Source organism: Geitlerinema sp. PCC 7407 (genome assembly GCF_000317045.1).
Taxonomy (GTDB): domain Bacteria; phylum Cyanobacteriota; class Cyanobacteriia; order PCC-7407; family PCC-7407; genus PCC-7407.
In genome coordinates this window covers 422501-537843 of sequence record NC_019703.1, presented here as the reverse complement: position 1 = coordinate 537843, position 115343 = coordinate 422501, and the positions used below count along the sequence as shown (strand labels likewise).

Annotated in this window: 80 protein-coding genes, 2 rRNA genes and 1 pseudogene (2 of these 83 running past the window's edge); 45 read left to right on the top strand and 38 right to left on the bottom strand. The window is 58.5% G+C overall.

Features of this window, described 5'->3' with window-relative positions; translation table 11 throughout:
* The 4 genes from GEI7407_RS20890 to GEI7407_RS02240 all read left to right on the top strand — a co-directional run.
* Window positions 1–11294, top strand: the 3' portion of a protein-coding gene (locus tag GEI7407_RS20890) for a tandem-95 repeat protein (protein WP_015170503.1). The gene continues 169 nt to the left of window position 1, outside the view; only the last 11294 of its 11463 coding nucleotides appear in the window; its start codon lies beyond the left edge, outside the window; it ends in the stop codon at window positions 11292–11294.
* A gap of 266 nt (window positions 11295–11560) precedes the next feature.
* Window positions 11561–19774, top strand: a complete 8214-nt coding sequence (locus GEI7407_RS20885; RefSeq protein WP_015170502.1) for a tandem-95 repeat protein — start codon at window positions 11561–11563, stop codon at window positions 19772–19774.
* Between the two features lie 266 nt (window positions 19775–20040).
* Window positions 20041–20991, top strand: coding sequence for an ABC transporter ATP-binding protein (locus tag GEI7407_RS02245; RefSeq protein ID WP_015170501.1), 951 nt, complete (start codon window positions 20041–20043; stop codon window positions 20989–20991).
* A 23-nt stretch (window positions 20992–21014) separates the two neighbouring features.
* Window positions 21015–22694: a hypothetical protein gene (locus tag GEI7407_RS02240; RefSeq protein ID WP_015170500.1), complete on the top strand. Its 1680-nt coding sequence runs from the start codon at window positions 21015–21017 to the stop codon at window positions 22692–22694.
* Here the strand turns inward: GEI7407_RS02240 and GEI7407_RS02235 are convergent.
* Both GEI7407_RS02235 and GEI7407_RS02230 read right to left on the bottom strand, forming a co-directional pair.
* Window positions 22691–23623: a succinyl-CoA synthetase subunit alpha gene (locus GEI7407_RS02235; protein ID WP_015170499.1), complete on the bottom strand. Its 933-nt coding sequence runs from the start codon at window positions 23621–23623 to the stop codon at window positions 22691–22693. The two genes, GEI7407_RS02240 and GEI7407_RS02235, sit on opposite strands and share 4 nt — an antisense overlap.
* Window positions 23624–23802: 179 nt before the next feature.
* Window positions 23803–24963 (bottom strand): succinate--CoA ligase subunit beta, encoded by a 1161-nt coding sequence (locus tag GEI7407_RS02230; protein WP_015170498.1) that lies wholly within the window; start codon window positions 24961–24963, stop codon window positions 23803–23805.
* A gap of 230 nt (window positions 24964–25193) precedes the next feature.
* Between GEI7407_RS02230 and GEI7407_RS02225 the strand changes: the two genes are divergently transcribed.
* From GEI7407_RS02225 to GEI7407_RS02205, 5 genes are all read left to right on the top strand, one after another.
* On the top strand, window positions 25194–25784 hold the full coding sequence (locus GEI7407_RS02225) for a sigma-70 family RNA polymerase sigma factor (protein ID WP_015170497.1): 591 nt from the start codon (window positions 25194–25196) through the stop codon (window positions 25782–25784).
* Window positions 25781–26167, top strand: coding sequence for a hypothetical protein (locus GEI7407_RS02220; protein ID WP_015170496.1), 387 nt, complete (start codon window positions 25781–25783; stop codon window positions 26165–26167). Before GEI7407_RS02225 ends, GEI7407_RS02220 begins: the two co-directional genes overlap by 4 nt.
* Before the next feature lie 61 nt (window positions 26168–26228).
* On the top strand, window positions 26229–26759 hold the full coding sequence (locus tag GEI7407_RS02215; RefSeq protein ID WP_015170495.1) for a Spy/CpxP family protein refolding chaperone: 531 nt from the start codon (window positions 26229–26231) through the stop codon (window positions 26757–26759).
* Between the two features lie 137 nt (window positions 26760–26896).
* Window positions 26897–27556 (top strand): YqiA/YcfP family alpha/beta fold hydrolase, encoded by a 660-nt coding sequence (locus tag GEI7407_RS02210; protein ID WP_015170494.1) that lies wholly within the window; start codon window positions 26897–26899, stop codon window positions 27554–27556.
* A 117-nt stretch (window positions 27557–27673) separates the two neighbouring features.
* Window positions 27674–28843 (top strand): histidinol-phosphate transaminase, encoded by a 1170-nt coding sequence (locus GEI7407_RS02205; RefSeq protein ID WP_041268241.1) that lies wholly within the window; start codon window positions 27674–27676, stop codon window positions 28841–28843.
* A gap of 51 nt (window positions 28844–28894) precedes the next feature.
* Here the strand turns inward: GEI7407_RS02205 and GEI7407_RS02200 are convergent, their stop codons facing one another.
* Both GEI7407_RS02200 and GEI7407_RS02195 read right to left on the bottom strand, forming a co-directional pair.
* On the bottom strand, window positions 28895–29392 hold the full coding sequence (locus GEI7407_RS02200) for a hypothetical protein (protein ID WP_041268240.1): 498 nt from the start codon (window positions 29390–29392) through the stop codon (window positions 28895–28897).
* 905 nt (window positions 29393–30297) lie between these two features.
* Window positions 30298–30912 (bottom strand): GNAT family N-acetyltransferase, encoded by a 615-nt coding sequence (locus GEI7407_RS02195; protein ID WP_015170491.1) that lies wholly within the window; start codon window positions 30910–30912, stop codon window positions 30298–30300.
* A 1050-nt stretch (window positions 30913–31962) separates the two neighbouring features.
* Here GEI7407_RS02195 and GEI7407_RS02190 point away from each other — a divergent pair.
* Window positions 31963–35541 (top strand): response regulator, encoded by a 3579-nt coding sequence (locus GEI7407_RS02190; protein ID WP_015170490.1) that lies wholly within the window; start codon window positions 31963–31965, stop codon window positions 35539–35541.
* Window positions 35542–35631: 90 nt separating this feature from the next.
* Here the strand turns inward: GEI7407_RS02190 and GEI7407_RS02185 are convergent, their stop codons facing one another.
* The 3 genes from GEI7407_RS02185 to GEI7407_RS02175 all read right to left on the bottom strand — a co-directional run bounded on the left by GEI7407_RS02185 (window position 35632) and on the right by GEI7407_RS02175 (window position 39091).
* Window positions 35632–36453 carry a tetratricopeptide repeat protein gene (locus GEI7407_RS02185; protein WP_015170489.1) on the bottom strand — a complete coding sequence of 274 codons (822 nt, stop codon included), beginning with the start codon at window positions 36451–36453 and terminating at the stop codon, window positions 35632–35634.
* Window positions 36454–36816: 363 nt separating this feature from the next.
* Window positions 36817–38271 carry a D-alanyl-D-alanine carboxypeptidase/D-alanyl-D-alanine-endopeptidase gene (gene dacB, locus GEI7407_RS02180; RefSeq protein ID WP_223294472.1) on the bottom strand — a complete coding sequence of 485 codons (1455 nt, stop codon included), beginning with the start codon at window positions 38269–38271 and terminating at the stop codon, window positions 36817–36819.
* Between the two features lie 16 nt (window positions 38272–38287).
* The gene (locus tag GEI7407_RS02175) at window positions 38288–39091 is read right to left on the bottom strand and encodes a tetratricopeptide repeat protein (protein ID WP_015170487.1); all 804 of its coding nucleotides are present in this window, start codon (window positions 39089–39091) and stop codon (window positions 38288–38290) included.
* 297 nt (window positions 39092–39388) lie between these two features.
* On the opposite strand from GEI7407_RS02175, the gene GEI7407_RS02170 reads away from it, so the two are divergent.
* Complete coding sequence (locus GEI7407_RS02170) at window positions 39389–39598, top strand: hypothetical protein (protein WP_015170486.1); 210 nt, start codon at window positions 39389–39391, stop codon at window positions 39596–39598.
* Between the two features lie 648 nt (window positions 39599–40246).
* Window positions 40247–40519, top strand: a complete 273-nt coding sequence (locus tag GEI7407_RS02165) for a hypothetical protein (RefSeq protein WP_015170485.1) — start codon at window positions 40247–40249, stop codon at window positions 40517–40519.
* Between the two features lie 264 nt (window positions 40520–40783).
* On the opposite strand, the gene GEI7407_RS02160 is transcribed toward GEI7407_RS02165, so the two are convergent.
* The 6 genes from GEI7407_RS02160 to GEI7407_RS02135 all read right to left on the bottom strand — a co-directional run bounded on the left by GEI7407_RS02160 (window position 40784) and on the right by GEI7407_RS02135 (window position 45337).
* On the bottom strand, window positions 40784–41560 hold the full coding sequence (locus GEI7407_RS02160; protein ID WP_041268238.1) for a BMC domain-containing protein: 777 nt from the start codon (window positions 41558–41560) through the stop codon (window positions 40784–40786).
* Window positions 41561–41711: 151 nt separating this feature from the next.
* Window positions 41712–42326: a carbon dioxide concentrating mechanism protein gene (locus tag GEI7407_RS02155; RefSeq protein ID WP_015170483.1), complete on the bottom strand. Its 615-nt coding sequence runs from the start codon at window positions 42324–42326 to the stop codon at window positions 41712–41714.
* A 99-nt stretch (window positions 42327–42425) separates the two neighbouring features.
* Window positions 42426–44102: a ribulose bisphosphate carboxylase small subunit gene (locus tag GEI7407_RS02150; RefSeq protein ID WP_015170482.1), complete on the bottom strand. Its 1677-nt coding sequence runs from the start codon at window positions 44100–44102 to the stop codon at window positions 42426–42428.
* A gap of 163 nt (window positions 44103–44265) precedes the next feature.
* Window positions 44266–44568, bottom strand: coding sequence for a EutN/CcmL family microcompartment protein (locus GEI7407_RS02145; RefSeq protein ID WP_015170481.1), 303 nt, complete (start codon window positions 44566–44568; stop codon window positions 44266–44268).
* Between the two features lie 6 nt (window positions 44569–44574).
* Window positions 44575–44916, bottom strand: a complete 342-nt coding sequence (locus GEI7407_RS02140) for a carbon dioxide-concentrating mechanism protein CcmK (RefSeq protein WP_015170480.1) — start codon at window positions 44914–44916, stop codon at window positions 44575–44577.
* Between the two features lie 112 nt (window positions 44917–45028).
* Window positions 45029–45337 (bottom strand): carbon dioxide-concentrating mechanism protein CcmK, encoded by a 309-nt coding sequence (locus GEI7407_RS02135; RefSeq protein ID WP_015170479.1) that lies wholly within the window; start codon window positions 45335–45337, stop codon window positions 45029–45031.
* 869 nt (window positions 45338–46206) lie between these two features.
* Between GEI7407_RS02135 and GEI7407_RS02130 the strand changes: the two genes are divergently transcribed.
* The 4 genes from GEI7407_RS02130 to GEI7407_RS02115 all read left to right on the top strand — a co-directional run bounded on the left by GEI7407_RS02130 (window position 46207) and on the right by GEI7407_RS02115 (window position 52603).
* The gene (locus tag GEI7407_RS02130) at window positions 46207–48054 is read left to right on the top strand and encodes an NAD(P)H-quinone oxidoreductase subunit F (protein WP_015170478.1); all 1848 of its coding nucleotides are present in this window, start codon (window positions 46207–46209) and stop codon (window positions 48052–48054) included.
* A gap of 125 nt (window positions 48055–48179) precedes the next feature.
* Window positions 48180–49733 (top strand): NADH-quinone oxidoreductase subunit M, encoded by a 1554-nt coding sequence (locus tag GEI7407_RS02125; RefSeq protein ID WP_015170477.1) that lies wholly within the window; start codon window positions 48180–48182, stop codon window positions 49731–49733.
* A 47-nt stretch (window positions 49734–49780) separates the two neighbouring features.
* Complete coding sequence (locus tag GEI7407_RS02120; RefSeq protein ID WP_015170476.1) at window positions 49781–50911, top strand: CO2 hydration protein; 1131 nt, start codon at window positions 49781–49783, stop codon at window positions 50909–50911.
* A 753-nt stretch (window positions 50912–51664) separates the two neighbouring features.
* Window positions 51665–52603, top strand: coding sequence for a LysR family transcriptional regulator (locus GEI7407_RS02115; RefSeq protein WP_041268618.1), 939 nt, complete (start codon window positions 51665–51667; stop codon window positions 52601–52603).
* A gap of 70 nt (window positions 52604–52673) precedes the next feature.
* On the opposite strand, the gene GEI7407_RS02110 is transcribed toward GEI7407_RS02115, so the two are convergent.
* Window positions 52674–53228 (bottom strand): hypothetical protein, encoded by a 555-nt coding sequence (locus GEI7407_RS02110; RefSeq protein WP_223294471.1) that lies wholly within the window; start codon window positions 53226–53228, stop codon window positions 52674–52676.
* A gap of 149 nt (window positions 53229–53377) precedes the next feature.
* On the opposite strand from GEI7407_RS02110, the gene GEI7407_RS02105 reads away from it, so the two are divergent.
* From GEI7407_RS02105 to GEI7407_RS02080, 6 genes are all read left to right on the top strand, one after another.
* The gene (locus GEI7407_RS02105; protein WP_015170473.1) at window positions 53378–53710 is read left to right on the top strand and encodes a DUF565 domain-containing protein; all 333 of its coding nucleotides are present in this window, start codon (window positions 53378–53380) and stop codon (window positions 53708–53710) included.
* A 2-nt stretch (window positions 53711–53712) separates the two neighbouring features.
* Window positions 53713–54819, top strand: coding sequence for a glycerate kinase (locus GEI7407_RS02100; protein ID WP_015170472.1), 1107 nt, complete (start codon window positions 53713–53715; stop codon window positions 54817–54819).
* 58 nt (window positions 54820–54877) lie between these two features.
* Window positions 54878–55975 carry a 3-isopropylmalate dehydrogenase gene (gene leuB / locus GEI7407_RS02095; protein WP_015170471.1) on the top strand — a complete coding sequence of 366 codons (1098 nt, stop codon included), beginning with the start codon at window positions 54878–54880 and terminating at the stop codon, window positions 55973–55975.
* Between the two features lie 289 nt (window positions 55976–56264).
* A complete protein-coding gene (locus GEI7407_RS02090) occupies window positions 56265–56531 on the top strand; it encodes a hypothetical protein (RefSeq protein WP_015170470.1) in 267 nt (88 codons plus the stop codon).
* 83 nt (window positions 56532–56614) lie between these two features.
* Complete coding sequence (locus tag GEI7407_RS02085) at window positions 56615–57436, top strand: A24 family peptidase (RefSeq protein ID WP_015170469.1); 822 nt, start codon at window positions 56615–56617, stop codon at window positions 57434–57436.
* Window positions 57437–57564: 128 nt separating this feature from the next.
* Window positions 57565–57819 carry a hypothetical protein gene (locus tag GEI7407_RS02080; RefSeq protein WP_015170468.1) on the top strand — a complete coding sequence of 85 codons (255 nt, stop codon included), beginning with the start codon at window positions 57565–57567 and terminating at the stop codon, window positions 57817–57819.
* Window positions 57820–57919: 100 nt separating this feature from the next.
* Here the strand turns inward: GEI7407_RS02080 and recJ are convergent, their stop codons facing one another.
* On the bottom strand, window positions 57920–60352 hold the full coding sequence (gene recJ / locus GEI7407_RS02075; RefSeq protein ID WP_015170467.1) for a single-stranded-DNA-specific exonuclease RecJ: 2433 nt from the start codon (window positions 60350–60352) through the stop codon (window positions 57920–57922).
* A 187-nt stretch (window positions 60353–60539) separates the two neighbouring features.
* Here recJ and GEI7407_RS02070 point away from each other — a divergent pair, with 187 nt between their 5' ends.
* Both GEI7407_RS02070 and pyk read left to right on the top strand, forming a co-directional pair.
* The gene (locus GEI7407_RS02070; protein WP_015170466.1) at window positions 60540–61691 is read left to right on the top strand and encodes an AI-2E family transporter; all 1152 of its coding nucleotides are present in this window, start codon (window positions 60540–60542) and stop codon (window positions 61689–61691) included.
* Window positions 61692–61864: 173 nt separating this feature from the next.
* Complete coding sequence (pyk, locus tag GEI7407_RS02065; protein ID WP_015170465.1) at window positions 61865–63301, top strand: pyruvate kinase; 1437 nt, start codon at window positions 61865–61867, stop codon at window positions 63299–63301.
* A 105-nt stretch (window positions 63302–63406) separates the two neighbouring features.
* Here pyk and GEI7407_RS02060 read toward each other — a convergent pair whose 3' ends face one another.
* The 3 genes from GEI7407_RS02060 to GEI7407_RS02050 are packed head-to-tail and all read right to left on the bottom strand — an operon-like array spanning window position 63407 to window position 64492.
* Window positions 63407–63859, bottom strand: coding sequence for a ferredoxin (locus GEI7407_RS02060; protein ID WP_015170464.1), 453 nt, complete (start codon window positions 63857–63859; stop codon window positions 63407–63409).
* Window positions 63859–64245: a DUF1257 domain-containing protein gene (locus tag GEI7407_RS02055; protein ID WP_015170463.1), complete on the bottom strand. Its 387-nt coding sequence runs from the start codon at window positions 64243–64245 to the stop codon at window positions 63859–63861. The genes GEI7407_RS02060 and GEI7407_RS02055 overlap by 1 nt, the downstream gene beginning before the upstream one ends.
* 34 nt (window positions 64246–64279) lie before the next feature.
* Window positions 64280–64492: a DUF2997 domain-containing protein gene (locus GEI7407_RS02050; protein WP_015170462.1), complete on the bottom strand. Its 213-nt coding sequence runs from the start codon at window positions 64490–64492 to the stop codon at window positions 64280–64282.
* A gap of 460 nt (window positions 64493–64952) precedes the next feature.
* Here GEI7407_RS02050 and GEI7407_RS02045 point away from each other — a divergent pair, with 460 nt between their 5' ends.
* Together GEI7407_RS02045 and GEI7407_RS19260 are read left to right on the top strand one after the other, a co-directional pair.
* Window positions 64953–65984, top strand: a complete 1032-nt coding sequence (locus tag GEI7407_RS02045; RefSeq protein ID WP_015170461.1) for a hypothetical protein — start codon at window positions 64953–64955, stop codon at window positions 65982–65984.
* 207 nt (window positions 65985–66191) lie between these two features.
* The gene (locus tag GEI7407_RS19260; RefSeq protein ID WP_015170460.1) at window positions 66192–68141 is read left to right on the top strand and encodes a serine/threonine-protein kinase; all 1950 of its coding nucleotides are present in this window, start codon (window positions 66192–66194) and stop codon (window positions 68139–68141) included.
* 47 nt (window positions 68142–68188) lie between these two features.
* On the opposite strand, the gene GEI7407_RS02035 is transcribed toward GEI7407_RS19260, so the two are convergent.
* The 4 genes from GEI7407_RS02035 to GEI7407_RS02020 form a co-directional block, all read right to left on the bottom strand.
* The gene (locus GEI7407_RS02035) at window positions 68189–68824 is read right to left on the bottom strand and encodes a hypothetical protein (RefSeq protein WP_015170459.1); all 636 of its coding nucleotides are present in this window, start codon (window positions 68822–68824) and stop codon (window positions 68189–68191) included.
* A gap of 439 nt (window positions 68825–69263) precedes the next feature.
* Window positions 69264–70484 (bottom strand): type II secretion system F family protein, encoded by a 1221-nt coding sequence (locus GEI7407_RS02030; protein ID WP_015170458.1) that lies wholly within the window; start codon window positions 70482–70484, stop codon window positions 69264–69266.
* A gap of 280 nt (window positions 70485–70764) precedes the next feature.
* A complete protein-coding gene (locus GEI7407_RS02025) occupies window positions 70765–71874 on the bottom strand; it encodes a type IV pilus twitching motility protein PilT (protein WP_015170457.1) in 1110 nt (369 codons plus the stop codon).
* Window positions 71875–71931: 57 nt separating this feature from the next.
* The gene (locus tag GEI7407_RS02020; RefSeq protein WP_015170456.1) at window positions 71932–73929 is read right to left on the bottom strand and encodes a GspE/PulE family protein; all 1998 of its coding nucleotides are present in this window, start codon (window positions 73927–73929) and stop codon (window positions 71932–71934) included.
* Between the two features lie 595 nt (window positions 73930–74524).
* Here GEI7407_RS02020 and grpE point away from each other — a divergent pair.
* The 5 genes from grpE (at window position 74525) to rsgA (ending at window position 80350) form a co-directional block, all read left to right on the top strand.
* Window positions 74525–75229, top strand: coding sequence for a nucleotide exchange factor GrpE (grpE, locus tag GEI7407_RS02015; RefSeq protein WP_015170455.1), 705 nt, complete (start codon window positions 74525–74527; stop codon window positions 75227–75229).
* Window positions 75230–75422: 193 nt separating this feature from the next.
* Window positions 75423–77375, top strand: a complete 1953-nt coding sequence (gene dnaK, locus GEI7407_RS02010; protein ID WP_015170454.1) for a molecular chaperone DnaK — start codon at window positions 75423–75425, stop codon at window positions 77373–77375.
* Between the two features lie 469 nt (window positions 77376–77844).
* Window positions 77845–78975: a molecular chaperone DnaJ gene (gene dnaJ / locus GEI7407_RS02005; RefSeq protein ID WP_015170453.1), complete on the top strand. Its 1131-nt coding sequence runs from the start codon at window positions 77845–77847 to the stop codon at window positions 78973–78975.
* Window positions 78972–79235: a sulfurtransferase TusA family protein gene (locus tag GEI7407_RS02000; protein WP_015170452.1), complete on the top strand. Its 264-nt coding sequence runs from the start codon at window positions 78972–78974 to the stop codon at window positions 79233–79235. Before dnaJ ends, GEI7407_RS02000 begins: the two co-directional genes overlap by 4 nt.
* 8 nt (window positions 79236–79243) lie before the next feature.
* Window positions 79244–80350 carry a small ribosomal subunit biogenesis GTPase RsgA gene (gene rsgA, locus GEI7407_RS01995; protein WP_015170451.1) on the top strand — a complete coding sequence of 369 codons (1107 nt, stop codon included), beginning with the start codon at window positions 79244–79246 and terminating at the stop codon, window positions 80348–80350.
* Here the strand turns inward: rsgA and GEI7407_RS01990 are convergent.
* The 5 genes from GEI7407_RS01990 to hisF all read right to left on the bottom strand — a co-directional run bounded on the left by GEI7407_RS01990 (window position 80347) and on the right by hisF (window position 85433).
* Entirely contained in the window at window positions 80347–81576 is a 1230-nt protein-coding gene (locus GEI7407_RS01990; protein WP_015170450.1) for a DUF445 domain-containing protein, read from the bottom strand. The two genes, rsgA and GEI7407_RS01990, sit on opposite strands and share 4 nt — an antisense overlap.
* 26 nt (window positions 81577–81602) lie before the next feature.
* Complete coding sequence (gene ubiE / locus GEI7407_RS01985) at window positions 81603–82364, bottom strand: bifunctional demethylmenaquinone methyltransferase/2-methoxy-6-polyprenyl-1,4-benzoquinol methylase UbiE (protein WP_015170449.1); 762 nt, start codon at window positions 82362–82364, stop codon at window positions 81603–81605.
* 31 nt (window positions 82365–82395) lie between these two features.
* Window positions 82396–83331, bottom strand: coding sequence for a response regulator (locus GEI7407_RS01980; protein ID WP_015170448.1), 936 nt, complete (start codon window positions 83329–83331; stop codon window positions 82396–82398).
* A gap of 612 nt (window positions 83332–83943) precedes the next feature.
* Window positions 83944–84198: a hypothetical protein gene (locus GEI7407_RS21900; RefSeq protein ID WP_315863834.1), complete on the bottom strand. Its 255-nt coding sequence runs from the start codon at window positions 84196–84198 to the stop codon at window positions 83944–83946.
* 464 nt (window positions 84199–84662) lie between these two features.
* Window positions 84663–85433 carry an imidazole glycerol phosphate synthase subunit HisF gene (gene hisF, locus GEI7407_RS01970; RefSeq protein WP_015170446.1) on the bottom strand — a complete coding sequence of 257 codons (771 nt, stop codon included), beginning with the start codon at window positions 85431–85433 and terminating at the stop codon, window positions 84663–84665.
* Between the two features lie 171 nt (window positions 85434–85604).
* Here hisF and GEI7407_RS01965 point away from each other — a divergent pair, with 171 nt between their 5' ends.
* From GEI7407_RS01965 to psb35, 5 genes are all read left to right on the top strand, one after another.
* Entirely contained in the window at window positions 85605–85799 is a 195-nt protein-coding gene (locus GEI7407_RS01965; protein WP_015170445.1) for a DUF2862 domain-containing protein, read from the top strand.
* Between the two features lie 178 nt (window positions 85800–85977).
* Window positions 85978–87147, top strand: coding sequence for an ArsA family ATPase (locus GEI7407_RS01960; protein WP_015170444.1), 1170 nt, complete (start codon window positions 85978–85980; stop codon window positions 87145–87147).
* 164 nt (window positions 87148–87311) lie between these two features.
* Entirely contained in the window at window positions 87312–88355 is a 1044-nt protein-coding gene (gene chlG / locus GEI7407_RS01955) for a chlorophyll synthase ChlG (RefSeq protein WP_015170443.1), read from the top strand.
* 590 nt (window positions 88356–88945) lie between these two features.
* On the top strand, window positions 88946–91057 hold the full coding sequence (locus GEI7407_RS01950) for a transglycosylase domain-containing protein (protein WP_081587346.1): 2112 nt from the start codon (window positions 88946–88948) through the stop codon (window positions 91055–91057).
* A 107-nt stretch (window positions 91058–91164) separates the two neighbouring features.
* Complete coding sequence (psb35, locus tag GEI7407_RS01945) at window positions 91165–91356, top strand: photosystem II assembly protein Psb35 (protein ID WP_015170441.1); 192 nt, start codon at window positions 91165–91167, stop codon at window positions 91354–91356.
* Window positions 91357–91416: 60 nt separating this feature from the next.
* On the opposite strand, the gene GEI7407_RS01940 is transcribed toward psb35, so the two are convergent.
* The 3 genes from GEI7407_RS01940 to ispF form a co-directional block, all read right to left on the bottom strand.
* The gene (locus GEI7407_RS01940) at window positions 91417–91836 is read right to left on the bottom strand and encodes a TerB family tellurite resistance protein (RefSeq protein ID WP_015170440.1); all 420 of its coding nucleotides are present in this window, start codon (window positions 91834–91836) and stop codon (window positions 91417–91419) included.
* A gap of 119 nt (window positions 91837–91955) precedes the next feature.
* On the bottom strand, window positions 91956–93296 hold the full coding sequence (locus GEI7407_RS01935) for a 16S rRNA (cytosine(967)-C(5))-methyltransferase (protein WP_015170439.1): 1341 nt from the start codon (window positions 93294–93296) through the stop codon (window positions 91956–91958).
* Window positions 93297–93411: 115 nt separating this feature from the next.
* Window positions 93412–93891 (bottom strand): 2-C-methyl-D-erythritol 2,4-cyclodiphosphate synthase, encoded by a 480-nt coding sequence (gene ispF / locus GEI7407_RS01930; protein WP_015170438.1) that lies wholly within the window; start codon window positions 93889–93891, stop codon window positions 93412–93414.
* Between the two features lie 278 nt (window positions 93892–94169).
* Here ispF and GEI7407_RS01925 point away from each other — a divergent pair, with 278 nt between their 5' ends.
* A complete protein-coding gene (locus tag GEI7407_RS01925) occupies window positions 94170–95411 on the top strand; it encodes a VWA domain-containing protein (protein WP_015170437.1) in 1242 nt (413 codons plus the stop codon).
* 3 nt (window positions 95412–95414) lie between these two features.
* On the opposite strand, the gene GEI7407_RS21755 is transcribed toward GEI7407_RS01925, so the two are convergent.
* Both GEI7407_RS21755 and GEI7407_RS01915 read right to left on the bottom strand, forming a co-directional pair.
* Window positions 95415–95543, bottom strand: coding sequence for a hypothetical protein (locus GEI7407_RS21755; RefSeq protein ID WP_255347601.1), 129 nt, complete (start codon window positions 95541–95543; stop codon window positions 95415–95417).
* Window positions 95544–95599: 56 nt separating this feature from the next.
* Complete coding sequence (locus tag GEI7407_RS01915) at window positions 95600–96682, bottom strand: PIN/TRAM domain-containing protein (protein ID WP_015170435.1); 1083 nt, start codon at window positions 96680–96682, stop codon at window positions 95600–95602.
* 362 nt (window positions 96683–97044) lie between these two features.
* On the opposite strand from GEI7407_RS01915, the gene hemW reads away from it, so the two are divergent.
* The gene (hemW, locus tag GEI7407_RS01910) at window positions 97045–98259 is read left to right on the top strand and encodes a radical SAM family heme chaperone HemW (RefSeq protein WP_015170434.1); all 1215 of its coding nucleotides are present in this window, start codon (window positions 97045–97047) and stop codon (window positions 98257–98259) included.
* Window positions 98260–98285: 26 nt separating this feature from the next.
* Window positions 98286–99020, top strand: a complete 735-nt coding sequence (locus GEI7407_RS01905; RefSeq protein ID WP_015170433.1) for a rhomboid family intramembrane serine protease — start codon at window positions 98286–98288, stop codon at window positions 99018–99020.
* Here GEI7407_RS01905 and GEI7407_RS01900 read toward each other — a convergent pair.
* Complete coding sequence (locus GEI7407_RS01900) at window positions 99007–100077, bottom strand: hypothetical protein (RefSeq protein WP_015170432.1); 1071 nt, start codon at window positions 100075–100077, stop codon at window positions 99007–99009. The two genes, GEI7407_RS01905 and GEI7407_RS01900, sit on opposite strands and share 14 nt — an antisense overlap.
* Window positions 100078–100369: 292 nt before the next feature.
* Between GEI7407_RS01900 and GEI7407_RS01895 the strand changes: the two genes are divergently transcribed.
* From GEI7407_RS01895 to GEI7407_RS01885, 3 genes are all read left to right on the top strand, one after another.
* On the top strand, window positions 100370–102976 hold the full coding sequence (locus tag GEI7407_RS01895) for a trans-splicing intein-formed DNA polymerase III subunit alpha N-terminal partner DnaE-N (RefSeq protein ID WP_015170431.1): 2607 nt from the start codon (window positions 100370–100372) through the stop codon (window positions 102974–102976).
* Window positions 102977–103051: 75 nt separating this feature from the next.
* Window positions 103052–105103 (top strand): hypothetical protein, encoded by a 2052-nt coding sequence (locus tag GEI7407_RS01890; RefSeq protein WP_015170430.1) that lies wholly within the window; start codon window positions 103052–103054, stop codon window positions 105101–105103.
* 65 nt (window positions 105104–105168) lie between these two features.
* Complete coding sequence (locus tag GEI7407_RS01885; RefSeq protein WP_015170429.1) at window positions 105169–106512, top strand: OB-fold nucleic acid binding domain-containing protein; 1344 nt, start codon at window positions 105169–105171, stop codon at window positions 106510–106512.
* Here GEI7407_RS01885 and GEI7407_RS01880 read toward each other — a convergent pair.
* From GEI7407_RS01880 to GEI7407_RS01870, 3 genes are all read right to left on the bottom strand, one after another.
* Window positions 106509–108458 carry a serine/threonine-protein kinase gene (locus tag GEI7407_RS01880; RefSeq protein WP_015170428.1) on the bottom strand — a complete coding sequence of 650 codons (1950 nt, stop codon included), beginning with the start codon at window positions 108456–108458 and terminating at the stop codon, window positions 106509–106511. The two genes, GEI7407_RS01885 and GEI7407_RS01880, sit on opposite strands and share 4 nt — an antisense overlap.
* 195 nt (window positions 108459–108653) lie before the next feature.
* On the bottom strand, window positions 108654–108950 hold the full coding sequence (locus tag GEI7407_RS01875; RefSeq protein ID WP_015170427.1) for a DUF3593 domain-containing protein: 297 nt from the start codon (window positions 108948–108950) through the stop codon (window positions 108654–108656).
* A 22-nt stretch (window positions 108951–108972) separates the two neighbouring features.
* Window positions 108973–109278 carry a DUF2499 domain-containing protein gene (locus GEI7407_RS01870; protein ID WP_015170426.1) on the bottom strand — a complete coding sequence of 102 codons (306 nt, stop codon included), beginning with the start codon at window positions 109276–109278 and terminating at the stop codon, window positions 108973–108975.
* Window positions 109279–109482: 204 nt separating this feature from the next.
* Between GEI7407_RS01870 and csaB the strand changes: the two genes are divergently transcribed.
* The 3 genes and pseudogenes from csaB to GEI7407_RS19835 form a co-directional block, all read left to right on the top strand.
* Window positions 109483–110523 carry a polysaccharide pyruvyl transferase CsaB gene (csaB, locus tag GEI7407_RS01865; RefSeq protein WP_015170425.1) on the top strand — a complete coding sequence of 347 codons (1041 nt, stop codon included), beginning with the start codon at window positions 109483–109485 and terminating at the stop codon, window positions 110521–110523.
* A gap of 367 nt (window positions 110524–110890) precedes the next feature.
* Window positions 110891–112255 (top strand): hypothetical protein, encoded by a 1365-nt coding sequence (locus GEI7407_RS20880; RefSeq protein WP_015170424.1) that lies wholly within the window; start codon window positions 110891–110893, stop codon window positions 112253–112255.
* 69 nt (window positions 112256–112324) lie between these two features.
* Window positions 112325–112468 (top strand): annotated as a pseudogene (locus GEI7407_RS19835) (phosphoribosylformylglycinamidine synthase I); the annotation flags it as partial.
* Window positions 112469–112626: 158 nt separating this feature from the next.
* Here GEI7407_RS19835 and rrf read toward each other — a convergent pair.
* Together rrf and GEI7407_RS01850 are read right to left on the bottom strand one after the other, a co-directional pair.
* Window positions 112627–112743, bottom strand: a 5S ribosomal RNA gene (gene rrf, locus GEI7407_RS01855).
* Between the two features lie 95 nt (window positions 112744–112838).
* A 23S ribosomal RNA gene (locus GEI7407_RS01850) occupies window positions 112839–115343 on the bottom strand (it continues 380 nt past the right edge of the window).

Below are 115343 nucleotides of genomic sequence, written 5' to 3'. Positions count from 1 at the left end.
ATCTCTCGAGCAATCCAGACATTGCGGCTGCCTTCCCAAACGTCATTCGCAGCCCCTACGAGCACTACATCGTTGCGGGGCAGTTTGAGGGGCGATCGCCCATTGCCCAGTTCAGCGAGAGCTACTACCTCGCCAACAACACTGACATCGCGAATGCGGTACGCGCAGGCACCTTCTCCAGCGGCTTCGAGCACTTCTTCCTCGCGGGCCAGTTTGAGCGGCGCATGCCCAGCACCATCTTCAACGAGGGCTTTTACCTCGTTCATAACCCAGATGTTCTCAACGCCGTTAACGCTGGCGCCTTTCGGACGGGTTTTGAGCACTTCATCATTCGAGGACAAGCAGAGGGTCGCTCGGGCATCAACCGCGCGCCAGTCCTGGCAAATGATGCGATCGCCGGTAACGAAGACACCTCCATCGTCATCGCCAATGTTCTAGCGAACGATCGCGATCCCGACAGTGACATACTCAGCGTCATTAGCAACACCCAAGGCAGCTTTGGCTCTGTTGTCAACAATGGCAATGGCCGCTTCACCTACAACCCTGCCACCAACCGCAACGGCGTAGACAGCTTCACCTACACCGTGCGAGACGGGTTCGGCGGCACCCGCACTGCTCGAGTGTTCGTCACCGTGCGGGCCGTCAATGACGCACCCATTGCCCGCGCTGACGGTGCCACGACCCTCGAAGATCGGGCCGTCACCCTTGCTAACGTGCTGGCCAACGACACCGACGTTGACGGCAACCCCTTGACCATTGTGGGGACCACACCCCCCAGCAGCGGCACGATCACGCGGGTTGGCAACGGGTTCGTCTACCGGCCTAATTCCGGATTCTCCGGCATCGACAACTTCACCTATCGGGTCAGTGACGGCAACGGCGGCACCGCTAGCGCCACCGTGCGGGTCTCGGTCACCCTGGTGAACAACTCTCCGGTGGCAGTGAGCGATCGCGTCTCGACCAACGAAGACACCCGGATCACCATCAACGTCCTCGCCAACGACACGGACACCGATGGCTCCATCGTGCCCAACCGGGTTGCCCTTTTGAGCAACCCCACCCGCGGCAGCGCCACCGTCAACGCCACTAACGGGCAAATTGCCTATCAGCCCAACCCCAACGTCTCTGGCGTTGATAGTTTTACCTACTTCATCGAAGACAACGAGGGCGGCACCAGCTCCACCACCGTTTTTGTCACCGTCAACAACGTTAACGACCTGCCCATTGCCCGCAACGACGCTTTCACGATCGGTGAGGACTCAGCAGGTATCACCTTCAACGTCCTCACGAACGACACCGATGTTGAAGATGGCAATGCGCTCAACGTTATTGGCTTCACCCCCATTCCGCCCGCCAGCGGCACCCTCACCCAGAACGGTGGGCAGTTCGTTTATCGGCCGAGCAGCAACTTTAGCGGCCCCGTTAGCTTTACCTACACCATCTCTGATAGCGATGGCGGCACTGCTACCGCTACCGTCAATCTGACGGTCACCCCGGTCAATGACTTACCCGTTGCTGGCAATGACCAGATTTCCTTGGTAGAGGACTCGGCAGGCATCACCTTCAATGTCCTCACCAATGACTCTGACCTTGAGAGCGGCGCCTCCCTGAGCATCATTGGCTTCACGCCCCTCAACAGCGGCACCATCACGAACCTCGGCAACGGCCAGTTCTCCTACGTCCCGCGCTCTAACTTCTTTGGTCGGGACAGCTTCACCTACACCGTCGCCGATGGCGACGGCGGAACGGCTAGCGCCACCGTTGTGGTTACCGTCAGCCCGGTGGCCGACGCGCCGATCGCCGTCAATGACAGATTCAGCACGGTCGAAGACACCGCCATTACCCTCAGCCGCAACAGCCTGCTGGGCAACGACACCGACCCCGACGGCGATGCGCTGCAAATCACGAGCTTCCAGTCCACGACTGGTAGAGGCGGCAGCTTCGTTTTCAACGGCAGTCAGTACATCTATACGCCTAGCCAGAACTTCACGGGCGTTGACAGCTTTACCTACACTATTGCCGACAACGACACGGCGACGGCCGACGCAACGGGAACGGTCTTCATCACGGTCGATGGCGTCAACGATGCACCCATTGCTGGGGATGACCGGCTGACGGTGCAAGAAGACGGCGTCCTGACTTTTAGCCGCAACAGCCTGCTGGCAAACGATAGCGACGCGGAAACGCTGATTTTCCTGGAGGACTTTACGCAGCCCACGCGGGGACGCCTAGTCTTCAACGGCACAAGCTATACTTACACGCCCACTGCAAACTTTAATGGGCTCGATAGCTTTACCTACACCATCAACGACGGTACGGGCCTGACGGATACGGCCGTTGTAACCATCTCAGTTGTTTCAGTCAACGATCGTCCGATCGCTGGAAACGATACTGCGACGACCAACGAAGATGCAGCGGTCACAATCAGTGTCTTTGCAAACGACAGCGACATTGACGGCACGATCGATCGCGACACTCTCGTCATTGGCAGTCAGCCAACTAACGGCAGCGTCATCTTCAATCCGGTAACCGATGAGGTGGTCTATACGCCGACGGTTGCAGGCTTCTCGGGCATTGACAGCTTTACCTACACGGTGCGCGACAGCGGCGGCAGCCTGTCGAATGTCGCGACGGTCTTTGTGACGGTCAACAACGTCAATGACCCGCCGGTTGCCAACAATGACCTGTCAACCACGGACAAGAACATTCCCATTACGCTGAATGTTTTGGCGAATGACTCGGATGTGGATGGGAATCTGCGCCCGGCCACGCTGTCGATCGTGACTGGACCTTCGGGTGGCACGGTCACGATTGATCCGCTGACCAGTAATGTCAGCTATCGCCCCAGATCCAATTTTGTTGGGGTGGATAGCTTTACCTATACCGTGCAGGACAACGAAGGGGCCAGCTCCAATGTGGGGACGGTCTTCGTCACGGTCAACAATGTCAATTCGATTCCGATCGCGACCAACGACGGGGTTTCGACGAACGAAGACACCAGCATCCTGATTTCGGTGCTGGCCAATGACAGCGATACGGACGGCACCCTCGAAACGGGCAGCGTCGCCATCGGCACGGGTCCGGGCAATGGTACTGCCACGGTGGGTGCTGATGGCCGCGTCCTCTATCGGCCCAACAGCAATTTCTTTGGGGTCGATAGCTTTACTTACACGGTGGCGGATGACGCGGGCAGCGTGTCGAATCCGGCGACGGTGTTTGTGACGATCAGCAGCGTGAACGATGCGCCGATCGCCACCAATGACACGGCAAGCACCCAAGAGGATCGGGCGATCAGCATCAATGTGCTGGCCAACGACAGCGATGTGGATGGCACCCTGGATGCGGGCAGCGTGACCATCGTGACGGGGGCAGCTCGCGGAACGGCGGCCTATGACGCTTTCCTGGGTCAGGTGGTGTACCGTCCGACCTCGGACTTCTCGGGGGTCGATAGCTTCACCTATACGGTGCGCGATCGCCAGAATGGCCTCTCGAACACGGCGACCGTGTTTGTGACGGTGAGCAATGTCAACGATCCGCCGATCGCTACCAATGACACCGCTAGCCTGAACGAAGACACCAGCATTGCGATTCCGGTCTTGATCAATGACTCAGACATTGACGGGACGCTCAATCCAACCAGCTTGGTAGTCGTTACGGGTCCGGGTCAAGGGGCCACCAGCATCAGCGCGGGCACGGTTCTCTACACGCCCAACAGCAACTTCTCGGGCGTGGATTCTTTCACCTACACGGTGGCTGATGGCAGTGGCTCGGTCTCGAATCCGGCGACGGTCTTTGTGACGGTCAATCCGGTCAACGATGCTCCGATCGCAGTCAATGACACGGCGGGTGTCTTTGAAGATGGCGTCACCAGCATCAACCTAATCGCCAACGACTCCGACATCGACGGGTCGATCGCCCCGGGCAGCATTCAGGTTGTCCAGGCGGCGGGCAACGGCAGCGTCTCCCTCAACGGCAGCACGGGCCAGGTCACCTACCGCCCCAACACGAACTTCTCGGGCGTAGATTCCTTCACCTACACGGTGCGCGACAACTCGGGCTCGGTTTCCAACGTGGCGACGGTCTTCGTCACGGTTACCGACATCAATGACGCCCCGATCGCGGTCAATGACAGCGTCACCACCTTTGAGGATGTGCCGGGCGGCCTGTCGATCAATGTCTTGCAAAATGACACCGATCTCGATGGCACCCTCAACCCGGCCACGGTCTCCGTCGTGGGTAACCCGACGCGGGGCACGGTCTCTGTGGTGAGCGGTAGCATTCTCTACACGCCCAACTCCAACACCTTTGGGGTGGATTCTTTCACCTACACGGTGCAGGACGATGACGGCAGCGTTTCGAATCCGGCGACGGTGTTTGTCACGGTGGCTTCGCGCAACGATGACGCGCCGATCGCGGGCAACGACAACTTCTCTACAGCAGAGGATGTCGGCCTAACCCTGACCGGCACGCAGCTGCTGGCCAATGATACAGACGTCGATATTCCCAATGGGGATTCGATCAGCATCAGCGGCTTCCAGAGCGCGTCGGCCAACGGCGGCACCATCACGCGCAGTGGCGACACCTTTGTCTATCGCCCGCCGGCAAACTTCCCTGCGAATAATCCGTCCGGCATTGACAGCTTCACCTATACGCTGCGCGACTCGACCAACCGCACGAGTGTGGGCACCGTCTTTGTGACGGTGGGTCAGGTCAACGACGCGCCGACCGCCGGGGCAGACCAGCTCAGCACGGCTGAAGATACGCCGCTGACGATCAATGCGGCGAACCTGCTGCTCAATGACTCCGATGCCGATGGCGGCACGCTGCTGGTGACGGGCATCGCAACGGCGCCGGTCAACGGCACCCTGTCCGATAACGGCGACGGAACCTACACCTACACGCCCACCACCAACTTCCCGGGTACGGCGTCGGTGGGCCTCGATAGCTTCACCTACATCGTGAATGACGGTCAGGGCGGCACAGCGACGGCCACGGTCACGATCACGATTGGGGAAGTGAATGACTTGCCCTTCGCGACGAACGACACGGCGAATACCCAGGAAAATCAACGGGTCACGGTCAATGTCTTGGCCAATGACTCGGATGTCGACGGCACCCTCAACCGCGGCTCGGTCGTGGTGTCGGTGAATCCTGGCAAGGGTACGGTGCAGGTGAGTCCGCTGACGGGTCAGGTGATTTATACGCCCACGGGCGGCCTGAACGGCATTGATAGCTTCACCTACACGGTGGCTGACAATGACGGCGGTACGTCTTCGGCGACGGTGTTTGTGACGATCGCGGATGTCAACGACGCGCCGACGGCAACGGCCGATCGCGTGACGATTCTGGAAGATAGCGCTGCCACGATCAATGTGCTGGCGAATGACAGCGACATTGACGGCACTATCGACCCAGGCTCGATTGCGATCGCCAGCCAGCCCGGTAGAGGCACGGCCTTCTTTGACCCCTTCACCGGCCAGGTCATCTATCGACCCGCTTCCAATTTCTTTGGGATTGATAGCTTCACCTACACGGTGACGGACGACGACGGTACGGTCTCGGCCCCCGCCGTAGTCACGGTGTCGGTCACTAGCGTGAACGACATCCCTGTCGCGGTGAATGACCAGTTCAGCGTGGTCGAGGACCAAGTGGCCACTCTGGACATCCTGGGCAACGACACCGATGTGGATGGGGATCTCAATGAGACCAGCGTGGTGTTCACCGCGCCGCCCAGCAGCGGGACGGTTACCCTCGATGCCTTTGGCCAGGCGGTTTACACGCCGACGTCCAACTTTGCGGGGGTTGATAGCTTCACCTACACGGTGACGGACAACGCGGGCAGCGTGTCGAATACGGCGACGGTGTTTATCACAGTCAACGACGTCAACGACGCGCCGATCGCGGGCAACGATACGGCTTCGACCCAGGAAGATCGGGCGATCGCCATCAATGTCCTGGCCAACGACTCCGATGTCGACGGCACCCTCAACCGAGGCAGCGTCGCCATCGTCACCGGTCCTGCCAACGGCAGCATCAGCATCAACAGCACCACGGGCGGTATCCTCTACACCCCGAACTCCAACTTCTCGGGCACCGATACCTTTACCTACGTGGTCTCTGACCAAGCGGGCGCTAGCTCCAACGTCGCCACGGTCGTGGTTACGGTCAGCGATATCAACGATTCGCCGATCGCCACCAACGACACGGCATCGACCAACGAAGACGTGGCCCTCAGCATCAACGTGCTGGCCAACGATTCGGACATCGACAACTCGATCAACCCTGCCACTGTCAGCATCGGCAGCGGTCCGAGCAACGGTTCCACCTCCGTCAACGCCGCTGGCCAGGTGATTTACACCCCCGGCACCAACTTCTCCGGCGTTGACAGCTTCACCTACACAGTGCGCGACGCCAGCGGCTCGGCCTCCAATCCGGCCACCGTCTTCGTCACCGTGGCCGAAGTGAACGACCGGCCCGTCCTAGGCAACGACGGCGGCTCCACCCAAGAAGAGACCGCTCTCTCCCTGAACGTGTTGGCCAATGACTCCGATGTCGACGGCACCCTCAACCGTGGCTCTGTGAGCATCGTGAGCGGCCCCACCGACGGCAGCATCTCCATCGGCGCCGATGGCGTGCTGGTGTACACGCCCAATGCTGAGTTCCCGCGCACCGCGGCCTCGGCAACGGACACCTTCACCTACACGGTGAGCGACAACAACGGGGCAACCGGCCTGCCGGCAACGGTCATTGTCACCGTTGGTCGGGTCAACGATGCGCCGATCGCCGTCAGCGATCGGGCCTCCACCAACGAGGACACCAGCCTTGTCATTAGCGTCCTAGGCAATGACACCGACGTCGATGGCACCCTGCCCATTGCGTCGCTGGTCTCCCAGGCGAGCAACGGAACGGTGAGCTTCAACGGGGTCCAGCAAGCGGTTTACACCCCCAACTCCAACTTCTCCGGGGTGGATAGCTTCACCTATTTCGCGGTGGACAACAATGGCGCCTCTTCGAATGCGGCAACGGTCTTTGTCACGGTGAATGCGGTCAGTAACGACCCGCCGATCGCCGCCAACGACCAGTTCACCATGGTCGAGGATACGCTGCTGACCATTACGGGCAGCCAGCTCCTGGCCAACGACACCGATCCCGACGGTGAAGCCCTGAGCATCAGCGGCTTCCAGAGCACCACGAGCCTGGGTGGCACAATCACCCGCTCGGGCGACAGCTTCGTCTACCGACCCACCACTAACTTCCCGGGTACGGCAGCCTCTGGGGTGGACAGCTTCACCTATACGGTCCAAGACCCGACGGGACGCTCGAGCACCGCAACGGCGTTTGTGACCGTGACCCAGGTGAACGACGCGCCGGTGGCCGTGGCCGATCGCTTCAGCTTGGCGGAGGACACGACCTTCAACGTGCTGACCACCTCCTTGCTGAGCAACGATACCGATGTGGACGGCACGACCCGCTTCTTCACCGGCATCGTCAACGGACCCACCCAGGGCACCTTGGTGGACAACGGCAACGGCACCTACACCTATCGCCCCACCACCAACTTCCCGGGTACGGCGGCCTTCGGCCTTGACAGCTTCACCTACAGCATCAGCGATGGTGCAGGCGGCAGTTCCACGGGGACGGTGACGCTGACCATTGGTCAGGTGAACGATGCGCCGATCGCGGGCAATGATGCAGCCTCAACCAGCGAGAACACCTCGATCCTGGTCAATGTGCTGGCCAATGACTCCGATGTCGACGGCAGCATCAACCCGGCGACGGTGGTGGTCTCTGGTGCTCCGACCAAGGGCACGACGCAGATCAGCCCGGTGACCGGTCAGGTCATCTACACGCCGACAGGCGGGGCCAACGGCATTGACAGCTTCACCTACGTGGTGCGCGACAATGCAGGGCTGACGTCGAATACGGCGACGGTCTTCATCACCATCTCCGATGTCAACAGTCCTCCGCTGGCGGTCAATGACCTGCGCAGCGTGAATGAGGATACGGCCCTCAGCATCAATGTGGTGGCCAATGACACGGATACCGATGGCACGGTGAATCCGACCTCGGTGGCGATCGCCTCTCAACCGGGCAACGGCACCGCCTTCTATGATGGCTTCAGCGGTCAGGTGGTCTATCGACCGAGATCCAACTTCTTCGGCATTGACTCCTTCACCTACACGGTGACGGACGACGACGGAGCCGTCTCGGCCCCGGGCGTGGTCTTCGTGACGGTCAACAGCGTCAACGACCTGCCCATTGCCGTCAACGACAGCGTCAGCACCCTCGAAGATCGCATCGCGACCATCAGCGTCCTGGCCAACGACACCGACATTGATGGCAACCTCAACGAGGCATCGGTGACGGTGACGACGGGTCCCAGCCAAGGCTCTGCGACCATCAATGGCTTTGGAGAAGTGGTCTACACCCCCAACTCCAACTTTGCTGGCATCGACAGCTTCACCTACACGGTGCGCGACAACGCGGGCTCGACGTCCAACGCGGCGACGGTCTTTATCACCGTCGGCGAGGTCAACGATCCGCCGATCGCCACCAACGACCGGTTCACGATCACAGAGGAGTCCAGCACGATCTTCAATGTCCTGGCCAACGACAGCGACATTGACGGCACCCTGGTCCGTGGCAGCGTTTCTCTGGTCAGCGGCCCCACCAACGGCAGCGCCACGATCAACGCGGTCACAGGCGGCATTCAGTACACGCCCAACTCCAACTTCTCTGGCTTCGACACCTTCACCTACGTGGTGAGCGACAACGCCGGCGCGACTTCCAACGTCGCCACGGTGGTGGTCTCGATCACGGATGTCAATGACGCCCCGATCACGGTCAACGACAGCGCGTCCATGGTCGAAGACGGCGTCCTCAGCATCAATGTCTTGGCCAATGACTCCGATGTCGACGGCACCCTCAACCCAACGAGCGTGACGGTGGCCAGCGCGCCCAGCAATGGCTCGACAACGGTCAACGCAGCGGGCCAGGTGATTTACAGACCGAACTCCAACTTCTTTGGAGTGGACAGCTTCACCTATACGGTGCGCGATGACGACGGCGCGACCTCCAATCCCGCGACGGTGTTTGTCACGGTGACCAACGTCAATGACGGACCGGTCACAGGGGCAGACAACGCATCGACCCAGGAAGATACGGCGGTGAGCATCAATGTGCTGGCGAATGACAGCGACACGGATGGCTCCATTAACACCGCTTCTCTGGCGATCGCCTCCAATCCTGGCAACGGCACCGTCAGCATCAGCAACGGCGTCGTCTTCTACACCCCCAACGCCAACTTCCCTGGCACCCAGGGCGGCTTTGGCCTCGACAGCTTCACCTACACCGTCGCCGATAACAGCGGTGCAACCTCTGCGCCGACCCTGGTGATCGTCACCGTCGGTCAGGTGAACGATGCGCCGATCGCCACCAACGACACCGCTTCCCTCCAGGAAGACGGCAGCGTCGTCATCAACGTGCTGGCCAACGACTCCGATGTCGACAGCCAGCCGGCCCCGGGTCTCAACCCCAACTCTGTGGTGGTGGTTAGCGGCCCTGCCAACGGCCAAGTCACCGGTACGGGCAGCCTAACCTACACGCCAAACTCCAACTTCTCTGGCGTGGACTCCTTCACCTACACGGTCCGAGACACCGACGGCGCGACGTCGAATGTCGCCACCGTCTTCGTAACCGTGGGCGGCGTCAATGACGCCCCCGTGGCCACCGATGACAACTTCACGATTGCGGAAGACGCCACCAGCGTCGCCCTCAACGTGCTGGCCAACGACTCTGACGTCGACGGCAACCCGCTGACGGTCTTTAGCTTTGCCCAGCCCACCAACGGCCAGGTCAGCCGAGACCCAGTCAGCCAGCGCCTGATCTACACGCCGGTGTCGAACTTCACCGGGGTCGATAGCTTCAGCTACGTCATCAGTGACGGCCAAGGCGGCACCGACACGGCGATCGCCACCATCACCGTCACCCCCGTCAACGACGCGCCTCTGGCGGTCGACGACCAGTTCAGCGTTGACGAAGACACCGCCCTCACCGGCGGCAACGTCCTGGCCAACGACACCGACGTCGACGGTAATCCCATCGTGGTGATTGGCTTCGACAACGTGAGCAGCCAGGGCGGCACCGTGTCCATGAACCCGGATGGCACCTTTACTTACACAGGCGCCAGCAACTTCTTCGGGCTCGACACCTTCACCTACACCATCACCGATGGTCAGGGAAGCAGCGACACGGCCTCGGTCGTGGTGAGCGTCCGCTCAATCAACGACCTGCCGATCGCCGTCAACGATGCAGCCTCTACAGACGAAGGTATCGCCATCACCCTGGACATCCTGGGCAACGACACCGACGTGGATGGCGGCCCGCTAGCGGTTACCAGCTTCGTGGCTGGACCGACCAACGGCGCGGTTGGCGTCAACGGCGATGGCACCGTGACCTACACCCCGAACCCAATCTTTAACGGGGTCGATAGCTTCACGTACCTGGTCAGTGACGGCAACCCGGGCGGCACTGCAACGGCGACGGTCTTCGTCACGGTGAACTCCGTCAACAGTGATCCGACGGCTCTCGACGATCTCTTCTTGGTCAACAGCGGCTCAGTCACCATCACGGATGCTGATCTGCTGCTCAATGACTTCGATGATGACCCGACCGATGTCCTGACGATCACTAATAGCTTCGGTGGAGCCTCGAATGGCAGCGTGACGCGAAGCGGCAACAGCTTCGTTTACCGGCCAACGCCTGGGTTCCCGCCCTTCACTGGCAACGACAGCTTCACCTACACGGTGACTGACGGCAATGGCGGCACGTCGACGGCAACGGTTTTCTTGGCCGTCGCCCAGGATGTCAACTCGCTGTTTAACACTGGCGATAATCCTGACATCCTGAATGCGACGACGGTGCCCCACGCCACGATCAATGCCAGCGGCAACGGAACCTTTGACTACTACAGCTTCACCACCACAGGAGGTACGATCACCCTCGACATTGACACAGGGGCCGCTAGCAACATTGACACCCGGCTGTTCCTGTTCGATAGCAACATGCAGCTCATCACCCAAAACGACACAGCGTCTATTGGGCTGGGCGCAGGGGGCAGCAACACCACAAACGATGCGTTCATCTCCAGAAATCTGGCAGCAGGAACTTACATCGTTGGGGTGGGCGAGTCCGCTTCGGGCGTCACGACCATCGACGGACTGCGCGGCATCCTCTCGGAGGACGCTCCCGATCCGGGCGATCTCTACACGCTCCACATCTCGGCTCCGAAGTAGTCTCTGAGCCCCTTTGACTAACGGGGGCGATCGCCCACACAGCGCGATCGCCCCTTCTTTTGTCCTCGCGCTTGGAGGTTCTGAACTGATGGTTCAAGCCACAAGACTTTGAAAACACAAAGCCGTTGCCGCTGACAGCAGAGAGGGTCAGCAGTAACGGCTTTGTGTTTTGAACTTTGGCAGAGGATAGGGATGCCGATCTGACATAATGGCGTCAACCTGTCCGGCATGCGCCGTTCTGTGTTTTCATTCAGCAGGTCACTTTTATGAGTCTGTCTCTCCAGTCCCTCTTTGACGAGCGGTATTATTTAGCGACAAACCCCGACGTCGCAACCGCTGTCCGCAACGGTGTCTTCACCAGTGGGTTTGCTCACTTCCAGGCCCTCGGCAAGCTTGAAGGGCGCAATCCCAGCGCCTATTTCAATACGAGCTACTACTTGTCAAGCAACCCTGACGTTGCGGCGGCCATTCGTAACAAGCTTGTTTCCAGCGCCTACGACCACTACATCGCAGCGGGGCAGTTTGAGGGTCGATCGCCCATTGCTCAGTTCAGCGAGAGCTACTATCTCACCAACAACCCCGACATTGCCGCAGCGGTGCGCGCGGGCACGTTCTCAAGCGGCTTCGAGCACTTCTTTCTGGCAGGCCAGTTTGAGCGGCGCATGCCCAGCGCCATTTTCAACGAGGGCTTTTACCTCGTTCACAACCCGGATGTCTTGCAGGCGGTGAACGCTGGGGCCTTCCGGACAGGTTTTGAGCACTTCGTGATTCAGGGGCAGGCGGAGGGTCGCTCGGGCATCAACCGCGCGCCGGTCCTGGCCAATGATGCGATCGCCACCAACGAAGATGTCGCCGTCGCCCTGGCCAATGTCTTGGCCAATGACCGCGACCCGGACAGAGACACGCTCTCGGTGATCCGGTTTACCTCCGGCCGCTTTGGGTCAGTCACCAGCAGCACCAACGGCCAGTTTATCTACCGGCCCAGCGCCAACCGCAACGGCGTTGACAGCTTCACCTACACGGTGCGCGATGGCTTTGGCGGCACCAGCGCGGCCAACGTGTTTGTGACCGTGCGCGCCGTCAATGACGTGCCGATCGCCCGCAATGACGCGGCTTCGACCCTTGAAGATCGGGCCGTCACCCTTAGCAACGTGCTGGCCAACGACACTGATGCCGATGGCGATCGCCTCACGATCTTGCGCTTTGGCCAGGGCAGTCGCGGCACCGTCACCCAGGTTGGCAACGGCTTCGTTTATACCCCAGCCAGCGACTTTTTTGGCACCGATCGCTTCACCTACACCGTCGTCGATGGCCGCGGCGGCACCTCCACCGCCACGGTGAATGTCACTGTGACCGCTGTCAACGACGCCCCTCCCCTGGCCCGGCCCGACAGCGCCACGACCCTCGAAGATCGGGCCGTCACCCTGGGGAATGTGCTGGCCAACGACACCGACATCGACGGCGAGCCGATCACCCTCCTCGAAAACAGCACCCCCCGCAACGGCACCCTCACAGCCCTGAGCGGCAACCGCTTTGTCTACACCCCCAACAGCAACTTCAACGGGGTCGATAGCTTTACCTACACGGTCTCGGACGGCAACGGCGGCACCTCGGCCGGCACGGTGCTAATCACGGTGCAGTCGGTCAACGACGTGCCGGTGGCCGTGAGCGATCGCTTCAGCATCAGCGAAGACGGTCTCCTCAACTTCACCGCTGACGACCTGCTCGGCAACGACACCGACATCGACGGCGGCACCCTCAGCCTGCTCAACAGCAACTTTGGCCAGCCCGCGAACGGTGACCTCCAGGGCAACGGCGACGGCTCCTACACCTACACCCCCGACAGCAACTTTGCCGGGGTCGACTCCTTTACCTATACGGTGCGCGACGGCCAAGGCGGCACCACCGTCGGTCGAGTCTTCGTCACGGTCACCGGGGTCAACGACGTTCCCATCGCGGGCAGCGACGGCCTCAGCACCCGCGAAGACACCGGCCTGACCATCAACTTGGCCTCGGGGCTGTTTGCCAATGACAGTGACGGCGACGGGGATGTCCTCAATCTCAACGGCTTTACCCAGCCCGCCCGCGGCACCCTGCGCAACAACCTCAACGGCACCCTGACCTACCAGCCCAGCCGCAATTTTAACGGGGTGGACAGCTTCACCTATACCGTGAGCGACGGCCGGGGCGGCAGCGATACCGCGACGGTCTTTATCACGGTGTCCAGCGTGGAAGATCTGCCGGTGGCTGGCAACGATCGCGTCTCCACCAACGAAGACACCGCCCTCAGCATCGCCGTCAACGGTCTCCTGAGCAACGACAGCGACGAGGACGGCAATGTCTTCCTCGACAGCTTTACCCAGCCGGGCCGGGGCAGCCTCGAGGGCCTGGGAGACTTCTTGCAGTACACCCCGGCAGAAGACTTCAACGGGATCGACAGCTTTACCTACACGATCTCAGATCAGCAGGGCAATCTGACCACGGCCACGGTCTTTGTGACGGTGAACGCGGTGGAGGACCCGGCGATCGCCAATGACGATGCCTTTAGCACCGTCGAAGACACCGCCCTGACCATCGTCGGCAGCGAGCTGTTTAGCAATGACGATGCGGGCGACGGCAGCAGCCTGACCATCAGCACCTTTAGCCAAGGGGGCCGAGGCAGCGTCCGCAGCATCAACAACGGCCAAACCCTGGTCTATCGACCCAACAGCAACTTTGCCGGGGTCGATTCTTTTACCTACACGATCAATAACGGACGCGGCGGCACAGACGTCGCCACCGTGCTGGTGACCGTCGGCAATGTTAACGATGCGCCGGTGGTGATCAATGACGGCATCACGACCCAGGAAGAAGCCGCCGTCACGGTGAACGTCCTGGCCAACGACACCGACATCGATGGGCAGATCGATCCGGCGACGCTGACGGTGGTCACCGGGCCGAGCAATGGCTCTGTGCTGACGAGCCCGATTACCGGTCAGGTGGTCTACACCCCCAACAGCAACTTCTTCGGGGTGGACTCCTTCACTTACACCGTCGAGGACGACGCGGGCGCAACCTCGACCCCCGCGACGGTGTTTGTCACCGTGGCGCCGGTGAACGATGCGCCGGTGGCGGGAGCCGACAGCGTCAGCACCAACGAAGACGCCGCCGTATCCCTGAATGTCTTGGCCAACGACTCGGACGTCGACGGCACGGTCAATCGCACGTCGATTACCATTGCCTCTCAGCCGGGCAACGGCACCGCCTTCTACGACCCCTTCAGCGGCCAGGTCGTTTATCGCCCCGCCAGTAACTTCAACGGCGTGGACTCCTTTACCTACACGATCACGGACAACCTCGGCGTCCCTTCCGCGCCGGCCGTGGTGACGGTGACGGTCAATGATGTCAACGATGTGCCAACGGGCGTGGCGGATACGGGCAGCACCAGCGAAGATACCGCGGTCACCCTCAATGTGTTGGTGAATGACACCGACATTGATGGCAACTTGGTGCCGGGCAGCGTGGCGGTGGAGCAGTCCACCAACGGCAGCGTCAGCGTGAATCCCGACGGGACGCTCGTCTATACCCCGAATAGCGACTTTAACGGGGTGGATTCCTTTACCTATACGGTGGAGGACAATGACGGCGGCGTCAGCGCGCCCACGACGGTGACGGTGACGGTGAGTCCGGTGAATGACGCGCCTCGGGCGATCGCCGACAGCGTCAGCACCAACGAAGACACCGCTCTGACCTTCAATGTCGTCGCCAACGACACCGATGTCGACGGCACCCTCAATCCTGGCAGCGTGGTGGTGACGGCGCCCACCAACGGCAGCGCCACGGTGGACGCCAACGGCGTCGTGACCTACACGCCCAACAGTGACTTCAATGGCGTGGACTCCTTTACCTACACCCTGGTGGATGGCGAAGGAGCAACCTCGACGCCAGCAGTGGTCACGGTCACCGTCAACGCCGTCAACGATGCGCCTCTCGGCGTGGCCGACAGCGCTTCGGTCGACGAGGATGGCATCCTCACTCTGGATGTGATCGCCAACGACACCGACATCGACGGCTCCCTGGATGCCAGCACCGTTGCGGTGGTCACTGGCCCCACCAGCGGCAGCGTCAGCATCGATGAGTCCGGCGCGGTGATTTACACCCCCGACAGTGACTTCTTTGGGGTGGACTCCTTCACCTACACCGTGGCCGACGACAGCGGCGCAACCACCGCTCCAACGACGGTCACCGTCACGGTCAACCCCGTCAACGATGCCCCCGTGGCAACAGACGACACCGCCACGGTGAATGAAGACGGCCAGATTGCGATCAATGTCTTGGCGAACGACTCGGACGTCGATAACGCGATCGGCGATCTGACGGTCGAACTGGTGGCTGATCCCACCCAGGGATCGGTCGAGATTGACGCCACGGATCCCAATCGGGTGGTGTACACCCCCGACGCCGACTTCAACGGTATTGACAGCTTCACCTACGTGGTGGTCGATGCGGACGGCGCTAGCTCCAGCGTGGCCACGGTCTTTGTGACGGTGAATGGGGTCAACGATGCCCCCGTCGCCACCAATGACGCCATCAGCACCGACGAGGATTCGGCGATCGCCATCAACGTGCTCGCCAACGACACCGACATCGACGCCGGCGACGCCATCTTGCCCAGCTCTGTGGCGATCGCCTCCCAGGGCAGCAGCGGCTCAGCCACCGTCAACACCGAAACCGGCGAGATCACCTACACCCCCGACGATGACTTCTTTGGGGTAGACTCCTTCACCTACACCGTGGCCGACGGCAACGGCGCGACCTCAACCCCCGCGACGGTCTTCGTCACGGTCAACCCGGTCAGCGATCCGCCCACCGCCGTCAACGACGCCATCAGCACCGACGAGGAAACTGCCGTCTCCCTGAACGTGCTGGCCAATGACACCGACGTCGACGGCGACCTGATTCTTCAGGAAACCCTCAGCGTTGTCAGCGCTCCGAGCAACGGCAGCGTCACCGTCGACCTCGAAACCGGCGTTGTCACCTACAACCCCAACTCCGACTTCTTCGGCGTTGACTCCTTTACCTACACCGTCTTTGACGAAACCGGCTCCGAGGCCCAGCCCGCCACCGTGTTCGTCACGGTCAACAACGTCAATGACGCGCCCTTCGCCGTCAACGACTCCCTGGTGATCGATGAAGACACCGTCGGCAGCGTCAACATCATCACCAATGACACCGACGTCGACGGTTCGCTCATTCGCTCGTCCCTCACCCTGGTCAGCCGCCCCAGCAACGGCAGCGTGCTGATCAACCGGTTGACGGGCGTCGCCACCTACAGACCCAACTCCGACTTCTTCGGGGTGGACTCCTTCACCTACACCGTGCGAGACAACTCCGGCGCAACCTCGGCTCCGGCCACGGTCTTGATCACGGTCAACGGCGTCAACGATGCCCCGCGCATCCTGGGCGACAGAGCCACTACCAACGAAGACACCCTGGTGTCGATCAATGTGCTGGCCAATGACACCGATGTCGATGGCTCCCTGGTGCGCTCCTCGGTCAGCGTGATCTCAGGCCCCAGCAGCGGCAGCGCCACCGTTGGTCCCAACGGCGTCGTTTCCTACACCCCAGGCACCGACTTCTTTGGCGTCGACAGCTTTACCTACACGGTGACGGACAACAGCGGGGCGACCGCAACGCCGGCCACGGTCTTTGTGACGGTGGCGCCGGTGAACGATGCGCCGCGCCCGGTGGCCGACACAGCCTCGACAGAAGAAGACTCGGCGATCGCCATCAACGTGCTGGCCAATGACACCGACGTGGACGATTCCCTAGTGCCCGGCTCGGTTTCCATCGCCAGCGAGGCGGGTAACGGCTCGGTGAGCGTGAACCCAGAAACGGGGGTGGTGACCTACACGCCAGACACCGACTTCTTTGGCGTCGATAGCTTTACCTACACCGTGACCGACGATGGCGGAGCGACCTCGGCTCCCACCACCGTCACGGTCACCGTTTCGCCGGTCAACGATGCGCCGCGCCTAGTGGGAGATGCGGTCTCCACCGATGAGGACACGGCGATCACCTTTAGCGCGATCGCCAACGACACTGACGTCGACGGCACCCTCGACGCCACCACCGTGGCGCTCGTCAGCGAGGCGGGCAACGGCTCGGTGACCATCGATGACACCACCGGCGACATCACCTACACCCCCGACGCCAACTTCTTCGGGGTGGACTCCTTCACCTACACCGTCGCGGACAACGACGGTGTCACGGGCGCACCGGCCACGGTCTTTGTGACGGTCAACGACATCAACGACGCTCCGGTATCCACGGACGACTTTGGGACCACAGACGAAGACACCGTCGTCAAGATCGACCTGCTGGCCAATGACTCCGACCTCGACGGCACGCTGAATCCAGCCTCCATCAGCATCCTGAGCGGTCCTAGCAGTGGCAGCTTCAGCCTCGATCCGAGCTCGGGCGTCGTCACCTACACCCCAGACACCAACTTCTTTGGCGTCGACAGCTTCACCTACACCGTGGCCGACGACGATGGCGACACCAGCGCCCCAGCAACGGTCCTGGTCACGGTCCTGTCCGTCAACGACCCGGCCTTCGCCGTCAACGACAGCGCCACCACCAATGAAGACACCGCCGTCAGCATCGACCTGTTGGCCAATGACTTCGATGATGATGGCAACCTGCTGCCAGCCAGCGTCGTAGTGGTCAGCGAAGCCGCCAATGGCAGCGTCAGCATTGACGCCGCTACCGGAGCCGCTACCTACACGCCAGACAGCGACTTCTTTGGCGTCGACAGCTTCACCTACCAGGTGAGCAGCGACGACGGCAGCACGTCCAACCTGGCCACGGTCACCATCACCGTGCTGTCGGTGAATGATGCCCCGATCGCGGCCAACGACACCGCCAGCACCCTCGAAGATAGCGCCGTCACGATCAACGTGGCCGCCAACGATACGGATGTGGACGGCCGCGTCTTGCCGACCACCGTCGCGATTGTCAGCAATGGCACCAGCGGCACGGCCACCGTCAATCCCAACACGGGCGAGGTGACCTACACCCCAGGCTCCAACTTCTTTGGGGTGGACTCCTTCACCTACACCGTGGGCGATACCGACGGCGCAACGGCCGCTCCGGCAACGGTGTTTGTCACGGTGGCGCCGGTCAATGATGCTCCGGTGGGCGTGGCAGATACGACGATCACCGATGAAGATACGGCGGTGACGATCGATATCCTCGGCAACGATACCGACATCGACAGCGCGATCGCGCCGGATAGTGTCGTGATCACCACCAGCCCGACCAATGGCAGCGTGACCCTGGATGCTTCAGGGGCGGCGGTCTACACCCCCAACAGCAACTTCAACGGCGTCGATAGCTTTGTCTATACGGTGGCCGATGAAGAGGGGGCCGTCTCGGGACCGATCAAGGTCACGGTCACGGTCCGGGATGTCAACGACCCGCCGATCGCCGGCAACGACCGCGCCACGGTGGCTGAGGACAGCTTTGTCCAAATCAACGTCCTGGCCAATGACACCGACGTTGATGGCGACCTGCGCAATCCCAGCGTGGTGACGGGGCCGAGCAATGGCGCGGTCAATCTCACCGGCACCGGCACCTTCATCTACACGCCTAGCGCCAACTTCAACGGCGTTGACAGCTTTACCTACACGGTGAGCGACAACGACGGCGGAACGGCCGTGGCAACGGTGACGGTGACGGTGACGCCGGTCAACGATGCGCCGACGGCCGTGGGCGATCGCTTTACGGTTGCGCAGGGGACACCGCTGACGATCAGCAGCGCCCAGCTGCTGAGCAACGACACCGACATCGACGGTGACACCACCCTGAACGTTGTCAATGTCAGCACCCCCAGCCGGGGCACCCTCACCCAGCAAGGCGGATCCTACGTCTACACGCCGGGCGCCAACTTCAGCGGCAACGACAGCTTCACCTACACGGTGGCGGACGGCAATGGCGGCTCTGCTACCGCAACGGTGAATCTGGTCGTGGCCCAGAGCGTGCCAGAGGCGCAGTTCACCTCTACGGCGAATGCGAACATCTTCCGATCCACGGAGATCCCCCACGCGACGGTTCAGGCAACGGGCGACGGCAGCTTCGACTACTACGTCTTCGAAGTGACCAGTCCCGGCGTAGCGTATTTCGACATCGACTTCGGAGTCACCAGTGGCGGCGTCGGCGATGTGGATACGGAGCTGTTCCTGTTCAACAGTGCAGGGGCACTGCTGGCCGAAAACGACGACTCGCTGACCAGCAATGGAGCGGGCGGCAGCACGAAGTCCGATGATGCCTTCATTGAGTACACCTTCACCGAGGCAGGAACCTACGTCATTGGCGTGGGTGCCTTTGACTCATCGGTGCAGCCTGGCTCGGGCATCATCACGGGCTCAGCCCCCGCACCGGGCAGCACCTACACCCTCCACATTTCCCTGGAAAACGGGGTGGTGCCTCCCCTTCCCTAGGGGTCGATAGTCCCAGTAACCGGGCCATGGGGGCGATCGCCCCCATGGCCGCCCTCACCCTCCTGATGCGTCAGGGGGGTTTTTCTTTGCTGATTGAGCATTGCAATTTCTGAAACCGCCCTGACGAGCGGTGTAGCCAAAGGCTAGGCTAGCGGAGATCGCTGGGCCAGGCTGCTTTGCCTGTCTGCCAAGCCTCCAAACGCGCACTGCGTGGCCTCTCGGTTTTACTTTGCTTCTGCTTTGATCTCTCTGAAGCTCCTGGCGCTATGACGACGGAATTAGCAGTCTGTACCCGTGGCCTGACCAAACAGTTTGAGCGATATTTGGCGGTCAACGATATTGATTTAGAAATTCCAGCGGGGGATGTTTATGGCTTGATCGGTCCCAATGGTGCTGGCAAGACGACGTTGATTCGCCTGCTGGCGGCGGCAGAGGAACCAACGATTGGCGAAATTTTTATCAACGGCGATCGCCTCCTGCTAGACCACACCAGCGCCCACCTCAAGCGCCGCATTGGCTATCTCCCCGATGATTTCCCGCTCTATGAAGACCTGTCGGTCTGGGACTATCTAGACTATTTCGCGCGGCTCTATCAGCTCAAGAACCCCCTGCGGCGGCGGCGCCTGCACGATGTTTTGGAGCTGGTGAGCCTGACCCACAAGAAAAACAGTCCGATCGCCAGCCTCTCGCGGGGCATGAAGCAGCGCCTGAGTCTGGCCCGCACGATTATCCATGAGCCGCTGCTGCTGCTGCTGGATGAGCCGGTTTCGGGTCTCGACCCGATCGCCCGTCAGCAGTTTCGCGAAGTGATCCGGGCGCTGCAAGACGTGGGGATGACCGTGTTGATTTCGTCCCACGTCCTGAGCGACTTGGCCGAGCTGTGCAACGCCATCGGCATCATGGAGCTGGGCTGCCTGGTGGAAAGCGCGTCCCTGAGCGCGCTGTACCAAAAGTTTAGTCGCCAGGTGATTGAGATTTCGAGCTCTGGGGATCTGGAGGCGCTGGAGCGAGAACTCCAGCGCTGGCCAAATCTCGAGGACTGTCGCCGCATTCCAGAGACTCAAACCCTGGAGATTCATTTTTCCGGGACGACGGACGACAGCGCAGCGCTGCTGCGATCGCTCATTGAGCTAGGGCTGCCCATCTACAACTTTCACTGCACGCAGGAAAACTTGGAAGACATCTTCCTCAAGCTGGGCCACCAGCAAACGTCTTAAATCCCCTCTGCGGAGATCGCGCTATGTTTATGTCCTGGATTGACCGCCTCGGGGACTGGAATCCCCAGCTTTTGCGAGAGCTCAAGGGCCGCATGAAGGTCCGCAATGTTTTGATTGCCATTGGCCTCTCTTTGTTTGGCCAATTTCTGGCGATCGCCACGGTCCAGCGCCAAATTGAGCAAGCAGGGAGCGAATACAGCCGCTACTGCACCGGCTCAGAGCGCTATGGTGAATTTCGCTGTCTGACCGATGCAGCGGGCCAGATCATCATCAATCAACCGCTGTGGTGGTTCCAGGTCTTCAGCATCATCAGCGTCGCCAGCTTAGTCATCTTGCTCACCGCAGGCAGCTACCTACTGATTAATGACCTCTACCAAGAGGAGCGCCGGGGCACGCTCAACTTCATTCGCCTCAGCCCCCGCTCAGCCACAACGGTGCTTGCCGGGAAGCTCCTAGGAACTCCTGTTCTGCTGTACATCATGGCCTTTGTGGCCTTACCGCTTCACCTGTGGGCAGCCGCTTCAGCGGGCATCTCGCCCTGGGTCCTCATCGCCTTTTATAGCCTCTTTGCGGGCATCTGCGCCCTGGTTTACAGTCTCTCGCTGCTCTACGGCTTGACCACCGGGTGGCTGGGCGGCTTTCAGCCCTGGCTGGGTAGCGGCCTGATTTTGATCTTCGCTTCGGCTTTCAACGCGACTAACGAGGCAAACTACTCGGCCTTCGACTGGTTTCACTTCTTTGGCGTTGGACAACTTTTTCCCTATCTCGCAGAGGCAGCCCAAGTGCCGAATTTTCAAGTCATGTTTTCGTTTCGCGGGCAGGAAGATGAGCGGTGGTTCACGCTTTTGATTGGCAATGATCTGTGGCAGTGGATGGGCTTGGCGATCGCCAATGCAGCGCTGTGGCTGGGCTGGACCTGGCAGGCCCTGCGGCGCAGCTTCCGCAGCCCTGGCGACACCCTCCTGAGCAAGGGCCAAAGCTATGGCTTGATTGTGTGCTTTGAGCTGATGCTGCTGGGCTTTTCGCTGCAAGATCCGCTGGGAGAATCGTCTCTGCGCCCAGCCGATCTGGTGCTCATGCGGCCCGTTTATTTGCTGAACTTGCTGATGTTTTTGGTGCTCATTGCGGCGCTAGCTCCCCACCGGCAGGCCCTGCAAGACTGGGCGCGCTACCGGCGCGATCGCCGCTCCCAGGGACGCAAAGCCTGGCGGCGATCGCTGCTGCGCGACCTGCTGTGGCATGACAAAAGCCCGTTTCTGCTCGCCATCGGTGTCAATGTGGGCATCATGCTGGGGGTCTTTGGCATGGGGATGACCCTGGGAGGCAATGGCCAATCCATTGCCTGGATCGGCTTGGCGCTGACAGGCAGCCTAATCGTGTTTTTGGCGGCGATCGTCCAGAGCATCCTGATGATGAAAAGCAGCAAGCGCACCGTCTGGGCCGGTGGAACCCTGGCAGGCGTCGTCGTTGTGCCCTGGATCGGTCTAGCTGTCCTCTCTTTGTCTCCTGAGAACGCCGCCGACCTGTGGCTCCTGACGGCCTTTCCCTGGGAAGCCCTAGAGCATGTCAGCTTCAGCAGCCTCCTTACCCTCTTGGGCGGCTACTGGAGCATCATTGGCGTTTTGAACTTCCAGTTCACCTATCGGCTCCGCCAGATGGGCGCCTCCGGCAGTCAGGCCCTCTTACGAAGCGCCGCTCGCTAGCCCGCCTTTGCTGCTGACGGCTTGAGAGCTTTTTCCAGCAGACTAGGAATCTTCGAGGGGCGATCCGCCACCGGCACCTTAGCCGCCTTAAAGGCGGCTATTTTGCTGGCAGCCGTACCGATGTCCAGCCCTTTATCGGAAATTGGCGTGTCAACAATCACCTCTTGGTGCCAGCGCTGCACCGCCGCGCCGTGCCCCAGAGGCTTCGATATCTGAGCCGTTCGACCCGCCACATAGGCGATGACCGGCTTATCGATATTCTCTTTGATGTACTGGGCCGAAATTTCTTCGCTTTCGCCGCCCACTTCTCCCACCAGCACGATGGCCTCGGTGTGCTCGTCCTCGTCGAGGATTTGCAGCCACTGGGCAAAGGAAGATCCGACAATCGAGTCGCTGCCAATCCCCACCACAATAGACTGACCCAGCCCAGCTTTCGTTAGCACGAGGCCGACTTCATAGGTGAGGGTGCTGCTGCGGCTAATGATGCCCACTGGTCCCGGCGTGAAGAGGTCCGCAGGATAGGTTCCCAGCAAAACCTGTCCTGGCACGATGATGCCGGGCGAGTTGGGACCGACGACTAGGGTATCGGTCGCTTCGGCGCGCTCCACCAGGCGAATCATGTCCAGCGGCGGCATCCCTTCGGTGATGATGATGATCTGGTGGATGCCAGCGGCGATCGCCTCTAGGGCAGCGTCCAGAGCCTGGTAGGGCGGCGAAAAAATCAGCGTCGCGTCAATTTCGCCCACCGCCTCCACGGCCTGCTCCACCAGATCAAAAACGGGGATATCGTGGAGCACCTCTCGGCCGCGCCCCGAACTTACCCCCGCCACAACTTGGGTGCCATAGGCCTTCATGAGCGGCGTATGGGACGCACCCAGGGGTTCAGCAATGCCCTGAATCAGTACCTTGCTATCGGGTTGGAAGTTCATAGAAAAGGTGTTGTCACGCTAGGAATAGGTCTAGGCAGCAGGGGCTGTGTGGCTCTCAAGCCCGCTTGCTTCCGAGGTTGGCAGACTCCGATCAAACCCAAAACTCAGGGTACAGCAGAGGCTCTGCTCCCTGGAGTCGGCTGCGGGAAATTTTTTTCGCTGGGGACTTGTTCCCCCGGCTAGGCCTTGGCCAGCTTGACCGCTTGGCTGACCGCGTCTTCGAGGTCTTCGACCATCGGAATCTCGATGACGCTTAGGGTTTCGCGGGCCGCCTCCAGGCGATCGCCCACCAGACGCACGATCACCTGGGGGACCGAGCGCGATCGCGGCGATTGGTGCGATCGCTGCCACCACTCCGCAATCAGCGAAGACACCGCCTCACAGTCCGTCACATTCCCCAAGATATTGACCAGCACCACCTTCACCCCCTTGTGGCGCGCCACCTGCTCGAGTCCCTGGGCAATGCGGCCGCAGAGGGACTGGGCCGGCGGCTCAAAGTTCGTCTCGCGCCCCACATTCAGCAAATTCGCTGGCTTGCCCCCGGCCTGGGACACCAAGTCCATCGTCGCCAAGGTCAGCCCTGTCCCGTTACACAAAATGCCGATGTTGCCCTCTAGCCCGACCAAATCCAGGTGCTGCAAGGGCTCCAGTAAGCCGCGATCTTTTTGATTTTGGCCTGGAATATTGGCCACCAGCGCTGAGATATCGGGGTGGCGATCGAGGGCATAGTCATTCACCGTCACCTTGCCGTCGAGGGCCATCACGTCATCACTGGCGCTGACGCCCAGGGGGTTGATCTCTACGAGATCCAGGTCTTTCTCGATAAAGAGGCGGTACATCTTCTCGATGATGGTGCTCACCGCCCCAATCAGCGCGCCCTGGAGGCCCATCTGGATGGCGAGCCGCCGCGCATAGAAAGACGAGAAGCCGTCATCTACCACCACATGCTGCACATGATCCATCGTGGACTCGATCCCGACGCCGCCTTGCTGGGAGCCGAGAAGCACCGGGCGACGTACGGTGCTGTCTAGCACGACCGCCAGATAAAACTCCCGCGCTGCGTCGTACTTCGACTCGGCTAGGAGGACTTTGGGGTACTCGCCTTTGATCGGCAAATGAAAAATGGTCTGGGCAGCGGCGATCGCGTCGATGGTGTTTTCGACAAACTTTACCCCGCCCGCTTTGCCCCGGCCTCCGGTCCGCACTTGGGACTTGAGCACTACGGGATAGGGAATTTTCAGGCCTTTGAGGTCTTTGGGTTGCTCAATGCGCTGGGAGGGTAGAACGGGAATGCCCTTTTGGTGGAACAGTTCCTTGGCCTGATACTCTAGCAAGTCCATACAGAAGTCGGCAGGAGTGGAGCGACGAGGGTTGTAATCCAAACCTAGCAGTCTCCCGGCGATCGCGCTGTGATTTTGCCCTTGTTTTTAGCTTTTTCGGCAGGAAACTTGCGATCGCAGGTCTCCAGACGCAAGGGAAAAATAGGAGCCCAAAAATCAACCGTGAACCCAGAGCGACGGTGCGTCGTCTAAACCCCTGAACTGAATGAACGGGATTTCACCAGGTGCTTGTGGTGCCAGACGGCCCAACTCAACCCGCATCCACGGAGAACGCCGCCGCGCTTACCGATGCAGTCCTTGTCCAGCGCTGTCGAGTGGGCGATCGCCAGGCGTTCCGGTTCCTCTATCAGCGCTACCAAAAACGGGTGCGCTCTACGCTCTATCAACTGTGTGGGGCCACGACGCTGGATGACTTGGTTCAAGAGGTGTTTTTGCGGGTCTGGCGGGGGCTGCCTGCCCTCAAACGGGCAGACCAGCTCTCGACCTGGATCTATCGAATCACCTGGAATGTTGCAGCAGACCAGAGACGCAGCTTTGCTCAGCAGCGATCGCGGCAGCAGACACTCTGGCAGCAAGCAGTTCCAGAATCAACCACCGACCTGGGCCTGACGCATTTGCACTACCAGGATCTGGTGCAACAAGGCCTTGCCACCCTGAGCTTCGAGCACCGGACCGTTTTGGTGCTGCATGACCTCGAAGAAATCCCCCAGCGACAAATTGCTGAAGCGTTGGGCATTCCCACAGGTACCGTCAAGTCGCGCCTGTTTCACGCCCGCGCGGCAATGCGACGCTTTTTGGAGCAAGCGGGAGTACAGATATGAGTCCGTTTCGACCCAAAGACCAACCCACTTCTGCGGATGAGGATCCGCGACTGCGCACGTTTTTGCGGCGGCATCGTCCGGTCGCGCCACCGGCGGCAGCGGATTTGGAGGAGCGACTCATGGAGGCGATCGCCACCGAGCCGAGCCCCCCGGTCCTGAGGTGCCTTCCGCAGCGCTGGCTGTGGGTCGTGCCGACGGCGATCGCGGCGGGGGTGACGCTCCTGTGGGGCAGCGATCGCCTGTGGAGCCCGCCCCCGCTTCCCGAAACCGAAATTGCCAACTTAGAAACCTTCCTCGAAGGCAGCTGGACTGGCAGCCTCAACCCCGACACCGAAAGCGCGATCGTGGTTTCGGCGGACGCCTTTCTTGAGGAAATCCCCTAGGATTTTTGCCCTGCCTTCACTTCTCCATTGCCCTGTTTGATCTTTCACCAGGTAAGTGCTTATGTCTGTTCGCCGTACTTCTGTTGTGGCGTTTTCTGTGCTAGCCATGGCCGGTGCTGTGGCGATCGCCGCCCCCGCATTTTTCTCGATGCCCCGTGTCGCCCTCGCCCAAAATGCTCCCAACGGCGATCGCGAAGGGAAGGAAACCCGCTGGCTCCAAGATCTGGGCCTGTCCCCTGATCAGCTCCAGCAGCTGCAAAGCATTCGCGGCCAGTATCGAGAGCCCCTCCAGGCCAAGCGCACCGCCCTGCGACAAGCCCAGGACGAGCTGCGAACGCGGATGACGGGGGACGCCTCCGATGACGAAATTCGTCGCCAGTTTCAAGAAGTCCAGCGCCTGCGCCAGGAAATGGCCGAGCTGCGCTTCGAGAGCATGCTGGCTGCCCGCAAAATCATGACCGACGAGCAGCGCGATCGCTTTGCTGCCAAGATGCAGGAGCACTCCCGCAACAAGAAAGGCCCCCGCCAAGGACAGCAGGGCATGGGCCGAGGCAGAGGTCGAGGCATGGGGAACCCGGGAAACACCCCTTAGGCCCCCCAAAGCGTTAGCCGCTAGGGCGGCGGGCACCGCCTCGGTCTAGGTCGGGGAGCTGGGCCTTGGGGCCGAGACGCTCCAAGGTCCAGATGGGCGATAATTGCGACTATTCTCTCTTATCGCCCTTGTCCGCCATGGCGCATTCACAGTCATCGCCGGAATGCTACCTCTACCTGCACGGCTTTGCTTCGAGCCCCAACTCTGCGAAAGCGCGGGAATTGGGCGATCGCTTTCAAGATCTCGGAATCGCGCTGGAGATCCCCGATCTCAATCAAGACGACTTTAGCCATCTGAGCCTAAGTCGCCAGCTAGCCCAAGTGGAAGCGCTGCTGCCGGATCGCCCTGTGACGGTGATCGGCTCTAGCTTTGGCGGGCTGACCGCCGCTTGGCTGGCGGAGCGCAATCCTCAGATCCAGCGGCTCGTGCTGCTAGCGCCGGCGTTTCAGTTTTTGGCCCACTGGCTGCCGCGCCTCGGGTCAGAGCAGCTGCTGCGCTGGCAGCAGGAGCAGTACATGGCGGTCTATCACTACGCGGCCCAGACGGAGCTGCCCTTGCAGTATGGCTTTGTGACAGATCTGGCGGAGTACCACGATGGGGATCTGGGGCGATCGCTGCCGACCTTGATTCTGCACGGCGTGCACGATGACGTGATTCCGGTGCAGGCCAGCCGGGACTACGCCGAGCAGCGACCCTGGGTAAAGCTGATCGAGCTCGAGAGCGACCACTCCCTGGCCACTGTCAGCGATCGCATCTGGCAAGAAATTCAGGCCTTTTGCGAGCTGCCATTGCTTTAGCAGGCTGATTTCTAGACAGTTCGCCGGTACGCCAAAACACCGCTAGGGAGGAAGGCTATGATAGAGGACGGTCTCAGCCATCGCCGCTCGCGTACGTTTTTGGAGGGAAGCGCAGCTATGTTGCCCTTTATTCGGTCCGATCTGGCCCAACTAACTGCCTACACGCCCCATCCCGGCGGCAGCGAAGGGCAACCGGTGGATCCCAAAAGCCTCGATCGCTTGGACACCAATGAGAGTCCCTACGATCTGCCCGAGGCCCTCAAGCAAGAGCTCGGTCAAACCTACCAGCGCCTGATCGAGGCGAACCGCTACCCCGACGGCGGTCACCAAGCCCTCAAGGAGGCGATCGCCGAGTACGCCACCGAGGCCGCTCACCTGCCCAAAGGCGCGATCGCCTCCCACCAGATTTCAGTGGGCAATGGCTCTGATGAACTGATTCGATCGCTGCTCATTGCTACCTGCCTGGGCGGCGAAGGTTCCATTTTGGTGGCCCAGCCAACCTTCTCGATGTACGGCATTCTGGCCAAAACTCTGGGAATTCCGGTGCTGACCATTGGGCGATCGCTCGAAACCTTTGAAATGGATCTGGAGGCCGCCCAAAAGGCGATCGCCCCAGTCGATCCCCCTCAGCATCCGCCAGTGCGGACCGTTTTCGTCCTCCACCCCAACTCTCCCACCGCCAACCCCCTCACCGAAGCCGAGATTGACTGGCTGCGCAGCCTGCCCCAAAACATCCTCGCCGTCATCGACGAAGCGTATTTCGAGTTCAGCGGTCAGAGCCTCGTGGGCGAGCTGCCCGAGCATCCCAACTGGGTTATTCTGCGCACCTTTTCCAAGGCATTCCGGCTAGCGGCCCACCGCGTCGGCTACGCCATCGCGCACCCCGACTTGGTCGCCGTTCTTGAGAAAGTGCGGCTTCCCTACAACCTGCCCAGCTTCACCCAGGCAGCAGCCCAGACAGCGCTGCTCCACCGCCACGCACTGCTGACCGCGATTCCCCAGATTGTCGACGAGCGCGATCGCCTGCTGGCCGCCCTCGGGGAAATCCCGTCTTTGCAGGTCTGGCCCAGCACCGCCAACTTCATCTTTGTGCGGCCCACCGAATCCGCTGGCTTTAGCGCGGCGGATCTCGGCCAAGGGCTCCGCACCCAAGGCACCTTGGTGCGCACCATTGCTGACGGCCTCCGGATCACCGTCGGCAGCCCCCAAGAAAACGCCCGCACCCTGAGCCGATTGCAGAGCGCGATCGCCCAGCTAAACAGCCCAGAGCTGGCTTCTCTGTCTTAAAAAAATCTGCGCTTGCCCGAACCCTAACGGTCAGCTTTGACGCGGGCGGCGTCAGGCGCGCACCTTGAGATTGAGCTTCTCGGGTCTGCGGCGCGCCTGACGCACCGTCCTAGGCAGCACTCCCACGAGCCTTGCAAAGGCTTCATCGGGAATTGCCTGCACCTCTTCGGTGTCAAAGTACTGTTCAAACTGCTCCAAAATCTTGCGCGCCCGCTCTAGGGGCATCTGGTTGCCCGTGAATTGCTTAGTCAGCTTGATCCACTGCAAACGAATTTTGTAGGCAGCCTGACGCTCTTCGTAGGACTTGGGCACCAGCAGAGACAGCTTACCCACTGTCACCACCTGCTCACAGTCGCTGTCAAATCGCCCACCAATCACAGCGCCGGGGCCTGCAAATTCTGCATGAAAGCGCTTCAGCAAAATCAGGCCGTTTCGCCGACGGCTGTTGACCATCAAAACTTCGCCTGCCCGGAGACTTTCCAGAATCTCACTAGACGGCTCGGAGTGCTTTGCGATCGCCTGGGCCGTATTCAAATCTTCGGTGTCCATCCTAGCAGCGCTTCGAGATTCGTATTTGGGACCGACAGTGCAGGCGTACCCAACGCACTCGTTAGCACTGTAGGGAGCATCTCTGTAGCGCTGTTGGCAGCCGCTGTCCATCACTGGCGCGAAACTCCTCAGTTCTCACCTATCGCCGTTTAGTACACACCCAGCATACCCAGCGTCTGCCCCTTTCTCTCAAGGTCATCTCACAAATGTTTTGACTTGGCTACACAATCGAAAGCCATCAAAGCATTGGAGCCTTTGAGAGGTCTTCATGAGTTAGGGACCGATTGTACCTCCCCATTCTATGGCATGAGATTGAGGTGAAATCAAGGAACCGCTCAGCCCTAGTAAAAGGCTCTACAAAACCAGGGTTTATTTTAAAGTTTCTGTAAAGCATCCGGCACATTTCTTGGTTTCTCTGCAAATAGAATGGCTGCGCATCAGCTTCATGGGAGATTGCAACAATCTAAAAAATTAATTAATCAGTGATTTTTAGCATTTCTTTAAGTAGGGGCGATCGCCTCAATGCCTTGCCACGCAAGAATTAAAGCAAAATCAATCAATGGCATTCTGACGCTTCGCCTGAGGCTAGCGATCGCCGATTGACACGTTTTTAGAAACAAAAAACAAATATTTATTTAAATTACGGGTATTTACGCAGAGCCCCTTCGAGCTATCTCGACTTTCTACCCTTGCTCAGTAGTTTTGCCGCGAATAATCAGCTGATCTGACAAAAAGTCGCGCTCCCTCTCACAGCTTTCTTCTTTTTCTTTTTGTCGTCGCTTCTCGCTCAGATCTTCGATTTCAGATCTTCGATCGTTGCGCTCTAGCCGCGATCGCCCTTTGCTCCCCCTGATTGGCTCTGCCTACCTGAGCCCACACTATCTTCTTTGGCCAAAGAACATCGGCTAGTTTGGCAAGCGCTTGTGAAGCAAGTAGCGCTGGGGACGGCCCAACAAAAGGGCTGTGATGCTAAATTCTATGCGCCGCAGGCGGTAGCCCGCTCGAAAATACAATCGTCTTGCTCGCTGGTTGTTTTCGAGGACGTGGAGGTAGAGATCCCGAAAGCCCCATTCCAGCGCTTTTTGTTCGCAGGCGGCGAGCATTTGCTGAGCAATGCCCCGGCGGCGCTGGTCTTCGCGAACAGCGACATTAGAGAGGTAGACGTGCTGGCCTTGCCGAAACTGCCACGGCGAATCGGGGCGGACCGTCATTTCGATGGTTCCCACGATTTCGGGGGCTGTCTGGGGACTCAAAGTTGCTGGCTGGACCGCTACAAAGCAGGCATAGTGAGGGCTGGGCGATCGCAAGCGGCTTCGCACATCCTCCGCAATGCCCATACCAATCAGCGGCAGCAGCCATTGCATCATGCCTTCTGAGGAGTAAAAGCTAAGGGTCAGCAGCTGGGACAGTTCTTTGACATCGCGAGCCTCGGCCAAGCGAACCACAACCGAAGTAGCAGGCTTGAGCGAGCCCGGCTGCTGAGAAAAGTCATCAGAGGCTGAAAAGGAAAGGGAGTCCACGATTAGCAAGCCTCAGCACACAACCTACAAATCTTTGTCTGATCTAGATCCCGGCATGGGCAGACGGCCACCCCCAGGCTGCTTGCACATTTGCCCTGTGCGCGGGAACGGCTCAATTCTGACACACTCCCCCTCAAAAGATGGGCACTCTTTGGCAGCGAAGGGCGATCGCTCCTAGTAGAGGCGCTTGCAAAATTTCCGCAAAGGACTGGTTCTAATACGCCTCAGGCTGCTTTTGGCGGCGATCGCGAGAGTTCCGGGAAGGAACCATCGCCTATCCGGATTCCTAATCCCGATAACGGTATGTCTAAGCAGATTCAATACCGTTGTCTTCGGAGTTTAAAAAGCACCTTCAAACCTTTGGAGTCTGGGTCTTTTTTGGGAACTACGAACCACGACATCCCAAGAGATCGTTCAAAGCCCGTCTTTCCAATCCTATAAAGCGCAATGGGCGATTGCCAATGACTTTCACTGTTCTATCAGTACCGTCCTAGCCCGCTCCACCATTGCACCAGTACGGCTGCTATTTGCAACCTCAATTTCCGTAAGGGTGATGCCTACGTTAGTAACCCAGGGAACACTCTAAGGACATCTCTCGTACAATAACTGTCACAGCACCGTACGAGCATCCCTTGAACCTTAAGAGAGCCACCTCAATTACGCCCAAAGGAGGGCTGCAAAAACTAAGATTAATCTGGGTGCGTCACCGGTCATCTTTCAATGTAGGGTTATCGTCTCGATCCGACTCCACAGCACGCAGCGTCTCTCACTCCCCACCGGTTTCGATCTGGCTTGCCTAGAGGCGATCGCCCCCAGGAGCAGACAGCCCCAAGTAACCGCCCAGCCTGTGCATCTCTCAACCAGAGACACGTCTGACCCCGCAACTGCCAAAATTGGTATGGCAAGTTGACCTTTCTCGGCCTTAGGCCCTCCCAAACAGAGTGTGTTTTGACCCTTCACGTAACTTGCTAGCCAGTCCATGGTTCGGATCAGCCTACACGTAGCGAGGTCAATGTTTATTCAACTGCCCTTGCAGCAGGAGAGCGGTGCATGAAAGCCTCAGAGGACAGTAAGCCCAAGATTCTCGTCGTTGACGATGAGCCAGACAACCTCGATCTGCTCTATCGCACCTTTCGACGAGAATTCAAAGTGCTGCGCGCCGAGAATGGGCCCGCTGCCCTCGAAATCCTGGAAGCCGAAGGCGATGTAGCGGTGATCATCTCCGATCAGCGCATGCCGCTCATGAGCGGGACAGAGTTCTTGAGCCTGACGGCGACGCGCTATCCCGACATCATCCGGATCATTTTGACCGGCTACACCGACGTCGAAGACCTTGTCGAAGCGATTAACGCCGGTAAAGTTTTTAAGTACGTCACCAAGCCCTGGGATGACGAAGAGCTGCGCGGTGTTGTTCAGCAGGCCGTAGACACCCATAATGTCTTGCGCGCTCGGACCCGAGAGCTCTGCCGCACCCTCCGTCAAGAATCTCTTCTCAATGCGGTCACCAACACAATCCGCAGCGCCCTAAACTATCGCCAAATTCTGCAAACCATCGCGACGACGGTGGGCCAGATGTTTGAGGTGAGCTGCTGCGTTTTGCGCCCCTTCAGAGATGGCCGACTGCTCGAAGGCGGGTTTCTTTATCGCTACAATCCCGCTGAGCATCTGTCCCTTGATCTCGATGCGCTGTCTGGGTCCAACATCAGCCTACCGTCGGTCGTGGCCGCCAATGGAATTGCTGTCAAAGCAGACGGTGCAGACGTATCGATGCCCCGCTTTGAAGATTTGGGGCAGCTGCGCTGGACGGTCTGGGCGACCGATCAGGTCCAGGTGATCCAGGATGTCGCAGGGCTGGAGGGAGGAGAGACGCCCGAGGAGCAGCAGCGACTGGCGGCCTATCGGACCAGCAATATTCAGTCGAGCTTGGTGGTGCCACTGATCTGTCGGCAGGAGCTGCTGGCGGTGATGGCGCTGCACCAGTGCGATCGCCCCTATGCCTGGCAGGACGACGAGGTCCAGCTGATCACGATGGTGGCCGATCAGGCGGCTTTGGCGCTGGCTCAGGCGTGGGCCTACGAGCAGATGCAGGCCCTGGCGAAGCGGGAGTCTCTGGTCAACACGATCACGTCGGCGATTCGCTCGAGCCTGGAGCCTGAGGAGATTTTCGCGGCGATCACGGAGCAGCTCGGCCAGGGCCTCCAGGTGGATGGCTGCGCGCTGTCGCTGTGGACCGAGGAGGACGAGTACGTCCGCTGTGTTGGTCTGCACGATCCCCACACCCATGAGGGGCAGATTTCTCTGGACAGGGAAGAGATTTCTGGAGAGAGTGGCGGGTTTGGCATGCGCCATCTCCCGCAGTCGAGCGTGCCCATCGCGGCCAATCCGGTGTTGCAGCAGTTGATTCGCACCCAGCAGCCGGTCCAGATTGACGATCTGAGCATTCATCCTGAGATGAATATGCTGGATGTGCCGCTGCGATCGCCCGCGCGGGCGCTGCTGGTGGTGCCGCTCCTGCACAATGGCAAAATCATCGGCAGCATTTCTCTGCGCCAAACCCAGCGGCCGCGTCGCTGGCAGCCGTCCGAGGTGGAGCTGGCTCAGGCGGTGGCGTCCCAGGCGGCGATCGCCGTGCAGCAGGCAGAGCTCTACCAGAAAACGCGGCAGCAAGCGGAGCAGCTCTTGGAGCTCGATCGCCAAAAAACAGAGTTCTTCCAAAACATTTCCCACGAGTTCCGCACGCCCCTCACCCTCACCATTGGGCCCCTCGAATCTGCCGTCAACCAGCAAACCGGCCTTTCAGCCGAGCAGGCCACCATCGCGCTGCGCAACTCCCGGCGCCTGTTGCGGCTGGTGAATCAGCTGCTGGATCTTCAGCGTCTCGACGCCGGCCGGATGCAGCCAACCTTCAGCCCCTGCGACCTCACCGAGTTCGTCGGCCAAATCGCCGATATTTTCCGCGCCTACTGTGAGCGCAAGGGGATTCACTTCGTCACGGAGCTCGCCCCTTGTCCGCCGGTGTATCTGGATGCCGAGAAGTTTGACAAGGTGCTGTACAACCTGCTCTCCAACGCGATGAAGTTTACGGCGGCGGGCGGCAGCATCACGGTTCGCCTGCAGCCCGAGGAGGAGAGCTGTATTTTGCAGATTCAAGATACAGGCATCGGCATTCGGGCAGACCAAATTCCGCACCTGTTCGAGCGCTTCCGGCAGGCCGAGGGCTCAGCCAACCGCAGCTACGAAGGCAGCGGTCTGGGATTGGCGCTGGTCAAGGAGCTGGTGGACAGCCACGGCGGCCAAATCATCGTCAGCTCAAACTATGGCGAGGGCACGACGTTTACCGTGGTGCTCCGGACAGGCTCAGAGCATTTGCCGACGGAGCTGATCGCGGCGGTGCCGACGGAGCTCCAGGCCGATCGGGCGACGGTGGAATTTGCCGATCTGGAGATGGAGCTACAGTCCTTTGCCCAGACGGAGGATGAGGTCGACGCGAGTATCCCAGCAGGGGCGATCGCCCCTGTGCCAGCGCCCGAGAGTATTGCGGCCTCCAATGGCGCTGCTTCTAGCCAGATTTTGGTGGTAGACGACAACCCCGATCTGCGGACCTATGTCTCGGCGATTTTGCGTCAGGAAGGCTACCGCGTTCGCACCGCCGTGAATGGAGCAGACGGTTTTGAGAAAGCCAAGAACCACCACCCCGAGCTGATCGTGACGGACTTGATGATGCCGCTGGTCTCGGGGCTGGACATGATCGGCATGATTCGAGAGGATGTCTCGCTCCAGGGCACGCCGATTATCTTGCTGACGGCCAAGGCTGACGCGGATACGCGGATCGAAGGAGCCGAGCGGGGCGCTGATGCCTACCTTTCCAAGCCCTTCAACGATCGCGAGCTTTTGGCGGAGGTGCGAAACTTGCTTGCCCTCAAGGCCAATGAGCGCCGCGTTGCCGAGCTGAACACGTACCTTACCGAGTCGGTGCTGCGACGGTTCTTGCCACCGTCGATGGTGCTCAAGGCAGCGACTGGAGATCTGATGCTGGATCTGCGGCCCGAGCCGAGGCTCGTGACGATTTTGTTTAGCGATATTGTGGGCTTTACGCAGTTGGCCAACACCCTGCGATCGCGCCGAGTCGCGGAGCTGCTCAACGAGTACCTCGCTGAAATGACCCAGGCCATTTTTGATAATGGCGGCACCGTCGATAAGTTTATGGGAGACGCGATTTTGGCGCTCTTTGGGGCGCCCGAAGAGCTCTCGCCCAACGAGCAGGTGCGGCGCGCCATCGGGGCAGCCCGCCAGATGCACGTTGCCCTCGCTAAGCTCAATCGCCGCTGGGAAGAGCAGGGCATTGGCCATGTGGAGTTTCGCTGCGGTATCCACCAAGGGACCGCCGTGGTGGGCATGTTCGGCAGCGAGGAGCGCGCCGACTACACGGCGATCGGCCCCAGCGTGAACATTGCCTCTCGCCTCCAGGAGGCGGCCACTCCCAACTCGATCTTGGTGTCGGCGGCCGTCGCCGACTACCTGGAGGAAGAAGAAATCGTCAAGTGCAGTCCCCTGAAGCTCAAGGGCGTTGACGAGACGGTCCTCACCTTTGCCCTCAAGCCGACCAAAGAAGAAACCTTTGCGCTGTAGCCGGTCCCTAGCCTCCCTAAGGCCATCGGGACCGACCGCCTCCGCCTCGTAGTGAGGGGGATTGGCTGCGCTTGCCGCTGGCTCACGACGCTAGAAGGGCTGCTCTTGCAGCAGCGCCACAAATCGCGCATCATGGCGCAGCCCATTGAAGCTGGGGTCTGTTTGGGCCATCACGCGGTGCAGGTTGGGGCTGAGCACCAAGGAGCGATAGAGATAGTCGATGGCTTCGTCGGTGCGGCCCAGGGAGGCACAACAGCAGGCCCGCCCATACCAGGCGTTGGGATTGCGGTCTTTGATCTTGAGCGAGCGGGTAAAGCCGTCAAAGGCTTCCTGGTAGCGATCGAGTTTGGCGAGGACCAAGCTGCGATAGTTCCAGGCGTAGTAGCAGTTGGGGTTAATGACCAGAGCGGTGTCAAAGCTGGCGATCGCCTCGTCGTAGCGGTTGAGGTTGGTTAAGGCAATGCCCCGGTGATACCAAGCCTTGTAGTTTTCAGGCCTCAGCTCCAGGGTCTTGTCAAAGCTCTCGATCGCGTCCGGATAGTTGCACAGGTGGGACAGCGCTTTGCCGTGGTTGTACCAAATCTTGGCGTCCTGAGGCTGGAACCTCAAGGCCCACTCAAAGCTTTTGATGGCGTCCTCGTATTCATTCATTTTGGCCAAGACAATGCCCTTGCCGTGCCAGGCCAGAACAAACTTGGGCTGAGCGCGAATGGCTTCATTGAAGCTGGCGATCGCTTCTGAGTAGCGACCCAGCTTTTCGAGGGCGTATCCCCGGTGGGTCCAGGCTTCATAATCACCAGGCTGGACCGCCAGGACTTTGTCGTACTTAGCGATCGCCCCCTCATAGCGGCCCAATCCGCTCAGTACCTGACCATGGCTGTACCACGTTTGGGAATGTTCACTTTGATCCATAGGGGCAGTGACGTCGATAGAAACGCAACGAGGAATTTTGGCGCACCCTGACCGGCTCAGCAAAGATTGCTGAGCAGTTTCGCGCTTGAAAGCTAGCAACTTCACCGACCCAATTCTTGCAGCCTGGGTGTCGAGCGTTGCCAACATTAGAAATGTAGGGGGCCGCAGGAGTCGCTGGATTGAGGGGAACAATCTCGGCTGACGAGCTGGCAATGGCTGAAGCCTTTGTAGCGCCCAGTGCGGGGCTTGACCACTGGTTTTGCGTTGCGTCAGTTTGTAGCCTACGTTGATTTTATGCTGGGTTGCGGTCCATTGACGACTGGTTGGCGCGTTTGAGCCCCAGAATCGCGGGGGCGATCGGCGTTAGCAGGCTTGCCGCTGACTCAAGAGACGCACGATTTGATCGATTTGAGCCGTGAGGTCGGCGTGACGCTGATCAGACTGATTGACCAAGATGCTGAAAACCAGGGTCTCATCGGCCCGCAGCAAGTAGCCCGACAGCGCTGAAACACCGGTTAGGGTGCCGGTTTTGGCTTGGACCTGGCCCTGGAGATCGGGGCTGAAGCGCTGGCGGAGGGTGCCTTCTTGACCGGCGATCGCCAAGGTTTCTCGATAGAGGTCGGCTTCGGGCGATCGCGCCAGGGCGGTCAACACGTCCACGAGGGCCGCTGGACTGACCAAGTTTTGGCGAGACAGGCCTGAGCCGTCGACGAGGGCGTAGCTTTCGGGATCGACCCCCAGCTCGCTGAGCGTGGACTCTAGAACCTCTAGGCCCGCTTCTAGGGTACTGGTTTCGGCCTCAGCATCTGTCACGGCGCCTAGGGTGCGCAGCAGGGCTTCGGCGTAGAGATTATCGCTAAAGCGGTTGGCTTCCTGGAGCAGGGCGACTAGAGGCGGTGACTGGAGGCGGGCGATCGCGCGTTCGCTGTCGGTCCGTGGCTGAGGGGCGATCGCCGCCTGTCGGACTTCAATGCCTTGATTCGTCAAACTCTGGCGAAAGCGCCGCAAAAAGTTTTCGGTCGGGCGCGTGACCGCCACCGCCACCGGCTCCGAGGGGGCGCCCACTTGCAGCTGGCCCGCCACCCGCACCACCGGGCGGTCAAAGTCTCGCCCCACCGACACCCACTCCGGTTCGGTAGCGGCTACGGTCTGAGAGCGATTTTCGACTTGCCAAGCCAGAGCATCCTGGGGAGAGTCCCACAGGACCTTGAGGGGCTGGCCAACGGCCTGGGGCACCAGGGTCAGGCCCAGGGCGTTCTGATTCACCATCAGGGGCGTTGCGGGTGCTCCATAGCCCGCCTGGACGTCTTCCCACTCCCAGGTGGCCGGCACGCTTTCGCCCCGCCAAAACTGGTCATCGAGCCAGAGCTGGTCAATGATTTGGATGCCCTGGGCCTTGAGCTGGGCTGCCAATGTTGCCAGCTCGGCGTCGGTCACGCTGGGGTCTCCCCGCCCCACCACGCGCAGGCGGACTGCGTCGGGCGTCGCCATCTCTTGATAGACGGTGGTCTCGATCTGAAACTGCGGTCCCAAGCGGCGCAGGGCGGCGGCTGTGACCAGCAGTTTGGCATTGGAGGCGGGGATGAAGAAGCGATCGGCTTCGCGGGCATAGAGGGTGACGGGGCGATCGCCTTCTGGAGGCAGCGATCGCACCAGCACGCCCCAGCGATCGCGGTTGGGCGGCACATCAATGACTGCGTCAATGGCAGCCTCTAGCTGAGCAGAACACAGGCCCGCCGCCGCTGGCTCCGCCACGCCCACCAGCAAACCGATGGCGATCGCTATCCGCCACCCCAGTCCCCATCGCTTCATAGACATTCGCTCAAGATTTTCGCTAAGACGCCTGCAACTCCTGCAGCTTGTCGAGGGCACGCTGATAATTCTCGGGCTGCTGCTGACGCTGAAACAGATCAGCGGCTTTTTCCAAATCTGCGATCGCGCTGGGGCGATTCTCCATCAGCCCATGGACCACGCCTCGGCTGTAGTACGCGATCGCGTTTTCTGGATCAATCTCGATCGCCTGGGAAAAATCCTCGATCGCCCCTGCGAAATTTTCCAGGGCCAGCCGCACCCGACCGCGACTGTTGTAGGCCGACGTGTAGGCCGGACTCAGGCGAATGGCCTCGTCATAGTCCGCGATCGCCCGCTGATAGCGCTCCATCTCGTCGTAGACATTGCCCCGGTTGTAGTAGCTTGAGGCATCCTGTGGATCGAGGCGCAGCGCCGTTGTGAAGTCAGCGATCGCCCCCGGAGCGTCGCCGCGCGCCGCCCGCACCACGCCACGATTGTCGTAGGCATCTCCCAACCTGGGATTCAACAGCAGTGCCCGCGAAAAATCCTGCTCCGCACGGTCATAGCGGCCCAACTGCGCATAGGCCAAGCCCCGGTTGTAATAGGCCTCTGTGAACTCCGGCGCCAGACGAATCGCCTCCGACCAATCCGCGATCGCCGCCTCCGTCTTTCCCTCCTGGGCCAGATACATCCCCCGAACAAAAAACTCCCCCGGGCTCGGCTGCGACGTCGCGCCCCCAGTCTCTGCACCAATCACCGATACCGCCGCCGCATGAACACTCGCCGGTATTGCCATAGCCGTTACCAGCGCTCCAACCACGGCACCCAAAATGCTCAAGCGAGACATGAATTAACCTCAGACCTACAAATTACCCAACAGGGTAACACCTTCCCCCCAACAGGCATGGAACCGCAATTTTACTCTTGACAAATTAACAAAAGCTTTAATTAAGAGTCACCCAAATGGATAAACCCACAGGGTGAGGGCAACTACAGGACCAACTTCATAGAATCTTTACAGAAGGCTAGAAATTCTCAGTTCACATCCGGCGACACCGCTGCATTCCCAGCGCGATCGCCCTTTGCCCCCTTCACGCACCCTGCTCTCCACTCACCTGAAACTACTCACACGAGGCGTTTTATCATGGCGCATCAGTCCTCTGCGGTCATTGCAGACGCCGCAGTTTCTCAAATCACTCACCGCATTCTTGCTTCCGGTAAAATCACCCGCGCTGACCAGAAGTCTCTTCAAAAAATCACGCTCATGAATACCGCCTTGAGCAATGAAAGTGAACAGCGAATTCAAACCCTCTTCGATCGCCTACAGATGGGCCTGATCAAAGTAGTTGAGTAAGCACTTGTACTGCCACAGGTCGGCTTTAATCTCTGACACCAACCACTCAAATTTCCACCGAAAGCTGTTTTTAGGTTTCAAATGCCTAAAAACAGCTTTTTTAGACTAGAATTACGCTCTGTTTTAGGTTTTGCCAACTGATAATCAGATTCTTAGCAAAAAGCATTGATTTTTCAACGCTTTTTGTTGATTTTCTACAGCTGTCAGCCTCTAGAGCAAACGCTTCTAGCAAACCAGCACCAGCCCTTAGGTCACCGATTTCACGGTTACAAAAAGCCAGAATCACCAAGAAGTGAATAGGCTTTCGGCTCTTTTTTCAAAGCTTTGAACAGCTGCGATTAGCGACACTCGCTTTTATCAAGCAGCGTGAACTTGTACGAATATTGTTCTCACAAAATTATCTTATAGCGCTCAAAATTACGAGAATTGAAAACCGCTTTTGACTTCCTTCAAAATCGATTAAATTAAAGGCCAATTAATCCAATCAGTTTTTGCATTTCTGCTAGTTCATCTCTGCATCCTGGATGGACTTTGCCCTCTCGCCACCAGCGAATCCGCGCTTCGACACAGCTGATTGGCCTGTCTGGATGCTCCGGGGCGATCGCCCCTTGCCCTCACTAATCTTTCAGCCACAGTGCCCCACATCCTATGGACGGGCTTCCTAATCGCGACGAACTAACTAGCGAATTTTGCCGGGAGCGATCGGTTCGCCGCACGGCACGCGTCCTTCAGATCAAGCGCGATCGCCTCCGCGACGAGCTTTGTCACATGCTCAGCAGCATGGCTTTTTTCACCTACTCTCGGGACTTTCCCCCCGGCAACGGGGAGCTCTCGCGAGACATCGTTGAAGAAGCTCTCGCGCGTCTGGGAGATGACGCCTTCGCGCAGTGGATTGAAGAACTCATTCACAATCGCAGGTAACAAACCCCCAGCCTGACCCTGCTGCTGCCGCTCAGCCTCACTGCACCTGAGGGGCAGCAGCTAAACTTTAGCCAAAGCAGCAGAAGCCTCACGCCATCATCTTTGATTTGGCGTTGAGATGAATGCGAGCGAGCGAACGACACTCCTCTGACCTATGCGATTCTGGCTCGGGCTTCCCTGCGCTGACCGTGCGTGATCAAGCCGCGCGATCGCCTGATCCTCGAAATCAGCTGCCAATAAGTGTCCCAAATCCTCCAGAGACGCTCAGCTCTCAGGTGGCTCAATCGTCTCTTTTTCTAGTTCTTGCAAATTCGGCAGCGCCTTCACTTCAGGCAGCTCTGCCATCACCACTTCTCGCTTCTCTAGGGCCAAAGGAATCTCAAGGGGCTTCGGTAGGGCCTCCAGCAAGACCGCCGCAATGGGGAGTGACTGCTCCATATCGTCCAGCGGCCGCGGAATCACCATCACCGCATTGAGCTCGCCAATTCGCTCTGCCTCGTGCATTCCAGCCTGGACCGCCACGGCCACATTCGCCACCGAGCCCCGAATAATCGCCGTGCAGAGCCCATTTCCGATGGTCTCATAGGCAGTCAGCTGCACATCCGCCGACTTCAGCATCGCATCGGCAGCCCCCACCAAAGCCGGAAAACCACGAGTTTCTAGCAGGCCTAGGGCCTGATCGCGCCAGGGGCTTTTGACCCCATCAGCCAGATAAGCCATGCGCTGACTAATCGGAAAAATCGCCTCTAAGTTAGGTAGGGGCCTTGGAATAATAACCTTGTCAACAAACTGACCAAACTGCTCTGCCGTCTCCACGCCAGAGGCGACAGCAATCTGCACATCCGAAATATTGCCGCGAATAATGGCTGTGCAATAGCCACCGCCCACTTTTTCAAATCCGATGAGGGAAACGCCAGCAGATTTCAGCATCATGTCAGCCGTTCCGATGATGGCCGGAAAGCTGCGGGTTGAAACCATGCCAATGGCGCTGCCTTTGAGGCCGCGATCGCGATTTTGAGTAGCCGAGCGAAGAAACTTCATGGATTGATTGGGGAGGGCTGGTGCGCTGGTTCGTAGCTCCATCTTCATACATTCCCCACTGTTTACGACGAATTTGGAGAAACAGCCCTCTCTCTAATCTACAAAAGCGCTTTCAGCTACGCTAGGCGACTTTCACATCAGCTCTCAGGAGTTATGTCCAGGGGTCAGCCGGCGGATTCATGGATTGATTGTAGGGAAACAGCTTGCCCAACAGGCGATCGAGCTGTTCTTGGCCCGGAATTTTGGGTAAAGCGTCATTTTCACCAGGCTTCACCAAGGCTGAGCTCTCTGAAGTTGGCTGCGGCTCGGGGGATTCTGGCTCAGACGACGAAGGTTCAGCAGCCTCAACGGTTGGTGAAGCAGGCTCTTCTACAACCCGCTCTTGGGAAGAGGCTGGCGGCTGATTTTTGAGCGAACGGCCGGCATTTCCCAAAAAAGTGCCTGGAGAAACGAGCTGGGATGCCGGAATCGACGTATTGAACAGCGTCGTAACCGCCCCCACGCAAGCATTGTCTCCAATGACGCAATCCCCCACTACCAGGGCTCCAGCACCCAAATTGACTCCTGTCCGGATCTCGATATTGCCCTGGTGAGCGTGAACCACAGCCCCCATGCCAATACAAGCACCGGCAGAAACGACAATTCGACATCCCGGATCTGCTTGCAAAATCGCTCCTGAGCCGATGATTGCGCTTTCGTGAATCCGAACATCTCCACTGATATAGATGTCAGCGCTAATAACAGGCTGGAGTGATGGCAAATTCATTGAAATTGTTAACCTCCTCAGCTAGGTCGAGGACCTAGCGGGTCAGGGTCTTCTAGGAGAGCAACGTTTGCTCTCCTAGAAAAACCGCTGGTCTCCAGCCTACTGGCCGGGCCGTTGGATGAGCGTTTCGGCCACGCGGCGCTTGGCCTTCGGATCGATGCCGATTAGGCGCACATACTCACCCGGGTGATCCGCTACGCAGCGCTCGAGGATTCCCACCACCGTTTGAAGCTGGGTGGAGTCGATCGCCGGGCAGCTGTGCCAAGACGAGGTCCGGTAGCGGCGGGCATCAGCGTGCTCAACACCAATGCGGCAGCCCTGAGCGAGGAGCTGACGCAGTTGGTCGACAATCTCCGGCGCAAGGCGGCCGCTTGTAGCCGAACTGTTGCTCGACGAAGAATAGCTCGGCGCAGAAGGAGCAGAGTAAGAGGAGGAACCGGCACCCGAGGCAACGTTGGCAGATTCGCCAGGACGCTGGATCGTCACTTCGACAACGCGGCGCTTGGCGGCGGAGTCGATGCCCACCAGGCGGACATACTCGTTGCGGTGCTCAGCCAGGAAGCTTTGCACAACGGCGATCACTTCAGAGGCTTGGCTAGTCTGCATCAGCGGACCGCTCCGCCAAGAGGATGTCTTGAAGCGGCGCTCATCAGCGTGCTCGAGGCTCACGCGGCAGCCCTGAGCCACTAGTTGGCGCACCAGATCCGCCACATCGGCATTGGCCGACGGAGCTACGGCAGCGCCACGGCTAGCAGCCGCACCATTACCATTCCCACCGCTGTAAGAAGAAGTCGTCGTCGGGCGAGAAGCTTGGCCCGAGCGATCGCCAGGGCGCTGAATAATGCTCTCTAGGACTCGGCGCTTGCTTCGGGTATCAATCCCAATTAAGCGAACATACTCACCCTCATGCTCTCGCAAACAAGCCTCAAGCGCACCAACCACTTCCGACTCGCGGCTAGACTGAATCGGCGCGCAGCTGTGCCAAGAGCTCGTTTGGAAGCGACGCGTATCAGCATGCTCCGTGCCAACGCGGTATCCGCTGTTTAGCAGATGACGCACCTGATCCAAGGTTTCCGAACTCAACTGTGTGCTTTGCATCTGACCACTTAACCTGCTAAAACCGTTTACTCCATCCGTTTCTTTGGTTTTCGGCGCTTCATTCCGAATTCCAGCGATACAAACGCTATCCTCAGCACACTGATATCCGGAACGCAGCGCCTCATTGATGCCCACCACATGACGGGCAAACTCTCGGTCCTCATCTTGCACATCGGGCAGCCGATCTGCCTGCTGCTGACTGGTAATCACCGCCCCCGAAGGCACGTACTTACCCGGTGGAATTTCCACATCCTGAATCAGCGCATGCATCATCACAATGCAGCCCTTGCCAACCCGTGCATTGAATACGGTCGAGCGAAACCCAATGAAACAGTCATCGCCGATGTACGCAGGACCGTGAATCAGTGCTTTATGGGTAATCGAAGCATTACTGCCAATCCAAACCGAGTACGGTTCTTGGTCATCTCCTAGAACCCGACCCTGCTCGAGGCCGTGGACCACCACACCATCTTGAATGTTGGTATTCGCACCAATGAAGAAAGGGCTTCCCTCATCCGCACGAATAGAGGTCCCGGGTGCAACTAGCACGTTGGGACCTACGCGGACATCCCCAATGATGTTGGAGAAGGCATGCACATAAGCCGTGTCATGAACCTGAGGCTCGGCTAAGTCTTGAGACCATGGAGTGGGAGGGGCAGCAAAGCTGTGGACTGCCATGACAAAAACTACCTCTTAACTGCAACGGTAATGGCTTGCTGCCAGCGATCGCACGCCGCTAACACTCCGGAACTAGCGACAAAACAAAAGTCCGAGGGCAAAATACTCCCAGACTTAAGCTATGCGGAACTCGCACTGGCTAGCCGCATCACAACAGGAGCCCTTACCGATATTGGGCCTTCTTGCTATAGAGGAGGGAATTTTCGATGCTCACCGTGTCGATAATTCCAACCACCAGAGCATCAAGAGGACGTTTGTCCATACCGTCTGGTTGACGAGCAGCGCTGCCACGCGTGACTAGCACCCACTCATCAACACCAGCGCCGACACAATCAGCAGCGACTTCATAACCCGGCAGCGGCTGTCCCTCCTCGTCCAGCAGTTGCAGCAACAAGAACTTTGTCCCTTGCAAGCTTGGGTCTTTTTGAGTGCTGACGATCGTGCCTCGAACCCGTGCAATTTGCATGAGGTCTTATGGTCTGCCGATAGGACGAATACCGCTCACGCTCTCACGGAACTGGGAAACATCTTCGGTGTAGCGAATGGGGAGTACGTACTCCAGGTTCTCGTGGGGACGAGCGATAATGTGGGTCGAGAGCACCTGACCGCCGTTGACGCGCTTCACGTTCTCGATGCCAGCAGACACAGAAGCTTGCACTTCAGACACGTCACCGCGAACAATCACCGTCACGCGGCCGCTGCCGATTTTCTCGTAGCCCACCAGGGTCACGCGAGCGGCCTTCACCATCGCGTCAGCTGCTTCCACAACCGCAGGAAAGCCCAGCGTTTCAATCATTCCAACTGCGATAGACATAGTTGAGTCTCCAGGGAGTTTAGTGTAACCAGTTCGCTCGTAAATCCAGGCAAAGCGTCAGCGAACAAACAAAGTCCGCTGAAACGCTAACAGGAACTTATCTAAGCAATTCTCAGGTCCGGAACTGCTCTACTTCTTCGGTGTAGCGAATAGGCAGAACGTATTCCAGGTTCTCGTGGGGACGAGCAATGATGTGAGTAGAGAGCACTTCACCGCCGTTGACACGCTTAGCAGATTCAATACCAGCAGCCACAGAGGCTTGTACTTCAGACACATCGCCCCGGACAATCACTGTCACGCGGCCGCTGCCGATTTTCTCGTAGCCCACCAGGGTCACGCGAGCGGCCTTCACCATCGCGTCAGCTGCTTCCACAACCGCAGGGAATCCCTTCGTTTCAATCATTCCAACCGCAATCGGCATTGTTGCTAGTCTCCTGAAATTCTGAAACTGATTAAGTAATCAGTAAAATTATCAACGAAATTTTTTGGCAAAAATTCGACGGGATCTCCCACCATCCTCAGGCTATGGTAACGATCCCGAAGCCTGAGTCTAAGCATAGGGCGAAGGCGTTTACTCTGACAATATAAGCCATAATGATAATTTTCAATAAGAGGTATTAACAAAACTTGATCGCCTAGCTAATGAGCGCTCACTGAACGACAGCACAAGCTTTTGAGGGCATTCAGATACTTTTGAGGCTCTGATTTTAGCTTATTTTCTTGACGTTAATTCCTTCAATCACACTGGCAAAGAGACAATTTTTTGGAGGTCGTATTTTTGAATTTCCTATCATAAGATGTCACCTGTGGCGATCTGTCCTTCAGTGAAGAGCGATCGCTTTTGAGATGTCTTTGCTGATGGGTTCAAAGAGGCCTCTAAGTCAATCAGCCTGTTTAGGCTCTTTATCACAATTTCGAGACGTTTTAGAACTAATTTCGAGATTAAATAGATTACGTTCTCAGACGCACATTGAGGAGTTTCGTGCGTAATTTTACTCTCCAGTGAGAATAGTCAAGGATTGCAAAAGTGCTCTGGGCACGTCTGCCTGGCAGTTCGGCAATATCTTATGGGTGACATAAGAAAGGTCTATCAACCCTGCCACAGGCTAGATGCCTTTCCGAGAAGAGGACTGTTAAAATAGCATCTAAATAAAAAATTAATTCTATTAGTGGCTTGAAAATATCTTTTTTGGGCGTCTGCTGTTCAATTTGGGGGCTTGGGCTGCGCTGTAGTCTGAGCTGGTTTTCAAGGCAGCCATTTCCTGATTTGCAGTCTTACCGGCAACTTTCATGACCGAGTTTCTCCTCCAATCTAGTTGGTGGATACCCCTTTATGGCCTCTTTGGCGCGCTTCTAACACTGCCCTGGTCTACGGGCATTATTCGTCGAACAGGACCTCGACCTGCAGCTTACCTCAACCTATTGATGACAGTTTTGTCACTAGGTCATGGGCTAGTAGTTTTTCGGGCGGTTTGGCAGCAACCTGCTCGGCAGGTGATGTTCCACTGGGTTCAGGTGGCCGACTTGGATCTCTCGTTTGCGCTGGAGCTCTCTTCGATCAGCGCTGGAGCGATCGTACTGGCGACGGGCTTGAGCTTTCTGGCTCAGGTTTTTGCTTTGGGATACCTAGAAAAAGACTGGGCGATCGCCCGGTTTTATGGACTGATGGGGTTCTTTGAGGCGGCCATGACAGGCCTTGTCCTTAGCGACTCTCTCCTTCTCAGCTACGGTCTTCTAGAAATCCTGACCCTTTCGACCTATCTGCTGGTGGGCTTCTGGTATGCCCAGCCTCTGGTAGTTACAGCGGCTCGAGACGCCTTCTTAACCAAGCGTGTGGGCGATATCCTGCTGCTGATGGCAGTGGTGTCTCTCGCAACTATCACGGGGAGCATCAACTTTTCGGACTACGAGCAGTGGGCTCAGACGGCCAGCTTGGCGCCTTTGCCAGCGACCCTGCTAGGGCTGGCTTTGATTGCGGGCCCGGCGGGCAAGTGTGCCCAGTTTCCGCTGCACCTGTGGCTGGACGAGGCGATGGAAGGCCCTAACCCAGCCTCGATTTTGCGAAATTCCCTGGTTGTCAGCTGCGGTGCTTACGTGCTGATCAAGCTGCAGCCGGTGATTGCTATTTTGCCAGCGGCCCAAAATACTTTGATTGTGATGGGCGGAATGACGGCGATCGGGGCTTCTTTGGTGGCGATCGCCCAGCTAGATATCAAGCGGTCATTTTCTCACTCCACCAGCGCCTACCTTGGCCTGGTGTTTATTGCTGTCGGGCTACAGCAGACTGACGTTGCCCTTCTACTTTTGCTGACCCACGGCATTGCCAAAGCGCTGCTGTTCATGGGGGTTGGCTCGGTCATCATGACCACCAACACCCAAAACATTACCGAGATGGGCGGCTTAGGCTCACGAATGCCCGTCACGGCCATGGCGTTTGGCGTTGGCACCCTAGGCATGATCGGCCTGCTGCCGCTGGGGAATTTTTGGTCCTTTCTGAGCTGGATGGATGGCTTGCAGGGGACTCCTTTTTGGCTGACGGGCATTTTGGTTGCCGTGAATGGCTTGACGGCGATGAACTTGGTCCGGGTTTGCAGTCGAGTCCTGCTGGGTCCTCCCCAGCCAAAGACCCGCCGCGCTCCGGAAGTGCCTTGGCCCATGGCAGTGCCTATGGTTTCGCTGATTATCATTGCGCTGCTGATTCCGGTCATGCTGAGCAGCTGGGGACTGCTGCCGAGCTGGCTGGATCTCAATCCGGTGGCGGTGGCTCTGCTGCTGAGCTCTAGTTTGGCAGGCTGTGGCGTGGGCGCCCTGATTTATCGACGCGCTCTGGTTTTGCCTACGGACTGGAAGCCTGCTCGCGATTTGCTAGCTTACGACTTCTACATCGATCGGCTTTACCGATTGACGGTGGTTTTGGGGGTCAGCATCTTTTCTCGGTTGACGGCCTGGATCGATCAGTATGTGGTTGATGGCGCAGTCAATCTGGTAGGCCTCGCGTCGCTTTTAAGCGGTGAGGGACTCAAATACAGCATTTCAGGGCGATCGCAGGCCTATGTTCTAACAATTCTCGTTGGAGTCGGTGCACTGGGGCTGTGGATGACTTGGCCGATGCTGGCCGTCTTGAACTTTGGCTGGTGAGGCAAGCCGTTCTGGGGGACCAGAGGGGCATGAAGGCTCACCGCAGTCTCAGACCTTGTTGAGGCGATCAGGCGCAGTGCTTTTGAAGCTAAAGCTGATGTATTTGGAAGGAGCCGTCACCGTTGATGCTTAGTGCCTTGATCTGGGTGCCTCTGATTGGCGCCGCTGTTATTGGCTTTTTGCCACCTTTCTCCAGCGCAAAGCTGGCTCGGCTCGGAACGCTGGCGATCGTCGTTAGCACCTTTCTCTGGTCGCTTTTTTTGGCGAGCCAGTTCAATGCAGGTGTGAGCGATTTGCAGTTTGTGGAGTATGTTCCATGGCTGGAGCGACTGGGCCTCACCTACTACCTAGGAGTTGACGGGCTTTCGCTGCCTTTGTTGCTGCTGAATGGCTTTCTGACGGCGATCGCCATCTACAGCAGCGATTCTGAAATTCGGCGACCCAAGCTCTACTACTCCCTGATTTTGCTCATCAATGCAGGGGTTGCAGGCGCCTTTTTGGCCCAAGACCTGCTGCTGTTTTTCCTGTTTTATGAGCTAGAGCTGATTCCGCTGTACCTCTTGATTGCCATCTGGGGCGGCGCACGGCGGGGCTATGCCGCCACCAAGTTCTTGATCTATACGGCTGTCTCCGGCATTTTGCTGCTGGCGACTTTCCTGGGCCTGGTAGGATTGAGCGGCGCGAGTACTTTCTCCTATGACCCCGTACAGGCTCAGGCGCTGCCTCTGGCGACCCAGATGATTCTGCTGGTAGCGCTGCTGATCGGCTTTGGTATCAAGATTCCTCTGGTGCCGTTTCACACTTGGCTACCGGATGCCCACGTGGAAGCCTCGACGCCGGTTTCGGTGCTGCTGGCTGGCGTGCTTCTAAAGCTGGGGACCTATGGCCTGCTGCGGTTTGGGCTAGGCCTTTTCCCAGATGCTTGGGCGGCGATCGCCCCGTGGCTGGCGACGTGGGCGGTGGTGAGCGTGCTGTATGGCGCCTTCGCTGCCATCACTCAGCAAGACATGAAAAAAATGGTGGCCTACAGCTCTGTCGCTCATATGGGCTACATTCTGCTGGCCGCCGCCGCCGCAACGCCCTTGAGCCTGGCAGGCGCGGTGAGCCAGATGGTCAGCCACGGCTTGATTTCCGGTTTGCTCTTCTTGCTGGTGGGGGTGGTCTACGCCAAAACAGGCACCCGCGACCTGCGAGAGCTCACCGGTTTGCTCAACCCAGAGCGCGGCTTGCCCCTGATTGGCAGTCTGATGATTTTGGGGGTGATGGCCAGCGCTGGCATTCCCGGCATGACAGGGTTTATTGCTGAATTTTTGATCTTCCGGGGCTGCTTCGCCAGTTTTCCTATCCAGACGCTGCTGTGCATGGTGGGTACGGGTCTGACGGCGGTGTATTTCCTCAATTTGGTCAACCGCGCCTTCTTTAGTCGACTGTCTCCCAAGGTGATCGACCTGCCCCGCGTGCGCTGGGGTGAGCGGATGCCAGCGATCGCTCTGGCCGTCATCATCGTGATCTTTGGTGTTCAGCCTCGCTGGATGGTGCTCTGGAGCGAAGCGGTTACTACCGCCATGAGCCTTCCGAGCGCCACTGTTCAGACGGTTGAGGAGAAGACGGGCAGTCCACCAGCGCTGACCGCTGGTATTGAGAGCACGCTCCTAGCAGTGCGATCGCCCCATCTCTAACCTCCAGGCTTGTGCTGTTGTTCTGCTAGTACCGAGGGACTCCCATCATGGTCACCCTTCAAACGCCCATTTCTTCCCCTTACGCCCCTTATATCGAGCGCCTCGAAGCTGGAGAAGCGCTGCTTCCCCACAGCCCCACTAACCTCTTGGAAGTTGTGGGCATTCTGAAGAGCTACGGCGTCGTGCTGGATGCCTATTCCAACAACCTCATCTTTGTTGGCGAAAACACCTTCCTCAATCCTTTTCCCTTCTTCAAGTATTTCAACGGCAAAGTCTCGCTCAAGCAGCTTCTGCGCCACTGGTGGCACGATCGCATCAACTATGAGTACGCCGAGTACTGCGTTCGCACCATGCTCTGGCACGGTGGCGGCGGTCTGGATACCTTTGTGGACTCGCCGGAGTTTGCCGAGCGCACCCGCGTCGCTATGCAGCGCCACCTCCGCAGCAATCCCCTCAGCAAGGCCCTCGACGCGCTCTTTCCAAAGTTTTTCCTAGAGCAGGCCAAGATGCTGGCCTACTACAGCGCTCTGGGCCAGTTTTGGCGGATCATGAGCGACATGTTTATTGATCTGTCGGATCAGTTCGATCGCGGCAAGATCAAAGACATTCCGGATGTTGTCACGCTGATCCAAGACGCCCTTGTTGCTAACGCCAGCGTTCCCATCACCTATCGAGTCCACGTAGATGGCCAAACCCACGAGCTGATTCCCGAATCAGCCGGCCTCACGTTCTTGATGGACACGGCGGTTCCCTATGTCGAGAGCGTTTTCTTCCGGGGCACGCCCTTTATGGGAGTCATCTCCTACAACGCTCAAGCGCACCAGATTCCCAATCAGCAAGAAGATTTCGGCTATGGCGCGCTCTATGCTGACCCGCTGCCTTCTGGGGGCGCTGGCATTCCACCGACGCTGCTGATGCAGGATATGCGGCACTTTTTGCCGGATTATCTACACGAGATTTATCTCAAGTCTCACCGCGGCGAGGATGACCTGCTGGTGAAGATCTGCCAGAGCTTCCAGAAATCGATGTTCTGCGTAACGACAGCCGCGATTCGCGGCCTAGCCCCTTTTCCTCTAGAGACTGGCAATCCAGATGAGCAGTCCCAGAATCGGGCATACCTGACCGGCTGGCTGACGCGCTTGGTCGACTCTCGACTGACGACCGTCAATCCCGTCTAGACAAGAGCATAGATTAAGGGTTTTCAAGGGCCGTGGCGATCGCCACGGCCTTTTGGTTGTGCTGAGGAAATGACAAAAAAATCGTGCTGCTTCCGAAAATCGGATTGCAGCACGCTGGAGACTCATGAGGTTAACGGCTGTGTTTGGAGGACCCGTGACGGGTTCGACCTACTGCAGTAGGCCGAACTCGCTGGATCATTAGGTGTGCCAAGTTTGCGTAGGAAGGAAACGATTTTCGAGCGAGAGAAGAGTCATTGCACAGTGAGAGGAGGAAACCAGCGGTAATTGCGTTTGAGGGCTTGGGAGGGTGCGATCGCCTTTTGCTTTTGGGGCAGTGGCCTTCAACAGATTCCTGACCGTGCCTGAGGTTCGGAAGATCTAGAAGGCAAAGATCGAACCATCCAAAGTCTGCAAACAGCTCTACTGTGCAATGCTTTTTCGGGTAGTCTTACGCTCTGATAGAATCTTATCTCAAAGTTGCATCACCTAGAATCAATGTCTTGGATAATGATGATAGACTTAGTTCTATAAAGATTGGGGCGATCGCCCTTCCAGATTCAGACCTGTTGAAGAATTAGGGCCAGCTGCCACCGCTGTTTTCCATTGTCACCCTGACTTCTGTGGAACCCATAAAGATGCTGCGATCGCCTCCCGTCTCCCCCCTGTTCGAGACTATTCGCCATCCATTCCGCATGAGATGGCACATGCTTTCTTATTCACCAGCTTTGGGATACTGCCGTGGGTACTGACGCACTGAAACAAGCAACCCTTCACCAACTACGCGTGTTTGAAGCCGCAGCTCGCCATGGCAGCTTTACTCGGGCCGCTGAGGAGCTTTTTTTGACCCAGCCGACGGTTTCTATGCAGATGAAGCAGCTCGCCAAAACGGTTGGGATGCCGCTGTTTGAGCAAGTGGGCAAGCGTCTCTATCTGACCGATGCGGGCCACGAACTAGCAGCTGTTTGTCGAGAAATTTTTGAGCGGCTGACCCAGTTCGAGATGACGATCGCCGACATGCAGGGGGTCAAAAAAGGCCAGCTGCGTCTCGCGGTGATTACCACAGCCAAATACTTTGTGCCGAGGATGCTGGGGCCGTTTTGTCGCCGCTATCCGGGGGTGGACATCGCCCTTGAGGTGACCAACCACAAGTACCTGCTGGAGCGGATGAGCGAGAACCTCGACGATCTCTACATCATGAGTCAGCCGCCAGAGGATATGGACATCACCTGCCAGCCGTTTCTCGAAAATCCGCTGGTGGTCTTGGCTTCAGCGGATCATCCCCTGGCCCACGAGCGATCGATTCCTTTGGAGCGTCTACAAGACGAGCCTTTCATCATGCGGGAGGCGGGCTCCGGAACCCGCGAGGTCATCGAGGAGCTGTTCAGCCAGAACGGTATGTCGATGAAGGTGCGCCTAGAGCTCGGCAGCAATGAAGCGATCAAGCAGGCGATCGCCGGTGGCCTGGGAATTTCTATTCTCTCCCGCCACACCCTCGCCCTCGTGGGCGCGACCAACCAGCTGGTCACCCTCGATGTGGAAGGCTTTCCGATTCGCCGCAACTGGCACGTGCTCTATCCTTCGGGCAAGCAGCTCTCCGTTGTGGCTCGCACCTTTTTGGAGTATCTGCAAACCGAAGGCAAGCAAATTGCCCAGGAAACCCTGAGCAATCGAGTCTTTGAGCCGATCGCCTAAAGCGTATTCCCAGGGCTGATGGGGCGAGGGTCTTTCGGTGATCCCGTGAGGGCCAGCCTCACGCCTCCCGTCAGGGAGCAATCACCAGGCGCCATTCCGAGCGATCGGCGTCCCACTGGGGCTGCGATGTTTCGCCCACCACATAAGGCCCCCAATAGCGCCGAGAGCCGTCCTGGGCAAAGGCCACCACCACATCCCCTTTTTGCAGCTGTAGGGAGGTCGTCGGCAAGGACAAAATCAGCCCCTTGCTGCTGCCTTCTTGGGGTACAAAATCCCAGTGCACCGGTTCAGGCGAGGCTGTCGCTCCTTGACGAGACAGCAGGGCTAGGCGGATCGGGTGCTCGGTGCGGTTGCTGACGCGGAAGTTGCCGGCGATCGCCCCGGAGGGTGCTGCCGCTGGGCTCGCTGCCGGAGAAGCCGCCACTGAAGGCTTGGGAGACGCGGGCACGGGAGAAGAGCGATCGCGCTCCCCCGAAGCTCCGGGCTCTGGCATCACCGGCGCCTCCAGCGATTCATCCGCCGGGCCCACCCACACATCAACCTCAAACCGCCGCAGGGCCAGTCCTGCCACCCCCACCACTAGGGCTAGGCCCAAGCCAATCATTGCCGCAGGGTATACTTTCAATGTCATTTCCCGACCCCGTTCACCCCGCATTTTGTGTATCCCAACCTGCTATCACCACCATACTAATATCAAGACTTGCGCGTTGTAGCGGGCGCGGGGGGTCGCTTTGAGCAAAGGTTATCATCGGGGCCAACATCCCCTGAGAAGCAATGCAGAATACTCGCCTCAGTAGCCTCATCGATGTCCTACTGGCGCAGCTTCGGCGCTGGTTGCTAAACCCTTGGCGACGGGTTTCTTTGGTTGTGATTAGCCTGTTGTTTGGCTTTTTCACCGGAAACGCTTTATCAACCACAACAGGCCAGTCAGGAGACATCGATGTGCTGGTGGCGGCGATCACCGTTAGCTTGACCGAGGCCGTGAGCTGGTTTGTGTATGGGCGGCGGTGGGGAGAACGACAGCCGCTGCTCATCGACAGCCTCAATGCTTTCAAACTGGGTCTGATCTACAGTTTGTTTTTGGAAGCGTTCAAGCTGGGCTCCTGAGGATGGCGGGGCCGGACTTCAAGACGGTTCAAGGGATTTTGGCGCGCTGGGCAGCGGGGGAAAAACCAGCAGCGGCAGAGCAGAGGCTGCTAGAGACCGCGTGGCTTGCAGACGCCCCTCGGGCCAGGGCGTTTGGCCTTGAGCCAGGAAATATTCAGACGCGGGTGGAGCGCTACGGCGAGGTATGGGTGCGATCGCGCCTTGCGATCGCCGATCTCGCAGCCCAGCTCAATCTGGCAGCGCTGCCCCTAGAAACGCTGTGGTACCTGTGGATCCCCCTGGCCTGCCAATTGCAGTCACTGCGCCAAGGCTGCGATCGACCGGTGGTTCAGGGAATCCTAGGCGGGCAGGGCACCGGCAAAACAACCCTCGGGGCCGTGCTGACGCGGCTGCTAGCGGTGATGGGCGATCGCGCGGTCAGCTTGTCCCTAGACGATCTGTACAAGACCTACGCAGAGCGCCAAGCCCTCCAGCAGCAAGATCCCCGGCTGCGCTGGCGAGGCCCCCCAGGAACCCACGACGTCGCCCTGGGTTTGCGCACCTTAGACGCGCTCCGGGCGGGCCAGTTTCCGGTGGCGCTGCCCCGCTTTGACAAGTCCGCCTGCCAAGGGGCAGGCGATCGCGCTCAGCCTGAAAGCGTCGCTCAGGCCGACATTGTGCTGTTTGAAGGGTGGTTTGTCGGGGTGCGGCCCCTGGATTCTGGCAGCTTTGATCCAGCGCCCTTTCCCATCGAAACCGAGGCGGATCGCGCCTTTGCCCGCGCCATGAACGAGCGCCTGGGGGAGTACCTTCCGCTGTGGGAGCGGCTGGATCAGCTGATGGTGCTGCTGCCCCAGGACTATCGCTTCAGCGTGCAGTGGCGCCAAGAGGCCGAGCAGAAGATGAAGGCAGCAGGCAAAAGCGGCATGGACGACGCGGAAATTCAGGCGTTTGTCCACTATTTCTGGCGATCGCTGCATCCCGCCCTATTCTTGGAACCCCTAGCCGATCGGGCCGACCACGTGAACTGGATTGTCGAAATTGACGCCCACCACCGGCCCACCGCAGTCTATCGGCCGGGCGATCGCCCCCACATTTCCAGCGATTCCAATGCCCGGTATCATTATTAGTCTGCGCAAACAGGCCGCATACAACCCTTTTCAACCACCTTCTGTAAGCTGACACATCATGACCCAGACCTACCGCATCACCCTCCTTCCTGGCGACGGCATCGGCCCCGAAATCATGGCAGTCGCGGTAGATGTCCTGAAAGCCGTTGGTCGTCAGTTTGACCTCAGCTTCGAGTTTCAAGAAGCGCTGATCGGCGGCGCGGCCATCGACGCGACCAACAGCCCGCTGCCCGAGGAAACCCTCACCACCTGCCGCAACAGCGACGCGGTTCTGCTGGCGGCCATCGGCGGCTACAAGTGGGATACCCTGCCGCGATCGCAGCGTCCCGAGACCGGCCTGCTGGGGCTGCGCGCCGGACTGGGCCTGTTTGCCAACCTGCGGCCCGCCACCATCTTGCCTCAGCTCATTGACGCCTCCAGCCTCAAGCGCGAGGTCGTCGAGGGGGTCGACATTATGGTGGTGCGCGAGCTGACCGGCGGTATTTATTTTGGGCAGCCCCGGGGCGTCTTCACCATGGAATCGGGGGAAAAGCGGGGGGTCAACACCATGGCCTACACCGATTCTGAGATCGATCGCATTGGTCGGGTCGCCTTCGAGACCGCCCGCAAGCGCCAGGGCAAGCTCTGCTCGGTGGACAAGGCCAACGTGCTGGAAGTGTCCCAGCTTTGGCGCGATCGCATGACCGCCCTGGCCGAGCAGTATCCCGACGTTGAGCTGTCCCACCTGTACGTGGACAACGCCGCCATGCAGCTGCTGCGCTGGCCCAAGCAGTTTGACACCATCGTCACCGGCAACCTGTTTGGCGACATTCTTTCTGACGCCGCCGCCATGCTCACCGGCAGCATCGGCATGCTGCCCTCGGCCAGCCTCGGCGAATCGGGTCCGGGAGTCTTTGAGCCGGTACACGGCTCAGCGCCTGACATCGCGGGCCAAGACAAGGCCAATCCCCTGGCCCAGGTGCTCAGCGCCGCCATGATGCTGCGCTACGCCCTCGACCAGCCCGCCGCCGCTACCCGCATCGAGAAAGCGGTGGAGCGGGTCCTGGATCAGGGCGATCGCACCGGCGACATCATGTCCGAAGGCAAAAATCTCCTGGGCTGCCGCGCCATGGGCGACTCCCTCCTGACCGCCCTCGAAGCCCTGGCCCAGGGATAATCTCGGGCGGTTTTTCCGGCAAGTGACCCGAAGCTGGGAGTCCAGGGTGGCGCTCATTTTTCCCGGAGCCCAGCCTCGGGCGATTTGTCGCTGGTGGCGATCGCCACCAGCGTTGTCCCCTACTTTTGGGTCACATTCCCTGGGACAGGCACTTCGCAAGTCCCCCAGAATCGCGCAAATGGGTTTTGGTAGTGCCTGGGCTCGCGCCAGAGTCTGTAAAGATTCCTACGGCCCTTGCCGGAAGGTCCCAGATGGATTAAAGTCTTGCGTAAAAACGAGGGGCAGGCGAGTGGTATACGTTTCAGCACAGCGCATTGATAATCAACCTAGCAGCACATCCGAACTCCCAGTGCTCATTGATCCCGCACTGCTGAGGGCAGCTCGGCAAATTTACCGAACCTACTACGAAGTTCATCCGGACGAAATTCGGCGACCCTTGGGGGTCGCGATCGATCGTCTCAACCACCGCGGCAAGCTGATTTTCAAAGAGCGCCCCGTTTTGCTGCCCCGGGAATGCTTTGTTCCCTTCAATCAGCTCGAATCAGAACTTTATTAATTTTTTGGCGTAAATGGGCGTGTGGCCTAGCAATATTTTGCTGGGATGCTCTGCTGTTATCCGATCGCCTAGCCTGACCCAAAATGGACGTTTTAGCCCAGTTCCTGCCGACAGTTTTTGTGCTTGCCCTTGGGTCGGCGATCGGTAGCTTCCTGAATGTGGTGGTTTATCGGATACCTGCGGGCCTGTCCATTCTTCACCCGCCCTCGCGCTGTCCTCACTGCCTGCACCGGCTCCGTCGCCACGAAAATGTGCCGGTTCTAGGCTGGCTGTGGCTGCGGGGGCGCTGTGCTCACTGCGGCAGTCCCATTGCGGTGCGCTATCCCCTCGTCGAAGCGTTGACGGGGCTTTTGTTCGTGGTGACGTTTTGGGTGTTTGGGTTTTCGTGGCTGACGGTGGGGTACTGGCTGTTTTTTAGCTGGCTGCTCGCCCTGGCGCTGATCGACGTTGACACCATGACCCTGCCCAATCCCCTGACCCAGTCCGGGCTGATCGCGGGACTGGTGTTTCAGGGCTGGCTGGCGATCGCCCAACCGAGTGGCGCAAGCGCGATCGCGTCTCAGCTGATGACCGGCATCTTGGGGGCTGTGGTGGGCCTGTGGCTGCTGGAGCTGATCGGCAATGTCGGCTCTCTGGCGTTTGGCAGGACCGCCATGGGCGGCGGCGATGCCAAGCTGGCGGCCATGATGGGGGCCTGGCTGGGCTGGAAGCTGCTGCTGCTGGCTGGTTTCATCGCCTGCGTTCTGGGGGCTCTGTGGGGCGGCGGCGCCCAAGTCCTCAAAGTTTCCCAGCGGGGCCAGGTGATGCCTTTTGGTCCATTTTTGGCCTTGGGCGCGCTTTTGACGGCTTTTTTTGGCGAAATGGCCATCGCAGCTTATTTGCGGCTCTTCTTTCCGACGCTCTAGGTCGGCGATCGCCCAAGTCCTGACAAAATCTCACCTCTAGGCCCTCAAGCTGTCCGGATAGCTTCCGAAAATTAATGGGGTTGGGCTGAAGACTTTGGTGTGACTACCGCAAAAACTCGGAGGTCGCCATGACAGAAGTCACAGAATGCCCACAATGTGGCAAAAAAGGACTGGTGAAGCGCAACGCCGACTTGTTTCAGTGTCTCTGCTGCGAATTCAAGCGGGACTTCAACGAGCACAAGGCTTCTAGCACTAGCAACGACGGCCTGATCTTGATCATGCTGGCGATCGCTGGACTGCTGATCTTGCTGCTCCAAAGCTGCGCCGTCAGTTCGCCCCCGGGCATCGTCCCCCTCCCGCCGGAGGTGAGCGATGTCCCCTGAACGAAGTCCGTGGCCCAAACGCAGCGCCACGCGTGCTAGTTGGCTAGGTCATCCCGGACCGGCCCCTAAGCGGAACCCAAGATTGGGTTCCGCTTTTGCATTAGGCGAGGTTTTCGGGCGGCAGGCGATCGCCCTCCTCCAGCGCTCTTGATTCGGTCAATTCGGCGTGCAGGAGCTGCTGCTGGGCCACGGTCTGGATCACCCCTAGGGGCACCTCATAGAAATACTGGTGGCGAAACTGCTCTTCTTGCACCGCCTGCCAGAAGTGGGCGATCGGCCCAGGCACTCCCTCCTGATCGGGCTCGGGTGCGGGCTCACGCCAGGAGATGCAGCACTGCTGATCGGCCGCGTCAGCCGCCCAGGTCACCTGAAAGCCCAGACACTCCAAGGCCGCAAAGCCCGCCCGCAAAGCGCGATCGCCCACGTTGAGCTTGGCCTGAATTTGCGCTTGGGTGGCGCTTTGGCCGGTGCGGCTGAGGTATTTGGCGATGCCGAGCAGGCGCTGCCAGACCGCCTGGGGAGATACGGCATCCGGCGGCGGATAGGCCAGCACCAGGGGGCGATCGGCCTGGTAGGCTTGCCAAAACCAGGGCCGGAAGTCATCCCAGGCCAGGGGGCGATCGCCCATCACCAGGGCCGGTTCTGGCCCGTCGAGGCGGCCTGAAGCCCGACCATCGACGATCCAGTCCATCGCGGGGGCGATCGCCGACATCGGTAGCTCCGCCGCCTCCGTCGGCCGCACCGCAATCAAGCGCACCTCATAGCGGCGATCGCGCGCATTAAAGTCCAGCTCCACAATGGCATCACACAGCCCGCTGGGCAGATCCTCCCGGTAGTGGCCCCACCACGTGCCCGGAAACCCGACCTGGACCGTCGCGTCCCACAGCTCAAACTTGGTGAGAATGTAGCGGGTCTTGTGGTTTTGGGAGTCCTTGAGCAAAAAATGCCGCGCCTTATCAAACCAAACCCGCTGAATCAGCAGCCGAGGCACCGGATTGCCCATGCCGCAGGGCTCCAGCAGCTTGAGTTCATGAAAAAGCTGGGCGCTCAGGTCCGCCACCGTCATCACCAGATCCGCCTGCAAAATCGCGGCCATCGTCCCGGTATAGTCCCCAAGGCGCTGGCGAAACTGCTGGTTGATCGCGTCCCGGAACAGCGGAATATTATCGGCTGGCAAGCTCAGGCCCGCCGCGAAGGGGTGCCCCCCAAAGCGATGGAGCAAAAACTGCTGATCGGCCACCAAGTCATACAGATCAATGCCATTGAGGGAGCGAGCCGATCCGCGGGCCAGCCGAGGCCCTTCGGCCTCCGCCCCTGGCAAATCGATGCTCAGCAAGATCGTCGGTCGGCCGTACTCCTGAGCCACCTGGTTCGCCACCAGCCCCAAAACCCCCACCGGCCAACCCTCTTCGGCCAAGACGATCACGCTGGTGGTCGACAGATCGGTCCGAGCCAGCAGGGTGCTGGCTTGGCGAAACACGTCTTGCTGGAGGCTCTTGCGGCGGGCGTTGGCGAGCTCGGTCTCCAGAGCGAGCTGGGCGCAGCGCTGGCGATCGCGACTGGTCAGCAGCTCCACACAAAAGCGCGCGTCCCCGTGAATTCGGCTCACGGCATTGATGCGCGGCCCAATGCCAAAGGAAATATCCGTGGGGCGATCGCCCGATTTTTGGCACAGTTCCAGCAGCCGCGTGATGCCGGGGCGCGTCGCGGTCTGGGGATCTTGCTGGCGCTGGAGCTGCCGAATGCCCCGCTGGGCCAGGTAGCGGCAGTCGTCCCGCAGCTCCACCAAGTCCGCAATCAGGCCAATGGCGACCAAATCCAGCAGCGCTTCGAGGGGCTGCTGGGGCACCTGGGGCAGCGCCGCGTACAGCGCTTCCACGAGCTTGTAGGCCACGGCGACCCCAGACAGCGTTGCTAAGGGGTGCTCCGGCGGCAGCGATCGCGGATTGATCAGGGCCAGCACCGGCGGCCGCTCCGGCAGCAGCGTGTGGTGATCCGTGATGATCAAGTCGAGCCCCAGGTCCTGGGCATAGTTAATTTCGGCGCGGCAGGTGCTGCCCGTATCGCAGGTCACCACCAGGCGCGTCCCCGCCGCCGCGATCGCCGCTAGCCCTTCGCAGGACAGGCCGTGGGACTCGGTCAGGCGATTGGGAATGTAGTAGCTCAGGCGATCGGCTCCGAAAAACTGCCCCAGGCCTTCCCACAGGACCGCCGTCGCTGTGACCCCATCCGCATCAAAGTCTCCCCAGATCGCCACGCGATCGCCCGTTTCCCAGGCCTTGACCAGCCGGGCGATCGCCGTCGCCATTTCTGCCCCAAAGGCCTCTGGCCCTGTGGGCTGATAGGCTTCTGGCGCTAGAAATCCCGCCAGCTTTTCCGGCTGCTGAATGCCGCGCTGCCACAGCAGCCTTGCCGCCCAGCGCCCGTCCAGGCTCGGCTTCAAGAGCCGAATTTTGTCAATCAGCCATTGGGGCGGTGAGGTGGCGGGCGAAATTTGCCACTGTGAAGAGAAAAGCGGTGAAACCTCAGGCATTCCCCCAAAGACTCCCAGTACAACAGCACAGGCAGCGGAGGTGCAGCTTTTCGTCCTTTGGCCTTGAGGTCTGCCGGACTGAGCGCCCCAGAGCCCCCTCAGTCAAGAAACCACCCGAAAACAGTATGACAATCCCGGTTTGTGACCGAAAATTTAATCAACTTATTGGTGGACTGGAGCTGAAAGCGTGAGTCTTGGTCAGTGGCTTGGTTTGTTCTGCATCATCGCCGCCCTCTACATTCTGTGGCAAATCCGTCAGATCCTGCTTCTCGCCTTCACTGCCGTAGTTTTGGCGATCGCTCTCAACATCCTCGTTCGCAAGCTGACCCAGCTGGGGCTGCCGCGAGGCGTTGCCGTCCTGTTGACCGTTCTGACCAGCTTGCTCGCCGCCATTTTATTTTTCTGGCTGATCGTGCCGCCCTTTGCCGACCAGTTCCAGAAAGTGATCGAGCTGCTGCCCAGCGGCTTTTTGCGAATTCGAGACTGGGCAGATGACTTTCGCACTCGGCTACCGCCGTGGGTGCCCGATCTACCCACGCTCTCCAATTTGCAGCAGCAGCTTCAGCCCAGCTTTGTTTCTCTATTCGGCAACTTTTTTGCCGTTTTCCAAAACACCTTGGTCATTTTTGTCCAGGCGCTGCTGGTCTTCATCCTGGCAATTATGCTGCTGGCTAACCCAGACAGCTATCGCCAAGCATTCTTAATCTTGTTTCCGTCGTTCTATCGGCGGCGAGCTGACGAGGTCCTAGAGGCTTGCGAGGTTGCCCTACGAAACTGGCTAACGGGGATCTTAGTTAGCTCGCTGTTTGTGGCGCTGATCAGCGGGGTCGGCTTGCTGGTGCTGCAGGTGCGATTGGTGTTTGCCCATGCCCTCCTAGCAGGCCTGCTGAACCTGATTCCCAATATTGGCCCCACCCTCAGCGTGGTCTTTCCGGCGTCTGTCGCTCTCCTCGACGCGCCCTGGAAAGCGGGCGCGGTCATCGCCCTGTATCTCGTCATCCAGCAGATCGAGGCCTACTGGCTCACCCCCACGGTGATGGCCCACCAAGTCTCTCTGCTGCCGGCTTTGACGCTGATTTGCCAGATTGTCTTTGCCAGCTTTTTTGACTTTTTGGGGCTCTTGATGGCGCTGCCGCTGACGGTGGTAGCCAAGACCTGGATTCAGGAGGTGCTGATCAAGGACATTCTCGACTGCTGGAAGTCCGAGCGCGATCACCCACGCCTTGAGACGGTGACCGTTTTACCCGCGCCGCAGACGGTAGAGGCGCTGCCGCCCGAGAATCCGGACGCCGCAGCGTCCCGAGCAGACTCTCCTGATACCCCAGGCGGCAAACCTTAACCGACTGAGCGTTTCTAGGCCTCGGGTGAGGGTCTCTAGAGCTGTCTTTTGCGCCAGGAGTTTCAGCTTTTGATCCTGGACAGCCTTCGGCGGAGTTGGTATCACGATAGACAAGTCACGGCGCGCTCGTGTTCTGCGGGCCCGCTTGATCTGGAGACTTTCGCCCCGCCCCCATGCGCAAAACCAAAATCATTTGCACCCTCGGTCCTGCCAGTAATACCTACGAGACGATCCGGGAAATGGCGATCGCCGGGATGGACATCGTCCGGCTCAATTTTTCCCACGGAGAGCACGCCACCCACGAGCGATCCATTGAGCTCGTGCGCCAAGTTGCTGCCGACATCCAGCGCCCGATCGCCATCCTCCAAGACCTGCAAGGCCCAAAAATTCGGGTCGGCGATATGGAAGACGGGGTCGAGCTGCTGCCCGGCGAGAAGACCGTTATCACCATGGAGGACGTTCTCGGCACAGCGGCCCGCTTTAGCTCGACCTACAAGGGGCTGGCCACCGATGTCCGCAGCGGCGACCCCATCTTGATCAACGACGGCATGCTGAAGCTGCGGATCAATCAGGTGATCGGCCAAGACATTCACGCTACGGTGATCGACGGCGGCCCGCTCCTGAGCCACAAGGGGATCAACCTGAGTCAATCCTCGATCAGCACGCCGGCCCTGACGGAAAAGGACGTAGAAGACCTCTACTTTGGCCTCAAGCAAAACCTCGACTACGTGGCGCTGTCCTTTGTGCGGGAGGCTGCCGACCTCAAGGAGGTCCAGGGAACGGTGCGCCGGAAAAACAAGCACGCCCACGCGATCGCCAAGATCGAGCGCCACGAAGCCGTGGAGGACCTCGAGGCGATCGTGGCCGCAGCAGACGCGGTGATGGTTGCCCGGGGCGACCTGGGCGTCGAGATGCTGCTGGAGCAGGTGCCCCTGATTCAGAAGTCCATCATCAACACCTGTCGCCGCCACCTCAAGCCTGTGATCACCGCCACCCAGATGCTGGAGTCGATGATCCAAAACCCTCGGCCCACCCGCGCCGAGGTTTCTGATATTGCCAATGCCATCCTCGACGGCACCGACGCCTTGATGCTGTCTGGGGAGACGGCCGTGGGGGCTCATCCCGTGGAGGCTGTACGGACCATGGCCCAAATTGCCGAAACCGTTGAGCCGCAGCTCCACAGCGTCGATACCTACATTGATGGCCTGCGGGAGCACAGCGCCGCCAATTCTGTGGTCCACGCGGCCTGTCGCCTCGCCGACAACCTGAGGGCAAAGGCGATTATTTGCTTTACAGAGCACGGATTTACGGCGCGGCTCCTGTCGAAGTACCGCCAGCCAATCCCTGTGATTGCGGTGACCCGCAGCCCCGAGGTCCAGCGCCGGATGTCGCTGTACTGGGGCGTGCGATCGCTCCTGCTTGAGGAGGTCTCGAGCACCGACGAAATGATCGCTCAGGTGGAAAAACTCGCCCTGGAGAGCCGCATGGTCGACGAAGGCGACATGACCGTCATCACCGCTGGTCTGCCGCTGCCGATTACGGGAGTAACGAACCTGATCAAGGTTCATCGCATCGGCGAAGCCGCCTCTTTCAACTCGACGTTTCCATAGGGCGATCGCCTAAAATGCCTGAAGCCCGCTGGGTTGAGAACCCAGCGGGCTTCAAAGTCAAAAGAGTTTCTAGAAGCCTGAACTGAACAGAATCCCTTGGATGGTTCAGGGCTTTTCGGGAGACTTGAACTTGCGGCGGCGGGCCATTGCTTGCAGGAGCGATCGATCAATGGGAAATCCCGCCACCGGCATCACCTGATATTGGCGCTCAGACTCAAGCTTTTTCAGCTCGGCGTAGTTCACCCAATGGATGCAGTCGACGGGGCAGGTGTCGATGGCTTCCTGGATGATGTCCTCGGGATCACCGTCTTGGCGAATGACGCGCGATCGCCCGTAGTCTGGCTCGATGTAGAAGGTGTTGCGAGCGACGTGGGCGCAGTGCTTGCAGCCGATGCAGGTGATCTCGTCGACGTAGACGCCTCGCTGGCGCAGAACGCCCCCAAGCTCTGGCTCTAGGCCCGAGCGCTGAGCTGCATCCCGCAGAAATCCGCCGAGCTCCGGCTCAAACCCCGATCGCTCAGGGGCCTGTCCTGACTCTCCCGCCCCGAAGCCAGTCATTAGCCGTTCCAGCGCTGCAGCACCAGGCGAATCGAGCCGTCGGCGTTGCGCTGCTGCTCAGCCACCTGGAAGCCTTGATCAGCCGTGGTGCTTACCACGGTGTGGTAGGCGTAGCGCTGGGTGATTTTGCCCAAGAAGCCTTCCACCGACAGCGGCTGCTGCCAGTACTGCAGATCAGCTACGAGCTCGTACTCGTTGCCGTTCCAGCGGAAGCCAATATCGTACTGGTTATCTTGCTCAATGGCGATCGCCGCGGAGCAGGTCTGGCCTTGGTAACCACGAACTTCGCGAGGACCTTCTTTCCAGTCCATCCCAAGATCGGTCAAAGCCGACTTCAGAGATTCAAGGTTGCGAATTTGTGTCTTAATTTGGCTGAAGTGTGACATGGTGATTTAAAAACAATCAAGCTGGACTGAAAACTTACCAATCACTGTAGGTCGCTTGAATTTCGGCCTTGGAAGACTGGTGAACACTTTGCTGAGCAAAGAACTCTGAGGTTGGTTGCTGATGCACCACTCGCCCCAGCTGCGCCTCAATGGCGGCGGTGACCTCAGCACAGGATGACCCCACAATGCCGGTCACCTTTTCCTCCACCCGACCATCAGGGTAGATGATAAACTCCAGAGTTTCCATGGGCTGCTTGCTCTGCTATCAACTGAGGAAAAGCTTGTTTTTACCAAATCATCTGCCTTGGTGATCTTGAAACTGCTGTATGCAGGCGATCGCCATCAGCAAAATCTTTAAAAACAGACGCTCGATACTATTTATGTTTTGACAAGTCTCTTAATCAAACTTAACTGAATGAAATTTCAAGCCCGTAAATGTAACAGAAATTAGGATACGAGCAGGTTTTCACATCAGCTACATGCCAGTTTCGCGTAACTTGCAAGTGCAGTCAAGGGACGGTAGGTAGAGTCCTCTCCGCTCCAACCACAAAGCGCAAACCCACAGCCGAAAAGCATCAAATCTCCTTCTCTACCCCAAAATAACGTTTCTATAGAGAGCAACATTCCGCGAAAAGGCAGAGCATCTTCTCCTTTGGGCCAAAGGGCAATGGCAAAATGAAAGCTTGTTACAGTTTGGCGAGAGTTCCATGAGTGAAGAACACGTTGCGCACGAGTCCTTGGCAGCCCGCGCTAGCCAGCCCATCCGAGTCGGCGTTCTCGGCTTCGGCGGTCTAGGTCAAGCAGCCGCCCGAGTGCTCGCCCCCAAGCAGGAAATGATCTGGGTTGCCGCTGCTGACCAAAAGGGCTTTGCCTACGATCCATCGGGACTCAATCCTGACGCTTGCATCCAGACCTACCACGCCCACGGCTCCCTGGGATACCTCGAAGGACTGGGAGTCCTGAGCGATAACGGCATCCAAGATCTCATCGAGAAAGGAGATGCGGTTGAGGGCTATTTCCTCGCCCTGCCAAACCTGCCCAACGACTTCATTGCGTCGGTGGTGCGCCAGTTTATGGCGGCGGGCTGGAAGGGAGTTTTGGTCGATGCTATCAAGCGGACCAGTGCTGTCGAGCAGCTGCTGGCCATGAAAGAAGAGCTGCAAGCAGCAGGTATCACCTACATGGCAGGCTGTGGCGCGACGCCCGGTCTTCTGACGGCGGCCGCTGCCCTGGCAGCTCAGAGCTACGCTGAGGTGCACTCGGTGAAGATCACCTTTGGGGTGGGCATCGCCAACTGGGAAGCGTACCGGGCAACGGTGCGCGAGGATATTGGTCACTTGCCGGGCTATACCGTGGAGCAGGCTCGCGCCATGACGGATGCTGAGGTGGAAGCCCTCTTGGACAAAACCAACGGCATTCTGACGCTGGAGAATATGGAGCACGCCGACGACGTGATGCTGGAGCTGGCCGGGATCTGCTCGCGCGATCGCGTGACGGTGGGGGGCGTCGTCGACACGCGCAATCCCAAGAAGCCGCTCAGCACCAATGTCCAAATCACGGGGCGCACCTTCGAGGGCAAGATTTCCACCCACACCTTCACCCTGGGCGACGAAACGAGCATGGCGGCCAATGTCTGCGGCCCCGCCTTTGGCTATCTCAAGACTGGGGTTGGCTTGCAGCGTCGCGGCTTGACGGGCCTGTTTACGGCAGCAGAGGTAATGCCGCACTTTGTCCGGTAAGGTTGGCTACCCAAGGTATCCGATCAGGCAAGCTGCTCGCTGAAGCAGAGGAATGGGTCTCAGGGGGGATCGCCTCCCCCTGGGGGCTTTCCTCCCTGAGGGGTAGCCTTCCGTAGCGCCTCTGGATCGTTTTGCGTAAAAATTACTACCGAGCTATTTAACGGTTTCGTTTGGCTCCCAGGTCTCGGTGAGAGGACGCGACGGTTTATGATGCCTGCGATCGCCCTTGGTACGTTGCTGCGCCAGCGCTACTTGATTCAGCAGATTTTGGGTCAGGGAGGGTTTGGCCGAACTTATTTGGCTGTTGATCAAGAACGCTTCAATGAGGCCTGTGTGCTCAAGGAACTGGTGATCGAGCGGCCAGATCCGGCGATCGCCGAAAAGGCCAAGGCGCTTTTTCAGCGGGAGGCGAGCACCCTTTACCACCTTCAACATCCTCAAATTCCGCGCTTTTGGGCTGCTTTCGAGTGGGATCAGCGGCTTTTTTTGGTGCAGGATTTCGTGGATGGCCAGACATACCAGCACCTGCTTCAGCAGCGAAAACAGCACCGCCGGTGTTTTTCGGAACTAGAAGTGCTGCACTTGCTAGGACATCTGTTGCCGGTGCTGAGCTATCTGCACGAGCGCGACATCGTGCACCGAGACATCTCTCCAGAAAATATTATGTTGCCCAAGCGGCCAGCGTCGATGGCCCTGGAGGCGTCCAGCAGCAGTTTGGCGCTGCCGATGCTGATTGACTTTGGAGCCGTCAAAGAGGCCGCGGGCTATGGTTCAGGGCTCTATGGGCGATCGCCCGACAGCGTCACTTGGGCTCCCACTTCGACCATGACCTGTGTGGGGAAGCTGGGCTACGCGCCCCCGGAGCAAATTCAAACGGGCAAGGTCTTTCCCCACAGCGACCTGTACGCGCTGGGCGTGACCTGCCTGGTCTTGCTGACCGGGCGATCGCCCCAAGACCTCCTCGACGGTGAAACCCTCGACTGGCAGTGGGAGCCCCAAACGAGCTTGGGGCAAAAACTAGCACCCATTCTGCGGCGCATGTTGTCCCTGCATCCGCGCGATCGCTACCAGTCCGCTGCCGAGGTGCAGGCTGACCTGCAACCCCTCCTCGGTCCGCCGCCCGAGACCCAGATTTTTAGCAGCGCCGCTCTGCCCACCGCCGCCCCTGCGTCTTGGGCCGCGCCTCCCAGTGTCGAGCCGTCTTTTCGACTCCCCCATAGTCCAGTGTCGCTGGATCTCACGCCAGCTTCGGGCTGGAGCTGGGATCGCCTCCAAGCCACGATGGGATTGATTTTGGGCGCTGGTTTTGTCCTGGGGGGTCTCGGGCTGTTGGCGCAGCCCCTCTGGCAGGCGGGCGATCGCGCCGCCAATTCATCGGATGTCTGGATGGCAGGAGTGCGCATTCCCCAGGCCGAAGCCTCCAAAATCTTGAGTTCCAAGCCCCCAGCCATTACCGGCGGCTTGCCCCAGGCCGCCTTACAAATTCAGCCAAATCAGCCGATCACCGCACCCAGCAGTTCTCCACCCAAGACGGTTTTGCCGGCGCGCCAGCTCTCTTTGAGCCCAGGAGAGGTCACGACAACCTTGCAAGGAACGCTGGAGAACTACGGCGTACAGCCTTACGTCCTAGAAGGGGTTGAGGGCCAAGTGCTGAGCATCTCGCTCGATGGCCAAAGCGTGGTGATGAACGTGCTAGGTACCGACCAACAGGAGATTGACACCGCTGCATCACGGGCGCGCCGATGGACGGGTTCACTACCCCAGACCAGCACCTACACGGTTCAAGTTCTCGGTTCTGGCTCCTATACGCTGCGAGTTGCTCTCTTGCCGATTGCGCGTCCCCAGGAGGCAACGGTGGAGATCATCCAGCTCAAGGCAAATGGGCCAGCGACAACGCTGTCAGCTCAGATGTCGCCGAATGTGGTCAAGCGCTACCAGTTTCAGGGTCAGCAAGGTCAGGTGCTCAAGCTTCGCCGCCTGCGGGGCAGTGTCGGAACCCTGAGCCTCCGGACACCCACTGGCCAGGTGATCGAGGGCCCTGCGACCAGCCCGGCCTGGCAAAGCAGCCTGCCTGCCACGGGCGAGTACACGGTGGAGGTGTCGGTGCCGCAAACGACCGAAGTGGCGATCGCCTGGGAACTGCGATCGCAGCCTTGACCTTCCAGGCTTGTCCTAGGACGGGTTTGTCCCGGACGCCGCGACCTCTACGGGGCGCGATCGCCCGCCTCATCCTCCGAAGACTGCACTTCTTCCGACTCTAGAACCTCCGGATCGCTGAAGACAGAGGCTTCGCTCCCCTCCAGATCCTCCAATGGCCGATACACCTCGACGAGGGGCAGGTTCGCCCCCTGCAGGCCGCGCTTGATCCGCTCTGGCGTGTGCTGGAAAACCACAAACAGCGGCAGCACTTCCTCGCCCCCCTCGCTGAGGATGTGGGCGTAGCGCGGCGGCAGCAGCCACTCGTAGCCACGGTCCAGATAAATTTGCGTATGGCGCCAGCGGCCCAGCAGATCCGAGAAATCTTCGTTGGGGTGGTGAATGAATACCAACACCTCGATGCCCGTCTTGATTTTCCATTCTGGATCGCACATCAGAATAGCCAAATCGCAGGGCAATCGCAGGGTTTCGTGCATTCCCTTAGAACTTGAGGCAGTCGAGTCGGGCGATCGCTGCCGAATCCGGCCTAGGGGCAGCGGCATCGTAATAATGCTTTCTTCGGAGCGACGAATACTGGGAATGCGCTCAAAGTATGGGCGATAGCGCTTGAGCAGATTAACGGCCCCAAGGTAGTGGCTGCACTCGGCCAAAAGCGCTTCATACTGAGACTGTTCAACCGACATAATTGGGCGATCGCTCCCTTACATTCCAATACAGCTTTGCTGCCAAACTTCCGCTCTTCAGCTTTTGAAATACCCTAGAATCAGCACAAATTTCTGCTTTTGCGACCCTTCAGTTCTGTCACTCGCAATTCACTCAAAAATTAGAATCTAACAGTCTAAAGCAAAGTTTTTTTGCCGTTTTGCCACCAAAGTTTTTGCTTCAGAATCAATACTTAGCGAGTATTAAGCAATGCTAGGGCGATCGCTCTTTTTACCATCATCAAATCGCCAGCAAGATTGTTCGTTGATTTTTCTAGCCTGTCAATATTTTAGCGACTTCTCTCAACCATCATTCCCTCAACGGAGGGATTCAGTATAGACAGCTTTTGTGTCAAAAAAAATCCCCCAACACAGCAGCCGTCCTGGGGGATTGAGCAATTATCCTGAAGCTCTTAGCGCTTTAGCCCAGATCTTCAAATACCTTGAACATCGGCAAATACATCGACAACAGAATCGCGCCGACCATACCGCCCAAAATCACAATCATAATTGGCTCAAGCATGGAAGTCAGGGCTTTGACCGCTTGTTCCACTTCGTCCTCGTAGAAGTCCGCGACCTTCATCAGCATCTTGTCCAGGTCGCCCGTTTCCTCACCAATGCTGATCATCTGCACCGCCATCAGCGGGAATACGTCCCCCCGCTCCAGGGCCACGCTGATCATGCCACCGCTTTGCACCTCCACTCGAGCCGCATCAATGGCATTCGAAATCACCTGATTACCTGCCGTATCCCGCACAATTTCCAGCGCCGTCAAAATGGGCACCCCTGAACGAGTCAAAGAACCAAAGGTTCGGCAGAATCGCGCGGTTGCGGTTTTCTCAATCAGGTCACCAAACAACGGCATTTTGAGGGACATCCGGTCAATCGTCTCCCGGCCAACTCGCGTTTTGTAGTACTGCTTGTAAGCAAACGACAGGGCCACCAGCACCAAAATCAAGCCAAAAACGTACTGCGGTGTACGCAAGAACTTACTGATTGACAGCATCATTTTGGTGAAGGCCGGCAGGTCTGTCCCGATCTCCTCAAAAATTGCCGCAAAGGTCGGCAACAGGAAAACGGTCATTCCCACAAAAATCGCAACGGCCAGAGTACCCACAGTCACCGGGTACGACATGGCCGACTTGATTTGGTTTTGCAGTCTCGCAACGTCCTCTAGGAGTTTGGCCAGACGATTGAGCACCTCGTCCAAGACACCGCCAACTTCTCCAGCTTGCACCATACTCACATACAGCCCGTCAAAGCACTGGGGATGCTTGCGCATTGCGTCTGACAGGTTAGTTCCTTGCTGGACGTCAGAGCTAATTTGAACGAGCGCTTTTTTGAGTTTGGGATTGGAGCACTGCTCCGAGAGCACGCCTAGACTACGCACCATGGCAACCCCTGCATTCACCATGGCCGCGAACTGTCGAGAAAAGATGGCCTTGTCTTTGACAGTCACGCTGGTCATGAGCATGTTGATGTCTTCCATGCTGAAGGAACCGCTCTTGGATTCCTTCAGATCTTGGACAACAAGCCCGCGATCGCGCAGAGCTGCCCGCGCTTCACCGAGCGAATCGGCCGTAATTCGCTCCTTTTTGGGTTTTCCTTGGACGTCCCGAATACTTGCAACGTAGGTAGGCATGGCTGATGTTATTGACTCAACGAGGGGCGATCGCAAACAAGGCGTCAGATTGACTCATGCAAATGTACAGCTTCAGCCAAAGCGTCATTACCGCCAACAGGCAAACCTTGGATGAAACCCGAACACTCTGCACCCATCTTATGACTTCAGTCAGTTACCACACTTGAATCGTTTTGATTATTAATAGACACGAATTTTTAGAGATCGCAACTTATTTTTGGAACGAACTAGCAGTTCTCCACCAAAGCTAACCAGAGAACTGCTAGTTTCCGGATTTGCCTTACTTGGCGGCCCCAGCCTTAGCGGCCACAGGCCCTGATGAGCCGATCAGGCGCTGTAGTTCATCCGGCTTAGAGGTCTTCGACATTGCAGCCTCAAAGGAGATTTGGCCAGCCTTGTACAGGTCCGCCAACACCTTCTCCAGAGTTTGCATCCCCAACTTGCCCCCGGTTTGGATCGCCGAGTAGATCTGGGCGGTTTTACCCTCGCGGATTAGGTTGGAGATAGCTGGCGTCACAATCATGATCTCTTGAGCCAGCATCCGGCCATACTCACCCGGCTTCGGATTTTTCTTCGACACCAGCGTTTGGCTAAATACCGCCACCAGAGAGTTCGAAAGCTGCACCCGCACCTGGGTTTGACGCTCCGAGGGGAACACGTCGATCATCCGGTCCACCGTCTGAGACGCCGAGCTCGTGTGCAGCGTTCCAAACACCAAGTGACCGGTTTCCGCCGCCGAAATCGCAAGGGAGATCGTCTCCAAGTCCCGCATCTCGCCCACCAGAATAATATCTGGGTCTTCCCGCAGAGCGGCCTTCAGGGCGTTCGCAAAGCTCTTGGTGTCTTCGTGGAGCTGACGCTGGTGGACCAGACTCTTGATCGGTTCATAGACAAACTCGATGGGGTCCTCCACCGTCAGAATGTGCTCAGCCCGCGTGCGGTTGATCAGGTCAATCATGGCCGCCAGCGTCGTCGTTTTTCCTGATCCCGTTGGTCCCGTCACCAGGATTAGGCCCCGCGGCTTCTCCGTCATCTCGCGCACCACATTGGGCAAGCCGAGCTGATCAAAGTTAGGAATCTTCGAGCTTAGCGCCCGCAAACAAGCAGCATAGGTTCCCCGATCTTTGTAGACATTGACCCGGAACCGCGCGAGACCTTTCACCCCGTAGGAGCAGTCCAATTCCCAGTTTTGCTCTAGCGTTTTGCGCTGGGTGTTGTTCAACATGCTGAAGATCAGCCGCTGACACTGCTCTGCCGTCAACGCCTCATCCCCGATCGGCGTCAGCTTACCGCTGATCCGAAAATATGGCGGTAACCCCGCAGAGAGATGGAGGTCCGATCCCCCCATCTCAACTAGCTGCTCCATCAAGTCTTCAATCATCAATTCCATAGGGCTATCTCACGCTTACAACAACCACTACAACTGTCTTGAAGTTACCCATCTGCACTAGTCAATAAAACGGGGCGTCGTGCAATAGGGACAATCTAGCCATTCAGGCTTGAGCTCCGCACTACAAACTCGACAGGTCAGCGCGCTCTTGCGCTTGGCCTTCAGTTCAGCCTCCAAGCCTGTATCTGTAAAGGTCACCCGCTCCACTTCGTCCAGCGTTGTGTATCCCTGCTGCACCAAATCCAAGCTGTAGGCCAAGAGGGTCTTCATCCCTTCTTCAACGGCAACTTCTTTGATGCGCTCTGTGGGCGCGCCCTCAGTCATCAGAACCTGGAGCCGCTCTGTTACGCGCATCACCTCATACACACCGCAGCGTCCCTTGTACCCAATCCCGTTACAGGTCGGGCAGAGGGTTCCTGCCGATCGCGCCGCCTGAATCTCTTCAGGGGTGAGGGTGTTGGCACGATAGAACGTTACTTCTCCGGCACGGGAGGCCGACAAGCCAAAGCGTGCAAGCTCTGAGGGCTCTGGGCTGTAGGGCACCTTGCAGTCCTGGCATACCCGCCGCACCAGACGCTGAGCCAGCACCCCGATCAGTGAGCTGGAGATCATAAACGTCTCAACGCCCATTTCTTCCAGTCGGGCTACCGCACTGGCGGCGTCGTTGGTGTGTAGGGTGGTCAGCACCAAGTGTCCCGTGAGGGCCGCCTCGATTGCAGTTTTGGCAGTTTCTTTGTCTCGAGTCTCACCCACCAGAATCACGTCAGGGTCTTGGCGCAGGAAGGCTCGCAGAATCGATGCAAAGTCCATCCCTTTTTCTCGAATGACCTGCACCTGGGTCAAGCCGGGCAAGGTGTATTCGATCGGGTCTTCTGCGGTGCTGATGTTGACACCGGGGTCATTGCGCTCGGCTAGGGCGGAGTATAGGGTGGTGGTTTTACCAGATCCGGTGGGGCCTGTGACTAGGATCAAGCCGAACGGCCGCTTAACCATGTCTTTCATGGTGTTGAGCGTGTCCGGATCGGTGATGAGTTTATCGAGTCCTAGCTGGGTGGTGGAGTTGTCTAGGATTCGGAGGACGACTTTTTCGCCATAGCGGCTCGGCAGGGTGTTGACTCGGAAGTCAATTTTGCGATCTTGGTAGACGCGGCGAATCCGGCCGTCTTGGGGTTGCCGCCGCTCGGCGATGTCTAGCTCGGCGATGATTTTGAAGCGGGCTGTAACGGCGGGGATGATTTTTTTGGGTAGGGGATCGAAGGCTTGGCGAAGAACGCCGTCTTTGCGGAAGCGAATGCGCAGAAATTCTTCTTGGGGCTCGATGTGAATGTCTGAGACGCCTTCGTGGAGGGCTTTGAGCAGGATTTGGTTGACGAGTTTGATGACGGGGGCCGCGCCTGCGTCCTGAACGGCGGCGTTCAGGTCGGCTTCCATCTCGTCGGGGGCTTCCTCGAGGTCTAGGGCTTCGAGGTTGATGTCGGAGACGTCAACGGATTTTTGAATCTCGAGCTGCTTTTGCTTTTCGACTTGCTCGTCGAGGTAGCCAGAGATGAGGCGCTGGTAGTCTTCCATGGTGATGACCAGCCGCTGGAGGTTCAGGCGCTGGGGCCGGAGGATGCGGTTGAGGTCATCTTGGGCTTCGAGGTTGTCGGGGTCCACCATGGCAACGAGGACCGAGGGGGGCTGCTCTTCGCTGCGGGACAGTGGCACTAGTTTGTGGCGTCGGCAAATGTCGAGGGGAATCAGGGTGTCAATCAGGGAGCCAACGTTTTGGGTTGGGATCTGGTTGATCTCCGGATCGAGGGATTCGACGCCGTAAAGGATTTTGAGTTCGAATAGCTGCTGCTTTTTATATTGGCGAAGTAGGTCGGGCGGCAGTTGCTGGCCGGTGAGGGATTCGAGGACTTCGGTCAGGGGCCGCCCGGATTTACGACTTTCTATAAGGGCTTGCTGCATCTGGTCGGCATTGACGAACCCCGACTGGATCAGCTTGTTGCCAAAGGGGGAGAAGTTGTTCTGTACAACGAGGGCGCGGCGCTGCGAGGAGGAGTTAGTCATAGCTGCTGCAAAAGATCTCCTAGATGAGTGTTCCCACAGGACTGGGGCGCGATCGCTAACCTGGAGGATTTTGTCTGGATCGAACTCGATGAAGTGCGAGAGGACAGTGCCGAGGACGCAGGGAGCACGGAGGTAAGCTCAGGCAGATCAGCCGCAACAAGAGGAGCAAGAGACTGAGACAGGGCACTGCTGAGTTCTGAGATGCTCCTATCTTACGAGTATCTTCTGCGGGTGTCGTGAAGTGTGGGGGAGATGGGCTAGGCCAGGCTGAGGTTTGCGGCTACAGTTGCTTTTGATGATAACTTTTGTTGCCAAAGCTGAAGGCGGTTGCATCATAGGGGGCTTGAGGCAGACCTCTCGATGGAGGTGGACAGGACTAATTAGGATTTCCGGGAGATTTTTTTGCGGGGGTTCTATTGATGGCTATTATTAGGAGGAAGTGACGAGACAGGCTTCTAGAAGGCTTGATGCAGGGGTTAGTTTTCTCTGCGGATCAATGAGGCTGATAGGGAAATCCCTACTTTTCAGATTCCCAGCCTTTGCGAAACTCTAGAGCTGAAGCGAACAGTTTTTACGTCGTAGGAATTGAGGCACAATGATCGGCGAATATCAGCAGCCAGACAACTTGCAGGACTCAGAGATGGAGCCGCTAGAGGGTTCTGAAAAGGCGCCGGAGGCGATGTCGTCGGCTGAGACTGAGGTCAGCGCGGACGCGGAGGTGGTTGCAGACGCTGAGGCTGCGGAGGTGTCGCCTGCGGAGGAAGCGCAGGTTCTGTCGGTGGTGCAGGATTTGCAGCAGGAGATTGCGGCGCTGCGATCGCAGCTTGAGGAGCGCAACAGCCAGTGCGTTCGCATTGCTGCAGATTTTGATAATTATCGAAAGCGCACTGCTAAAGAAAAAGAAGATCTCGACCAGCAGGCTCGCTCTCGGGCTATCACGGAGCTTTTGCCGGTGGTGGATAGCTTTGAGCGCGCGCGATCGCAAATCAAGCCCCAAAACGAAGGGGAGATGGGCATTCACAAGAGCTATCAAGGCGTCTACAAGCAGCTCGTCGAGAGCCTCAAGCGCCTTGGCGTTGCTCCCATGCGCTCCGAAGGTACCGAGTTTGATCCCAACCTTCATGAGGCCGTCATGCGAGAGACTACGGATGAGCATCCTGAAGGCACGGTCCTCGAGGAGCTCGTGCGCGGCTACATGATCGGCGATCGCGTACTGCGCCACGCTATGGTCAAAGTTGCTGCGGCTCCTGAGCCCGTGGTAACCTCTGAGGAAACCAGCCAAAACGGCTCAGAAAGCTGATTTTGCAGTTTTCTTCAGAGAGCTACAGCTCTAGAGACTTCATCACTAATTGATAATTCAGCTAGACTTGTTGTCCTAAACCTCACATTTGGGAACCCTGGAGTTTGAGGTTTGCCTCCTCCAGCCACCAGAGAGCTGTAGGCCAGGGCAACCTTAGGTATCAAACACTCCACAAACGTTACCGCCACTAGCTATGGGAAAAGTCATTGGCATTGACCTGGGCACCACGAACAGCTGTGTCTCTGTCCTAGAGGGCGGGCAACCGATCGTCATCCCCAACACAGAAGGAGGGCGAACCACGCCCAGCATGGTGGGCTTCGGCAAAGCGGGCGATCGCCTCGTTGGCCAGCTCGCCAAGCGTCAAGCCGTGACCAACGCCGAAAACACGGTTTACAGCATCAAGCGGTTTATCGGTCGGCGATGGGACGACACCGTCGAGGAGCGCTCCCGGGTTCCCTACAACTGCGCTAAAGGGCGGGATGACACCGTGGACGTCCAGATTCGTGGCCGGACCTACACCCCCCAAGAAGTCTCCGCCATGATCCTGCAAAAACTCAAGCAGGACGCCGAGAACTATCTCGGCGAACCCGTTACCCAGGCCGTCATCACCGTTCCCGCTTACTTTACGGACGCCCAGCGCCAAGCCACTAAAGACGCAGGCACCATCGCAGGCCTCGAAGTTCTACGGATCATCAACGAGCCTACCGCCGCTGCCCTCTCCTACGGCCTAGACAAGCAAGATCAAGACCAAACTATTCTGGTTTTTGACCTTGGCGGTGGCACCTTCGACGTCTCCATTTTGCAGCTTGGAGACGGCATCTTTGAGGTCAAAGCTACTGCCGGTAACAACCACCTTGGCGGGGACGACTTCGACAACAGCATCGTGCAATGGATGATCGAGTGCTTCCGGGAGCAAGAGGGAATCGATCTTTCAGTCGATAAAATGGCCCTTCAGCGGCTCCGAGAAGCCGCTGAAAAAGCCAAAATCGAGCTTTCCAGCATGCTCAACACCTCCATCAACCTGCCCTTCATCACGGCTGATGAAACCGGGCCCAAGCACCTGGAGATGGAGCTGTCCCGCGCCAAATTTGAAGAGCTCGCCAGCAAGCTCATCGAAGGCACCATTCATCCGGTGGAGCAGGCGATCCGTGACGCCAACTTTACCCCCGATGACGTCAACCGGATTCTGCTTGTCGGCGGTTCTACGCGCATTCCCGCCGTTCAGGATGCCATTCGCAACTTCTTTGGCGGCAAAGCCCCCGATCGCTCCGTCAACCCTGACGAAGCCGTTGCCCTCGGTGCAGCCATTCAAGGCGGCGTCCTCGGCGGCGAAGTCAAAGACCTTCTGCTGCTAGACGTCACGCCCCTATCGCTGGGCATCGAGACCCTTGGTGAAGTCTTCACCAAGATCATCGAGCGCAACACTACCATTCCCACCAGCAAGTCCCAGGTATTCTCCACCGCCACCGATGGCCAGACTTCTGTGGAAATCCATGTGCTCCAAGGAGAAAGAGCCATGGCCCGCGACAACAAAAGCCTGGGCAAATTCCAGCTCACCGGCATCCCGCCCGCCCCGAGGGGCGTCCCGCAGATTGAAGTCGCCTTTGAGATTGACGCCAACGGCATTCTCAACGTTGCGGCTCGGGATAAAGGGACCGGCCGAGAGCAGAGCATTCGGATCAGCAACACAGGGGGCCTCAGCCAAACTGAAGTGGAGCGGATGCGCCAAGAAGCTGAGACCTTTGCAGAAGACGATGTCCGGCGCAAGCAGCTCGTCGAGCTCAAAAATCAAGCTGACAGCCTGTTCTACAGCTACGAAACCACAATTAAAGACAACGCAGAGTTCATCGACAGTGAGTTGCAAGCGACGGCGCAGCAGCAGGCCGACGCTCTCCGGATGCTCCTCGCGAACCCCGCTGCTAACGTCGACGAAGTGAAGCAAAATCTCGACACGTTCCAGCAGGTTGTTTTCTCGATTGGTACGTCGGTTTACCAGCGCGCTAGCGAGGGCGATGGAAGCGGCGTTGCTTCTGCAGGTTATGGGCTAGAGAATGAAGCGGGCCTAATTCCTGAAGTGGCCAATGACGATGACTTTAGCTTTGATGAAGACGATACGGTGACGGCTGATTACGAAGCGGTCGATTAGTGCCTGTTGTAATCTCGACGCGCCCGGAGGCGAGACGCTCGATCAGGCAAAGGGGCGATCTGCCTCGCCCGCGCTCAACCACAACTGATATTCCCTAGATTCATTTTGAGGAAACTCTCTGCAACAAGACGACCCAAAACTGACAGTGCTACCATTTGAATGGCCATTGACTTGCCAGCACACTCAAATCAACAGCTCACCGTAGAACTTGTGCGCTCGTTCTAGGCGGAAATGGCTTTTCCGACGGATCTGCCGTAGCAGTCAATCACGCCAGCAGCTACAGGAGTCAGGAAAAGCTCTGGGCCAGCTCATCTTCTTTTAGGAGGCTGCGCAAGCCCAATCCCCTGTTTGCAGATTGGCGGTCATCGCTGTTGATCAAGAAATCCAGGCTGTCTATTGCAGCAGCTTTGGGTATTTCCCGCCAGGGTTCAAATTGCCGGTTACTTGTTCACTGCTGAATCCACGCTCTATGCCCCGTGATTATTACGAAACGCTAGGCGTCGCTCGGGATGCCGACAAAGAGGAGATCAAACGTGCCTATCGGCGTTTGGCTCGCAAATATCACCCTGACGTCAATAAGGAAGCAGGGGCAGAGGACCGATTTAAAGAGATCAATCGAGCCTACGAAATTCTGTCCGAACCAGAAATGCGGGCAAGATACGATCGCTTCGGCGAGGCGGGCGTCGGCTCTGGCGCAGGAGCAGCCGGTTTTCAGGATTTTGGCGATGTCAGTGGCTTCGCTGATATTTTTGAGAGCTTCTTTAGTGGCTTTGCGGGTGGGGCGCCCCAGGGAACTGCGCGGCGGCGAGGCCCGGCACGGGGCGACGATCTGCGCCTAGACCTCAAGCTCGATTTCCGAGAGGCAGTCTTTGGCGGTGAGCGCGAGATTCGGGTTCCTCATCTAGAAAATTGCGGCACGTGCAATGGCACGGGGGCGAAGTCTGGCACTCGACCTCGCACTTGCTCGACCTGTAATGGCAGTGGCCAGGTACGTCGCGCAACTCGTACGCCTTTTGGCAGCTTTACCCAGGTGTCGGTGTGCCCGACCTGTAATGGGGAAGGGCAGGTGGTGGAGGAAAAATGCGAGGTCTGCGGCGGCAACGGTCGCAAGCAGGAGACGAAAAAGCTGAAGATTACGATTCCGGCGGGGGTTGATAGCGGGACGCGCTTACGGGTATCGAAGGAAGGCGATGCTGGCCAGCGGGGTGGTCCTCCAGGGGATCTTTACGTCTATCTCTTTGTGAATGAGGATCCCGAGTTCCAGCGAGATGGCATTAATATTCTCTCTGAAATCAAGATTAGCTACCTCCAGGCAATTTTGGGCTGCCGCTTGGAAGTCAATACGGTGGACGGGCCGGAGGAGCTGCTGATTCCGGCGGGGACGCAGCCGGGGACGGTGCTGACCCTCGAAAGCCGCGGTGTTCCCAAGCTGGGAAATTCGGTGAGCCGGGGCGATCACCTGATCACGGTTCAGGTCGAGATTCCGACGAGGGTGAGCACTGAGGAACGAGAGCTGCTGGAAAAACTGGCAAAGCTGCGCGGCGATCGCATTGGTAAGGGCGGTATTGAGGGCTTTTTGGGAGGGCTATTCCGCGGATGAGCCAGGCTTTTGTGGATTTTCCTGCAGCAGATGCTCAGCTGGATCTGCGGGGTACGCCCTGTCCTATTAACTTTGTGCGCACCAAGCTACGCCTTGAGCAGATGACTCCAGGGTCAGTGCTGGAAGTCTGGCTCGATCCGGGAGAGCCGATGGAGCAGGTGCCTGATAGCCTAACGATGGCAGGTTACGCGGTGGAGCAGATCGAGGATCACTCCAGCTTTTTTGCGCTGAGAATCCGCCGTCCTGAGAGCGCTCTGTGAAGATCCCAATGGCAGACACCGCCCCAACTGAGCAAAGCAAGGGCTGGCTAGGGACGGTTTTGGCGGTTCAGGCAAACTACTATCAAGTCCGCTTGGCGGATCAAACAGCAGATGAGCCCCTGCCGACTCGGGATTTGCTGTGTACCCGGCGATCGCGTTTGAAGAAAACCGGTCAGCGGGTGATGGTGGGCGATCGCGTTTTGGTAGAGGAGCCTGACTGGGCTGGCGGTCGAGGAGCGATCGCCGAAGTGCTGCCACGCCAGACTGAGCTCAATCGCCCCCCCGTCGCCAATGCGGACCAGATTTTGCTGGTGTTTGCCCTGAGCGCGCCGCCGGTCGAGCCGCTTCAGCTCAGCCGCTTTTTGGTCAAGGCCGAGTCCACCGGTATGCGCGTGCAGATGTGCTTTAACAAGCGCGATCTGGTTTCGGCCGAGGAGCAGTGCCAGTGGCACGCTCGTCTCACGGACTGGGGCTATGAGCCGATTATGATCAGCGTGGCCCAGGGCGCAGGGCTGCAAGACATTTTGAGGCAGCTAGAGGGACAGACGACCATCATTTCCGGGCCGTCCGGGGTTGGCAAGTCCAGCTTGATCAATCTGCTGATTCCGGAGCTCGAGCTGCGAGTGGGGGATGTCTCGGGCAAGCTGCAGCGCGGGCGCCACACAACCCGCCATGTCGAGCTTTTTCATCTGCCTGGAGGCGGGCTGCTAGCCGATACCCCTGGCTTCAATCAGCCCGAGCTTGACTGCACGCCAGAAGCCCTAACGCAGTGTTTCCCAGAGATTCGCGATCGCCTGCACCGCGATCGCTGCCAGTTCAGCGACTGCCTGCACCGAGACGAGCCAAACTGCGCTGTGCGGGGAGACTGGGAGCGCTATCCCTACTATTTGCAGCTGCTCGATGAGGCGATCGCCCGCCAAGACGCCCTCAACCGAACCAGCGAAGGCGAGGCTACTTTTAAGGTCAAGTCCCGCGAAGAAGGGCAGATCCAGTATGAGCCCAAGCTAGAGCCCAAAAAATATCGCCAGTCCTCCCGGCGCAGCCGCCAGCAGGCGCTTCAGGAGTGGGCCAAGGGCAACGCTGACCTGCTCGACGAAGACGAAGAGATTCACTAGCGCAACAGCAAGGTCGTTGCCTGGAGCAAGCCAATCACAAACCCCAAAATACCGCCCAAATTGACGATCGCCTGCAGTTCACTGCGCACGATCCCCTGAATAGCCGCCTCCAAGTCTTCTGGAGACGTCGCTTTCACGCGATTAATAATCACCTGATCAATATTCAAAATCGGAATTGCCTGGGCCACGATCGACTCAAGATCTTGTTCCAGGTAGCGCTCCAAAATGAGCGCGAGTTCGCGACTGACCAAATCCAGGGATGTCGTCACGGTTTCTGACTGGCTGAGGCGACCCAAAATCAGCGCCGCGATGTAATCCCAATCCAGGGACGAACCCAGTCCTTGCAGAACTTCCGTACCGCGATCTTGCAGGTACACGCGCACCGTGTCCCGCATCGTCTTGCGCAGCTGGCGCACGGTGGACACCGGCAGATTCTGTAGCGATAGGTCCCGCAGCAGCTCTCGCAGGCGATCGCGCACTCCCAGGCTCGCAATTAGCTCTGCAATCCGAGCGTTGCTTTCCTCCCGCTCATCTAGGCAGTAGGTGCGCAGGCGCACCAGAGAATTTCGCACCCCAAACAAGTTAGCCACCACCCAGTAGGTGCCGCTGGTGCGCTCTCGAAACCCCTCATCGATCACCTGAATGTTGCGATCGGTCAAAAAGTCCACCAGACCTTGGCGAACCATATTGGGTGAGAGCACCTCAGTCAGCAGCCAGTCCGCCAGCTGCGTCGCCTGGGCCGCGTTGAGCTGCAAGTCGAGCAGCACCTGATCAAAAATTTGGTTGAGCTGGACCTCCAAGAAGTCCTCACGCCGGGCCAGCACGCGCAGCATCCGCGGCAGCGACTCGCTAAACAGATCTCGCAGCACATTGCTGAGAATTTTCGCCGTTTTCTGCTCTTGATCGGAGCGAATTTGATTGAGCGCCGAGCGCAGCAGCCACGAAATCGCCCCTTCCACGCGCTCAGTTTGCAGCAGCCGCCGCGCCAGGTTTTCTAGCTCCGCCGGCGTCAGCAGAGACCCCATAATCGTGTCTGCGATTCGCTGGGCCAGCCGCTCCTGATTGCTCGGGATCAGGCCGGGTGTAAAGGGCAGCTTGCGACCGCCAATGTACAGCGGACGGTAGGGGCGAAAGAGCATCTTGATCGCCAAATCATTGGTGAAATAGCCAATGATGCCTCCCGTCACAGGCGGCGCCACAATCAGTAGAAACGTGGAGAGATCCAAGGGAAGATCCAGTAGCGGACTGCGCTTTAAGGGCTGGATTTTTGCACAACCAATACTCCCATCATGCCACCAGCGATGGGATAGTGCGTTGCTTGGGCAAAGCCTGCTTGTAGGGCGATCGCCTTTTGCTCCTGTCCGGTCGGAAACTGCGCCAGGCTGGGGCTGATGTAGGCATACTCATCGGTCATGCCAAAGCGCTGGGCTGTCGAGACCACGATAGTCTCTAGATACCAATCCTGAAACGCTTGCAAGGGCCCAGGCTCTGGACGGTGAAAATCCAAAATCGCCGCGATCGCCCCTGGCTTGAGCACCCGATGCACCTCAGCCAGAGCCTGGGCAATATCCACCACGTTCCGCAGGCCGTAGCTCATGGTCACCGCGTCAAAGTGCTCTGCCGGAAACGGCAAATCAAGCGCGTCTCCCTGGACCCACTCTACCGGAGCGCTCTGGTCCCCAGCTACGCGGGATCGCTCCTGGGCGATCGCCAGCTGAGACGCCGAAAAATCCAGGCCCACCACCGAGCCCGACCGGCCCACTCGCTGCGCCAACAGCAGCGCTAGGTCTCCGCTTCCGCAGCAAATATCTAGGCAGCGATCGCCCACCTGAGCGCCGCTCCACTTCACCGCCATCCGCTTCCAAACTCGATGAAGCCCCAGGCTCAACCAATCGTTGAACTGGTCATACACCGGCGCAATACGGTCAAAAATCGTCTGCACGCGCTCAGCAGACTCATGGGTACCACGCCTGGGTTCAGCAGCAGGCTCTTGGGCCACATCGAGAGGAATCATGGCAATCTGGGCAACACCGTCACTCACAATCCTACAGCGTGCAAGCCAAAGCCAAAGCCACCTGCTGCGCAGACAAATGAATGAGCGCCAGCTCATCTTCTCGTAGCTGGCAAGGCTGCCGCCACTGGAGCGAGAGTACGCCCAAGATCTGAGACCGGTAGGCGATCGGCACCACCAAATGGGCCTGAATACCCGCAGACTGATAGTGGGGCACATTCGCCAAAGCACCATCCGTCGGAATGTTGACCGATCCCTGGACAACGCCGCTCGAGAGCGCCTCTTGAATCAACGGATCTTGAGCCAGCCACTCCGCCGCCAGATCGGCGCCGAAGGCTCCTTGCGCTGCCTGGAGCTGGCCGTTTTCCACAAGGCGCAACACACAGGTATCTGCCGCAAAATTCTGACAAAAGGCCTCAGCGATCGGCTGTAGGGCATCTTGCAGGGTCGCAGCATCCTTGGCCACCTGCACGATCGTGGACAGCAGAGCCATCTGAGCATGGGCGCGGCGCAGCTCATCCGTCCGCTGATTGAGCAGTTCGTAGGTCTCCGCCGCTCTTTGGACCACAGCCTTCAGCTCGTTGGGGTCCCAGGGCTTCGTAATGTACTTGTAAACTTGGCCAGAGTTGATCGCCTCCACCAGGTCTTCAACATCGGTGAAGCCCGTCAAAATAATGCGCATCGTGTTGGGAAACTGCGGCACCGTTTTGCTCAGAAACTCTGTGCCCTTCATTTCCGGCATTCGCTGGTCGGAAATGATGACTGCGACTTCCCCTTCTGTTTCCAAAATTTCTAAGGCCTGGATACCACTTTCAGCCCGCAAAACTTGGAAATCTCGACGAAACGTCCGATAGAGCAGATCAAGGTTGTCTGGCTCATCATCAACCACCAACATCTTGGGCTTTTTGGGGCGTTCCAGGTTCATTATTTGACGACTAATGTGCTCAATCTCTGGAATAGCATTCTCCATACAATACAGCAAACTCCTTCATTGACTTCGAGGCCGGACCCGCCAATCTAGGGGCGATCGCGCAGTTTCTTATTCACACCCTCAATTCAAGCAGCAATTCTTGTTGACTGGGGACGCTAGGGCTGCATTACAACGAATCTTTAGCGATCGGACAAATTTGCTGAGCACTTTTACTCGCAAGCTTCTCACGCCCTTGTCAAAATCCGATCGCTCCGCGGTCTACTACCTTATCAAGTTGCTCCGCTCTCCTCAACAGAGAATTTCGGACTTTCGAGCCCCTTTGCGTCTAGTTGTCATTAGAATTTGAGCGCTCAAAGCTGTTTGCAGTAGATTTTCTGCCAGCGATGTCGCCTGGAAAACTTAATTTTTGAGAAAGCCGTTTGATCTTTAGAAAGATCTTTAGAAAAAATTCAGAATTTAGACAACTTATGGCAAGTTAAAAGAAGAAAAAATCCAAGAAACCTTGAAGATTTTAGAGATTCTGAAAAAGCTTGGCGGGTACAGGCTGCGATCGCCTCTGAGGGACGGGTCGGGACGAAGCGAAATCGACCCCTTGGGCTCAGGCAAAACGCGATCGCCAGACACACTTTTGAGGCAGGGCCTTTCTAGATCCTAGGGCTGAAGTAGCTGGCTGAGCTCAATGTAGGTGACTGTCGGAGACTCAGAGCATTTGGCAGATTCGCAGACTTGTACAAGCCACGACTGCGACGCGTAGTGCTGTCCCTCCAGGTGCTGAGCGGTCTGGGTCAAATACCCGACATAGCCTCCCATCAGGAAGTACACACCCACCAAGGCAGCCGCAGAGGAGGCCACCAGGAAACCGGCGAGCATCAAAGAAAATTCTCGGTGCTCCATTGCCTCTTCCATGAGGTGAAGCGCCCAGGCGACTAACGCTATAACGATGATTAATATAAGAATCATTTTTTAGAAGTTAGAGAAACGTATCGCCGATGTTTACGTATTGTAACAGATATTAAGTTACGTAAACTCCTTGGCTCCAGTTTGGTCTGGAGCGAGATCAGGTCTATGAATTGGGCGCCCAACAGGCGCCGACAGCAAGATAAAGGGGCGCTCAGTCCCTCCCTAGGGCAGCAGTTTTTGCTAGAGACTGCTTGCGGTGGAAAAGCTGCGTACCAGCCAAACCCAGATGGTGTCTGGGCTTAGTCGCAGTCAGAGCGAGGGCGCGGTCAGGAGCAAGTCTCTGAAAAGGTGGATTGAGCTGTATGGGGCGTAGGTCGCTTTGTCAGGACTTTGGAGCAAGGCCAAAAGCCAGTCAGACAGAGATTTTAGGTTTATGCACGACCTACGGGTTTCAGGGCTAGGCCTCTATTCTAGGGATAACGGACCGGAATATTGTTTTTTGCTAAGTGTTTTTTAATTTGTTCGACAGTCAGTTGACCATAGTGCAGCAAAGACGCTAGAAGCGCGGCCTCTGCTTTGCCCTCTGTGAGGGCTTCTTGGATGTGGTCGCAGTTGCCCGCTCCACCAGAGGCGATCACGGGGATTTCCACCTGTTCGGCGATCGCCCGCGTCAGGGCAAGGTCATAGCCCGCCTGGGTCCCGTCTGCGTCCATGCTGGTCACCAGCAGCTCTCCCGCACCGCGCTGGGCGACTTCCTTGGCCCACGCGAGGGCATCGAGGCCCGTGTTTTCGCGGCCGCCCCGGACGTAGACATCCCAGCCGGGGTTAGTGGGGTCGGGGCGACGGCGGGCGTCAATGGCCACCACAATGCACTGGTTACCAAAGCGATCGCTGGCCCGGTTAATAAAGTCTGGATCCCGGACAGCAGAAGAGTTAATGCTAACTTTGTCTGCCCCGGCTCTTAACAAATTTTTAATTGTTTCTAAGTTTTGGATGCCGCCCCCCACGGTTAGCGGGATAAACACTTGCTCGGCGGTGCGGTACACAACATCCAAAATAATGTCGCGGTCTTCATGAGTGGCGGTGATATCGAGAAACACCAGCTCATCTGCCCCTGCTTCGTTGTAGACCTGGGCTAGCTCTACCGGATCACCCGCGTCCTTGAGGTCGACAAAGTTGACCCCTTTGACAACGCGACCCGCTTTTACATCCAAACAGGGCAGAATTCTCTTCGCCAACATAGACTGTTCCCGATTTCCAGCATCCACTGTAGCGCGGGATCGCGGTGGTTTTGCACCGTTGATTCGGCCCTCGGCAAACTCACCGCAGCGAAGCGCCAAATGCTGTGCATCAGCCTGATAAACTGTGGAGTGGTTTACATCCTATTTATTTAATTCAAGAACGGACTGGTAATGGAAATCGGGCAGAAAGTGCGAGTACGTCGGCTGCGCGACCGAGCGCCCCAAGAAGTCATTGGCCGCCTTGGCAAAACGGGGGTGATCCGCGAGTACAAGATGGTTGATGGTAGCGGCGTTGGCGTTGTCGTTCAGTTTGAAGACAAGTTTGCCACCTGGTTTTTTGAAGACGAGCTCGAAGCTGCTCGCTAGGGTCATTTGCCAGGTTCATAACAGATGGGCAACCATCGCTGGCGTTTCTGGGTATGGCAGCAGCGCCTGACCCCACGTTTCTTGGGCTCTCGCTACTATGAAAGCGAGACAGTGTGAGCTTGTCAGGCTCATTGAGACCACTCAAAACGACGTGAGTTAGGGAGTTAAAGGACTGCCAATGGCCTTGATTTTGACGTTTTTGGGCAAAGGCGGTACTGGCCGAACGACGGTGGCGATCGCTGCTGCCAAGCGCCTATCCAGTCAGGGGCGACGAGTCCTTTTGGTCAATCAAGATCCGGGACCGAGCCTCGGGCTGCTGTTGAATGTGGAGCTGGGCTGCGATCCTCAAGAGATTGCGCCCAATCTGCAGGTGGTCCAGCTTCAGACGGCGACCATGCTGGAGCGAAGCTGGGATGAGGTGAAGGGCATTGAGGCCCAGTACTTGCGAACTCCGGTTCTCAAGGCCGTCTATGGCCAGGAGCTGGGGGTGTTGCCGGGCATGGACAGCGCCCTTGCTCTGAACGCGCTGCGAGAGTACGACGCGAGCGATCGCTACGACGTCATCATTTATGATGGCCCCGGCGATCAAACCACGCTGCGAATGTTTGGCATGCCTGAGATGGCGAGCTGGTACATTCGGCGGTTCCGTCAGGTTTTTGCGGACTCCGATGTGGGTCGAGCGCTCTCGCCGTTCATTCAGCCGGTGTCTAGCGCCATTTTGAATGTGAATCTCCTTGGCGACACGTTTGCCCAGCCGACCCAGCAGGCCAACAATATTTTGAATGAGGGAATTGAGGCGATCGCCAATCCCACTCGGGTGGCGGCTTACCTGGTGACAACGGGAGATCCTGCGGCGATCGCCACAGCCCGTTATCTATGGGGCAGCGCCCAGCAAATCGGCCTGACCGTCGGCGGCATCTTGATCAATGAGTCTGTGATTGCTGACTCGATCGCCGCCCAGTTTGCCCCGGCCTTCGAAAAGCTCTTTGAGGCCTACGATCCCGGAGCGTCGATCGCTGAGCTCGTGGGTCAGACCTTCTCTCCCCTACCGGTGGCCTCGCTTCCCGCCCGCGCCGACGGCAACTGGGACGGGCTGATGGCAGCGATGCCCGACTTTGGCCAAGCGGCTCAGGCGCCCCGTCCTGTCACCATTGACGTGGCAGAGCGCAAAGTTCATCTCTTCTTGCCAGGATTTGACAAGAAACAGGTCAAGCTGACCCAGTACGGCCCCGAGGTGACCATTGAGGCAGGCGATCAGCGGCGCAATGTTGCGCTTCCTCCGGCCCTAAGCGGTCGCCAAGTGACCGGCGCCAAGTTCCAAAACGGCTACTTGACGATCAGTTTTTAAGCGATTGCTGGAGACGTTTGGGGCAGGAACTGCGCGATCGCTCCCAGCCTAGAGGGCGTCGCCAAGCCCCGGTGATCAAGACCTTCAAGGGGTGTCTTGACCTGCCGATTTCTGCTGATTTCAGTTTTTTCTTTCATCCGCCTTTTAGCCACACAGGAAGTGCCATGTCAGATCCAACGCCTGACTACTCTCCCGAAAAAGTTGAGACGCTAGAGCCCCCCGCCCAGGAAGCGGCGGGTGATTTGTCTACCAACGGCAACCGGACCGCCAAAGCCCGCCAACTGCTGGGCATGAAGGGCGCAGAAGCGGGTGAAACCTCCATTTGGAAGATCCGTCTTCAGCTGATGAAGCCCATCACCTGGATCCCGCTGATCTGGGGCGTGGTGTGCGGCGCAGCCTCTTCGGGACATTTCACCTGGAACCTGGAGAATGTCTTGGTGGCGGCTGCCTGTATGCTGCTGTCGGGTCCGCTGCTGACCGGCTACACCCAGACCCTCAACGATTTCTACGATCGCGAAATCGACGCGATCAACGAGCCCTATCGCCCCATCCCCTCCGGAGCGATTTCGGTGCCTCAGGTGGTTGCACAGATTTTGGTGCTGCTCTTTTCGGGGATCGGCGTGGCCTACGCCCTGGACCTGTGGGCAGGCCACAGCTTCCCCCACGTAACGGCGGTGGCGCTTTTGGGGACTTTCTTGGCCTACATCTACTCAGCGCCTCCACTCAAGCTGAAGCAAAATGGCTGGATGGGGAACTATGCTCTGGGAGCAAGCTACATTGCGCTGCCCTGGTGGGCGGGTCAGGCTCTGTTTGGAGAGCTGACGCCGACCATTGTTGTGGTGACGCTGTTCTACAGCTTGGCGGGTCTGGGTATTGCCGTGGTCAATGACTTCAAGAGCGTGGAAGGCGATCGCCAGCTCGGTCTCAAGTCGCTACCGGTCATGTTTGGGATTCAGAGCGCCGCCTGGATCTGCGTCCTGATGATTGACCTGTTCCAAGCAGGCATTGCAGGCTACTTGATCAGCATCCAACAAAATCTCTACGCCGCGATTTTGCTACTGCTGGTCATCCCCCAGATCACGTTCCAGGATATGTATTTCCTCCGTGATCCCCTCAAGAACGACGTGAAATACCAGGCCAGTGCTCAGCCTTTTTTGGTTTTGGGAATGCTGGTGGCAGCTTTGGCTATGGGCCGAGCGCTTGCCTAGAATCTGCCCCAAATCAATCCTTTTGGGTCTTTCGCGCTAGCTAGAGATCTCTCAGCCTTCAAGGCCCAGAAAGCAAGCCAGTCTTCCTTTCTGGGCCTTGATTTTAATAATGGCAACTTCGAAGTCCATCGAGAATGCGGATGTCAGCCAGACAGCTTGGACCTAAAATTGAGAGCAAATTGGGAAGGCAGTGGCGTGCCTACCCCTTTTGGTGAACCAGCACATAGCCTACAGACAGTGTGGCCCCGACTCCCATTCTTGATGGGCGAGGGGCTTGTTGCTAGGAACTCTGGTGGTGTGAGTGAGGGCATAACGTGGCAAATTACACTCCGAAGCAAGATCCGGTAGAGTCGGCAAAGACATCTTCCAATGCTCCTAAGAAGGGGCGATCGCGGCGAGCATCGAAAGGGCAGCGAACAGGTCTCGCCGGGGTTCTAAAACCGCTTCGGAACACCTCCAGTCGACTGCGGCAGCGTCTGGGGCTCGGGACAGAAACATCGCCGAAATGGCTCAACCGGGCATCTCAGTGGTCGCCCCGCCGACGGCCCTTGCTGTGGCTGGGCGTTGGCGCGGTCGGATTGAGCAGCGGAATGCTCGTGGCTTTCGGGCTAGGCGTGCGCGCGCTAGACCGCGGATTGCCGGACACAGCAGAGATCGCCACCTTTGTGCGCGACGGAACGCTCACGCTCAAAGCGTCAGACGGCACGATTTTGCAGCAGATAGGCCCGGCGACACGCGATCGCCTCAATATCGACAAAGTGCCGCCCCTGGTTCTCGAAGCCTTTGTTGCCGCCGAGGATCGCCGCTTTTATCAACACGGTGGCGTTGACTATCCCTCGATTGCGCGCGCGACGCTCACCAATCTTTTTGCGGGAGGCGTTGTTGAGGGGGGTAGCACCATTACGCAGCAGCTCGCTCGCATCGTCTTCCTCAACCAGGAGCGCAGTCTCACCCGCAAACTCCGCGAGGCCCGTCTCGCCCAGAAGATCGAGCGCGAACTCAGCAAAAAGCAGATTCTTGAGCGCTATCTCGACCTGGTCTACCTGGGTTCTGGAGCCTACGGCGTGAGCGACGCCGCGTGGGCCTACTTCAGCAAGTCCGTGGATAAGCTCACCCTTGGGGAAATCGCCACGATCGCCGGTTTGCCCCCCGCCCCGAGCGCCTATTCTCCCCTAATCGACCCCGAGACTGCCCAAGCGCGGCGAGACATCGTCCTTGCTCGCATGGTCGAAGCAGGCTTTATTTCAGCTCAAGAGGCAGCCGACGCCAAGGCATCTCCCCTCAAGCTCACCCCTGGCGCCCCCAAGCGGCTTTACAGCGAAACGCCTTACTTCACGTCCTATGTGCAGAAAGAGCTGCCAAAGTATGTGTCGCCTGAGGTCCTAGAAGCCAGCGGCTTGACGGTGGAAACCACCATGAACCTCCAGTGGCAGAAGTTTGCTCAGGCCGCCATCAAAGACGCCATCGAGCTAGATGGACCCGCCCAAGGATTCGAGCAGGCAGCTCTGGTGGCCATCGATCCGCGCAATGGAGAAGTCAAAGCCATTGTGGGCGGGAGCGACTTCACCAAGAGCCAGTTCAATCGCGCCACGCAGGCCCAGCGGCAGCCAGGCTCGACCTTCAAAACCTTTGTTTACACTGCCGCGATCGCCGCTGGTTTTTCGCCCTACGACGGCTATCTAGATGCTCCTTACACCGTCGACGGCTACAGCCCCAAGAACTACAGCCGCAAGTACACCGGCTGGATGTCGATGCGGGACGCCTTGATCAATTCCGTCAACGTCATCGCCGTCCGAACCATCGTAGATGTGGGCTTTGAGCCCACGATCAAGATGGCCAAGGACATGGGAGTAAAATCAAAACTCAACCCGACCTACTCCCTCGCCCTCGGCGCCTCAGAAGTGAACCTGCTGGAACTCACAAGCGCCTACGGCACTCTGGCAGCTCAGGGTAAACACGTCGACCCCCACGCCATTCGCCGGATTATCAATCGACGGGGCGAGGTCATCTACGACGCAAAATTCTCCGCCAAACAGGTCGTCGACAAGGGCAGCGCCGCCATCATGACGTGGATGCTGGAAGGGGTCGTCCAGAGCGGAACTGGCAAACCTGCTCAGCTCGGTCGTCCCGTGGCCGGTAAAACCGGCACCTCTGAGGAGGCGCGCGATCTCTGGTTTGTCGGCTACATTCCCCAAGTGGTCGCCGGTGTGTGGCTTGGTAACGACGACAACTATCCTACGTGGGGCAGCAGCGGCACAGCCGCCTACGTGTGGCGAGAGTTTATGGCCAATGTTGTCAAGGGTATGGCAGCGGAGGAGTTTCCAGATTTGCCGACGCTCGATGGGCGCAAAGGCAGCATCAAAGCGAAGCCAGTCCAGCCAAAGCGCGCTTACTACAGCAGCGCTCCCGCAGAGTCTGACAGCCAGAGCAGTAGCGACTCTTACTCGTCTTCAGAGGAGCGCTACTACGACAGCGGCTATGAAAGTGGCTACAGCAGCGGTGGCAGTGACGAGAGCTACTATGAAGAGCCGGCTCCCGAACCAGCACCGCCCGCTGAGGAGCCAGTGTACGAAGAGCCGAGCAGCTACGAGGAACCGAGCTACGTTGAGGAGGCTCCTCCTCCACCGCCGGAGCCAGTTGTAGAAGAGGCACCGCCACCGCCCGAAGCAGGTCTCGAAGAGCCTGCTCCCCCTTCCGAGTGAGGTTTTAAATCCACGCTAGGGGAGATGGCAGGTTGTCCGGGCGCCTTTAAGCTTGTATAAGGTTGAAAAGTCCCTAAAACGCAGGTTTATTTAGGAGTTACGGATTTATGAACTTAATTTTGGCAGTGGCGGAAACTGCATCTCATTTTCCGGTGTCCTTTACGGCAGTGTATGTCGTCGGGTTTATCGCGGCGGTGACGCTGGGCTCGATCGCGTGGTACAACTCCAAGCGTCCACCCGGCTGGGAAGGCAAGGAGCGGCCGGACGTGGTGCCCAAGGTCGAGACCAAGGAAGAGTAAGTTTTACTCTAGGCAATTTGACAGGTGCGATCGCCTTTGAGGGTCATCGATCGCCCTGCTTTAGCGCTGCTCGGTGAGCCAGGATCGGTACATTTTTTGGATCGCCCGTAAAACAGCGCTGTGGGCAGGCTCGTGACTACCTGCGGGATCGAGAAGCTGAAGCCGAGTGAGGAGCTTGGCTTCTTCTGTTTCAATGGTGCCGTCGCTGTAAATCAGTCCGCTGATGGCGCTGAGCAGTTTTTGGTAGTCTTCGGGGTTGGGGCGATCGCCCAGATACTCCCGAATCCACTCGTAACATTGGTCCGGTTTTACAGGCACCAGCTCGCCCAGCAAGGGCCGAATCTCTGGATCGTCACCGAGATTTTTTTCAGCGACGATTTGCTGAAGATATTGCCGCTCCTCTGGCTGGATTCGCCCGTCGATCCAGGCCGCTCCAATCAAGATTTTGACCAATTGCTTGGTATCTGCCTTGCTTTTCATATGCGCGCGTCTACTGCTCCACTGAGCCGATTGTCGTACAGACGCTCGCCATTGACTCGGGAAGTTTACAGCAATTTTTATTTGGGTGAGCGGGGCAGATCGGCAGGTTCGCGCCGGAGCTAGAGGGCTGTCTGGCGCCTGAGGGCCGCGATGAAAAAGCCGTCCATTCGGTGGAGGTGGGGCCAGAGCTTGAGCCAGCCCTCGGGGGCGATCGCCCCCGGCAAGCCCTCGGGTAAAGGCGCGATCGCCCACTCCGGATAGGCCTGCAAAAAGGCCGTCACCACTGACTCATTTTCAAGCGGGTTGAGGGTGCAGGTGGCATACACCAGATGCCCCTGGGGCTTCACCCAGGTCGCCGCCTCCGCCAAAATTTCCTGTTGCAGGGCGGCCAATTCCCGGGCGGTGTCTGGTGTTTGGCGCCAGCGCGCATCGGCGTGGCGGTTGAGGGTGCCGAGGCCGGAGCAGGGGGCATCCACGAGCACCCGATCGGCCTGCTGGCGAAACTGACTCAAGTCTCGGCTGTCTCCGGCCTGGAGCCGTACCGACTGGAGCCCCAAGCGCTGCAAATTTTGGGTGACCTTGCGCAGGCGAGACGGGTAGCGATCGCAGGCCCAAATCGTCCCGCGATCGCCCATTAGTTCTGCCAAGTGAGTCGTCTTGCCCCCCGGAGCCGCGCAGGCATCGATTACCGTCTCGCCGGGCCGCGGGTCGAGCACCTGGCTGACGAGCTGGGCGCTGCTGTCCTGGACCGTCCACCAGCCTTCCTTAAATCCAGGCAGCTCTGAAATGGTGCCGGGAGAACCCTGCAAGCGCAGGGCTTGGGGCACACCCGGCACCGGCTCAGCAACAATCCCGGCCTGGGCTAGGGCTGTTTGCACCGCTTCTGGGGTCGATCGCAGCAGATTAACGCGCAAATCTAGGGGCGGCGGCTGATTTAGGGCCTGGCAGAGCTGCTCTACTCCCGCGTCATCCAGTTGTTGCCGCCAAACCTCCAAGATCCACGTAGGGTAGCTGTATTGCACCGCCAGACGCTCCAACGGATCCGCTGGCAGCTGGAGCGGGTCGCCCTGGGCCGCAAGGCGGAGGTACTGACGCAGCATGCCGTTCACCACGGCAGCTAAGCGTCCGAGGCGATTGTGCTTGGCAATCTCGACAGTGGTGTTGACGGCTGCCGCTGCCGGAACCTGGCTCAAATAGCGCAGCTGATACAGGCCGAGGTGCATCAAAAACCGGAGGTCGGGGGGCTGCTGGTCAAGGCGTTTGGTGCCCAGCTGATCGACCAGCGCATCGAGGGTGCGCTGCTGGCGCACGCTGCCGTAGACCAGCTCTGTCGCGAGGCGGCGATCGGCGGGTTGCAAGTCGGCTTGGCGCAGCAGACGATCGAGCACCACATCGGCGTACCCGCCCCGCTGAACGGCACGAAGGGCTTGAAAGGCAAGTTGGCGGGCGTCAGAAGACATTCCAATCCCAATCTAAACAGTTCCAAAACAAGGCGCGCCCAGACCCTCAGGCATGGGCCAGTGGCGATCGCAGCTTGCAGCCAATCCCCCACGCTTCGCCTTCAGCAAACAGCAATTATCCCCGCACCAGCAGGGCCACTGCATGGGCCGCAATTCCCTCTTCTCGCCCCTCGGGGCCAAGCTTCTCGTTGGTGGTGGCTTTGATACCGACCTGATCCGGCTCGACTTCTAGCACTGCCGCCAGGCGATCGCGCATTGCGTCGATGTGGGGCTTGATTTTGGGCCGTTCCGCCACGATCACCGAATCGATATTGCTCACCTGCCAGCCGCGATCGCGAATCAGGCCGTTCACTTGGCGCAGCAGCTCTAGGCTGTCAGCTCCCGCCCACTTTGGGTCGGACGGCGGGAAATAGTGGCCAATATCGCCTAAGCTCAAAGCGCCCAGCATGGCATCCATGATGGCGTGGGTCAGGGCATCAGCATCACTGTGGCCCAGCAAACCCAGCTCGTGGGGAATCGTCACCCCTCCCAAAACCAGCGGGCGATCGCGCACCAAGCGATGGATATCGTAGCCGTTCCCAATTCGAATCTGCATAGAAGCCCAGTTACACCATTAATTCTCAATCAGGTTCGCCCGTTGCGCCCGCAAGGAGCGCGATCGCCCGCATCCGACAAAATCTTGCAAGATCAGGATCTGTCAGTCCTTGCCCTAGCAGCCGCAGCTTCACTAGGGCCAAAACCTATTATTTCCGAAAATTGGCTTTTTCCGAAATTGGCACCCCTCTCCAAGAAGAAGCAAACTATAGGAAGTATCAGGTCGCTTCTTTGACCTCGGCTCTGGTCTCCCATCACGACCTACCCCTCCCAAAATCCATGAAAGTTGGTCTCCAAGCCGCTCTCAGTGATGCTCAGCTAGATGCTGGGCAGGCTGTCAGCCAACGTCAGCTCTCCCTGTCGATCTCCGCGATCGCCACCCCCGCCGCCGCTGCGCTTCCTCTCAATCTTTGCCTGATCCTCGATCACAGCGGCTCCATGCAGGGTCAGCCCCTCGACTTCGTCAAACAGGCTGCGCTTCAGATCATCGAGCGCCTTTCCCCGCGCGATCGCCTGTCCGTCATCGCCTTTGACCACAAGGCCAAAGTCCTCGTCCCCAATCAGCCCGTGGGCGACCTGACCAGCCTGCGCGAACAGATCGACGGCCTCTATGCCGACGGCGGTACCGCCATTGATGAAGGCCTGCGGCTGGGTATCGAAGAGCTGGCCAAGAGCCGCGGAGACTGCGTTTCCCAGGCCTTTTTGCTCACGGACGGCGAAAACGAGCACGGCGACAACGATCGCTGTCTCAAGCTCGCCCAGCTAGCCACCAGCTACAACCTCACCCTCAACACCCTGGGCTTCGGCCATCACTGGAATCAGGATGTCCTAGAGCGCATCGCAGACGCAGGGGGCGGAGCGCTGGCCTACATTGAGCGCCTCGACGCGGTTCTGCCAGCTTTTGCCAATCTCTTCAACCGCATTCAGACCGTGGGCCTCACCAATGCCCATCTGCTGCTGACGCTGGCCGAGGGCGTGCGCCTCGCCGAGCTCAAGCCCATTGCCCAGGTCGCCCCAGACACCATCGAGCTCACTCCCCAGTCTGGGCCAGAGGCGATCGCCGTTCGCCTGGGCGATCTGATGGTTTCAGTGCCTCGAGTCGTGCTGGCGAACTTGTACATTCATCAGCTGCCCCTGGGCCGCCAGCCGATCGCCCAGGTGCGGGTGCGCTACGACGACCCCGCCACGGGCCAAAATCAGGTGCTCTCCGAGCTCTTGAACGTCGAAGCCACGGTGGTTACTGACTACCAGCCCAGCATCGATCCGGCGGTGCAGCCCCATATTTTGGCTCTGGCCAAGTATCGCCAAACCCAGATCGCCGAAGACCGCCTTCGCCAGGGCGATCGCACCGGCGCTGCGACGATGCTCCAGAGCGCGGCTCAGACCGCCCTGCAAATGGGCGATCGCACCGGCGCGACGGTCCTGCAAGTCAACGCGACCCGCCTCCAGTCTGGCGAAGACCTCTCTGAGGCCGATCGCAAGAAAACTCGCATCGTTTCCAAAACAATTTTGCAGCCCTAGGGCCTAGCGTTTTCGGGCCTTCCAGGTGCCGCCGTAGACGTAGTGGGGGTTCTGGTGGCTGACGCTCCGATAGCAGCGATCGCACACAAAGCGCCACAGCCCCGAGGCGTCATACTGCACGCGGTACAGCACCAGTGACGCCTCCTGACAGCAATCGCACGCCTTCGTTCGGACGCGCACCATTCCCATCAGGCCACGATCGACGTCTGGGGACGGGCGAAAATCATCCGGCCCGCCGAGGTTTGCAGCGATCCGGTCACCACCACTCGCAGCTCTCCAGCGCCGATATATTCGCCGCCATCCTCGACCACCACCATGGTGCCGTCATCGAGGTAGCCCACGCCCTGATCTGGCTCTTTGCCTTCCTTGAGGATCCGAATCGCCAGATTGTCGCCGGGAATGTAGGCCGGTCGGATGGCCTGGGCCAAATCATTGACGTTCAGCACCACAATGCGCTGGAGGCTGGCAACCTTATTCAGGTTGTAGTCGTTCGTGATCAGCGTGGCATTCAGCTCCTGGGACAGGCGCACCAGCTTGGCGTCCACCGTCACCACGTCGTCATAGTCCGCCGAATGAATCACAATCCGGTTGGGGTGATTGGCTTTGATTTGGTTCAAGATGTCCAGGCCGCGCCGACCCCGCACCCGCTTTTGGTCATTGGAGGCGTCGGCGAGCTGCTGGAGCTCTTGCAGCACAAACTGGGGCACCAAAATCTGGCCTTCCAAAAAGCCCGTATTGAGCAGCTCCTCGATGCGGCCGTCAATGATGCAGCTCGTATCCAAAATCTTCGTGGCCGCAGGCTTCAGCGTTCCTTCTGCCACCAGCATCGTCTCGACGGAGTTGGGGTTGATCAGCCGCAACAAGGCCCGTCCGTGGGTATCCGCCAGGGTCACCCCGGTAAAGCCAAACAGCGCACTGCCCAACACCGCCGCCATGGGCTTGATGAAGGCAAACTCCCAGGGAATCGGCAGCAAAAAGACCGGCGCGAGGGTGAGGTTGGCAATCAGCAGGCCCAACACCAAGCCCACAGAGCGGCTCAGCAGCAGGTCCACTGGTAGGCTTCGAATCTGGGCTTCGATGCGGCGGTAGGCTGTCTGCACCATCAAACCGATCACACCGCCGATGAGGGCCGAAAAGCCGCCCGTAACGGAGCGCAGCCCTTCGAGGTTGGACACTTGGTCCAAGACCGTGACGGGCAGCAGTTCAATGCCAAAGAAGCCTATGCCTGCTCCTGCGAAGATGAATGAAAGGATGATGATTGCATCGAGCATAATGTAAGGCCCGTATATAAACGTGCTCCCTAGGCTGATTGCTCAGGGTTGGCTGAGGGAACGCGCAACTGTTTAGCAAAATCGTGGCTCAATCCGGCGATCGCGGCGGCTATGGCCAGCGGATGCGGTTTTTACAACGGTGTAAGCTTGCCCCATTATATCTCTCGGGTTAGGGATGCTTTTTGCGCCCTAGGAGGGGGAGAACCGAACCTGAGTTCAAGGTTTCTTGACACGAAAATCCATGGTTTGGGCGCTGGGGCTGGGACGCTTCGAGAAGAGCAGGCCGATTCGCTAGGCTAGAGACAGCCCCGTCTCAGGGCTGCACCGTGCCGGTTTCACAGGCTCTTCGGGAAATTACCATCATGGCGGAAACTGCCTTGCCAGCGGCGGCCTATGTTCACATTCCGTTTTGCCGTCGGCGCTGCTACTACTGCGATTTTCCAGTGTCGGTGGTGGGCGATCGCCGACGGGGCGAGACGTCGAGGGCGATCGCGGCCTACGTGGAGCAGCTCCAGCGCGAGATTCGGGCCACGCCAGCCTCGGGGCGATCGCTACAGACGGTTTTCTTCGGGGGCGGCACGCCGTCTTTGCTCTCAGTGGAGCAGCTCAGCCAGATTTTAGCGACCCTCGATCAGCACTTTGGCCTCGCAGCGGCCGCCGAAATCTCCATCGAAATGGACCCAGGCACCTTCGAGGCGCACCATGTGGCGGGCTATTGCCGCGCGGGCGTCAGCCGGATCAGCCTGGGGGTGCAGGCTTTCCAGCCGACACTGCTCCAGGCGGCGGGCCGCACTCACACCGTCGAGGATATTTATCGAGCCGTGGACCTGGTGCGCGGGGCGGAGGTGCGCAACCTGAGCCTGGATCTAATTTCGGGGTTGCCCCATCAGCAGCTGAGCGACTGGCAGGCATCCCTGGAGAAGGCGATCGCCCTGGGGCCTGAGCACCTCTCGTGCTACGACCTGATCGTCGAGCCGATGACGCCCTTCGGCAAGCGCTACGAACCGGGCGATCGCCCGCTGCCCTCGGACGAAATGACGGCCCAGATGTATCGCCTAGCCGATCAGGTGTTGAAGGCGGCGGGGTACGAGCACTACGAGGTTTCGAACTATGCGCGTCCGGGCTACCAGTGCCGCCACAACCGCGTCTATTGGGAAAATCAGCCGTTCTACGGCTTCGGAATGGGCGCCGCGAGCTGCCTGGACGGCCAGCGGTTCACGCGGCCCCGGACGCGCAGCGAGTATTTTGCCTGGATCGATCGCTACGAAGCCGACCCTCAGGGGGCGATCGCCGATCCGGAGAACCCGGCCCCCAGCGAGACAGACCGCCTCCTCGACACCCTAATGCTGGGGCTGCGGCTGGCCGAGGGCGTGGATGCAGGGGCGATCGCCCAGCGCTTCGGTCCGGCGGTGTTGACGTCCATTCACCAAACCCTCGCGCCCTACGAACAGGAGGGCTGGGTTGCCTGGGACAGCGCCCCGTCGCCCACTTCGGGCGATCGCCTGCGGCTGACCCAGCCCGACGGCTTTCTGTTTTCCAATACTGTTTTGGCCGCTCTGTTTCGCGACCTGGGCTAGAGTGAAGCCGTGAAGCAACAACGACCATGATTCCCCTGCGCGACAATTTGCCCCATCGCCGCACGCCCTGGATGACCTGGGCCTTGGCGGGGGTCGCGATCGCCTTTTTTGGCCACGAACTGCGCCTCGAAGTGACTGGCCAGCTGCGCCCCTTCCTCGAGACCTGGGGCCTACAGCCCGCACCGATTCAGGGAATCTGGGCCGATCTGGGGCGATCGCCCAATCCTGCCATAGGCGTAGCGCTGGTTTTTAGCCTCTTGCAGGGCGTGACCACGCTGTTTTTACACGCCAGTTTTAGCCAATTATTGGGAAATCTGCTGTTTTTGATGGTTTTTGGTCCCAGTGTGGAGGAGCAGCTTGGTCCGGGGCGCTTTTTGGGCCTGTACCTCCTGGGGGGCTGGGTGACGAGCTTGGGCCAAGTGGCATTTAATCAGTCCCCAGACAGTCTCTTTATTGGCGCAAATGGGGCGATCGCCGCGATTTTGGGCATCTATGGCGTCTGGTTTGCATCAGCCCGCATTGATGCATTGCTGCCGCTGATTGTGGCTTTTATTCCGGTGCAGCTACCGGCCTGGTTCTTTGGCCTGTGGTGGTTTGTCCAGCAGATTTTTTATGGTCTGGGGCGCTTGGGTGACCTGGGCAACACCAACCCCGTTGACACGGCCTACTGGATGCAGGTTCTCGGGCTGGGCGTGGGCGTGATTTGGGGAATTCTGGGGCGATCGCCCGCGGTCGCTGCCCCGCCTCCTAGCGAATCTTGAGGTTGCGGCTCAGATTGTCGTAGCCCACGATGGCGCCATTTTTGAACTGGATGCTGCTGTTGTTGTAGTAGACCGTTTCCTGGCACAGCGCATCGTTTTGCAGCACCTGGGTCGGCGTGCCCTGCACCCGCAAAATCTCCTCTCGGGGAGAATCCAGCGTCCAAAAATCGGGGACGGGCCGCCCCGCCACGGGTACCGCCACCACGACCTTCAGGTTTTGGTCAAAGTTGCGGTAGCTGGTCACCACGCCGTGCTGGAGCTCCACCAAGCTGTTGTCGTAGTAGAGCAGCTCGCTGCGTAGGGCGTCATCCTGGACCAGCTGGGTGGGCGTGCCCTGCACTTTGAGCACTTCCTCCCGGCTGGAGCCGAGGGTCCAAAAATCTCCGGAACTCTGGTATTTGGGCGGATGACCGCCATCGGCGACGAGCAAATTATTATCCAGATCGTCGTAGCCAGTGATGTAGCCGTTGCGGAGATCGACTTTGCTGCTCTTGTAATAAAAAACTTCTTTGCACAGGGAGTCGTAGCGAACAATGCGCGTGGGCGTCCCCTGGATGCGCAGCAGGGTGTCCCGCGTCGTCCCGAGGGTCCACAGCTGGGTCGTGGGTTCGGTGGCGAGGGGCTGGTCGGCGGCTTTGCGGCGGGCGTAGTTGCGGTTGCGCTGGTACTCCTGCACCTTGGCCTGGGCGAGGGCGTACTGCGGGTGGCGGGTCGGCACCTCGTCCATGAGGTCCCCGGCATCTTGCCACCACACCGCCACGGTTTCCCACTCCTCGCGGGAGCGGGCCGCCTGGGTAAGCTGGGCCGCGCTCATGGCCTTGTTCACGGCCAGCCGAAAGTCCTCGGACGCGGGCGATCGCGGATCGGCGGCGCGCCAGAACCCCAGCCCTCCCACGGCGATCGCCGTCGCGGCGGCCACTCCCGCGAGGGCCAGCCCAACCCCCAGCGGCCTCTGCCAGCTCTGCTTACGCCGAATCCGCAGGCCCTCTTCGGTCAGGTAAATGGAGATCTCGGCATTCTCAAAGGCGGGCGGAGTTTTCCCTTTTCTCCAGTTCATCTTGACCTCGAAGTGTGGGGGCAGTGGAGCGACGTGAACTGATATTGCCTGATCGTATCGTTAAGGGATTTTGCGGATTTATCAAGGCAAGATTTGGGCTCTTTTCTATTCTCGCGGATGGCAGGCGGGCATCAGGATGCCAAAGTGGCTGATTTTCTCCGAAAAATTACGGACTTTGGGGGCGATCGCCCACCGACCGCCGGACCCCAGGTTCGCGCTCCGAGACGCCCTAGATAGGACCCAACCGAATCCGCTAGGCTAAAGTCATCTTTCGATGATGGGCTCCCCTGCCATGTCCTTTGTTGGCCTGCACATCCACAGTGACTACAGCCTGCTAGACGGCGCCAGTCAGCTGCCTGACCTGATCGATCGCGCGATCGACCTCGGGATGCCGGCGATCGCCCTCACCGACCACGGCGTCATGTACGGCGCAGTCGAGCTGCTGAAGGTCACCAAGGGCAAGAACATTCGGCCCATCATCGGCAATGAGATGTACGTCATCAACGGCGACATCGAGAAGCAGGAGCGGCGGCCCCGCTACCACCAAGTTGTCCTAGCCAAAAACAAGCAGGGCTACAAAAACCTGGTGAAGCTGACCACCGTTTCCCACCTCAAAGGCGTCCAGGGTAAGGGCATTTTTTCGCGCCCCTGCGTCAACAAAGATCTCTTGGCCCAGTACCACGAGGGGCTGATCGTCACCAGCGCCTGTCTCGGCGGCGAAATTCCCCAGGCCATCATGCAGGGCCGCCCCGACGTGGCCCGCCGCGTCGCTCAGTGGTACAAAGACCTATTCGGCGATGACTACTATCTCGAAATTCAGGACCACGGTCTGCAAGAGGAGCGGATCGTCAATCCCGAAATCGTCCGAATTTCTCAAGAACTCGACATCAAGATCGTCGTTACCAACGATTCTCACTTCATCTCGTGCTACGACGTCGAGGCCCACGACGCCTTGCTGTGCATCCAGACAGGCAAGCTGATCAGCGAAGACAAGCGCCTGCGCTACACCGGCACCGAATATCTCAAGTCGGCGGACGAGATGCGCTGCCTGTTTCGCGATCACCTGCCCCAGGACATCGTGGACGCGGCGATCGCCAACACCCTCGAAGTCGCCAGCAAAATCGAAGACTACAACATCCTGGGCGAACCTCGGATTCCCGACTATCCGGTTCCTCCCGGCCACACCACCGCCACCTACCTCGAAGAAGTCACCCGCCAAGGCCTCGTCCAGCGGCGAGGCTGCCCCAGCTACAGCGACGTCGAGCCCGAATACCGCGATCGCCTAGAGTACGAGCTCCAGATGATGCACCAGATGGGCTTTTCCGGCTACTTTTTGGTCGTCTGGGACTACATCAAATTCGCCCGCGACCACAGCATCCCCGTCGGTCCCGGTCGCGGCAGCGCCGCCGGATCCCTCGTCGCCTACGCCCTCGGCATCACCAACATCGACCCCGTACACCACGGTCTCCTCTTCGAGCGCTTCCTTAATCCAGAACGGAAGTCGATGCCCGATATTGACACCGACTTCTGCATCGAGCGGCGCGAAGAAGTCATCGACTACGTCACCCGCAAGTACGGCGAAGACCGCGTCGCCCAGATCATCACCTTCAACCGCATGACCTCCAAGGCCGTGCTCAAGGACGTCGCGCGGGTGCTGGACATCCCCTACGGCGAATCCGATCGCATGGCCAAGCTGATCCCCGTGGCCCGAGGCAAGCCCGCCAAGCTGAAGGTCATGATCTCCGAGGACACGCCCGCCCCGGACTTTCGCGACAGATACCAAAAAGACGAAACCGTCCCCAACACCACCGTCACCTACCGCCGCTGGATCGACATGGCCATGCGGATCGAGGGCACCAACAAAACCTTTGGGGTGCACGCGGCCGGAGTCGTGATCTCCGCCGATCCCCTCGACGAAATCGTGCCTCTCCAGCGCAACAACGACGGCTCCGTCATCACCCAGTACTTCATGGAGGACATCGAAGCGATGGGCCTCCTAAAGATGGACTTCCTGGGGCTCAAGAACCTGACGATGATCCAAAAGACCGTCGAGCTGATCAAGGAAACCAAACAGCGGACGATCGACCCCGATGATCTGCCCATGGACGACCCCGCGACCTACAAGCTGTTTGCCGACGGGAAACTCGAGGGCGTCTTCCAGGTGGAGTCCACCGGCATGCGCCAGATCGTCCGCGACCTCAAGCCGTCGAACCTAGAAGATATTTCGTCGATTTTGGCCCTTTACCGACCGGGTCCTCTGGACGCGGGCCTGATTCCCAAGTTCATCAACCGCAAGCACGGGCGCGAGCAGATCGACTACCAAGACCCGATTTTGGAGCCGATTCTCAACGAGACCTACGGCATCATGGTCTACCAAGAGCAGATCATGAAGATCGCCCAGGAAATGGCGGGCTATTCCCTGGGTCAGGCGGACCTGCTGCGCCGCGCCATGGGCAAAAAGAAAGTCTCCGAGATGCAGAAGCACCGCCAAATGTTTGTGGACGGGGCGACCAAGAACGGCGTGAAGTCCAAGGTGGCGGAGGAGCTGTTTGATCAGATGGTGCTGTTTGCGGAGTACTGTCTGAGCTACGAGACGCCGGTGATGACGGTGGAGTACGGACCGCTGCCCATCGGGCGGATTGTCGAGGAGCAGCTCGACTGTACGGTCTACAGCGTGGATGAGCAGGGCCATGTCTACACTCAGCCGGTGGCTCAGTGGCATCATCGCGGGCTGCAAGAAGTGGTTGAGTATGAGCTGGAGGATGGCCGGAGGCTGCGGGCAACGGCGGATCACCGCTTCATGACAGAGACGGGAGAAATGCTTCCTTTGGCGGAAATCTTTGAGCGGGGACTGGAGCTACGACAGGTGGCGCTGCGGGTACCAGCGATCGCGCTCTAGCTCGTTCCTGCCCGAGCGCTTGCCTGGGGGATCTGCCGCGTTCTTGCCAACCGTTGGTCAGGAGACAACAAGCCGATGACAAGCCTACCGATTCGCCGCATGGTCCTCTACAAGCATGGCGTGGGGTTCTTTGAGCGGTTTGGTCGCCTGGTGGACAGCGATCGCGCGGAGCTGACCTTCAAGCCCGACGAGATGAACGATGTCCTCAAGAGTCTGGCCGCCTTTCCCCAGGGCAGCGCCCAGGTGGTGACGATATCCTACGAAAACCTGGAGGAAAAAGACGCCGCGATCGCCAATGCCGCGATTCAGTTGAGGGACTCCAGCACCCTGCTGGACCTGCTCAAGGCCCTGCGAGGACGCGCCGTGCGCCTGCACCTCGTGGATCACAACGACTCGACCTCCGAGATTCAGGGAGTGCGCACCACGGGTGGCGAATTTGCGCTCACCGGCACCCTCATCGGCATTGATGCGCCGGAGGTAAACCCCTCCGCTCTGGATGAAACCCTTGTTTCTTTGGTCACCAGTGGCCTCGATGCCGAAAGCTGTCCCGCCCTGCGGACCTACTGCCTCCGGCAAGTGCGGGGCGTCGATATTCTCGATCCCCAGAGCGGCAATGACCTGCGCTATGTGCTGGAGCTGAGCCGCACGAGCTCGGACAAGCGCTGCGTCACCCTGCTGCTGAGCGAGGCCAACCAGGAGCTCCTGGTCAACTACGTCGCCCCAACCCCGACTTGGCGGGTCAGCTATCGCTTGGTCTACGTCCCGGACACGGGCGATCGCGCCGACAGCGCAGAAACCGGTCAGCTACACCTCCAGGGCTGGGGAATTGTCAATAACCAGCTCGACGAGGATCTCGAGAACGTAGAGCTGACCCTGGTGGCGGGCCAGCCCATCAGCTTTGTGTATGACCTGTACACGCCCCGGTTCATCAAGCGGCCCAAAGTAGGCGAAGAAGAGCGGACCCTCCCCGGTCCTGTGCTATTGGACGAAGCGTTGCCAGAGGCAGACTATGATCTCCTGATGATGAGCCCCGATCTGGAGGGATTCGGCGGCTCCCACCTGCTTGCGGAGCCGCAGCCGACAGCAGCGAGGAAATCTATTCAGCGAAATCTCGCGGACACAGCCCAAGTCCAGACCACCGGTGTGGCCAAAGGGGAGTTGTTTGAGTATCGCGTCCAGGCCCCGGTCACCATCAAGCGCGGGCAAAGCGCCATGGTGCCGATCCTAAATGCGGCGATCGCCGGACGGCGGGAGCACATCTACAACGGCGAAAAAATGGCCGATCACCCAGTTGTCACCCTCAGCGCCCACAACCGCAGCGGCCTGACCCTCGAGCGGGGACCAGTGACCGTCCTCGAAGGCGACAACTACGTCGGTGAAGCGGTGATTACCTTTACGCCGGCGGAGGGTGAATTTTTTGTGCCCTACGCAGTGGATCTAGGCGTCAAGATCACCGAGACACCCAATCACTACGAGGAGACGGCGGCCATTCGCCTCGATCGCCAGTACGTCATCCATGACTGGTACGCCATCCGGGCCACAACCTACAAGATCGAAAATCGCAATCCTGAGCCCATCACGCTGATGATCGAGCAGCGGATTTTGCCAGATTACGAGCTATTTGATACCCCTGAGCCCTTTGCGCGCACCGCAGAGTTTCAGCGCTGGCGGCTCCGGGTGGCGCCTCGGAGCTCCCAGTCCTTTCAGGTGTGTGCGCGCACCCTCGTTTCTCGACAAGAGGCGGTTGGGGATTTGAGTCATCAAATTTTGCAGCGCTATCTGCGGGAGCGATTTATCGATCAGGTGCTGTTTGAGCAGCTTCGAGGCATCGTAGGCCTCTACGAAACCCAGCAAGATCTGCGGCGCCAAATCGATCAGCAGACGCAAAAGCGCGATCGCCTTTTGAAAGAGCAGCAGCAGATCACCCAGAAGCTGCAAAACCTGGGCCGAGAGGGCGACGAGGGAGAGCTGCGATCGCGCTTTGTCGCCAAGATGCAGACCATCGAGGACGAGAGCGAGCGCCTGGCAGCGGCGATCGCCAACCTCGAAACCCAGCAGCAGCAAACCCAGGCGAATATCCAGGCCCAGCTCCGGGCTATGGGAGAATCTTCGTCGCCCAGTCCCTAATATTCGCGAGACAATAGCACCAGGTGCCCCAAGGTTGGCACCCCAAGGTTGGCAGAGGGAAGGTCATGGTGAAAATCGTTAGCCGGCGATCGCTGGGTATGCAGTTGGTCTACGACATCGGCGTGGCAGCCGACCACAATTTTGTGCTGGCCGATGGCCTGATTGCGGCCAACTGCTTCAACAAGTCCCACTCCACGGCCTACGGGTACGTCACCTTTCAGACAGCTTTCTTGAAGGCCAACTATCCCGTGGAGTACATGGCCGCGCTGCTCACGGCCAATAGCGGCGACCAAGACAAGGTGCAGAAGTACATCAGCACCTGCGTCAGCATGGCCATCGAAGTGGAGCCACCCGACATTAACCGCTCTGGGGTGGACTTCACGCCGGTGGGCGATCGCATCTTGTTTGGTCTGTCCGCCGTGCGCAACGTCGGCTTGGGGGCGATCGAGTGTCTGCTGGCCGCTCGGGAAGACGGCGGCCCTTTTAAGTCGCTGGCGGATCTGTGCGATCGCATTGATGCCCGCGTGGTCAACCGGCGAGCCCTCGAAGCTCTGATTCACTGCGGCGCCCTCGATCCCCTTGAGCCCAAGCAAAATCGCCGTCAGCTCGCCGAAGACCTGCCCCTCGTTTTGGACTGGGCCCAGAGCCGCGCCAAGGATCGCGCCAGCGGCCAAGGCAACCTGCTCGACCTTCTGGGCGGCGGTGCCGCCGAAGAAACCGCCTCTTTTGAGAGCGCCCCCAAAGCGCCGACCACCGACGACTACGCCCCCCAAGAGCGCCTGCGCCTCGAAAAAGAGCTTTTGGGCTTCTACGTGTCCGATCACCCGCTCAAGTCGGTCCAGCGATCGGTCAAAGTCTTGGCCCCCGTCAACCTCAGCGATCTGGATGACTACGTCGATCGGGGCCTAGTGAGCGCGATCGCCATGCTCGCCGAGGTGAAGCCCGTCATCACGAAAAAGGGAGACCCCATGGCCATCGTGCAGCTCGAAGATCTCTCGGGCCAAACCGAAGCCGTCGTCTTCCCCAAATCCTACGCCCGCATTGGTCAGCACATTTTGGCAGACGCACGCCTGATGGTCTGGGGCAAAGTCGATCGGCGCGACGACCGAACCCAGTTCATCATCGAGGACGCCGAACCCATTGAGGACGTGAAGATGGTGATGGTCGAAATCGACCCTAAAACCGCCGCCGACATCCAGCAGCAGCACCGCCTGCGAGAGGTCTTGCAGGGCCAGCAGCCAGCCGAAGAGCACGGCAAAATCCCCGTGGTGGCCGTCATCACTGACCAGTACCGCCGTCAACTCGTGCGCCTAGGCCCCCAGTTCCGCGTCACCGACTCTGAGGCAACGGTGCAGGCCCTCGTCAACGCCGGATTCCAGGCGCGATCGTCTTCCCTCGTGCCCGCCTAGCCAAAGGTCAGGCGCCAAATCTTGATGGTTTTGTCCCAGCTGCCGGTGGCGAGGAGCTGACCATCGGCGCTGAAGGCAAGGGCATTGACCGCGCCAGAGTGGCCGCTGAGAGTGCCCAGCAGCGTGTTGTTGTCCAAGCGCCAGAGCTTGACGGTCTCATCGCTGCTGGCTGTAGCCAGCACGTGGCCATCGGGGGTAAAGGCGATCGCATTGATGTCCCGCAGGTGGGCCGACAGCGTATGCAGAGGCTTCCCTGAGGGCAGCTCCCACAGGCGCACCGTCCGATCTTTGCTGCCGCTGGCCAAGACCTGCCCATTGGGGCTAATTGCGACCGCATTCACCGAGTTGTAGTGCCCGGTCAACACCGTCAGCAGTTTGCTGGTTTGCAGGTCCCAGAGGCTGATTTTGTTGTCAAGTCCGGCGCTGGCGACCAAGCGGCCGCTGGGGCTCAGGGCGATCGCCTTGATCATGCTCTGGCCTCCCACCAGGGTTTTGACCAGATCTCCCGTCGGCAAGCGCCACAGCTTGAGCGATCGATCTTCACTCCCGCTCACTAGCCACTTCGAATCGGCACTGATGGCCAGAGCATTGACGTCGCGCATGTGCCCCGTCAGCGTTCCCAGCAGATTGCCCGTCAGCAGATCCCAGCACTTGATCGTGTCGTCGTCGCTGCCGCTGAGCAAAAACTGATTGTCCGGACTGATCACCAGCGCATTAATGGGTTTGGTGTGGCTCGTCAGCATCTGCAATTGCTTGCCCGTGCGCAGACTCCAGAGCCGCAGCGTATCGTCTAGGCCGCCGCTGGCCAGCACCTGGCTATCGGGGCTAATGGCCAGAGCCGTAATCCATGAAGCATGGCCCAAGAGCGTCCCAACGCAGCTCCAGGTCAGAGCTGGCTTGGTGGTGCGGCGGCTCGGCGGCCCGGAAGGCGGCTGGCTGATGGGCGCCGATGCGGGCGATCGCCGGGGCGTCGCCAAGATCGCCGGTGAGGGGGCGGGGGCCGGGCGGGGCGGCGGACTGGGCACCGCCGTCACCGGAGCAACCGGCTTTTTGAGATCTTGAAGCACCTCAGCCGCCGACTGATAGCGATTGCTCACCAGGTCCTGGGTCAGCTTCGTGAGCACCCGGTCCAGGCGATCGCTCACCCCAACGCCGCGCTCCGCCAAGCGCTCCTTCCAAATCCAGCCCCGCATTGGGTCGTAGAGTTCATCTGGCTTGATGCCCGTCAGCAAATGCAAACAGGTGACGCCCAAGCTGTAGAGATCGCTGGCCGGAAAAGCCTTGCCGCTGCGCAGCTGCTCGATGGGCGAATAGCCTTCTGTGCCCAGCTTGGTGCCCGTTTGCGCCGAATCCGTCACCGACAGCTGCTTGGCCAGCCCAAAGTCAATCAGCACCAGGCGGCGATCGATGCGGCGGCGAATCACATTCGTCGGCTTGATATCCCGGTGCACCACCTGCTGAGAGTGCACAAACTCCAGCACCGGCAGCAGATCCAGCAGCAACGCCTCGATCTGCTCTTCTCCAAAGGGTCCCCGCTGTTGCAGCTCTCGCAGCAGCGTCGGTCCCTCGACAAACTGCTGCACCAAGTACAGCTGGCTTCCCTGCTCAAAGTAGGCCAGCAGCGCTGGAATCTGGGGATGCTCTCCCAAATCGTGAAGCCGTACCGCTTCTTGGTTAAACAGCTGAATGGCTTTGTCCAGGTTGGCTTGACGGTGAGAGCCGGTCCCCTTGACCTGAGGCAAAAACTGCTTGAGCACGCAGCGAGCCTTCAGGCGGTCCTCATCGACCATCAGGTAAGTTCGACCAAATCCCCCATGACCAATCGGCTGCAAAACCCGGTAGCGGCCTCGCAGCAGCGTTTCCATGGGGGTTCCACAGGACTGGCAATGGGTTGCATCCTCACGGTTGAGGGGATTTTGACACTCTGGATTCAGGCAACAGCTCATGGGCTTTACGGAGGAAGAGTGCACACCTGGGACACTCGCACCGCCAGCCGTGAAGTCTTACGGAGAGCAAGACAGAAATTTCTTAGCAGACAAAGCCAGAAACTGCTCGGTCTCCGTCTAGGTCAACGCGTTTTTGGGCGAGCATTGGCATGGATGAGCTAGACAGGGGATTCAGGCACCAAGGGATAAGCCTGGTTAGGAGGTCGGGGAGTTACGCTGGCTGACGATCGCTTGGCGAAATCCCAAGACAATCAAGATATTGGCCAAGGTCAGAAAAAATTCGGCTCCGCCGTGGAGAAGATCGACGTTGGCGAGGGCTTTTCCGTAGACCACCTTTGCATAGATGCCAGCCGGGATCGTGATGGCCACGAATACCAACGTGCCGTAGAACCCCAGAAGCGCCAAGCGCGGTGTCTGGCGCGATCGCGTCAAAAACCACAAAAATCCCAGATAAGGGAATAAAGACAGCGCAAACAGAGTATCTTTCGACATTACGACTTCCAGCAGGCTGTTTTCAGATTGTCTCACCTTTGCGCGATCGCCAAATCCACCAAGCTGCTGCCATCAGCGTGCAGTTGCCCAGGACCGTCATGCTGGCCTGGAGCGTGACCAGCCATTCTAGGGTGGGCGGGTTGTCAAAGAAGTGCCAAGTGCAGGCGCACATGGCGCTGACGAGGGCAGGCAGCATAGCAAAAGACAGCGATCGCCAAGCCCGATTTCCGCTCACATCTCCATAAGTCCAAATGAGCCAGATCGCCGCTGCCCACTCCAGCACACTCGACACGTGAATGATCCAGGTGGGAATGGAAAGAGCGTTCATGCGCGGGCCTATATCTGCAACCGTTTTAATGCTACCGCCTCTTTCCTGCCGATACGGTAACTCTGTCACCTTTTGTTGTGCCCCAAGGCGCTTTGTTCCCAAGCCTCTTTGTTACAGTAGAAGTCGTCCCACGGAGCGATCGCCTACGCGGCGCAGCTCTCGGACCTTTTGTGCGCTTTGATTTCACCCTGGACAACCTCACACATGCGGGCAGTACTCTGCGGCTACTACGGCAAAGGCAATGGCGGTGACGAAGCGCTGCTCGCTTCCCTTTTGCAGATGCTGCCGGCATCAGTCACGCCCCTTGTCCTCTCCGGCAACCCCGCCGAGACCCAGAGCCGCTACGGCGTTGCAGCTTGCGATCGCATGTCTCCTCAAGCGGTCCTGCGAGCTCTGCACCAGTCCGATCTCTTCATCTGGGGCGGCGGCAGCCTGATCCAAGACGCCACCAGCCTTGTCAGCCCGCTCTACTATGCTGGCCTCATGGGGCTCGCTCAGGCCATGGGACTGCGCACCATCGCCTGGGCCCAGGGCATCGGCCCTCTCAAGCATCCCTTGACCCGGTGGGTCGCCCGCCAAGCATTTCGATCTTGCGCTGCCGTTAGCGTACGCGACAGCGGCTCCGCAGACCTCGTCACCCATTGGCACCTGCCCTTTTTGCAGGCCCCCGATCCGGTCTGGGCTTTACAGGCGATTCCGAGTCCTGATCTCGAGCTTTTGCCAGCGCCTCGCATTGCTGTCAGTCTGCGCCCCCATCCACTGCTCACGCCTAATTTGATTGAGGCGATCGCCCAAGCCTTGGGCCATTTGCAAGCCGACACAGGCGCTTCGATCCTGCTAATTCCTTTTCAGCCTGTCCAGGACCGGGCGATCGCCGAAGCCATCCAGCCAGCCCTCTCCGGCCCCAGTCAGATTTTAGAAATTTCCCATCCCCAGCAGCTCAAAGGCATCTTTCAAAGCGTCGACATGGCCATTTCCATGCGCTACCACGGCCTCATCATGGCTGCCGCCGAAGGGTGCCGCTGCTGGGCCATTAGCTACGACCCCAAAGTAGACGCCCTCATGAGCGAACTGAATTTGCCAGGCTGGCATCTACGCGCCCTTCCCCCCTCCCCCCAAGCCCTTGCCCAGCAGTGGCTCCAGCACTACCAGAGCGGGTCACCTCTCAGCGCATCGCAGCGCCAAAGCCTCACCGCCCAAGCCCTCACCCATCGAGCGCTACTACAAAAAGTCATTGCACCCTGAGAGCATTCAGCACAAGGGGATTAAATTACCTCAATATTTTCAGGCAATCTAACTTTGTGTATTACTGTATTAACTAATTCCAAAGGGTGCGGTTCATCGGCAATAGAACAGGCAAATTTAGTTCATTGTGCTTGCGCTGACAGCAATCTTCAGCATTGCCTGCAAATTCTGAGACAAAGATTTCGAATTTCTCTCAGTTGCAATTAGGTCTGATCCAGGCAGCACAAGGATTAAAACGATCGACTTTAGGGTACCCGCTCTCAATCAAACTCTTCCTTCCTGACAAATTTCGTTCACTTGTACTATTGCCAATTGATCCTAATTCAACTTAGACCTTAAGAAAGTTTTTCGTCTGTGGGTGAACGTGATGAGTGAAGTGAAGCCTCCAGAGAATCAGTCTGACCAATCCACCGATTCAACAGCGGCCAATGATCCTGCCTGGGATGAATCTCAAGCGATGAATACCGATTCTCCGTCAGAGGCGATCGACGATTCCTCGGCTGAGGAGTGGCAAACCGTCGACTTCCCAAATGTCATCAACGTTAGCGAGCTTGAGGCAGCTGCGCCAGCAGGTCCCTCCCAAGAACAAATGGATCAGCTAGCCGCGATCGCCACGGAGTTGCACCAGCAAAATCAGACTCTCCTTGAGCAAAATAGTGACTTGCTGAGTCTTGTCTCCCAGCTTGAAAAAGCTGTGGAAGATTGTCAGGGCGCTCTCCATGCCCAAATTGAGCGATCGCATCTTCAAGAAGAAATCGCCACTCGCCAAAATCAGGAAATCGAGGACACCCGCACGAAAATGGGGCGCTTGCTGCAAGAGCTAGAAGCGTCTCACCAAGCAGCCCAGCGCCAGCAAATTCTGGTCGAGACCCTCAGCACTCAGCTAGAAACATCTCAAGAGAGAATTGCGCAGCTAGAGCGCGAGTGTGCCCTCATCCAAGAGCGTTACAACGAACAAGTGCATCTAGTTATGCACACCGAAGACACTTGCCGTGACCTCCGGTCACGTCTACACCGACAGCAGCGCTACACCTTGCAATACAAAGCAGCGCTTGAGAAGTGTCTCGACGTTCCATCCCCCTCTTACGAGCCCCAGAGCAGCCCTAAACGCCAGCATGCATCTTGGGGAACAGCAAATCCTATCCCAAAAACCCAGCCTGTACAGCCATGGTCTTCAGAGCCTAACTTTCCAGTCGTCAATCAGATTGACTCTTACACTCCAGTCGAGTCAGGAGCTTCTTCAACGTCTGAAGGGATGAGCACAACTCACTCAAGCAAGCAACTTGAGCTAAACAGCTTTGCCGAAGCACCAATACTTTCTCAGGAAATTGCGACTGAAGACTTTAGCCAGCAAGCAATATCACCTCCAGAAATAACTCCATCCGAAGACGATCGGTTCATGGAGCTAGATGCATTCCCTCTCGAAGCTACAACAGATAATCAAGTCATGGACGCCGAAGAAGTCTTGTGGCAAGTCCTAGCAACCCTAGAAAACACAAAATCTGAATCATCAGGCCAAGGAACTACCTCTTCAAGCTCTCACTCCACCTCATCAAAGGAACCCTTAACTTCACAGATTGCTAAGACGCTAATCACTGCACCCTCTAATTCTTCAAAGCAGTTCTCGTCGCCTAACTGGCCAGCACCTATCGTTTATCCACTACGTCCACCCAAGCATCTTCCATCCTTAGCCGCAATCGACCTTCCTTCCTTTCCAAAACCCTCACACTAACATCTAGGCACAATACTTTATTAGCTCTAAGTACCAACCCGCTACTTCGAGTTGGTACTTAGAGTCATTAGCATCGCCGGGATAAGCAATGAGAGAGGGAACGTCGTTGGCATGATGCCCCATCCAGAACGAGCCGCCGATAGCCGCCTCGGCAACACGGACGGCCTCATGCTTTTCCAAGGCATCCTGGAACAGGCCCTGCTCGCCGCCTAGCCCCTGTTGACCGCTCTCACAACCCAGTCTCGCTGGGAGACCTCACTCACTCCTCCTCACAGTCTCCCAGACCTTCTCTACCTAAAAGCCATTATTGAAAAAAGGAAGAGGCCCTCCAAAGCACACTCGCTTCAGAAGGCCTCTTCCTCTTATTAATAAGCTGGCATCGAGCTATTTTTGCAGGAGGCTACCCTCCAACTATCTTCGCCGCTACAGCGTTTCACCTCTGAGTTCGGGATGGATCAGTGTGGTTCCACTGCGCTATAGACACCAGCAAACCCTTTGGGCTGCTCTCAACCCTCAAGACTGCATAGCAACTCGCTTCTTCAAGCTCTCTCAATCTGTGTAGCTAAACACATTCACCTACGTTGAGGTCAAGCCCTCGGTCTGTTAGTACGCCTCAGCTTCATACATTACTGCACTTCCACCTGACGCCTATTAACGCGTGTTCTTCGCGTGACCTTACCTGGTTGACCCAGTGAGAGCACTCATCTTGAGGTGGGCTTCCCACTTAGATGCTTTCAGCGGTTATCCGCTCCGCACTTGGCTACCCTGCGTTTACCGTTGGCACGATAACAGGTACACCAGCGGTGCGTTCTTCCCGGTCCTCTCGTACTAAGGAAGAATCCTCTCAATGCTCTTACGCCTGCACCGGATATGGACCGAACTGTCTCACGACGTTCTGAACCCAGCTCACGTACCGCTTTAATGGGCGAACAGCCCAACCCTTGGGACGTACTACCGCCCCAGGTTGCGATGAGCCGACATCGAGGTGCCAAACCTCCCCGTCGATGTGAACTCTTGGGGGAGATCAGCCTGTTATCCCTAGAGTAACTTTTATCCGTTGAGCGACGGCCCTTCCACTCAGCGCCGTCGGATCACTAAGGCCGTGTTTCCACCCTGCTCGAGTTGTAGCTCTCGCAGTCAAGCTCCCTTATGCCTTTACACTCTTCGGCTGATTTCCAACCAGCCTGAGGGAACCTTTGCGCGCCTCCGTTACCTTTTAGGAGGCGACCGCCCCAGTCAAACTGCCCACCTGATACTGTCCCTCGCCCGGATTACGGGTCAAAGTTAGAATTCTAGCTCTGCCAGAGTGGTATCTCACCGGCGGCTCCTCATTCCCCACAAGGAATGTCTCTAAGCCTCCCACCTATCCTGCGCAAGCAGAGCCCGAACCCAATACCAAGCTACAGTAAAGCTTCATAGGGTCTTTCTGTCCGGGTGCAGGTAGTCCGTATCTTCACAGACAATCCTATTTCGCCGAGCCTCTCTCCGAGACAGCTCCCAGATCGTTACGCCTTTCGTGCGGGTCGGAACTTACCCGACAAGGAATTTCGCTACCTTAGGACCGTTATAGTTACGGCCGCCGTTCACCGGGGCTTCAGTCGCTAGCTTCAGGATTGCTCCCTGACCAACTTCCTTAACCTTCCGGCACTGGGCAGGCGTCAGCCCCCATACATCGTCTTACGACTTAGCGGAGACCTGTGTTTTTGGTAAACAGTCGCCTGGGACTCTTCACTGCGACCACCTCTCGGTGGCACCCCTTCTCCCGAAGTTACGGGGCCATTTTGCCGAGTTCCTTAGAGAGAGTTATCTCGCGCCCCTTGGTATTCTCAACCTCCCTACCTGTGTCGGTTTCGGGTACAGGCACTAAATGCTTAACGTGTTTAGGGCTTTTCTTGGAAGCTTGACATCAACCACTTCGAGTCCGTAGACTCTCGTACTCACAACTCAGCTCAGAACGTTTTCGCCGCTCCTCATCGCCTCGTATGCTTGAACCGGTAACCATCATCCGGCTGGTTTAGCCTTCTCCGTCCCCCTTCACAAACATTTAGCGGTACGGGAATGTTGACCCGTTGTCCATCGACTACGCTTCTCAGCCTCGCCTTAGGTCCTGACTAACCCTCCGTGGACGAGCCTTCCGGAGGAACCCTTAGGGTTTCGGGGCATTGGATTCTCACCAATGTTTTCGCTACTCAAGCCGACATTCTCACTTCCGTTTCGTCCACACCTGCTCTCGCTGATGCTTCTAACTACTGCGGAACGCTCCCCTACCGATACATCGATAGATATATCCCACAGCTTCGGTATGCCGCTTAGTCCCGTTCATTTTCGGCGCAGGAGCGCTTGACCAGTGAGCTATTACGCACTCTTTTAAGGATGGCTGCTTCTAGGCAAACCTCCTGGTTGTCTATGCACTCCCACCTCCTTTACCACTTAGCGGCAATTTGGGGACCTTAGCTGGTGGTCTGGGCTGTTTCCCTCTTGACGATGGAGCTTATCCCCCACCGTCTGACTGGCTGAGTGTACACTGGGTATTCAGAGTTTGTCTCGATTTGGTACCGCTCTCGCAGCCCGCACCGAAACAGTGCTTTACCCCCCAGCTATAATCTCAACCGCTATGCCTCAACATATTTCGGGGAGAACCAGCTAGCTCCGGGTTCGATTGGCATTTCACCCCTAACCACACCTCATCCGCCAATTTTTCAACATTGGTCGGTTCGGACCTCCACTTGGTGTTACCCAAGCTTCATCCTGGACATGGTTAGATCACCCGGGTTCGGGTCTACAAACAGTGACTATCGCCCTATTCAGACTCGCTTTCGCTTTGGCTTCGGCATTCTCGCCTTAACCTGCCACTGCCTGTAAGTCGCCGGCTCATTCTTCAACAGGCACACGGTTAGCCGTTTAATCGGCCTCCCATTGCTTGTAAGCTGATGGTTTCATGTTCTATTTCACTCCCCTCCCGGGGTTCTTTTCACCTTTCCCTCGCGGTACTGGTTCACTATCGGTCACACAGGAGTATTTAGCCTTACGAGGTGGTCCTCGCTGATTCACCCGGAATTTCACGTGCTCCAGGCTACTCGGGATTCAG

Bases quoted from the DNA above. Each gene is read 5' to 3' on its own strand.
- GEI7407_RS20885 (WP_015170502.1), top strand. From the start codon at position 11,561: ATGAGTCTGTCTCTCCAGTCCCTCTTTGACGAGCGGTATTATTTAGCG.
- GEI7407_RS02245 (WP_015170501.1), top strand. From the start codon at position 20,041: ATGACGACGGAATTAGCAGTCTGTACCCGTGGCCTGACCAAACAGTTT.
- GEI7407_RS02240 (WP_015170500.1), top strand. From the start codon at position 21,015: ATGTTTATGTCCTGGATTGACCGCCTCGGGGACTGGAATCCCCAGCTT.
- GEI7407_RS02235 (WP_015170499.1), bottom strand. From the start codon at position 23,623: ATGAACTTCCAACCCGATAGCAAGGTACTGATTCAGGGCATTGCTGAA.
- GEI7407_RS02230 (WP_015170498.1), bottom strand. From the start codon at position 24,963: ATGGACTTGCTAGAGTATCAGGCCAAGGAACTGTTCCACCAAAAGGGC.
- GEI7407_RS02220 (WP_015170496.1), top strand. From the start codon at position 25,781: ATGAGTCCGTTTCGACCCAAAGACCAACCCACTTCTGCGGATGAGGAT.
- GEI7407_RS02215 (WP_015170495.1), top strand. From the start codon at position 26,229: ATGTCTGTTCGCCGTACTTCTGTTGTGGCGTTTTCTGTGCTAGCCATG.
- GEI7407_RS02210 (WP_015170494.1), top strand. From the start codon at position 26,897: ATGGCGCATTCACAGTCATCGCCGGAATGCTACCTCTACCTGCACGGC.
- GEI7407_RS02205 (WP_041268241.1), top strand. From the start codon at position 27,674: ATGTTGCCCTTTATTCGGTCCGATCTGGCCCAACTAACTGCCTACACG.
- GEI7407_RS02200 (WP_041268240.1), bottom strand. From the start codon at position 29,392: ATGGACACCGAAGATTTGAATACGGCCCAGGCGATCGCAAAGCACTCC.
- GEI7407_RS02190 (WP_015170490.1), top strand. From the start codon at position 31,963: ATGAAAGCCTCAGAGGACAGTAAGCCCAAGATTCTCGTCGTTGACGAT.
- GEI7407_RS02185 (WP_015170489.1), bottom strand. From the start codon at position 36,453: ATGGATCAAAGTGAACATTCCCAAACGTGGTACAGCCATGGTCAGGTA.
- dacB (WP_223294472.1), bottom strand. From the start codon at position 38,271: ATGTCTATGAAGCGATGGGGACTGGGGTGGCGGATAGCGATCGCCATC.
- GEI7407_RS02175 (WP_015170487.1), bottom strand. From the start codon at position 39,091: ATGTCTCGCTTGAGCATTTTGGGTGCCGTGGTTGGAGCGCTGGTAACG.
- GEI7407_RS02170 (WP_015170486.1), top strand. From the start codon at position 39,389: ATGGCGCATCAGTCCTCTGCGGTCATTGCAGACGCCGCAGTTTCTCAA.
- GEI7407_RS02165 (WP_015170485.1), top strand. From the start codon at position 40,247: ATGGACGGGCTTCCTAATCGCGACGAACTAACTAGCGAATTTTGCCGG.
- GEI7407_RS02160 (WP_041268238.1), bottom strand. From the start codon at position 41,560: ATGAAGTTTCTTCGCTCGGCTACTCAAAATCGCGATCGCGGCCTCAAA.
- GEI7407_RS02155 (WP_015170483.1), bottom strand. From the start codon at position 42,326: ATGAATTTGCCATCACTCCAGCCTGTTATTAGCGCTGACATCTATATC.
- GEI7407_RS02150 (WP_015170482.1), bottom strand. From the start codon at position 44,102: ATGGCAGTCCACAGCTTTGCTGCCCCTCCCACTCCATGGTCTCAAGAC.
- GEI7407_RS02145 (WP_015170481.1), bottom strand. From the start codon at position 44,568: ATGCAAATTGCACGGGTTCGAGGCACGATCGTCAGCACTCAAAAAGAC.
- GEI7407_RS02140 (WP_015170480.1), bottom strand. From the start codon at position 44,916: ATGTCTATCGCAGTTGGAATGATTGAAACGCTGGGCTTTCCTGCGGTT.
- GEI7407_RS02135 (WP_015170479.1), bottom strand. From the start codon at position 45,337: ATGCCGATTGCGGTTGGAATGATTGAAACGAAGGGATTCCCTGCGGTT.
- GEI7407_RS02130 (WP_015170478.1), top strand. From the start codon at position 46,207: ATGACCGAGTTTCTCCTCCAATCTAGTTGGTGGATACCCCTTTATGGC.
- GEI7407_RS02125 (WP_015170477.1), top strand. From the start codon at position 48,180: ATGCTTAGTGCCTTGATCTGGGTGCCTCTGATTGGCGCCGCTGTTATT.
- GEI7407_RS02120 (WP_015170476.1), top strand. From the start codon at position 49,781: ATGGTCACCCTTCAAACGCCCATTTCTTCCCCTTACGCCCCTTATATC.
- GEI7407_RS02105 (WP_015170473.1), top strand. From the start codon at position 53,378: ATGCAGAATACTCGCCTCAGTAGCCTCATCGATGTCCTACTGGCGCAG.
- GEI7407_RS02100 (WP_015170472.1), top strand. From the start codon at position 53,713: ATGGCGGGGCCGGACTTCAAGACGGTTCAAGGGATTTTGGCGCGCTGG.
- leuB (WP_015170471.1), top strand. From the start codon at position 54,878: ATGACCCAGACCTACCGCATCACCCTCCTTCCTGGCGACGGCATCGGC.
- GEI7407_RS02085 (WP_015170469.1), top strand. From the start codon at position 56,615: ATGGACGTTTTAGCCCAGTTCCTGCCGACAGTTTTTGTGCTTGCCCTT.
- GEI7407_RS02080 (WP_015170468.1), top strand. From the start codon at position 57,565: ATGACAGAAGTCACAGAATGCCCACAATGTGGCAAAAAAGGACTGGTG.
- recJ (WP_015170467.1), bottom strand. From the start codon at position 60,352: ATGCCTGAGGTTTCACCGCTTTTCTCTTCACAGTGGCAAATTTCGCCC.
- pyk (WP_015170465.1), top strand. From the start codon at position 61,865: ATGCGCAAAACCAAAATCATTTGCACCCTCGGTCCTGCCAGTAATACC.
- GEI7407_RS02060 (WP_015170464.1), bottom strand. From the start codon at position 63,859: ATGACTGGCTTCGGGGCGGGAGAGTCAGGACAGGCCCCTGAGCGATCG.
- GEI7407_RS02055 (WP_015170463.1), bottom strand. From the start codon at position 64,245: ATGTCACACTTCAGCCAAATTAAGACACAAATTCGCAACCTTGAATCT.
- GEI7407_RS02050 (WP_015170462.1), bottom strand. From the start codon at position 64,492: ATGGAAACTCTGGAGTTTATCATCTACCCTGATGGTCGGGTGGAGGAA.
- GEI7407_RS02045 (WP_015170461.1), top strand. From the start codon at position 64,953: ATGAGTGAAGAACACGTTGCGCACGAGTCCTTGGCAGCCCGCGCTAGC.
- GEI7407_RS19260 (WP_015170460.1), top strand. From the start codon at position 66,192: ATGATGCCTGCGATCGCCCTTGGTACGTTGCTGCGCCAGCGCTACTTG.
- GEI7407_RS02035 (WP_015170459.1), bottom strand. From the start codon at position 68,824: ATGTCGGTTGAACAGTCTCAGTATGAAGCGCTTTTGGCCGAGTGCAGC.
- GEI7407_RS02030 (WP_015170458.1), bottom strand. From the start codon at position 70,484: ATGCCTACCTACGTTGCAAGTATTCGGGACGTCCAAGGAAAACCCAAA.
- GEI7407_RS02025 (WP_015170457.1), bottom strand. From the start codon at position 71,874: ATGGAATTGATGATTGAAGACTTGATGGAGCAGCTAGTTGAGATGGGG.
- GEI7407_RS02020 (WP_015170456.1), bottom strand. From the start codon at position 73,929: ATGACTAACTCCTCCTCGCAGCGCCGCGCCCTCGTTGTACAGAACAAC.
- grpE (WP_015170455.1), top strand. From the start codon at position 74,525: ATGATCGGCGAATATCAGCAGCCAGACAACTTGCAGGACTCAGAGATG.
- dnaK (WP_015170454.1), top strand. From the start codon at position 75,423: ATGGGAAAAGTCATTGGCATTGACCTGGGCACCACGAACAGCTGTGTC.
- dnaJ (WP_015170453.1), top strand. From the start codon at position 77,845: ATGCCCCGTGATTATTACGAAACGCTAGGCGTCGCTCGGGATGCCGAC.
- GEI7407_RS02000 (WP_015170452.1), top strand. From the start codon at position 78,972: ATGAGCCAGGCTTTTGTGGATTTTCCTGCAGCAGATGCTCAGCTGGAT.
- rsgA (WP_015170451.1), top strand. From the start codon at position 79,244: ATGGCAGACACCGCCCCAACTGAGCAAAGCAAGGGCTGGCTAGGGACG.
- ubiE (WP_015170449.1), bottom strand. From the start codon at position 82,364: ATGATTCCTCTCGATGTGGCCCAAGAGCCTGCTGCTGAACCCAGGCGT.
- GEI7407_RS01980 (WP_015170448.1), bottom strand. From the start codon at position 83,331: ATGGAGAATGCTATTCCAGAGATTGAGCACATTAGTCGTCAAATAATG.
- GEI7407_RS21900 (WP_315863834.1), bottom strand. From the start codon at position 84,198: ATGGAAGAGGCAATGGAGCACCGAGAATTTTCTTTGATGCTCGCCGGT.
- hisF (WP_015170446.1), bottom strand. From the start codon at position 85,433: ATGTTGGCGAAGAGAATTCTGCCCTGTTTGGATGTAAAAGCGGGTCGC.
- GEI7407_RS01965 (WP_015170445.1), top strand. From the start codon at position 85,605: ATGGAAATCGGGCAGAAAGTGCGAGTACGTCGGCTGCGCGACCGAGCG.
- GEI7407_RS01960 (WP_015170444.1), top strand. From the start codon at position 85,978: ATGGCCTTGATTTTGACGTTTTTGGGCAAAGGCGGTACTGGCCGAACG.
- chlG (WP_015170443.1), top strand. From the start codon at position 87,312: ATGTCAGATCCAACGCCTGACTACTCTCCCGAAAAAGTTGAGACGCTA.
- GEI7407_RS01950 (WP_081587346.1), top strand. From the start codon at position 88,946: ATGCTCGTGGCTTTCGGGCTAGGCGTGCGCGCGCTAGACCGCGGATTG.
- psb35 (WP_015170441.1), top strand. From the start codon at position 91,165: ATGAACTTAATTTTGGCAGTGGCGGAAACTGCATCTCATTTTCCGGTG.
- GEI7407_RS01940 (WP_015170440.1), bottom strand. From the start codon at position 91,836: ATGAAAAGCAAGGCAGATACCAAGCAATTGGTCAAAATCTTGATTGGA.
- GEI7407_RS01935 (WP_015170439.1), bottom strand. From the start codon at position 93,296: ATGTCTTCTGACGCCCGCCAACTTGCCTTTCAAGCCCTTCGTGCCGTT.
- ispF (WP_015170438.1), bottom strand. From the start codon at position 93,891: ATGCAGATTCGAATTGGGAACGGCTACGATATCCATCGCTTGGTGCGC.
- GEI7407_RS01925 (WP_015170437.1), top strand. From the start codon at position 94,170: ATGAAAGTTGGTCTCCAAGCCGCTCTCAGTGATGCTCAGCTAGATGCT.
- GEI7407_RS01915 (WP_015170435.1), bottom strand. From the start codon at position 96,682: ATGCTCGATGCAATCATCATCCTTTCATTCATCTTCGCAGGAGCAGGC.
- hemW (WP_015170434.1), top strand. From the start codon at position 97,045: ATGGCGGAAACTGCCTTGCCAGCGGCGGCCTATGTTCACATTCCGTTT.
- GEI7407_RS01905 (WP_015170433.1), top strand. From the start codon at position 98,286: ATGATTCCCCTGCGCGACAATTTGCCCCATCGCCGCACGCCCTGGATG.
- GEI7407_RS01900 (WP_015170432.1), bottom strand. From the start codon at position 100,077: ATGAACTGGAGAAAAGGGAAAACTCCGCCCGCCTTTGAGAATGCCGAG.
- GEI7407_RS01895 (WP_015170431.1), top strand. From the start codon at position 100,370: ATGTCCTTTGTTGGCCTGCACATCCACAGTGACTACAGCCTGCTAGAC.
- GEI7407_RS01890 (WP_015170430.1), top strand. From the start codon at position 103,052: ATGACAAGCCTACCGATTCGCCGCATGGTCCTCTACAAGCATGGCGTG.
- GEI7407_RS01885 (WP_015170429.1), top strand. From the start codon at position 105,169: ATGGTGAAAATCGTTAGCCGGCGATCGCTGGGTATGCAGTTGGTCTAC.
- GEI7407_RS01880 (WP_015170428.1), bottom strand. From the start codon at position 108,458: ATGAGCTGTTGCCTGAATCCAGAGTGTCAAAATCCCCTCAACCGTGAG.
- GEI7407_RS01875 (WP_015170427.1), bottom strand. From the start codon at position 108,950: ATGTCGAAAGATACTCTGTTTGCGCTGTCTTTATTCCCTTATCTGGGA.
- GEI7407_RS01870 (WP_015170426.1), bottom strand. From the start codon at position 109,278: ATGAACGCTCTTTCCATTCCCACCTGGATCATTCACGTGTCGAGTGTG.
- csaB (WP_015170425.1), top strand. From the start codon at position 109,483: ATGCGGGCAGTACTCTGCGGCTACTACGGCAAAGGCAATGGCGGTGAC.
- GEI7407_RS20880 (WP_015170424.1), top strand. From the start codon at position 110,891: ATGAGTGAAGTGAAGCCTCCAGAGAATCAGTCTGACCAATCCACCGAT.